Consider the following 115343-nt stretch of genomic DNA (forward strand, 5'->3'; position numbering starts at 1 on the left):
AATGACCGTTACCAAAAGTTTGCCCATGTTACTCCAAAGAATAAAGCTAAGGTGTATTACAAAGTAAAATCGGGTGATGCCATAGGACTTATTGCTTCCTGGTTTCATGTTCGAACGTCGAATCTTAGATATTGGAATAACGTAAGAAGAAACTTAATTAAAGTTGGCCAAAAACTAGTGCTGTATGTCCCTAAAGGAAAAGAATCCTATTATAATAGCTTCAATACAATGAGTTACAGTCAAAAACAAGCTACATTAGGAAAAACAGTTGCATCAACAACACAAACCACAGCGAAATCAACTTCAACTGCTAACAGTAACGGATCATACATTTACTATACAGTGAAAAGAGGTGACAACTTCTGGACTATTGCCAAGAAATTTCCGGGCATTTCCAACTCCGACATTATGAAAATTAATAATATAAAAGATGATGGAAGTCTTAAGGTGGGGCAAAAATTAAAGATTCAACCCAAAAGCTAAAAATTAATCCAATTAAAACAATATAAAAAAAACGAAGTAATTGCTTCGTTTTTTTTTATGCTATCTTATTAACAATACTAAATGTTTTATTAACAACGATTAGATGTCTTTATTTTAATTCCTTTTAAATAACACTAATGAAAAGTGCTGTACATCCATATTTTACAGACCAACAACATTTTTACTATAACAAAAAATCCAAACATTAATCAAAAAATTTTGATCGGAATGGAATATATAATTAAATTGCAATTAATAAATAAAATCAGGCTCAACCTGATTCATTTATCCCGATTTATTGATATGCTAATAAGCTTCTGGTATATTCTTTCCCGGAATTGCCAGAAGCCGGGATAAAACAACTCTTCCTACACCCGTTCTACTTTATAAAACCAGGTTTCATTCTTTTAGTTCTCTTCCTTCGTCTTCTTTCAAAACGGAACAAACCATATGCAATTATTAGCACAAGGGGAAGTAAAAAATTAAGATACTTCAAGAAGAAAACTCTGGCATCGGTAATTTCTTTTATTGGGCGTGAAGAAACGCCTTTTGTTCTTAGCGACATCAACCCGGTATCATCACTTAGCCAATCTACCGCATTCGCTAAAAAATTAATATTATCTCTCTGAATTGCAATTTTACTGGCACCTAAACCATTTACAATAAAATTTCCATCACCTACAACACAAATTCGCGCTTCTTTTTCACCACCCATATTTCCTCTTATTGTTGCTGCAACAGTTAAATCCGGATAAAGAAAATCCTGCGCACGCCATATTCTTCCAATATTAAAACTAATTGGTGCTTTTAATTTCCCCGAAATGTCGGATGTAAAGGCAAGTGGCTGATAATTCATCGTACTATCACCCATGAAACTAATTGGGCTTGCAAACTGCAACACAACTGTTTCTATACCATCTGTAATCGTATGGTTTGAAAATTTTGATATCACAGGTAAAAAAGGAAAATTAATTTGCTGTGGATAGGAAAAATATCCTTGCTGCTGAACCGTTACGGTTCCACATTTTTTATCAACAATAAAAGAATCATCTACATATAAGCCTTTGGTTTGCAACCATGTTTCCAAACCGGTATTCACCGAAACACCAATTCCATCATTCAACATGCCGTTTACCCGCTCGATAGCTATAAATAAATTCCCTCCGCCAGCTAAATATTTATCCAGTCGTGATAATTGTGTTGATGAAATGGTTGCCATGGGCCCAATTAACATCAAAGACTTGTATTCCGAAAGATCAGGCTCAGATAACAAATGAATCTGCTTAACATCGTACAAAACGGATAATTCAGCAATGGCCTGTTCCAATTTTCCAAGTGCAGGCTCACCGTGTCCAACAATATAGCCAATTTTAGGTTTATCCTTAATAGTTAGTCTTTTAATTAAGGTGGACAAAGTATATTCCATAACTATTCCAGGTTTAATTAATGGAATAATTTCTGACTTATCTCCAACCTGAATAGACATTCCCAAAAAGATCCTTTGCACTTTAATCTGATCCTTTTCCCGAACTTCCAACGGCACCGGATTGATCCCAGCCTCGATGGCCTCTTGTTCCAACTCCTCATTCGCATTGGGGTTGATAAATTCAAAATCAATTTTCTTCTTACTGTAATTATTATATTCTGTTAAAAGATTTTTCAGATCCTGTACCGTCCTGTTAACGTCCGGAGGTAGATTATCAGACACATACAAAGTTATTATAATAGGTGTCTCCACCTCTCTTAAAATACGTTTGGTTGAACGATCCAATGTATATCTCTTATCCTCGGTAAAATCAGCTCGAAAGAAAAAAACCGAAGAAATAAAATTCAGGATAATTAAAATCCCTGCTACAACTAAACTGCTATATATTATATTTTTTCTTTTAGTCATAAATCAGGATTTACAGATTACGATTTGATAAAATCATTTTTGACGTAAAAAGACAGAAAAACACAAGAGAGAAAAAATAAATCAGATCTTTTGTATCAACAACACCTCTTGAAATCGATTCGAAATGAGTTGAAAGACTCAAATAACTAAAGAAACTCCCAATGAGACCTACAAAGTTGGAAGCCAACACATCAAAAATAATGTGAAAAAAAATACCTATTGACAAGGCTGCTAAAGATGCAATTATTGGATTGGAAGCAATACAGGAGGCAAGCAACCCAATACTAATATAAACCATACTCATAAGCAATAAGCCCACGTATCCCAACAAAATTGCCGAATGATCTACCGGACCAATTGCCCATAAAGTGAAATAATAAATTACTGTTGGAGCCAGTGCTATTGCAATTAACAGTAAAGTGGATAAAAACTTACCAAAAATTAATTGCCAATCGCTAACGGGTTTAGTAAGAAGGAGCTCAAGTGTTCCTGCCTTTAATTCCCCGGCAATTGAACGCATAGTCAGAGCCGGAATAAAAATAAACAAACTCCAGTATGCAACAGTAAAAAATGTATTGAGATTAGCTTGCCCTACAAAAAAGACATCAGCCCCGTAAATCCATGTAAAAAAACCACTAAATCCTAAAAAAATAACGATCAATACATAAGCTGTTAATGAATCAAAAAAAGTGCTTAGCTCTCGACTGGCAATGTGCAAAATCTGTTTCATAAAGATCTAATGAAGGGTTAATATCCGAAATATATCCTCCAGTTTTTTTTCTGTAGGGGTCAGTTCAGTAATGTAATAATTATTTCGAACACAAGTATCAAATATTGCTTTTACTGATGTTGTATTGGGCAAAGACTGGATCTCAAACAATTGTTTGTCAACATCAATAATATCAATAGAATCGATGGTTTCAATCTCAAATAAGGATTCAAAGATGTGATCGATATCACCTCCTTGCACTCCTAATTTCAGAATTTCATTTCCCTGGGCCTGCTTCCTTAATTCTGCAGCGGTTCCATCCACAACAATTCTACCATTATTAATGATTAAAATACGATCGCAGGTGGCTTCAACCTCAGCTAAAATATGAGAACTTAAGATAACCGTTTTTTCCTTTCCGATACGCTTGATAAGCTCCCGAATCTCAACAATCTGATTTGGATCAAGTCCTGTTGTCGGCTCATCAAGAATTAAGATATCCGGATCATGAATTAAAGCCTGCGCCAACCCAACTCTTTGCTGATAACCTTTTGACAGCTCACCAATTAATTTGTGTTTCTCCCCCTCTAAACCACATGTCCGAATCATATCCAATATCCTTTCAGGAATAAGATATTTAGGTATTCCATGAATTTTCGCAATGAATTCCAGAAAATCGATAATGTTCATTTCCTGATACAATGGATTATTCTCGGCCAGATATCCAATATTTTTCTTTATGATTTCGGGATGATCATGAATAGAGTAACCACCAACCAATATGTCTCCTTCTTCAGGTTTAATAAAACATGCCATTGCTTTCATGGTAGTGGTTTTTCCTGCTCCGTTAGGACCCAAAAAACCTAAAACCTCTCCTGCTTTCACACGAAAAGATACATTATCAACAGCCTTTTGAGGACCATATCTTTTGGTAAGATGTTCAACAACAATATCCATATACGAAAAATCTAATTGTATCTAACAAATTTAGAAAAAAGCCCATCTATCCAACTGAACTGTTAGCGATTTAACAATTATTAACAGTAAATAATCAGATGTGATTGCGCCCTTCTCTATCGTATACTTAAAATAAGTATTTTTGCAAGCTAAATGTAAAATGTAACTATGATTAAAGCAGTAATTTTTGATATGGATGGTCTTTTGATAAATTCCGAACCATTCTGGCAGGAGAGTGAAACAAAAGTATTCTCTTCACTTGGACTTGATGTTAACAATAAAATGTTTGAACAGTTCATGGGAAAAAGAATAGACGAGGTAGTTGAAGTGATGTATAAAATGACGCCCTGGAATCATGTTTTGAAAGAGAAAGTTACAGAAGATATTGTTGAAAATGTTATTCGTTTGGTATTGGAAAAAGGAGCCTGTTTGGATGGCGTGAATAAAACTCTGGAGAATTTACAGCAGGCTTCCTTTAAAATTGGACTTGCCTCATCTTCGAAAATGAAAATTATCTCAGCTGTTTTGGAAAAACTACAACTTCAAGATTATTTCGAAGTGGTTCATTCGGCCGAATTTGAAAAATATGGAAAACCACATCCACAGGTTTTTATAACAACAGCGGAATTACTCGGCATTCATCCTTCAGAATGTTTAGTTTTCGAAGATTCTTTAAATGGTGTAATCTCTGCTCTTGCGGCAGGCATGAAATGTATTGCAGTTCCTGAGAAAGATGCCTATAATCTTGACAAATTTATAATCGCAAATAAAGTTCTTGGTAGTTTGAATGATTTTGAAATTCCTCAACTTACGGATTTATAATTGGATCCAGAAATACGATAAAGTCTTCTAATTCCAGATTACCAGAGACCATTTTATACTGTGCCTTTTCATAAAAAGGCATTCTGGTCTTTAAATGGCTTACTATGTAGTCCAGAAGTTCATCCTGCGAGAAATTTTTCACCAAAGGACGCTCGGTATCTGAGTTCGTAATTCGCTCCCGAAGCAACGAAGGACTGCATTCGATAAACAAAGTAACCCCCAAGCGATTCATCTCCTCCATGTTGTTGTTGAAACATGGAGCTCCGCCTCCGGTAGCTACAATAAGATTTTCTGTATCAGAAATTGACTTCAATGCATCATGTTCCCGTTGCCGAAAACCTGATTCTCCGAATTTTTCGAAAATTTCCGGGATCGTTAAATTCTCTCTCTTTTCAATCAGAGTATCAAGATCAGCAAATCGAAAACCATAATGAGCCGCAATCATTTTACCCCAGCGTGATTTACCACAGCCCATATATCCAATCAAAAAAATCTTCATTGCAAAATTTTAAATAAATCAAGGAATAAGAATTCGCTGAAAAGAAAATTAATCTTGATTATTTTCAGCGTTATCATCAACCTCAACGCCTTCAACATCTTCAATATTTTCATCTTCCTCTTCGCGAGGTAAAGGTTCAATTTCTTTTATTTCAGATACTTCGTAAACCGATAATCTTTTTCCTCTTGCTTTGTATGATTTCACACCAATAAACTCATTTCCATCTACAATTTCATTAGGCCGGTCTTCATTTTTACCTCCATATGAAATTTCGAATCTTGGATACTGCTCATCGGTTAAGCAAACCAGTCTGTTAGCAGGATTTTCACCTAAGAAACTTACCTCTTTGCCATTTCCTTCCATGGTAAAGCGTTTTAGGTAGTAATAATCCTGATCGGCATCAAAAAATACAGCAGACCAAATCTTTTCATCGTCATATTTTTCAATAATACTGATATTATCAGGATAGTGATTGCTTAAATCGAAGCTCGTAAAATGAAATGAGGATGCTCTTGTTACAACAAGGATTTTATCATCACCTGTAAATTCACCAATAAAATCACCTCTTTGGTCTGTATTTATACGTAAAACATCTGGATCAAACCATATTTTTCGTCCTCCCAAAGTAGAAACCCCTTCTTGTTTCAGAGTAATCTTATGAACGTCATTTCTGGATAATATATTCCCCATTGAAGCACGTCCTTTGACAGCCAATTCTGCAAAATCAAATTCAAATACTGTTTTTTTCAAACGAGGTTTTGGTTTTAAAACTACACGAACAACTTCAGCCTCCCCGTTTGGATTCGCACTAAAATACAGAATTCGTGAACCATCTTTTGATTTGGTGATATCGTACTCCTTGTCACGAGTAATACTGGTAACAGAAAAACGTTTTACGTAAGAGTTTCCAGCTTTTCCATCCCGATAAGCTACATTATAAATAGTTCTTTTATCGTTCTTTCTGAACACTGCTATGTGCAACAGGTTCTTTCCAACAAAACACTTATCAGCAACCTTGGTCACAAAATAAGTACCGTCTTTTCTAATCACAATAATATCATCGATATCAGAACAATCACAGATGTACTCATCCTTCTTCAGGCCTGTTCCAATAAAGCCTTCCTCTCTGTTAACGTATAATTTTTCGTTGGCAACCACTACTTTGGTTGCTACAATATTTTCGAAACTTCTAATTTCTGTTTTTCTTTCCCGTCCAATTCCATATTTCTTCTTTATGGATTTATAGTACCTGATTGTGAAAGGAATAATATTGGCCAGATGAACTTCGATTTCCGCAATCTCATCTTCAATAGATTGAATAAAATCCTTGGCTTTATTAATATCGAATTTAGAAATTCTTTTAATTTTAATCTCAGTCAACCGCACAACATCATCACGGGTTACAGCACGCATTAAGTTTGCCGTAAAGGGTTTTAATCCTGTATCGATGGTTTCAATAACCTCTTCCCATGTTTCACACTCCTCAATGTCCCGATAGATTCTGTTTTCAATAAAAATTCGCTCCAAAGAAGCATAATGCCATGACTCTTCGAGTTCATTTTTGCGTATTTCAAGCTCGAGTTTCAGTAAAGCAACCGTATTATCGGCAGCGCGTCTTAAAATTTCAGCAACGCCAATAAATTTCGGTTTATCATTCTCAACAATACATGCATTGGGAGAAATAGAAATTTCACAATCTGTAAAAGCATAAAGAGCATCAATGGTATTATCGGAAGAAATTCCATTGGCCAAATGAATCTGAATCTCAACAAATTCAGCCGTATTGTCATCAATCTTTTTGATCTTAATTTTCCCTTTATCATTTGCTTTGATAATGGATTCAATTACGCTTGATGTTGTTTTTCCAAATGGAATTTCAGTTATTTTAAGAGTCCGGTTATCGAACTTTTCAATTCTAGCTCTCACTTTCACCGCACCACCACGCAAACCATCATTGTAACGGCTTACTTCAACCAATCCAGCTGTTGGGAAATCCGGATAAAGTTCAAACTCCTCACCACTCAGGTAGGACACACAAGCATCAATTAATTCGTTGAAATTATGCGGTAAAATTTTGGATGCCAGTCCAACTGCAATACCTTCTACCCCTTGCGCCAATAATAATGGAAATTTTACCGGAAGCGTAATTGGTTCTTTGTTACGCCCGTCGTAAGATTGTTTCCAATTGGTTGTTTTTGGATTAAAAAGAACCTCCAACGCAAATTTGGATAAACGTGCTTCAATATATCTTGGTGCGGCAGCAGAATCACCGGTAAGGATATTCCCCCAGTTTCCCTGCATGTCAATCAACAAATCTTTTTGTCCCAGCTGAACCAGTGCATCTCCAATTGAAGCATCGCCATGAGGATGATACTGCATGGTGTTACCAATAATATTGGCTACCTTATTGTATCGCCCATCATCCAATTGCTTCATGGCATGCAAAATTCTTCGCTGAACAGGCTTTAACCCATCATTTACATAGGGTACAGCTCGTTCTAAAATCACATAGGATGCATAATCCAGAAACCAATTTTGATACATCCCGGAAAGATATGTCACATTCCTCATTGTTTCGGAGTGCACGCCATTCACATCATTATCCATTTCCTCTGGGATTTCCATACCATTTGTCTCGTCGTTACTCATAGAGGTATTTGGGTTTATTTAGTTCTAAAAAATCGATTGATGAAATTTGCTTAAAGCTCATCTCTTTCAATATGAAGATTACCGATGATAAATTCTTGTCTTAAAGGAGTATTTTTCCCCATGTAGAATTCCAGCATGTCCGGAACAGAATCATCTTTCTTCATCACAACAGGATCAAGCCTGATGTCTTTACCAATAAAGTGTTTAAATTCACTTGGTGAGATTTCACCTAAACCTTTAAATCGGGTTATTTCAGGGTTAGCACCAACACTTTTCATTGCCTTCACTCTTTCCTCTTCGGAGTAACAATAATGAGTTATTTTTTTATTCCGAACCCGAAACAGCGGTGTTTGTAAAATATACAAATGTCCGCTTCTAACAATATCAGGGAAAAACTGCAAAAAGAAAGTAATCAACAACAAGCGAATATGCATTCCATCCACATCGGCATCGGTTGCAATAATCACATTGTTATAGCGTAAACCTTCCAATCCATCCTCGATATTTAATGCTGCCTGCAACAGATTGAATTCTTCATTCTCGTAAACAATCTTTTTCGTTAACCCATATGTATTTAAAGGTTTCCCTTTTAAACTAAAAACAGCCTGAGTATTTACATCTCTGGATTTGGTAATTGATCCACTAGCCGAATCTCCCTCGGTAATAAAAAGAGAAGCTTCTGATTTTTGTTCGTGTTTTGTATCAAAATGAACCCGGCAATCACGTAATTTTTTATTGTGTAAGCTAGCCGTTTTTGCTCGTTCTTTGGCAATTTTTTTAATGCCGGAAATGGCCTTTCGTTCTTTTTCTGACTCAATAATTTTCTGGAGAATAGCCTCGGCTACAGTTGGGTTTTTATGCAGATAATTATCCAAATTAGAAGTCACGAAATCCATTATGAAATTCCGAACGGATGGTCCTTCCGGACCTATATCTTTAGAACCTAATTTTGTTTTGGTTTGTGATTCAAAAACCGGCTCCTGTACTTTAATACTAATTGCTGATATAATAGAAGTCCTGATATCTGATGTATCAAAATCCTTTTTAAAGAAATCCCGAATCCCTTTCACCAAGGCTTCTCTAAATGCAGCAAGGTGAGTTCCCCCTTGCGTTGTATGCTGTCCGTTTACAAAAGAATAGTACTCTTCGCCATACTGTCTGCCATGGGTCATAGCAACTTCGATATCCTCACCTTTCAAATGAATGATATCATATAATCCTTCCGAATTCATATTCTCATTCAAAAGATCAAGCAATCCATTTTTCGAAAAGAATCTTTGACCATTAAAGTAAATAGACAGTCCTGCGTTTAGATAAACGTAGTTTTTAAGCAGTGTTTCAATATATTCAGAAATAAACCGATAATTTAAAAACAACTCCTCGTCAGGATGAAAAACGATTCTCACACCATTTTTTTCCTCGGTAGGCTCAATTTCATTTTCCTCAACAAGAACACCTCTCGAGAAAACAGCTTTCTTAACCTCTCCTTCGCGAAAAGATTCAATAATGAACTGATCGGACAAGGCATTTACGGCCTTTATCCCCACTCCATTAAGACCTACGGATTTTTTAAATACTTCAGAATCGTATTTTGCTCCTGTATTCATTTTAGAAGTTACATCAATTAACTTCCCTAAGGGAATACCCCGGCCAAAATCACGAACAGTTACGTTCCTGTCTGTAATACTAACTTCGATTGATTTGCCCACTCCCATAGCAAACTCATCAATTGAGTTATCAATTACTTCTTTCAATAAAATATAAATACCGTCATCATGAGAAGATCCATCGCCAAGTTTCCCGATATACATACCAGGGCGTTTGCGAATGTGTTCTTTCCAATCTAATGTACGGATTGAGTCTTCAGAATATTTTGCAGTCATGAAAAATCGCGTTTTTACAAATATAGTTAAAAGAACCATTCGTTAGGAAGTAGTTTATCAACAGCCTGTTGAAATGCCCTTACTTAAAGCAATATTCCGGAAATAAAGCCATTCCTATTTCCCTAAAAATCAACGAAAAAAGATATTGCAACACCCAGTAATTCAGAACAAACACAAATAAAATTCAATCTAAAAAACTTAATTGTATTGACTATTGCCTTTTTTTTAGTTTTGCTAAATCAAGAAAAAGACAAAGGAATAAAGAAAATAAACACTGGAAGAATCGAAAACAAGGTAAAATTACTGATGTAAAAAAAGCTTCTTTCTCATCAGTAATTGGAGAAAGAAGCCCTAAGTTATTTTAATGCTATTTAAAGCTTTTACTCATTAATAGCTTTCCAAAGCATATCTTTTAATTCGGTAAGTCCTTTTTGAGCCACTGAAGAAATAAAAACATGCGGTATTTCAGGTAAATCCTGTTTCATCTCATCAATCAACTCCTGATCCAACATATCGGATTTTGTAATTGCCAGCAAGCGCTGTTTGTCCAGAAGTTCCGGGTTAAACTGTTTTAGTTCGTTCAACAGAATTTTGTATTCATTATGAATGTCGTCGCTATCGGCAGCTACCATAAACAGAAGAACAGAATTTCGCTCAATGTGTCGTAAAAACCGCAATCCAAGTCCACGCCCCTCGTGCGCACCTTCAATAATACCAGGAATATCTGCCATCACAAATGAGCGATTGTCACGGTAAGACACGATACCTAAATTAGGAACCAATGTGGTAAAAGGATAATCAGCAATTTTAGGTTTTGCCGCAGATACAACAGAAAGCAAGGTAGATTTACCTACACTTGGAAAACCAACTAAACCAACATCTGCAAGAACCTTTAATTCTAGTATTACCGGTCGTTCCACTCTTTCTTCTCCGCTTTGAGCATAACGAGGTGTTTGATTTGTTGAAGATCTGAAATTCCAGTTTCCAAGACCTCCACGACCACCTTTCACTAAGATTTTCTCTTCACCATCTTCGGTTACATCAAAAATAACTTCACCAGTTTCAGCATCGCGGGCAACAGTACCCAATGGCACCTCAATCACCTTATCCTCTCCTTCTTTACCCGTACTTCGGCTCTGCCCACCATCACCTCCATCACCAGAAAAGACGTGACGACTGTATTTTAAATGCACCAGAGTCCAAAGTTGCTTATTTGCACGTATGATAACATGTCCTCCCCGGCCACCATCACCACCATCCGGTCCACCGGTCATTGTCAACTTATCCCTGAAAAGGTGGGTTGACCCGGCACCTCCTGCACCCGAACGACAAAATATTTTTACGTAATCAACAAAATTAGACCCAGCCATAATATATATTTTTAATCTATTGTACTTCAACAGGAACTAATTGTCCCGTTAAACATTTTTCCAGCAATAAGCTAATTCGTTCAAGTACATCATCTAATGATCCTATTGCATCGAGAGAGTGATACACACCCTTTTCTTTATACCGCTTTGCAATCGGAGCAGTAACATCTTCATAAATCCGAAGTCGTTTTTCAATTACTTCTCTTCCTGAATCATCCGGCCGACCGGAAGATTCGCCTCTTTTTAAAAGTCGTTGAATTAATTCTTCTTCTTCCACTTTTAATTCGATAACTATATCAACAACACTGTCCCTTTTAGCAAGCATTCCGTCAAACACATCAATCTGACCTTCGTGACGCGGCATGCCATCGTATACAAAACCCTTTGCTTCGATATTGCTGTCTAAAAATTTCTCAACAATTCGATATGCTAATTTATCCGGGAAAAAATTTCCTCCATCAATCAATCTTTTTGCTTCCAATCCTTCGGGTGTTGCCAGCTTAATTTCTTCTCTGCACACATCGCCTGTAGAAAGGTGAATCAACCCATATTTTTTCTGAAGCAACTTAGATTGAGTTCCTTTTCCCGAACCTGGAGGTCCAAACAAAACAATGTTCAACATTTACTTTTCAATTACAGTATACACATCCGGAAGGTTTCTACCCATTCCATCATAATCCAATCCTCTTCCAACAATAAAATCATTCGGTATTTCCATACCTACGTAATTTAATTTCACATCACGAATCAAAGCATCTGGTTTAAACAACATGGTTGCAATCAAAACTTCTTTGGCTTCGTAATCTTTAATTTGTTCCAGTGTATTTGTGATCGTAATTCCTGTATCAACAATATCTTCCAACAACACAACCGTTCTGTCTTTTAAATCTTCTGTAAAACCCATTAGTTTTTTCACTTTCCCAGTTGTTCCCATTCCATCGTATGAGGACAATCTCATAAATGTAATCTGAGCATTTTCAACAGTAATCTGCTTCATCAAATCCGATGCAAACATGAAAGAACCATTTAAAATACAAATAAATAACGGATTTGTCCCAGCAAGATCCTTATTCATTTTTTCAGCCATTTCAGCAATTACATTGTCAATATCCTCAGAAGGAATAGACACTCTAAATTCTCGATCCAGAAGTTTTACAGTTTTCATTGATTCAATTTTTGTCTTAGTTGTCCGATTTCCCCCAACAAGATTTCCCTTGAAATATCGGGCGTTTAAGGCAATGCCCTAAAATATCGTAAAATAAATATGTCTCACTCTTAAAAAACAGAAATAAAAAATGTTTCAATTCCACAGTGTTACATACATATTTTTTTTTCAATTTTACGCTTGAAAAAATAGTAAGTGATGCAAGTAACATTGGAATTAAAACAATTCCTTAATTTTAGCTGCAAAAGTACAATTTTTTGTCATTTTATTTACCAAATCCACGAATAAAACCATATGAAAGCAAAAGTAAGTATCATAATGGGAAGTACATCCGACCTTCCGGTTATGGAAAAAGCCGCCAAAGTCTTAAACGACTTCAAAATCCCTTTCGAGATTCATGCATTATCTGCTCACCGAACACCTGAAGAAGTTGAGAAATTTGCCAAAGGAGCATTCGATCGTGGAATAAAAGCCATTATTGCCGGAGCAGGAATGGCAGCACATCTGCCTGGTGTAATTGCTGCAATGACACCAGTACCGGTAATTGGAGTACCAATCAATGCATCCTTAGATGGTATGGATGCACTTTTAAGTATTGCTCAAATGCCTCCGGGAATTCCTGTTGCAACAGTCGGCATTAACGGTGCTATGAATGCAGGTATTCTTGCCGGACAAATGCTTGCCATAGCGGATAGCGAATTGCAAAAAGATGTTATCGCGTTTAAAGAAAGTCTCAAAGAAAAAATCGTTAAAGCGAATGAAGAATTATCTTCTATCAAATACGAATTCAAGACCAACTAGGAAACAAAATAAAACCCACCACTACAAAACCACAAAACATAATTCTGTTTTGTGGTTTTTTTTATTATATTTACCACTAATATAATTCTGATTAACATTTAAACAATGTAATTCTACTTATAACAAACAATCAGTGCTTATAAAATCACACAATTACTATTTTCAACAATAATATTATTTCATAGGTTCAAGGATATCAACACATTAAAGTTTTCTCGAAATAGATAATAATCATAAGAGGAAAGGTGTTCATTTACTCTTTCTATGACTTGGACAATAATCTCAGGATGAAAAAAACATATCTTCTTCTTCTTCTTTTACTCCCAATTCATTTATTCGCATCAAATGAAAATCATTTAGCTGGTGCCCGCTCGCATGCAATGGGAAATTCAAGTGTCGCATTATTAGATATTTGGGCAGGGTTCCACAATCAGGCAATACTGGCAAAATTGGATGAAAAATCTTTTGGAGCCTACTACGAAAATCGGTTTGAAGTAAAAGAACTAAGCACAAAAGCATTTCATTTTAACTATCCGACTCAACTGGGAACTTTCAGTATGACTTATACACAATTTGGTTTTAATCTATATAAAGAAACCAAAATTGGTATCGCTTATTCCCGTGCTTTAGGGAAACACTTTTGGGCAGGATTGCAATTTGATCAAATCCGACAAGAATTGAATCAATCCTACGGATCACAGAACAAATACACATTCGAAGCTGGAATTCTCGCAGAAATATTTCCTGATATTCATTTAGGCTTTCATATTTTCAACCCAAGTCAAACAAATTTCACCACTGCAGATTATGAAGATAAAATTCCCTGTACTGCAAGATTTGGTCTTTCGTGGAAGATGTCCGATCAAATGATTATCACCTCTGAAATTGAAAAGGATTTGGATCATGACATGAGAAGCAAATTTGGCATTGAATACGGAATAACTGAAAAAATATCCCTACGCGCCGGAGTTTACAATCATCCGAATTCAATTAGCATGGGAATGGGATTTTCTTTTAAAATTGTGAAAGCCAACATTTCCTTTTCCCGGCATCCGGTATTGGGTTATACTCCTTCGGCTGATATCAATATAACCTTTTAGTTTGTGCGCATGAATACCTCAAAACATTTAATAATCCTCTTTTGTTTACTTTGTTGCGCACTAATAACCAAATCACAAAATACAGCATCACAAAATGATTTGATTGAAAATTTAATTGAATCAATTGCAGAACAAAGCGAAGAAGATTTGGATTACTCAAATCTGCTCGACGAATTAAACATCCTTTTAACTGATCCAATAAATTTAAATAGTGCGAATGAAAATGATCTTAACAAGCTGTTTATTCTCAATAAAAATCAAATCACCAATTTCATTAAATACAGAGAAAGTACCGGCCAAATCTTTAGTCTTTATGAATTACAGCTAATACCCGGATTTTCATCGGAAATTATTCGAACCATTGCTCCTTTTGTTAGTCTAAAACAAATGGCACAAGACACTCTCAGCAAAAGAAAAAAAGCAAAGCACATTCTGCTTTTAAAATCCGAAAGAACAATTGAGGAAGAAAAAGGCTACACTACTGAAAATGCAAACTCAAGATATCTTGGAAACCCATGGAAATATTATTCGCGCTACCAATATACATCTCCTGAAAAAAATGTCTCTTTTGGCTTCACATCCGAAAAAGACAAAGGAGAACCGTTTTTTGAAGCAGAAAATAAGAATGGTTTCGATTTTTACTCAGCCTACATTCAATACAATTCCAAAGGAATTTTAAAACAAGTAAATCTTGGTAATTATCAGATCAAATTTGGACAAGGACTGAGTATTTGGTCTGGATTGGGAGGTGGAAAATCCTCTTTAACAACCCATAACGCATACAAATCTCAAGGAATTAAAAGCTATAAATCTACTGATGAAAACCAATTCCATCGTGGCATATCGTTACTATTAGCACCTCTTAAAAATGTAAATTTTGCACTGTTCACCTCCTACAAAAAGAAAGACGGCACTCTTCAATCCGATTCCATAAAACCTTTTATATCCAGCATTGTAAACACAGGCTTTCATAGAAATTCCAGCGAATTTGATAAAAAACACAAATTAGAAGAAATGATTTTTGGCTCCTATTTATCAGCCAATCTGAAAAAGATAGAACTGGGAATATCATTTCTGCAATCTAAATATACACCTGAAATAAAAGGAACCGATGCGGCTTACAATTTTCACGGTTTTAAGGGTAGTGAAAACCGTAATATTAGTCTTTACTACGAAACTCAATTTCGATCGATACACTTATACGGAGAAATAGCTCAAAGCAAATCCGGAGGCAAAGCACTTTTGCAAGGGGCAAATATTCAGGCTCACCCACAACTTAACTTCGAGCTGATCTACCGAAAATACGATCCGGATTATCATGCCTTATTCTCGAATGCATTTGCAGAACAAAGTAAAACTCAAAACGAAGAAGGTTTCTACATGGGAGTCGAATTTCATCCTTATCCAAAATGGACACTAAAAGCTTATTACGATCAGTTCCAATTTCCCTGGCTGAGATATTCAGCCAACTCACCCAGTGAAGGACATGAATATTTCTCACAGCTTGAATTTACTCCTAACAATTCGGTTTCGGTTTATTTTAGGTACAAGCAGGAGAGCAAACCAGAAAATGACAGTTCAGGTGTTATCAAAAGTCTGGTCGACCAGAAGAAAAATCAATACCGTCTTCATTTGTCGGCAAAACTGAATGAGAATTGGGAAATTAGAAACCGAATTGAAATCTCACAATACCAAAAAGAAAATATCAATGAAAATGGTTATCTCCTTTATCAGGATTTAATTTATCACTTTACGAACAAACCTATTTCCCTGAATCTTCGTTACGCTTTATTCGACACAGATTCTTTTAATTCGAGAATTTACGCGTACGAAAATGACATTCTTTACGCCTACTCCGTGCCCGCCTACTATCTAAAAGGAAATCGTTTTTATATCAATTTTAACTGGGAATTAAACAGGCATCTTAAATTATACGCAAGATATTCTCAAACAAAATATTCCAACCAAACAAGCATAGGCTCCGGCAACTCAGAAATCAAAGACGACACAAAATCAGAGATTAAATTATTACTCAAATTTCGTTTTTAACGACCGATAATTAAATGAATTTCGCGACAAGTTCATTGTACTCCTTGACTTTGTTCATTTATACATCGCAATAATTTCGCAATTCAAGAATCCTTTCTTACTTTCGAACCCCAAATTCAATAAGCATGAAAAAAATAATCAATCCTTATATCGAAACCGAAAATGGAAACTGCTTTGGCTGCTCCCCAAAAAATGAGCAGGGTTTGCAAATGGAATTCTTCGAAGATGGCGATTTTATTGTCTCTCACTGGAATCCGAAAGCTTATTTGTCAGGTTTTAAAAATGTATTGCACGGAGGAGTTCAGACTACTATTCTTGATGAAATTGCTTGCTGGGTAGTATTTGTAAAATGCCAAACCAGTGGAGTAACCACAGCCTTAAATGCAAAATTCAGAAGCTCTGCTTTTACAGATAAAGGATTACTGACAGTTCGGGCTCAATTAATTTCTCAGGAAAAGAAATTTGCGAACATTCATGCAGAAATATTGGATGAAAATGGAAAAGTCTGCTCTGAAGCAGAAATCCAGTATATGATATTTCCTACTGAAATGGCAAAGAAAAAGTTTGGGTATCCAGGAATCGAAGCATTCTATAAATAAAATTACACGAGATTAAGATCTTCATTGTATCTCTTCCATCGTTTTTCTTCCATTTCCATAAAACGGCCGAACTTATAAGGTGGATCTATCGATATATCCATCTTCTCGTTTGTAACCGGATGATGAAACTGAAGCCCTGTTGCGCACAGGAACAATCCTTTCCTGCGCAAAATCTCACCTTCACTTCCATATAGTTTATCGCCCAAAATTGGAGTTCCCATTCCTGCCATATGAATTCTCAACTGATGAGTTCTTCCCGTTTTTGGAAACAAATGAACCATATTTAAGGTTTGATTTCGAATCGAATTATTTCTTTGAATCACCCGAAATGAACTTACAGCATCCTTACCTTCAACTGGCATATCAACCTTACCTTTATCAGGCAAACTGCCTATAACTACTGCTGTATATTGCTTGCTGACAGTTCTATTTTCGAATTGCGCTCCTAAGCTCTTAATTGCATGGGATGTTTTTGCTATCAATAACAATCCACAAGTAGGATTATCCAAACGATGAACCGGACGAAAAACCGTCAAAGCATCAATACATGTTGACAGCTTTAAATTAAACGGCAAAGTATTCTGTATAGTACGAAATAAATTTCCACTTACCGAAATGCCGGCAGGTTTATTAATCACGGCAATATGCTCATCTTCATAAATTACCTCTAGTTCCAATTCAAATACCTTTGCCGGAGGCAATTCCAAATCACACATGTCAATTCGCTGCCCTGATTCTACCCACAAACCAGTTTTTGCAACAACTCCATTCACCAGTACCATTCCCTTCTTTATTGCCTTCTTCATCCCCTGATGAGATGAAATTGAAACAAAAACAGAAGGAGCATAATCCTGCAAACGAATATCGCTTATGCCGTCTGGAACAATATGCGTTTCGATTACTTTCACAATATTTTAGTTTAAGTTTCTATACCTGAAAGATAAAACAAAATCAGGACAGTATTTGCCTTAGATCGACACCCGATAAAAAAATGTCGTAATTCTGTAACAATACGATTCAAACATCTAATCTGCTTTCTCTTAAATATGTAATTTTAATTCTTAACAAATTAAAACAATAATATTATTTCCTCCTGCAAACCTTTGTTTCTGATAAATATCAGCTTTTTAATGGGCAGACAAAAAAGTTTTTAATTTTGAAATTTAAAAATTTTACTACTTTTGCGCCTTATTATAAAGGCATCATCTGGGAAACTGGTAGTTTCCAGTAAAAAAGCAATTGTTTTTTTAACTGGCCAAAAAACAAAAGGATGAAAAAGACAAATGCGGCCCGCATTTTAGATCGGGCAAAAATTGAATACGAAATTATCGATTACGATGTGGATCCAATAGAATTGGGAGCCGAACGCGTAGCTGAAAAAACGGGTCAGCATATTCAATTTATCTTCAAAACACTTGTCCTTACCGGAGATAAAACAGGCACAATTGTCGCTTGCATTCCCGGAGCCTCCGAACTTGATCTTAAAGCATTCGCAACTCTTAGCGGCAATAAAAAATGTGCAATGGTTCCCATGAAAAATATTCAGGAACTAACAGGCTATATTCGTGGTGGCTGTTCTCCTCTGGGAATGAAAAAAGATTATCCTATCTTTATGGATATGAGTGCTCTTAAGCTTGACTACGTGTTAATCAGTGCCGGCATCAGAGGCAAACAACTAAAACTAAATCCACATGATCTGCTAAAAGTATCAGGTGCAGCAACCGGAGCAATAGCCACCCTAAAATCCCAAACTACATGATAAAAAGTAAAGCGATTATTTGGGATTACAACGGAACACTTTTGGATGATCTGTCGATAGGACTTAAGAGTATCAACCAAATGCTGATAAAAAGAGAGCTTCCTATATTAAGCACGGAAAGCTATAGAGACGTTTTTACTTTTCCGGTAAAAAAATATTACGAATCTGTTGGATTCAATTTTGAAAAGGAAGATTGGGATCTTACAGCAAAAGAATTTATCTCCAATTACAAATCCTTATTACCTGAATCAAGCATATTTCCCGAAGCTATTCAGCTTCTTTCCCATTTTTCGTCCTTAGGTAAAAAACAATTTATCCTGTCGGCAATGGAACAGAACATGCTGAACGCTTCGGTTGCAAGTGAAAATATTGGCAGTTTTTTCTCTGAAATTTCCGGCATTGATAATATTTATGCCAGTTCGAAAATTGCAAATGGAATTAAAATAATTGAAAGTCATCAGCTTACTCCGAAAGATGTTTGCCTGTTTGGTGACACCACTCACGACTACGAAGTTGCTCAGGAATTAGGCTGTAATTGTATATTAATTGCTGCAGGTCATCAATCCATCAAAAAATTAAATGAGACAGGTTGCCCTATTGTGGTCAATCACCTTAACGATATTATAAAGAATTAAAACAACCATTTTTAGTAACTACTATTTTTAAACCTAAACAATCATTTTAAGATGAAAAAATTACTTGTAATCTTTGCTGTTCTGGCTTCCTTCGCAGTGAATGCTCAAAACTTTCAGTTGCACCGCGATTTCGACAGAGATCAATTCACCTCCACTTTCGAAATGTTTAAAATGGACAAATGGGGTAACACATTTACTTTCGTAGATTTTGATTACAATTCTGAAAACGGAATCAACCAAGGTTATTTTGAGATTGCCCGTGTCTTAAAAACAGAAAAAATGCCTGTCGGTATCCATATTGAATTCAATGGTGGTGTTGGAAATGCCACAAACTTCGGATACACCATTACAAATGCCTGGATTTATGGTTTGAACTATTCTAAAGGAAATGCAAAATGTGGATTTTCGGCTTATGCAGGTTACAAATCTTTTAAAAATGCCGGCAAAGGTAATTTTCAGGTAACAGGAACCTGGTATGCAAACCTGTTTAAAAATAAAGTAACACTATCTGGTTTTGCTGATCTTTGGTCAGAAAATGGAGACAATAAAGCCATTGCCTCAGGTATTGTTTCAGACAAACTGGTTTTCTTAGCTGAACCTCAATTTTGGTATAATGCCACAGAAAACATATCTCTTGGTGGAGAAATTGAAATCTCTAACAATTTTGCTGGTGACGACTTTAAAGTTCGTCCTACTTTAGCTGTAAAATGGAATTTCTAATCGGAAAACTAATTATAAACAACCATGTTAGATAAATTTTTTAATATCACCGGGCAAGGTTCAAACATGAAGACAGAGATTGTCGCCGGTTTAACCACCTTTGCTACGATGGCCTATATTTTGGCTGTAAATCCATACTTTCTCTCCGTTGCAGGAATGGATTATGGTGCTGTAATGACTGCAACTGCATTATCTGCAGTGATTGCTACATTAGTTATGGCATTGGTTGCTAAACTTCCTTTTGCTTTAGCTCCGGGGATGGGATTAAATGCCTTTTTCGCATTCACCGTATGTGGTGTAATGGGATGCAGCTGGCAGTTAGCTCTTACCGCAGTATTTGCTGAAGGTATCATCTTTCTTTTACTTACGTTCTTTAACGTTCGCGAAGCCATTATCAACTCAATTCCTACCAATATTAAACATGCTATTTCTGTAGGTATTGGTCTGTTTATTGCTTTTATAGGATTGGCACATAAAGATGTTGCAATTATTGTACAAGGACAAGGAGTTCCTGTTCACTTAGGAAATCTTCATTCTGCAGGGGCATTGCTTTGTATTTTAGGTATCATTATTATTGGCCTGCTTTTGGTTCGCAATGTAAAAGGTGCAATTTTAATTGGTCTTCTGGCTGTAACTGCAGTTGGATTGATTCCAGGAATAGACGTTACAAGTCTTCCTAAGGATGGTGGTATTGTAAGTCTTCCTCCATCATTAGAGCCTATCTTTTTCAAATTTGTAGGATTTGAGGAGGTTCTTTCATGGAAATTTGTTTCTATCCTATTCGTTTTCCTTTTTGTAGATATGTTCGATACTGTTGGAACTCTTGTAGGTGTATCTTCAAAAGCAAATCTTTTGGATGAAAAAGGAAGAGTACCCCGTGTTAAACAAGCTCTTTTTGCTGATGCTATTGGTACTACTGTAGGTGCAGTATTGGGAACATCAACTGTAACAACTTACGTTGAAAGTGCTGCCGGTGTAGCCGAAGGTGGAAAAACAGGTATGACCTCATTGGTTGTGGCATTCATGTTCTTTCTTGCCTTATTTTTCACACCACTTTTCACAATGATTCCTGCGGCTGCCAGTTCATCAGTTCTTGTAATCATCGGTATTTTCATGATGAGTCCAATCACAAAAATCAACTTTGATGATTACTCAGAATTCATTCCGGCTTTCCTTACCATGATTATGATGCCTCTTGCATACAGTATCGCAGAAGGTATTGCATTCGGTATGCTTTCCTATGTAATCTTAAAAGTACTAACAGGCCGTTACAAGGAACTAAACATTGCAATGATTTGTATTGCCTTTTTATTCGTACTGAAATACATTTATAATATTGGTGAGTAATTACTTCCCAAAACATTTACAATCCCTCATACAATGTATGGGGGATTTTTTTATCCTTTCTTTTTCAACTTCACAAAAACAAAACCACACTCAATCATCAGATATCAACCATCAGTCACTATTATAAATTCATTCATCCGAACTTTATTGTTTTTTATCCGTTTAAGAATACGTGTTGAAATAAATAAGGAAAGATATGAGAGCGAGCAAATTAATAGGTTGGGCATTTCTTATTATATCAGGAATAATTTCCTGTTCCACATCGGAAGAGGATATGAATATGGAGATTCAAATTACCAATTCTGTGAATATTGAAGAAAATGCGATGGTGAACTGCATTTTGGAAGACCTTCTTTGCGAGGTGGAAAAAAATGTGATTGCAACCGATTATGGTACAAAGTCAAAAGACAATACCAAAAGAGATTCAATTCCAGTCATTAAAGTAAGCGGTGACAATGAACCTCCAACATCCACAAAAACAATAAGTATCAACTATGGATCAAGTAATCATACCGATCATCTGGGAAGATTAAAGCGTGGACAAATACACAATGAAATTTCAGGGAGATACATGACGAATCAGACTCTTCAATCTATTCATTTTGAAGAATTTTGTATTAATGATCTAAAAATAGAAGGTCATATTGAAATTACATCGAATGGATTCAACGAATTTGATCAGCTAAGCTTTACTATTTCGTACGACAATATTGTTTTCACCTCTTCAAACGGATTACAATACAGTATTTCTGGTACAAAAACCAAAGAATGGATTGACGGATACAACACCCCGGAAAACCCATGGGATGATCAATTTCTGGTTTCCGGTGAATGCCATGGAATCAATTCTGAAAACAGAGAATATCATTCAAAGATATCAACACCATTGTTAATAAGTCGCTCGTGCGAATTCATTTTATCCGGCGAAACTGAATTTCAAGTAGAAAATGAAACTGTATTTTATAGTTTTGGAGATAGGATGTGCGATAATAAGGGATACTACATCCGAAATGGCAAGACAAATAATTTTGAATTTGGCAGATATTCTTTTAGAAAAATAACCCAATAAATTTCTTGATGCATAAATGGTAATTTAGTTAGTATTAGACAAGAAAAGCCCCAAATTGGGGCTTTTTATTTATATCATTGAGATTCTTCTTTATTTTTCCTTGCTTCCTTTTATTGGCCTGGAAGTATCTGGTAAAATTAAATTCAATATAACTCCTACCAAAGAAGCAAGACCAATTCCTGCCAAAGAGAAGGTTCCATATGAAATTTGTGCTCCACCAATTCCTACGGTTAGCACAATAGAAATAATCACCTGATTTCTGGTTTTTGAGAAATCTGTCTTGGCATCAATTAATGTTTTGATTCCAATACTGGCAATCATACCGAACAACAGCAACATAATTCCACCCAAAACGGCTTGTGGAATTGTTTTAAGAAATGCACTTACTTTTCCGATAAGGGAAAATACTACTGCCGTAATTGCAGCAATTCTCAATACTCGCGGATCGGTAACTTTAGTTAATGCTATTGCTCCGGTTACCTCAGAATAAGTTGTATTTGGTGGTCCGCCAAAAAATCCAGCGAAAGCTGTAGCAATACCATCACCAAGCAGAGTTCTGTGCAAACCTGGATCTTTTACAAATTTCTTATTCGCCACTCCTCCAATCGCATACATATCACCCACGTGTTCTATAATCGGGGCAAAAGCAACAGGAAGCATATATAACACAGCACCCCAGTTTAATTCCGGACGAACAAAATCAGGCAACGCAAACCATGCAGCATCATTAATTGACGTAAAATCAACTTTCCCTAATACTATAGAGAAAATGTAACCAACAATAATTCCCACAAAAATAGGAATCAGCTTAATCATTCCTTTGCTGTAAACCACAATTAGAACTGCAGTTAATAAGGAAACAGAAGAAATAATCCAATTCGTTTTTGCCATATTTACAGCAACAGGAGCCAGTGAAAGACCAATAATCATGATTACAGGCCCCACCACAATAGAAGGAAATATTTTCTCGATTACGCCTAAGCCCCAAACTTTTATTATTGCAGAGACAACGCCATACACCAAACCAACGGCAATTAAACCAGAAAGAGCTCCCGGCAAACCATACAATTCCGTAGCGGCTACAATTGGAGCAATAAATGCAAAACTACTGCCCAAAAAAACAGGAACCTTACCTTTTGTGATTAAATGAAAAATCAAGGTTCCGATTCCTGCTGTAAATAATGCGACTGATGGGTCAATACCGACTAATAACGGGACAAGGACTGTTGCGCCAAAGGCAACAAATAAGAACTGAATCCCGATAATAATTCTTTTCGCGGGACTATCAAAGTTCGGTGTGCTGGTTTCTTGAGACAGGATCATAAAATAGGTTTAGATTTTTTACAAATTGGCGCAAATATAGCAAGGATGCCTCGAAGAACAAATCCGAATAGTTGTTTTTAAAGAAGTTCTCTTTATGATGATCATGCTCAACACACAACAAAACCAAGCGTTTCAAACACTCAGGCTATCGAAATAAAACAATCAAAAAAATGGAAAAAAATTAATGAGCGGGAAAAAACCAAATCAATTCCTGATAAATCTAAAATTATTTAGAACTTGATATCACGAACCATTAACTGAGTTTCAACTTTTCCCATGTACTCATTCTCCTGAAGTGAGTAACAGACATCAAATGGAACACCACTCGAAATTTTAGGATACAAATTCCCCATTGAAAAAGCAATTCCTGCTTTTACATCTCCTTCGCGAATATCGTCAACAACTGAAAGTTTAAGATGTTCCTTATTTCTTCCTACCGGACGACTATAACCATAATCGAGAACTTGTTCGCTCACAAAAACCGGGGTCATGTTTTTTGGGCCGAAAGGCTCAAACTGTTTAATAATCCGGAAAAATTTAGGGGTAATATCAGATAATTTTATATTTGCATCAATCTTAACCTGAGGAACCAACATATCTTCTGAAATGTTATTTACCACATAATCTTCGAAACGTTTTTGGAACTCTCCAACATTCTCGATTTTCATAGTTAAACCTGCAGCATACTTGTGACCACCAAAGTTTTCCAGTAAATCACTACATTCCGAAATTGCATTGTACAAATCAAAACCGTCAACCGAACGAGCGCTGCCTGTAGCAAAACCATTCGATTCGGTAAGAATTACTGTTGGTTTATAATAATTCTCAATCATTCGAGAAGCAACAATACCAATCACTCCTTTGTGCCAGTTACGATCAAAAAGAACAGTGCTTTTTTTAGCAAGCAACGCGTTGCTTTTTGCAACTCTTTCCAACGCTTCATCCGTAATACTATGATCCAATTCTTTGCGATCTTCGTTCATCACATCAATTGTATCTCCTATTAATATGGCCGACTCCTCAGTATCGGCAATCAGCAATTGAACTGCCCGGTTGCCCGATTGAATTCTTCCGGCAGCATTAATTCTTGGACCGACTTTAAAAACAATATCGTTTACTGTCAAATCTTTGTCAACTCCGGCTAAATTCAATATTGTTTTCAAACCTAATCTCGGAGAATTATTCAGTTGTATTAATCCAAAATGGGCCAACACTCTATTCTCGCCGGTAATTGGGACAATATCCGAAGCTATACTAACAGCCAATAAATCAAGCAATGGTATCAACTCCTCAAATGGCCATCCCATTTTCTGAGCCAATCCCTGCATTAACTTAAAGCCAACTCCACAACCCGATAACGCATCACAAGGATAATCGCAATCCAATCTTTTAGGATCGAGAACTGCAATCGCCTCTGGCAAAATATCGCCTGGTGTATGATGATCGCAAACTATAAAATCGATGCCTTTTTCATTCGCGTATGCAATTTTACCAACGGCCTTAATACCGCAGTCCAATGCAATTATCAATTTAAAATTGTTATCCGCGGCGTAATCAATCCCTGCTGTCGAAACGCCGTAACCTTCCGAGTACCGATCAGGAATATAATAATCTATAAAATCGAAGTGTTTTTTAAGATAAGTGTAAACAAGAGAAACAGATGTGGTTCCATCAACGTCATAATCACCATAGATCATAACTCTTTCTTGTTTCTGAATTGCTGTCTCTATTCTTTCAACAGCTTTATCCATATCTTTCATTAGAAAAGGATCGTGCAGATCATCGAGGCTGGGACGAAAAAACTTCTTTGCCATATCGAATGTAGTAATCCCACGTTGCACCAGCAAATCAGCGACTAAACGGTCAACACCAAGTGATTTCATAAGTGTTATAACCGTTCCTTCATCTCCCGGCTCATTGATTACCCATCTCTTTTCCATATTCTAGAATTTGGCTAGCTAAATTAGTCAATTTCAAGCGTCATATCAAACAGTTTAGTGATATGGCTCTTCAAATTATGTTTTACTTCTTCAATATCAAGCTCTTTGCCCAATTCTTTTTTTAAGGATGTTACCCCTTTATCAACAAATCCACACGGATTAATGTACTCAAAATATTTTAAATCGGTATTTACATTAAAAGCAAAACCATGCATGCTTACCCATCTGCTGATTCGCACACCAATAGCACAAATCTTGCGAACAGTCGGCTTTCCAACATCCAACCAAACTCCTGTTGCACCTTCCAACCGCGTTCCAACAATTCCATAATCGGCAATACAATTAATAACAGCTTGCTCCAGAGTTTCGATGTATTTTTTAATTCCCATATCGTAGGTTTCCAAATTTAAGATTGGATACCCAACAATCTGTCCCGGCCCATGATAGGTAATATCACCTCCGCGATTAATTTTATGAAAAGTTGCCTCTTTTGCCTGAAGCTGCAATAAATCAAGAAGCATATTTTGTTCTTTTCCGCTTTTCCCCAATGTATAAACATGTGGATGTTCACAGAACAACAAATAATTGTTTGATAATTTTTTCTGATCAGCCGGAAGATCAGCATTAGCCTGCTTGGATGTCAGAACTTCATTAAACAAGTTCTCCTGATAGTCCCATGCTTCTTTATAATCAATCGATCCCAGATCGCGAAATACAGTCTTAATCATCTTTTAAACTCCGTTTTAAGTTTAACGCATTTACATGACGTTCTGCATGATACGAAGAACGCACCAAAGGTGTACTTTCTACAAATGCAAAACCTTTTTCCAAACCAACAGTTTCATATTTTTTGAATACCTCAGGAGTAATGTATTCCTGAACTTCCAAATGATTTTTTGTTGGCTGCAAATACTGACCAATTGTCATGACTCTGACTCCCACCTCAAGCAAATCATCCATTACCTGATAAATCTCTTCTTCTTTCTCGCCCAAACCAAGCATTATTCCCGATTTAGCGACAATCCCCGAATCTGAAATTTGCTTTAACACCTTCAAACTTAAATCGTATTTTGCTTTGCTTCGAACTTCACGGGTTAATCTTCGAACCGTTTCCAGATTATGAGAGATCACCTCCGGATTCATATCAATCACTCTTTGAATGTCCTCCTCTTTCCCATTAAAATCGGGGATTAAAACCTCAAGTGTAGTTTCCGGAGTAGTTTCTTTTATACATTTTATGGTTTCTGCCCAAATTCCAGATCCTCCGTCTTCCAAATCATCCCGGTCAACAGAAGTTATTACAGCATGTTTTAAGCTCATCAGCTTAATGGAACGAGCCAATCTTTTGGGTTCTTTCCAATCTGCCTCAAGTGGCTTTCCTGTTGGAACGTTACAAAATTTGCAGGCACGTGTACAAATATTTCCTAAAATCATAAAAGTAGCAGTTCCATTTCCCCAACATTCTCCAACATTCGGACATTTCCCGCTCGAACAAATAGTATGCAATCCATTCTCCTTTACTATTCCATTCACGTATGCATAATCGTCACCCTTTGGTAACTGTATTTTCAACCATTCTGGTTTTCTTCTTGTCTTCATTTTACTACTGCTTAATTTTTCCTGATGATTCAAAACTCTTTAAACTCTTTTCATCAATAATTTATAACTGATCAAAACACCACAAATAATCAATTGATTTTCAGTAACAAACACTACAGAAAATTTAATTCCTAAATAAAAATAAATCCACGCAAAGGTATTCGAAACATTTTAACTTTGCATGAAATACCTTATATTTTTGCTTCTTTCGTGAATGCTTCGTTATATTTATTCAATCTAAATACCATTAATTTCATGCAATATTACCAATTATATTTGGCTTTACAATGGCATTTGAAACAACACATTTTTCGTTTAAGAAATAGAAAAATTCAACAGTAAAGAAAATAAGCTTTCTTTTTAAATCTTTTATAAACCCCCTAAGCTGGCAGACACAATCAATTCTCATACTTTTAATTAGCGCAGTCAGCATTAAATCCAATAAGTAAAGCTATTGAAATTAATTATTTGGACAGATTATATTATCTTTGCACCCGAATAAACTTTATTGAGATTAAGATGAATGCGTTAGAACTTAGTGAACAAGAAATCATTAGAAGGAATTCCCTTAAAGAAATGCAGTCTATGGGTATCAACCCATTTCCTGCGGCACAATATCATGTAAACAGCTTTTCTTCAGATATTCTGAAAGATTTCGATCCTGAAAAGAAAAACCTTCAAGAGGTTTGTATAGCAGGTAGAATCATGAGCAGAAGAATTATGGGTAAAGCTTCCTTTCTTGAACTTCAGGATTCGAAGGGAAGAATACAGGTTTACATTACAAGAGATGATATCTGCCCGGGCGAGGATAAAACCCTTTACAACACTGTATTCAAAAAACTGACTGATATTGGTGATTTTATTGGAATCAAGGGTTACGTATTTGTTACTCAGGTAGGTGAAACTTCGGTTCATGCAACCGAAATGACAATTCTTTCAAAATCTATTCGTCCGCTTCCAATTGTTAAGGAAAAAGATGGAAAAGTTTACGATGCTTTCAGCGATCCTGAAATGCGTTACCGTCAGCGGTATGTTGATTTGGTGGTAAACCCATCTGTTAAGGATGTTTTCCTGAAAAGAACGAAAATCATCAACTCGATGCGCGAACTTTTCAACAGCAAGGATTATTTGGAAGTGGAAACTCCAATCTTACAGGCTATTCCAGGTGGTGCTTCTGCCCGTCCGTTCGAAACACATCACAATGCATTGGATATTCCTCTTTACATGCGTATTGCCAACGAACTTTATCTGAAAAGATTAATTGTTGGTGGATTTGACGGGGTTTATGAGTTTGCAAAAGATTTTCGTAACGAAGGAATGGATCGTACTCACAATCCGGAATTTACAGTAATGGAAATCTATGTTGCCTATAAGGATTACAACTGGATGATGGACTTTACTGAAGAAATGATCGAGAAAATTGCGATGGATCTTCACGGAAAAACCAAATTGACTGTTGGCGATAAGGAGATTGATTTCAAACGTCCTTTCAAACGAATCTCTATGCTTGATTCTATTCTTGAATTCACCGGAATTGATATCAATGGAATGGATGATGTACAACTTCGCGAGGTTTGTAAAAAACTGAATATAGAAGTGGATGAAACCATGGGAAAAGGAAAATTAATCGATGAAATTTTTGGTGAGAAATGTGAAGGAAATTACATTCAGCCAACTTTCATTACCGATTACCCTGTTGAAATGTCTCCTCTTTGCAAAAAGCACAGAGACAATCCGGAATTAACCGAGCGCTTCGAACTAATGGTGAATGGAAAAGAACTTTGTAATGCATATTCGGAGTTAAATGATCCTATTGATCAGTTGGAGCGTTTTCAGGAACAAAACAAATTAAGTGAAAAGGGTGATGATGAAGCCATGTTTATTGATATGGACTTTGTTCGTGCTCTTGAATATGGTATGCCTCCTACATCAGGAATGGGAATTGGTATTGATCGGTTAACGATGTTGATGACCAACTCACAATCAATTCAGGATGTATTGTTTTTCCCGCAAATGAGACCTGAGAAGAAAGCGGCTGTTGACAGTGATGATAAATTTATTGCTTTGGGGATTGCTCCTGAATGGATGCCTGTAATTCGTAAAGCGGGTTTTTTAACCGTTAGCGCTTTAAAGGAAGAAAAGTCAACAAAACTTCATCAGGATATTTGTGGCTGGAATAAAAAACTAAAAATGGGATTAAAAAACCCAAGTCAAGAAGAAGTAGCAGAGTGGTTGTCTTAATAATTCCCGCTTTAAAATATTTTCATATCGGAGGTCGGGAATTTCTCCCTTCCTCCGATATTTAGTAAATTAGAGATCTGATCGTTACAGAAATAATTCTCTAACAACACCAGACTTATCAATAAATTCATGAATAAATCATCAAAAATTGCCATAATTGGTGGTGGTAGCTGGGCTACAGCTATTGCAAAAATCTTTATGGAAAATGTAGCAGAAATTAACTGGTACATGCGTAATCCGGATACCATTGACCAATTTAAGGAATTAGGTCATAACCCACGCTACATTACCAGTGCGGAATTTGACATCGACAAAATCAATTTCTCACATAATATTGATGAAATCGTAACAAATTCTGACATCATTGTTTTTGCAATACCATCCGCATTCTTGAAAAATGCACTTAAAAATCTTACGGTAAGCCTTGAAGATAAATTTATTGTATCAGCAATTAAAGGTATTGTTCCCGATGAAAATATGATTATTGGTGAATTCTTTAATGAAAAATACAATGTGCCAATTGACAACATCGGAATAATTTCCGGGCCATGCCATGCGGAAGAAGTTGCATTGGAACGATTATCATATTTAACGATTGCCTCTCAGAATACAAAAAAAGCAAGAGTTTTGGCTCTAAAAATGGAATGTGCATATATTAAAACAACCATTTCCGATGATATTTACGGAACTGAATATTCGGCTGTTCTAAAAAATGTTATTGCCATCGCTTCCGGTATTTGTCACGGACTTCGTTATGGTGATAATTTTCAAGCCGTGCTGATATCAAACGCAATTCAGGAAATTAAACGATTTGTAGATACGGTTCATCCCATCACAAGAGATATTAAAAGCTCAGCTTATTTAGGCGATTTATTGGTCACCTGTTATTCTCAATTTAGTAGAAACAGAACTTTTGGAACCATGATTGGGAAAGGATATTCTGTGAAATTTGCTCAGTTAGAAATGCATATGATTGCCGAAGGATATTATGCGGTTAGTTGCATCAAAGAAATTAATGATAAATACAAGGTTCACATGCCAATTACCATGGCTGTTTATAATATTCTGTACGAAAAAATATCTCCTGCAATGGAAATCAAATTATTAACAGAAGATTTACGTTAAAGTTATTTTTCAATTGTAAATTTGTATTTTGAAAAACTTTTCATTTTACAAAAGTAAAAGTAACGCATTGCATGAATGCAAAATAAGAGAGATCGCAAAAGCATTCGTCAATTATTTTAGTTTGAAATACATTTAATTAATTATACACATTAAACCCATTTCTGTCTTTCGCTCTGAGGGGGTATCGGTTCTGACAGATCTGGATTTTACAACTTAATTTGAAAATAATGGAACACATCAAGTTGAGCTTTGAAAAATCTTTAAACTTCGTAAGCAAGGAAGAGATTTTCAAATTTAAAGAAGAAAGTCAAAAACATTTAACTGCTCTTCAAAAAGGAACCGGTAAGGGAAATGACTATGTTGGTTGGGTAGATTTACCTTCTCAGATTACTGAAGAAGAGCTAAATGATATCGAAGCAACCGCTTTATCTTTGAAAGATAAAGTAGAAGTATTGGTAGTAATTGGTATTGGAGGATCGTACCTGGGTGCAAAAGCTGTTAACGATGCTTTGGCTCATAGTTTCGATCAACTGAATATCGGTAACGAAAATCCGCTTGTATTGTATGCCGGACAAAATATCAGCGAGGACTATCTGTTCGAGTTAATGGACATTTTAAAAGATCTTGAGTTTGGTATTTGTGTAATATCTAAATCGGGAACAACTACCGAACCTGCTATTGCCTTTCGTTTGTTAAAAGAACTTTTGGAAGAAAGTGTTGGCAAAGAGGAAGCTCGTGAAAGAATTATCGCTATTACAGATGCATCAAAAGGAGCTCTTAGAACTCTTGCTGTTCAGGAAGGCTACAAAACATTTGTAATTCCTGATGATGTTGGTGGTAGATTTTCGGTTTTAACTCCTGTTGGATTGCTTCCTATTGCGGTTGCAGGTCACGACATCAAGGAATTGGTAAAAGGCGCTAAATCGATGCAGGAATATTCAATAGCAACAGCATTCGAAGAAAATCCTGCATTACTATACGCAGCTACCAGAAATGCTCTTTACGCAAAAGGCAAAGGAATTGAAATTTTAGCCAATTACAATCCAAAACTGCACAATGTAGCCGAATGGTGGAAGCAACTTTACGGTGAAAGCGAAGGAAAAGAAAACAAAGGTATTTTTCCAGCCAGTGTTGATTTCACAAGTGATTTGCACTCAATGGGACAATATATTCAGGAAGGACAACGTAACATTTTCGAAACTGTTATTTCAATTGCTAAACCCAACCATACTGTAATTATTCCTGAAGATAAAGACAATCTTGACGGTTTGAACTTTTTGGCTGGAAGACGCATTGACGCGGTGAATAAAATGGCAGAATTAGGAACCCAATTGGCTCACGTTGACGGTGGTGTTCCAAATCTAAGAATTGAAATGCCTCAGTTGAATGAATTCTACTTAGGTGAATTGCTTTATTTCTTTGAAATTGCCTGTGGTGTAAGTGGTTACATTCTTGATGTAAACCCATTTGACCAACCCGGTGTTGAAGCATACAAAAGCAACATGTTTGCTTTGCTTGAAAAACCTGGCTTCGAAGAGGAAACTAAAAAAATCAAAGAGAAATTGTAATCTCATTTTCAATACAATACTACAGATAAAAGATCAACTCAAAGTTGATCTTTTTTTATTTCCTCACTTTGTAGCTCTTCTGCTAAACTCTTTTTTGCATCCCTTCGAATCCGTGTTTTTTTCCCCGCAAACTGCCCCAAAAAGAAAGCACTCACCATAATTGGATAGGTGTATAACTGAAAGCCCAAACCAAACAAATGCCGAAACAGAATTACAAATGGAATGGGTGCATGAATACAGACAAACCACATTACTGAGAACTTTTTAAATCCTTGCCTGATAAATCCAAATGGTATATTCAAAATAAAAGTTGAGAGAGCTGCTAAAAGTAAATTTAGTTCCATGCAAACGAATATATTAATAATATCTAATAAAACGGTGCGTAATCTCTTTAATAAAAACAAACTAATATTTACATTTGCCCCAATTAAAAATGCTTTAAATGATGCAGTACTCATCTCTAAACTAGAAGGAAGCTTGTTGGTGATATTCGACAGGAATCGAATTAATTCAGAACCCTTTTTACCTCAGTTAAAAAATTATCTTTAGTAATTGGCATTGCAATATAACCATGACATCCGGCTTCAATACAACGCTCTTCTTCCCCTTTCATAGTATAAGCTGCCTGAGCAATCACTTTTGTATCCTGATTCCTGTTTTTTATTAAAGCCAAACAATCTTTCGTTGATTTACTATAAATGTTCATATCAAGAATAAGCAAATCAGGCATTAATTCATTCAACATGTTTATCATGATATTCTCATTTGAAGCATGAGAAATAGTAACATCTTCACCATCAAATAATTTTTGCAGATAAAGAAACGAGTTATAATCTTCCTCTGCAATTAATACCGATTTTCGGCCCATAGACTTCGTCCGCGTTACAACTTGCGAATCATCAGCACCAATTGTTTCATTTTTAGAATAGGGTAGTGTAAAATAAAAAGTACTGCCCTTTCCAACTATCGATTCAAACCTGATTTCACCTCCCAGAAGCTCAACAAGTCCTTTTGAAATGCTTAAACCCAATCCTGTTCCATCAGTAAACTGCTCTTCATCTCCTTGTCTGAAACGTTTAAAAATAATATCATGTCTGTTTTTAGGTATTCCGCAGCCTTCATCTTTCACATATACTTCGATTACTGTCTGCGACAAATATTCCTTAAAATTATATCCAACTTCCACCTTACCAACTTCTGAAAATTTGATCGCATTATTAAGCAAATTATCCAGAATTTGATGAAACCGATTAGAATCAGTAAAAACAGAAAGTCTCTCATACTCTTCCGGCAAATTCAAAACCAACTCGATATTAGGCTTGCTTTCTAATAACACTCCCCTTTTAACCACCTCTATACTGCTTACAAATAATTCGTGCAAATTGGTTTCCACTCTATGTACCGCCACCTGATCCAATTCCAATTTAGAGATATCTACAATATCATCAATAAGCTGTAACAGTCTATTCCCTGAATTTTGAATAATATTTATATACTGAGATTTTTCAGCATCATCCAATTCTGAATCAACAAGCAATTCTGAAAACCCCATAATTGCATTCATTGGAGTACGTATCTCATGACTCATATTAGCGAGAAAAATCGATTTCAATTTATCACTTTCCTCAGCCTTTTCTTTCGCCTTTAACAGCTCTCTTTCAGCCAGCTTTATATCCGTAATATCTCTTGAAACACCTAGAACTCCGATTAGCTTTCCTTCTACATCGTGCATTGGAGTTTTAATTGTCTCAGTTAGAAGTCTGTTTCCACTGGTAGCTGAAACAGCCCAATTGCTAAAGCGAACGCTTTTCGCACTATTTAAAACCTCCAAATCTTTTTCCCAGTAAAAATCAGCAATCTCCCGCGGATAAAAATCATAATCTGATTTGCCAATAAGAGCATTTCCCTTTAAACCATTAAATTTTTCGAAGTTCCTATTACAAGACAGATATATTCCCTTTGGATCTTTTAACCAAATCATTTCAGGAACAGTTTCAATCAGTATTTTTAAATGAGCTCTTTCATTTTCAACCAACGCCATGGCATTCTTACGCAAAGAAATATCACGGACCATAGCCCAAAATCCTTTGGGCTTACCTTTTTCGTCCTTCAACAAATAGATACGCAGTTCAACAGGAATCAAACTTCCATCTTTTCTTATACACTCCTTTTCATATACTCTGGAACTTCCGGATACGAGAACCTCTTCTTCCATTATTTTCTGATCAAATTCAAGCCACTTTAAAGGGGTTAAATCATGACAATTCATATGCGGCAACTCGTCAGAGGAGTAACCAAGCATTTCTTTGAATGCTGTGTTAAATTCGATCACATTAGCATCCATATCCAAAACAACAAATGCATCATTCATGCTTTCATACAAACGCGAATACTTTTCCTTTGTTCTGCTTAATGCGATTTTATTAGCCCTGTTTTGTAATTGTCGGTTCATGAATAATCCCAGCAACATATTGCCCAGTGGATAAATCGTTAGCAGGGGCCAGGAAATTTGCAGCAAAGTTGGCATGGCTTTTTCTGAAGGCAAAAATACAGAGCAACTAATCATCGCAAAATGAACGGCTACTCCTAAAAGTAAATATTTCAACCAATAAGATTTAACACCGATTTTAGTCCATATTTGTTTCCATAAAATACCTATCACACCTGAACTGATTATAACGGCAATTCCCATAAACATTCCTTCTCCGCCTAAAATAAACCGATAAGTACCTGTAATTAGAATTGCAATAATAGTAGGAATTACACCAAAAAATAACCCGGAAATGGAAAGAATAACTGAACGCGTATCAAAAACGACTCCAGTTGCCATTTCCCAGGAAGAAAGCATAAGAACAACACCAATAGCACCTACAATTCCACCTGCTAATAATTGTTCCCATATGGATTTAAGACCAGTTCTTCTTACCCACAAATAATCATACAACATACTAAATGACAGCAATATTGCAGTATTCTGTATTAAGCTTAGAAACATGGAATTATTCATAAATAAAATAGTAGTAATTTCCTATTGTGGTTATAGTCTATAATAAGAGTGTTTTGTCTCTTATTTACAAAAAATGTATACTTCATTTTCTAAATAAAGTTTTGTTTTCATTCATATTTTATAATAAAAAAAAGAGCAGATTAAATCTACTCTTTTACAATAAAAAATAAAATTGCTTCACTATTTAAGCCATTTCCTTATTCAAATGATGCTTTTCAGTAAACTGATTTATTACATGAGATAATTTTGGATACCCAATCTCTTCCAAATCATAATAAACCCGCGTTGTAGGTTTTTTAATATTGATAATACGATTTAAGTCTATTGGAGTACCAATAATAACAGAATCGCAATCGCTGCTGTTAATTGTAGTTTCCAAATCCTTAAGCTGTTGATCGGAATACCCCATGGCAGGTAAAATATTACCAATGTTTGGATAAATTTCGTAGGTTTCTTTCAACTTGCCTGCAAGAAAAGGTCGGGCATCTATCTCTTCGGCAGCGCCAAATTTGCGTGCAGCAATTGTACCTGCACCAATCTTCATTTCACCATGAGTTAAAGTAGGTCCGTCTTCTACTATTAAAACACGTTTGCCACGAATCAACTCTGGATGATCAACGGTGATTGGTGAAGCTCCATCAACTACGATGGCGTTTGGATTTGCCAATGCAATATTTTCGCGGACTGTTTGAATTCCTTCCGGAGTGGCTGAATCCATTTTATTAATAACAACAACATCAGCCAACCGGAGATTAACTTCTCCCGGATAGTAATTCATTTCGGCTCCCGGACGATGAGGGTCCGCAACTGTAATTGTTAAATCCGGTTTGTAAAAAGAGAAATCATTATTACCTCCATCCCACAAAATAACATCACATCCATCCGGATCTTCCTCTGCCGCACGAACAATCGCCTCATAATCAACCCCAGCGTAAATTATATTTCCACGAGTAACATGTGGTTCATATTCTTCCATTTCCTCAACAGTACAATTGTGTTTTTTCAAGTCATCAACTGTTGCAAAACGTTGTACTTTTTGAGCAACCAAATCCCCATAAGGCATTGGGTGACGTATTGCAATCACCTTTAGTCCTTTATTCATTAATTCTTCAATAACCTTTCTAGATGTTTGTGATTTACCACAACCGGTTCTTGTTGCAACCACAGCTATAACAGGCTTATGACTTTTTATCATTGTATCACCAGGTCCTAATAACTTAAAGTTAGATCCTGCCGCGTTAACAATCGCACTAACGTTCATTACTTTTTTATACGGAACATCCGAATAAGAAAAAACACAATCATCTACACAATGTTCTTTAATCAATTTAACCAAATCCTCTTCTGCATAAATTGGAATTCCCTCCGGATACAATTCTCCGGACAATTCGGCAGGATATTTTCTTCCATCAATATCAGGAATTTGAGCTGCAGTAAATGCAACTACATTGTACTCCGAGTTGTCTCTAAAGTAAGTGTTGAAATTGTGAAAATCACGACCTGCAGCACCAATAATAATGACATTCTTTTTAGCCATAACTTTTGTTTCTTAAGTTAAAATTAATATTAGGTATGAACACTTAAAATTAAAACTTTAAAGGATTTTCTCTAATTTTAACGACTTTAAGTTGTAGATTTTGAGCCTGTTGCTTAACACGAGCAAAAAAATTGACTTTGTCACAAAACTGTCATAACTTATTTAGTTTTTCCGTTGTTATAAAACTTTTTAACTTCCATATTGTCAATACCCAAACACTTTCCCTTAAAAAAAGAAAATACAAAAATTAATTGAAATTATTATTTATTGCTTATTTTGGGGAAACAAGACTGATGAAACATGAATTTTTTAGCACACCAATACCTTTCAGGTAATTCGGAAAAAGTGAAGATTGGGAACTTTATTGGTGATTACATTAAGGGTAATAAATACAAGGATTATCATCCCGAAATTCAAAAAGGAATTCTCCTGCATCGAAATATTGATCACTTCACTGATCATCATCCAATTGTTTTACAAAGCTCAAACAGACTTAAAAATGGATATAAAAGATACTCAGGAGTTATTGTCGATATGATATATGACCATTTTTTAGCAAAAAAATGGAATAAATATCATACTCAGCCCATTTCAAGCTTTGTCAACAAATCACATGAAATATTAGTGAAGAACTATTTGATTCTTCCTCAGAAAGTAAAACTATTTCTTCCTTTCTTAATTCAAAGCAGAAGATTAGAAAGCTATTCAACAATTGACGGTTTACAAACTGCATTACAAATCATGTCACGCAGAACCAGTTTGCCCGATCAGACCGATTATGCAATAAAAACACTCCTCGATCAATATGAAGATATTGAAACTGAATTTGACTGCTTCATGAGTGATCTTATTAGCTATGTCAGCAATGAACATCAAATTATCGTAGCAACTCCATACGATTGGCATCTAAACGAAGAAATACGAATAACAAAATTGTAAACGCCCACAAGGAAGATCCTCCATAACTAAAAAATGGCAAAGGAATTCCTATAACCGGAGCAAGGCCAATTGTCATACCAACATTTATTGCCATATGAAAAAACAATATACAAGCTACGCCATATCCATATATCCGACTAAAAGGAGATCGTTGCCTTTCGGCCAAAAACAACAAACGAATTATTAACAGTAATAGAAGGGATAAAACTGCAGTAGAACCAATAAATCCCCATTCTTCGCCTACCGTACAGAAAATAAAATCGGTACTTTGTTCGGGAACAAATTTAAATTTCGTTTGTGTTCCATTCAAAAATCCTTTTCCTGAAAATCCTCCGGATCCAATTGCAATTTTTGATTGAGCCACATTATATCCCGCACCGGAAGGATCCGACTCAATTCCTAACAAATCGTTTATACGTTCTTGCTGATGAGATTCCAAAACATTTTCAAACAAATAACTCACCGAAAATGTAAGAAACAAGCTGCCAACAGCAATCAACAAAACCCAAATGACATTCTTAAGTCGTTCTCTATAAATATAATATAAGAAGGGTACAATATTTAAACTTACTGATATTACTAATATCATATAGGTGGAAACATCCAATTGCAAAGCTTTAACTACACCCCAAACCAAACCAAAACCGATAAATAATGCTGACAGACCAATTATTATTTGTTTGAACCGAAGCCCCATAAATTTCAGACATACAAAAGAAAATCCTAAAATCATCAGAAGCACATATAACTTGGCTAAAAGAAGTGTTACTATAAATAATACTGCTGATAAAAAACCAACAAATAAAACAATACCTGAAAGTCCTTCCCTGTATAACACCAATATGAAAACCACATATACCAAAGCCGATCCGGCGTCTCGCTGCAGAATTATTAAAACAGCCGGAGTGAATAAAATAACTCCTGCTACAACCAAAGACTTAAATTTGTGTATTTTAAAATTAAACTGGCTTATGTATCGTGAAATAGCCAGACAAGTTGCAAATTTAGCAAACTCTGCAGGTTGTAAACGAATTCCGCCAATCTCAAACCATGATCGGGCACCGTTGACCTCCCTTCCAAATATTAGTACGGCAACAAGTAGGAAAATCATGACCAAATAGGTGGGATAAGCGAATGCGGAGAAAAATTTACCTTCTATAATCAGAATAACCATCGCGAGGAAGAAAGCTGCTCCTATCCACATTAATTGTTTTCCATATCTCTGACTAATATCAAAAATACTTTGATGTTCTTCATTGTATACTGCGGCGTAAATATTTATCCATCCAAGAAAAACAAGCAGAACATATATAAAAATTGTCCACCAATCCAGATTCTTTATTAAACTTACCTTTCTTGTCATCCCAACGTTATTATTTATTCAATAACTCCTGCACTGGGAGCTGCTGCCTGATTAATTAAATCAGCATCAAGCATCCTCTTTTCCAGCCATTTTTTGTTTTCAGAAATCTCCCCTTTTAGATATTTCTCGATCATTAAACCTGAAATCGGGGCTGCATATCTACTTCCCCACACTCCATTTTCAACATAAACAACAATAGCAATCTTCGGATTTTCTCTTGGCGCAAATGCAACAAAAACAGAATGATCTGCTTCGTCGGAATTCTGAACTGTTCCTGTTTTACCACACACACGAATATCTTTAATCGCTGCCAATGCTCCAGTACTTCCCTCACCTCCTGTAACTACCATTTCCATACCATCAATTACAGGTGTAAAATTAGAAGAGTCTACACTGGTATAATGTTTTTCCAGATACTTTTTCCCCAAAGCCCCATCCTCTCCAACAGCCTTTACGATATGAGGAATATAATAATAGCCTCTATTGGCAATTGCAGCTATCATATTTGCCATCTGCATTGGTGTTATCTGCAATTCACCCTGTCCTATTGCAAGGGAGATTGCATTTAAGGCCCTCCAATTCTTACGATACTTAGTCTGATAATATTCGTTTGTGGGAATAGAACCTGTTTTTTCATTCGGTAAATCAATGCCAAGTTCACTTCCAAAACCAAAAGAAGTGACATCCTTTCTCCATGCAGTATACCCATCCTGAACAGAACCAAACTTAGGACTTTCCAAAATGTAACGAAATACATTTGCAAAGTAAGCATTACAGGATTGCTGAATTGCATGACGCAAATCCAAAGGAGATGCATGAGAATGACATCCCATCGTAAAATTACCAACATGATAACCACTGTGACATTCAAATCTTGTAGCAGGGCTGATTACATTTTCCTGAAGAGCAACCAAAGCATTTACTAATTTAAATATTGACCCTGGAGGATACAGCGCTTGCATTGTTCGATCAAACAAAGGCTTCAATGAATCATTTTGAACCATCATCTGATAATTCTTATTCATTGCACGCCCAACAAACATTTCAGGATCATATCCCGGACTGGATACTTTTGCTAATATTTCACCAGTGTGGGGTTCAATCGCAACAATTCCGCCTTTTTTATTTTGCATCAACAACTCACCGTATTGCTGTAAATCGATATCTAAACTCGTGTGTAAATTTTTACCTGAGACTGCTTTTTCATCGAATTTCCCATTCCGAAACGATCCTTTTATTCGATTAAAAACATCAACCCAATAAATTTTTACTCCCTTTTCGCCACGAAGTTCTTTTTCATATGTTCTTTCTATACCACTTTTCCCAATATAGTCTCCTTGTCTAAAATACGGATCACTTTTAATCTCCTGATTGGTTACTTCTCTAAGATATCCTAAAGCGTGGGCAGCACTTTTGAATGGATATTTCCGCAATGTTCTCGTCTGAACAAAGAAACCGGGAAATTTATATAACTTCTCCTGCAAAACAGCATATCTTTCAGACGAAAACTGTTTTAAAAAAATAGATGCCTTTCGATAAGAATAATGCTTTGCCTTAGCAATTCCTTCAATTAATTCTAATTTTTCTATTCCCAATAATTGGCAAAAATCTGTGGTGTCAAAAACTCCCAATTGCCTGGGGATCAACATCAGATCGTAAGCTGCCTGATTGTACACCAACAATTTTCCATTCCTATCATAAATTAATCCCCTTGCCGGATATTGTGTTACCTGCCTTTGAGAATTATTCTCAGCAGATAATTTATAGGTGTCATCAATTATTTGAAGGTTAAATAAACGGATAATGAAAATTAGAACAACCAGAATGATTATTCCGCCAATAATATATTTTCGGTTTGAGAAATTATTCATTTTATATTATTAATTGATCTATTTTTTAAAAAGTAAGAATTGAGATGTAATGAGTAAGCTTAAAGTAAAGAATGTACTAAGAATGATTCTGGTTATGGTTTCACTTAGATTGGAAAAAGAAAATACTTCTATAAAAAACAAAAAGCTATGATGAGCAATTACTAATATCAAGCAATACTTAAAGAACCATCCAAATCCATAATGAAGAATACTCGGCGTTGTCCCTTGTTCATAACCATCTCTTACTGACAAATAATTTAATATGTATGGACGCAAGTACGCCATAAAGACACTGGCGGATGCATGCATACCAAGAGTATTGGAGAAAAGATCTACACTTAATCCCAAAAAAAACGACAAAACCAACAAAAGCCAGTTCGGAGTCTCAAATGGAAGTAATAAGATGAATAAGATATACATATAAGGATTTAAAAAACCACTTATTTGAATATTATTTAATATGGCAACCTGGATAAATACAAGAACCACAAATCTTATTATATTTTTTACGATCTGATTCATTCGACCACCTCCTTTTCAAGTTCCAAGCGTTCAGTTTTCATCAAATCACCAATAACTTTCACGTATGACAGACTTTTAAAATCATTGGAAAAGGCGATTCTCAATTCATGAAAATTACCTCCTGAACTTGGCAAAATTTCCTGTACTGTACCCAGCAATATTCCCTCTGGAAAAATTGATGAATAACCACTGGTAACAATTGTATCTCCTGTCTGAATTAACACATGTATCGGAACTTCATACAAACGTGCTGATTTATAATCTCTTCCATCCCAGGAAAGGGAACCAAAATAATTGTTCTTCTTAATTTTAGCCGAAACACTTATTCGGCTATTCAATAAAGAAATTACGGTCGAAAAATTATTTGAAACACTTTTTACAACACCAACAACACCATGATCTGTAACTACAGCCATCTCTGGCTGAATTCCATTTAACTTGCCTTTATTCAAAGTAATATAATTCAGTTGTTTATTAACAGAATTATTAATGATTTTGGCGGTTCGATAAAGGTATTGCTGTTGATATAAAGAATCATTATAAAGAACAGACGAATCGACTGACATCTTGTATGATTCAGCCAGAATATTTTTCAATCGGGTATTTTCTTTATTTAATTCTTCGTTTGTTTCAGCCAAAGCCAAATAATCGGTCATGGAAGAAACTTTCTCATAAAGACTTCCGGTAAGGGCGTTACTCGAATTCAGGTACTCTGTCTTTTGATAGTTATTGTAGCTGACTAACAATAACATGCAAAAAATTTCAATTACAACAAAAATGATCGTAAAATGAAATCTTACGATAAAATGTAATAAATTCTTCATTCAAAAAATCAAATCCCTGTTAAACCAAAATAAGTTTCGTTCCTGATTATCTCATCAGAAACGAAAACTTATCTACATTTTTTAGTGCAATTCCAGTACCACGTGCAACTGCCCTTAATGGATCTTCCGCAATGTGAAATGGAATATTTATTTTATCTGTTAATCGCTTATCTAATCCGCGAAGCAATGCACCACCACCGGCAAGGTAAATTCCTCTATTTACAATATCAGCGTATAATTCCGGAGGTGTTTGCTCCAATGCACTTAAAATTGCGATTTCAATTTTCGAGATTGATTTCTCCAGACAATGAGCAATTTCCTGATAAGATACAGGTACTTCAATAGGAAGTGCTGTCATCTGATTTGGTCCTTGCACCCGGAAATCATTTGGTGGCTCTTCCAACTCAGACAATGCAGATCCAACCTGAATTTTTATTTCCTCAGCAGTTCTTTCACCAATTTTGATATTGTGCTGATGACGCATATACTCCTGAATATCAGAAGTCAAATCATCACCTGCAATACGAATCGATTTATTAGTTACAATTCCACCCAATGAGATCACTGCTATTTCAGTTGTTCCTCCTCCTATATCTACTACCATATTTCCTTCAGGCGCTTCAACATCAATACCGATACCTATAGCTGCCGCCATTGGCTCATAAATCATGTATACATCACGTCCTCCGGCATGTTCTGAAGAATCACGCACCGCTCTCATTTCAACTTCCGTACTTCCCGAAGGAATACAAATCACCATGCGTAATGATGGTGGAAACAGACGAGGTTTTTTGTTGATCATCTTGATCATCCCACGAATCATTTGCTCTGCAGCATTAAAGTCAGCAATTACGCCATCTCTAAGCGGACGAATCGTTCTTAGGTTTCCGTGGGTTTTGCCCTGCATCTGGCGAGCCTTTTCGCCAATCGCAACCATTTTTTCGGTGCGACGATCAATAGCTACAATTGATGGTTCATCAACTACAATCTTATCATTACAGATAATAATCGTATTTGCTGTCCCTAAGTCAATCGCGATCTCCTGAGTTAAAAATGAAAAAAATCCCATATGGTAGTATAAATCTCTGTTATCTTATTTTAATGCTTAAAATGTCTCATTCCTGTAAATATCATAGCAATTCCAAATTTGTTAGCTGCCTCAATAGAATCCTTATCTCTTATCGAACCTCCTGGTTGAATAATAGCAGTTATTCCTGCTGCATGAGCTGCTTCTACACAATCTGAGAATGGGAAAAATGCATCAGAAGCTAAAACACTTCCTGCAATTCGATCCTCCCCCTGACGAATAGCATTTTCCAAGGCCCAAATACGACTTACCTGTCCCGGACCAACACCACATGTCGTTTTATTTTTTGCTATGGCAATTCCATTTGATTTTGCATGTTTCACTGTTTTCCATGCAAACATCAAATCCTCCATTTCACTTTCCGATGGTTCTCTTTCGGTAACTACTTCTAATTTTTCACCAATTAATTCCTTATCCATTTCCTGAATTAAGAAACCTCCTAAAACAGTTTTCCCTTTAAATGAGGAATAATCCGATTTTAAAATTTCCGGCAATTCCAATAATCTTAAATTCTTCTTCGCTGTTAATACTTCCAAAGCTTCTTTGCTAAATGATGGAGCAACTATTACTTCCAGAAAAATTCCACTCATAATTTCGGCCGTTGCCTTATCAATTTCACGATTTGAAGCCACTATTCCACCATAAATTGAAACCGGATCAGCATCATAAGCTTTTTGAAAAGCTTCTGAAATTGTTTTGGCACTACCAATTCCACATGGATTAGCATGCTTAGCGGCAACAATTGTAGGCTCTTCAAACTCTTTTAAGGTTTCCAAAGCTCCATCTGTATCTCCAATATTGTTGTAAGATAGTTCTTTACCATGGATTTTATTAGCCGCTGTTAAAGTTCCTTCCGTTTCTTGAATTTGGCTATAAAAAGTCGCATTCTGATGAGGGTTCTCTCCGTAACGAAGATCTTGCATCTTTTCGTATGTGAGAGTTAATGTTTTTGGAGATGTAATTTTTAGTTTTTTATTGAAATACCCGGAAATCAATGCATCGTAATGAGCAGTATGCTCAAATACTTTAGCTGCTAAATATTCTTTTGTTTCTAAACTCGTGTCTTCGCCTGATTTTAATTCATCAATTACTTTTGAATAATCTTCAGGATCAGTAATTACATTAACAAACTTATAATTCTTGGCAGCCGCTCTCAACATTGTTGGACCACCTATATCAATATTTTCAATAATTTCTTCGTGACCAGCCTCAGGATTTAAAATTGTTTCTTTGAATGGATACAAATTACAAACAACGATATCAATAGGCTCAATTCCCAATTCATTCATTTGAGCAATGTGGGTTTCATTATCCCGAATTGCTAAAATTCCACCTTCAACATTTGGATGCAGCGTTTTTACACGTCCATCAAAACATTCAGGAAATTTAGTAAGATCTGAAATGTCCATTACAGGAATTCCCTCAGCCTTAAATTTAGCAGAAGTTCCACCTGTAGAGATGATTTCCCATCCTAAACCTGTTAATTCTCTAGCAAATTCAACAACATTTGTTTTATCAAACACACTGATCAGCGCTCTCTTCATAATTCTCTTATTTGGATAATTTTATAAAATGGCGTAAACTTTATTTTCTCTCGAAAAATAAAATAGGCTCAGACAAGACTGTAAATACTTTAATAATAGACACTTACCTAACCTCAAAAAACCTCACGCAAAGTTAAGAAAAACCTAAAAAAAACACGGTCTAAAAAAGATTTTTATTGAACTTTTTCATTGAAAAAAAATATCAAGCAACTTTTCATACAAAAAACTATTTTTTTATACTTGAAATTTCCATTCTAATAAAATTACTCCCAAAAAGAAGAACTAAATGACGCTTAAAAAATAGGCTCCAATTGATAGATAAATAAAAAGACCCACGATATCATTCAAGGTAGTTACAAAGGGACCAGTTGCCAAAGCAGGGTCAATTTTCATTTTATGCAGAGTTAATGGAATTAGTGTACCAAATATTGATGCAAAAATAATAACTGAGAACAATGCAACCGACACACTTATTGTTAAGCTAAAAGAATGCCCAACCAGAAATAAGTTAACAATGAAAACCAAGCCCGAACAAATTATACCATTTAGGAATGCACCCATCAGCTCTCTTAACAACCGACTGATTGTACTTTCAAAACCCAATGAATTACTTGCCAACCCCTGAACAATAATCGCCGCCGATTGAACACCAACATTTCCTCCCATTGCAGTAATCAACGGAATAAAAAATGCCATAGCTGTATAGTTTCCCAAATCACCTTCGTGCCTTGATATTACAAAGGCACTTATAAGTCCCCCCATTAAACCAATTAACAACCAAGGAAGACGCGCTCTTGTTTGAATCCAAACCGAGTCACTTGACTCAACATCTTCGGTAAGACCAGATGCCATTTGGTAATCTTTCTCGGCCTCATCACGAATCACATCTACAACATCATCAATGGTAATGCGTCCCATTAATCGTCCGATACTATCTATAACCGGTATTGCCACAAGGTCATACTTCTCCATGATTCGGGCCACTTCCTCATCCGGCTCATCGGTATGAACCGACATAACATCCGGCTGATAAATATTACTGATTTTTGCTGATGTCGGACTCAAAATCATAATCTTTAAGGAAAGAGTGCCCTTTAAAATACCATCATCATCAACAACATACACATAGTAAATCTCATCAATATCTTCAGCTTGGCGGCTTAATTCTCTCAGACAGGTCAGAACGGTCCAATTCTCATTAACCATCACCAACTCTTTCGCCATCAATCCTCCTGCAGTATCTTCATCGTAATGAAGTAAATCTACAATGTCGCCCGCTTGTTCAATATCTCCAATATGGGAGAGAATCTCCTCTTGCTGCTCTTCCGACATACCACCAATCACATCGGCAGCATCATCGGAATCCATCCTGTGAATAAACTGCTTTGCAATAACTTCAATAGGAAGAACTTTTAAAAACCGATCCCGGTCATCTTCTTCCAATTCAGCTAAAACGTCTGCAGCCGTATCAATATCGAGAAGTAAATACAGAAATTTAGCCTCCTCTGTATTTAGCTCATCATATATTTCGGCAATATCAGCAGGATGCAATCCATCCATCATACCAATTGCCCCGGCCTCATCCTTCTCTTCGATAATTCTTTTTAACTGATCGATGTACTCGCGAGTCAATTCAAATTGCATATCAATGTATTTTAGTTGTGATTTTATTCTCTTAATTCCGTGTTTATTAATTCTTCAATTTTATTGGTCAAATAAACAAACTGATCTACTGATAATTGCTCTGGCCTTTGAGCCATAAGTTCATCATCAAGCTTGTAATCGCCCAATACCGATTTTAAAGAATTTCGCAAGGTTTTCCGGCGCTGATTGAATCCGGATTTAACGACTCGGAAGAATAGTTTTTCATCACAAGCCAATCTGCCGGTAGTATTCCTTTCCATACGAATTACTGCAGATTTAACTTTTGGAGGTGGGTCGAATACTGTTTCGCTAACAGTAAACAAATATTCTATATTATAAAAAGCCTGCATAAGCACACTTAAGATACCATATGTTTTATTTCCAGGAACAGCGGCCATTCTTTCCGCAACTTCTTTCTGAATCATTCCTACAACTTCAGGGATTTGATCTCTATAATCCAAAACTTTAAAGAATATTTGAGAGGAAATATTGTAAGGGAAGTTCCCAATTACAGCAAAAGGCTCCGAAAATAGTCTTGATAAATCATATTTTAGAAAATCCTCTCCAATTATTCTTCCTGATAATTCCGGAAAATTTTTATTTAAATAAGCTACGGATTCTCTATCTATCTCAACAACATGAGTTTCAAATCTCTCTTCTGTAAGTAAATATTGTGTTAACACTCCCATTCCCGGACCAATCTCAAGTACCTTCGAAACGCTATCAGCCTTCATACTTGCCACTATTTTTTTGGCAATATTCAAATCTTTTAAGAAATGCTGCCCTAAACTCTTTTTTGCCCTAACGTATCCCATATCCATCCAATTAATCCCTTTTATTTCAGCATCTCAAACTAACAAAAATTAAAAACAGCAGCTTTTCAAAGGAGATTTCAAACATTTACTTATTTTTGTAGCTGATTTATCGCCCGGCAAATTTAGGACTTAATAATAGAAACACAGCTTATACTTGCTTAAAATTTAACTTCAGTTAGTTTTTTCTATAAAATCCTAACTCTAAAATTATCAATTTTGAAGAAAAATCTCATACATATCATAAAATTTCTAATCTTCTTTTCAATTAGTTGTTTCTTATTTTGGTACGTTTACCGAGGTCAAAATACCTCTGAGCTAATTTTCACTTTAAAAAATGAAGTCAATTATTACTGGATTCTTCTTTCGCTGTTTTTTGGTCTGCTGAGTCACATCAGCAGAACCATTCGATGGAATATGCTCATTGAATCCTTAGGAAAAAAACCCAGAACAATCAATACTTTTCTTGCGGTTATGGTCGGTTACTTTGCAAATCTTGCACTCCCAAGAATGGGCGAAATTTCAAGATGTGGTTTAATCAGCAAGTATGAAAATATTTCTTTTTCCAAATTGATCGGCACAGTAGTTCTTGAAAGAGTACTGGATATAATCATGCTAATCATTTTTCTGTTAATAGCATTATCAACACAATTTTCGGTTATCTCTCATTTCTTCTCAAATAATCCTGAAGTCAGCAACAAGCTATCAAATGTATTTGCATCCGCAAATACTCTATATGTAATTGCTGCTGTATCAATCCTAATTTGGATTTTAAGAAAAAAATTTAAAAACACAGTTGTTTTTAAGAAGATTGATCAAACTCTTTCCAATTTTATGGCTGGCTTTCGCGCCATTAAGAAACTCGATAACAAATGGTCGTTTGTCTTCCATACTGTCTTTATTTGGATTATGTATTATTTGATGACGTATATCTGTTTCTTCAGTTTCGGATTTACATCAAATCTTCCCGCGATTGCCGGACTGACCGTTTTTGTAATGGGTAGTTTTGGAATGGTTGCTCCCGTTCAAGGAGGAATTGGTGCCTGGCATTTTATGGTGATCGGAACTCTCCTGATTTACCTTCCTGAAGTTGCCAACATCGAAACCATGTCGAAAAGCTTTGCTCTTGTTGTGCACGGCGCACAAACAGCTATGATTATCATACTAGGTGCGGCCTCAGTAATTGCTCTGCCAATAGCAAACCGAAAGCAAGTGAAATTAATAAAGTCCAAAATTTGAGATGAGAATCGATTTTACCATTATTGAAGTTAACGATCTTAATTCAAAAAGAGAATTCATTGAACTTCCGGTACGACTTTATCAGAAAATGAAAAACTGGATTCGGCCTCTGGATTCGGACATTGAGAAGGTTTTTGATCCGAAACAAAACAAAATGTTTACTCATGGAGAATGTATACGCTGGATTCTTCAGGATCGGAATAAACAAACAATAGGCAGAATCGCAGCTTTTATAGACCATAAAACAAAAGATCTAAACGATCAGCCAACTGGAGGACTGGGCTTTTTCGAATGCATTAACAATAAAGACGCAGCCTTCGCTCTATTTGACACTTGCAAAAATTGGCTGAAAGACAAACAAATTGAAGCCATGGATGGACCAATTAATTTTGGAGAAAGGCATCAATGGTGGGGACTTCATGTTGACGGAGATCACAAACCTGTTTATTGTATGCCTTACCATTTTAAATACTATCAGGATTTTTTCGACTCTTACGGATTCCAAGTCTACTTTAAACAATATACTTACCGAACTAAGTTTGCAGTCGAAAGCTTAAGTGAAATTATAAAATGGAAAGCTAAAAGACTTCTAAACAACAACGAATACCAGATAATCCATTTCAACAAAAAAAACTCAGACAAACTGATAAAGGATTTTGTACACGTCTACAACGAAGCCTGGGTGAAGGAAATACCAGGCATTGAAGGTATTTCCGAACAACAAACTCAAGACCTGTTCAAGACCTTAAAACCAATCATGCATGAAAAATTGATGTGGTTTGCCTATCACAAAAAAGAACCCATTGGCTTTTTCATAATGATTCCGGACTTAAATGAACTTCTGCAGCATATAAATGGTAAAATGAACCTTTATGCAAAACTTCGCTTCATCTACTACAAACACCTGCAAAAAAACAAAAATGCATTGGGCCTAATATTCGGAGTGATTCCTGAGTTTCAAAAGCGTGGTATTGAGGCCGCAATGATTTACGAATTCTCCAAATCGGGTTTTGATTCAAGTTTTCCATTTTTAAATTTGGAAATGAATTGGATAGGTGATTTCAATCCAAGAATGAGCCATTTGATGGATCACATTGGAGCAAAAATCTACAAAACTCATTATACTTACCGAAAGTTGTTCGATGAAACAAAAGAATTTAAACGGTCCGTAATTATAAAATAAAAAAGCTGCTCGACTTTGAGCAGCTTTTGCTGTATTTTACCTAAATAATTTACAATCCATTTTCGGAATGATACAATATCCGCATTAAGCGAATATCATCTTCCGAAAAATCTTCTTCTCCCAACTCTTCAAGAGCTGCTTCAATACTATCAGTCTCGGCTTCGTCAAAATACTCCAAGATTTCCTCCTGACGATCCTCATCAATCGTCTCATCCACATAATAATTCAGACTCAGTTTCGTTCCTGAATAAACAATAGCCTCCATCTCACTAAGCAGATCAGAAAATGCCATTCCTTTGGCTTCAGCAATATCTTCCAAATCCATTTTCCGGTCTACGCTCTGAATAATATAAACCTTAAATTTAGATTTGTCAACTACAGAGCGAACAACCATATCTTGCGGTCTTTCGATATCATTCTCCTCAACATGCTTGCCTATTAAACTAACAAACTCCTTTCCAAACCGTTTTGCCTTACCAGCCCCTACCCCTTGTATATGAGACAGTTCTTCAATGTTTACTGGATAATGAATGGCCATTTCTTCCAGAGAAGGATCCTGAAAAACCACATATGGAGGCACCTCTTTTTTCTTAGCAACCTGCCTTCTTAAATCTTTCAACATTGACAACAAAGCAGTATCGACAGTTGCCGTGCTGGCCGCTTTTGTTGCTTCCAAATCAACACCTTCAAAATCATGATCATCGGTAAGCATAAAAGGTACCGGATTTTTCAGGAATTTACGCCCTTCGGGTTTAAATTTAATCACCCCATACTGCTCAATATCCTTTTCAATTAAAGAATGAACCAACGCTCTTCGAAAAACCATATTCCAAAAATGCTGATCCCTATCCTTACCACAACCAAACATCTCCAACTCATCATGCTTATATGATTTAATCGAAGAATTCATTTCACCGGTGAGTATATTAACCAAATGATCGATTTTAAAGCGCTCCTTAACCAGCTTAACCAGTTTCAATGCTTTAATAACAAATTCTTCTCCCTGAAATTCTTTCTTAGGATGCAAACAATTATCACAATTGCCACAATTTGCATCAATATAATTCTCCCCAAAATAATGAAGTAAAATTGTTCGGCGACAAATAGCCGATTCTGCAAACGAAACTGTTTCCAACAAAAGCTGTCTGCCAATTTCCTGCTCTGCCACAGGTTTTCCCTGCATGAACTTCTCAAGCTTTTGAATATCCTTATAGCTGTAAAAAGTCAGGCATCGCCCTTCTCCGCCATCCCGACCAGCTCTTCCTGTTTCCTGATAATAGCCTTCTAAACTCTTTGGTATATCGTAATGAATTACAAACCGAACATCCGGCTTATCAATACCCATTCCAAAAGCAATTGTTGCAACCACAACATCCACATCCTCCATCAGAAATTTATCCTGATTCCCGGAACGTGTTGACGAATCCATTCCTGCATGATAAGGAACAGCTTTAATTCCATTAACCTGAAGCGTTTCGGCCAATTCCTCAACCTTTTTTCGGCTCAAACAATATATAATTCCTGATTTTCCTGTATTTGCCCTAATAAACTTAATGATCTCTTTGGTCGCATTTACTTTTGGAAGAACTTCATAATATAAATTAGGCCGGTTAAATGATGATTTAAAAACCAATGCATCCAACATCCCCAAATTCTTTTGAATATCATGTTGTACTTTAGGTGTTGCCGTTGCAGTAAGTGCAATTATCGGAGCCAAACCAATTTCATTAACTATTGAACGAATCTTCCTGTATTCAGGCCTGAAATCGTGCCCCCATTCAGAAATACAATGCGCTTCATCAACAGCGTAAAAAGAAATTTTCACCTGCTTAAGAAACTCAATATTACTTTCTTTTGTTAACGATTCCGGAGCTACATATAAAAGCTTGGTTCTGCCTTCCAGAACATCTTCTTTTACTTTTAAGGTAGCTGATTTGGAGAGAGAGGAATTCAAAAAATGAGCTACGCCATCATCTTCACCAAAATTTCTCATTGCATCAACCTGATTTTTCATCAGAGCGATTAATGGGGATATAACAATTGCTGTACCCTCCAACATTAGCGAAGGCAATTGATAACACAATGACTTTCCCCCACCTGTGGGCATCAACACAAATGTGTCGTTACCACTTAAGATATTTTGAATTACCGGTTCTTGATTTCCCTTAAAATTCTCGAATCCAAAATACTTCTTTAAATTAGTTGATAATTCAAAGTTCTTTCCCATGTTTCCTATTGATATGCTTTTTTCCCAAAAATATATGCGGTTGGCTAAATTAACATTTTACTTAGCAACCTAAAATTTTTAAATGGTAATTTTCACATCACCATTCATTCCCGTATTGCAAATTTCGATACTTTTGTATTTTAAATTTAGATAAACACTTGTACAATTCAAAACAAAAACTGCAATTAACAGATTTTAACTAATTATTAAAGTTTCATTTATCTGAGTTTAATTAGCTTTGTACATAAAATAAAAACAAGAAGATTTGAAGCCTACATACGATATTAAGCAAATTGCAATAAAAACAATTGCAGAAGAAGAAAAAACCGTTAGTCAACTAAAAGAGTATATTGACGAAGATTTTGTTAATACTGTTGAATTGATCTTAAAAAGTAAAGGTCGGGTTGTAATTACGGGAATTGGTAAAAGTGCCAACATTGCCAACAAAATTGTGGCAACCCTTAATTCAACAGGTACCCCAGCCTTATTCATGCATGCGGCCGACGCTATTCATGGGGATTTAGGAATGATCCTTCCTGATGACATTATTATTTGTATTTCGAAAAGTGGAAGCACACCGGAAATCAAAGTTTTAGTGCCACTCATCAAAAATATGGGAAATACGTTAATCGCGATGGTTTCCGGATTGGATTCTTTTCTTGCAAAAGAATCGGACTATGTTTTAAAAGCCGTTGTCGAAAAAGAAGCCGATCCGAACAATTTAGCACCAACAAATTCGACTACTGCTCAACTTGTCATTGGAGATGCTTTAGCAGTTTCCTTATTGGAATGCAGACAATTCACCAGTCAGGATTTTGCAAAATATCACCCGGGAGGAGCTCTTGGGAAAAAATTATATTTACGGGTTAGTGATCTTTACAAAATTAATCTGGCCCCCAAAGTATCCGAAAAAGAAAATATTCGTCCGATTATCCTTGAAATTTCCTCAAAAAGAATGGGGGCTACTGCCGTTGTTGATAAAGAGAATAAACTTGTTGGAATAATCACTGACGGTGACCTCCGTAGAATGCTTGAACAAAATGAAGATGTAAGCAAATTAACTGCCCGCGATATCATGTCTCCAAAACCGAAGACTATTGATCCGCATTCACTTGCAATTAATGCTTTCCAACTAATGGAAGACAACAACATCACTCAGCTTGCAGTTGTCGAAAATGAAAAATATGTTGGAATGGTTCATCTGCATGACATCTTAAAAGAAGGAATTGTATAACTTGTCGCAATTAGTAAATCAACACGCATGTCGGATAAAGAAGCAACAAATGAAGAAAACCAGATGAGTTTTCTTGAACATCTGGAAGAACTAAGATGGCACTTAATGAGATCGGTTATTGCCGTTATGGTTTTTGCAATAGCTGCTTTTATCTTTTATGATTTCATATTTAATGTATTGATTCTTGCGCCAAAAAACCCGGAATTCTTTACAAACAGAATGTTTTTCAAACTATCCGAATACACAGGAGTTGAATCTCTGAAAATTAACATCCATCCGTTTCAGGTTATAAATATTAACATGGCCGGGCAATTTGCAACACACATAAGTGTTTCCTTAGTGATTGGCATAATTGCCAGTTTCCCATACATATTTTACGAATTCTGGAGCTTTTTAAAACCAGCTTTATACGACAATGAAAAGAAGCATGCAAGAGGATCTATTTTTTACACTTCATTTTTATTCGCTCTTGGAGTTCTTTTTGGCTACTACCTTATAACCCCGCTATCAGTCCATTTTCTAGGATCTTACAGTATAAGTAATCAGGTTCTGAATCAAATAAACCTAACATCCTACATCTCATCTATTACTTCAATTGTTTTGGCAAGTGGTGTAATATTTGAACTGCCCGTTCTTATTTTCTTTTTAAGTAAAATAGGTTTGGTATCCCCTGAGTTTTTAAAAAAATACAGAAAACACTCTGTGGTTTTAATTCTTATTCTTTCAGCAATCATCACTCCTCCGGATATCTTTAGTCAGATACTGGTTTGTTTACCATTGATGTTGCTTTACGAAATAGGTATTAAAATCTCGAAGCAGGTTCAAAAAAACCAACAAGCAAATTTGGGTTAAACAATTACACAGTTTATTTGTATTTTCACATGACTAAAGTCTGGGTTACTTTTTATCCGGACTATCACTATTGTATATTTATGAATCAGATTCTAAAAAAAGGATTTTTACTCTTTACTATTCTTATTATTTCAGGCTTAACTTGCTCTAGTTTTTCACAAACTACAAAAATAAGAGGCCGAATAATTGATTCGGAAACTAAAGAACCGCTTCCGTTTGTAAATATTGCATTCAAGGGAACTACCATTGGTACAACTTCGGATTTTGATGGACAGTATTTTCTTGAAACAAGAACACCATCAGATTTATTGTACATCTCTTTTGTAGGTTATAAAGAACAGGTATTTGAAATTCAAAAAGCCAGCTTTCAAACTATCAATATCGAATTAAAATCAGAAACGTTCGACTTGGCAGAAATTGTTGTTACTCCCGGAGAGAATCCTGCACATGTACTTCTCCGTAAAATTATCGCAAAAAAAGAAGACAATAATCCTTCCCGGTTCGATTCATATCAATACGAATCCTACACCAAAATGGAAATGGATTTGAACAATATCAAAGATAGTTTTAAGAATAAAAAAATCATGCGGCAATTCCAGTTTGTCTTTGATTACATTGACACCTCTGTAATAACCGGAAAACCTTATTTACCTGTTTTTATTACCGAATCTCTTTCAGACTATCATTTTCAGAAAAAGCCAAGAGTGGAAAGAGAGATTATAAAAGCATCGCAAATGTCTGGCATAAACGACAACGCAAGTCTGGCACAATTTACAGGACAGCTTCATCAAAATGTAAATATTTACGACAACTTTATTGATCTTTTCAATATGGGTTTTGTAAGTCCTATTGCAGATGGCGGTCTTCGCTATTACAAATACTACTTAACTGACAGCGCATTCAGGGAAGGCAGCTGGTGCTATCACATGTCATTTAAGCCTAAAAGAAAGCAGGAACCAACTTTTGTAGGAGATTTTTGGGTAGCCGACACCACCTTTGCCATACAAAACATGCAGATGCGTATCGCAAAAGATGTGAACCTTAACTGGGTTAAAGATTTGGTTAGCAATAATGAATTTCAGAAACTAAACGACAGTACCTGGTTCTTAAAAAAGCAAAATCTTTTTGTTGATTTTATGATAACAGAAAAAGATTCAACCAAACAAATGGGCTTTTTTGGAAGAAAATCAATTTCCTACAAAAACATTAAACTAAATGAACCAATAAAAGAGGAAATAATTAAGCTCGACAATAATGTTATTGTTGAAGAGACCGCCTTAAAACAACCCAAAGAGTATTGGGACAATGCCCGTCCGTATCAATTATCAGAAAGAGAATCGGGCATTTACGCTATGGTTGATTCGATTCAAAACGTACCCTTATACAAAAATATAATTGATATTATCCAAACATTTGTTACAGGCTATTACGTGAAAGGGAACTTTGAATACGGCCCGTATTATAAACTTTACAGCTTCAACGAAATTGAAGGAAACAGATTCATGTTTGGCGGGAGAACTTCGAACCAATTCAGCACCAAGATAATGTTTAACGGTCATTTAGCCTACGGTGATAAAGACAATAAATTCAAATATGGATTGGGATTTCTTTACATGATCAATAAGCTCCCAAGAGAAACTTTCGGAGTACAATACAAACATGATATTCAGCAATTAGGAAAAAGTCCAAATGCATTTACCGAAGGGAATATTCTATCCTCTATTTTGAAACGAAACCCAAACAATAAACTCACGATGGTTAATCAACTTGAAACTCATTACGAGAAAGAATGGTTTCAGGGATTTTCGAACACTTTAAAATTTCGCTATCGTGACATTACCCCAACCCAATATGTTCCATTTAATGCTCCTGATGCAAGCGGAGGAATACCTGTTCCTGGAATAACATCTTCGGAAATTGAGCTAAGAACCAGATTTACCAAAAATGAAAGAGTAATAATGGGTGAATTCGAAAGAGTTCATCTGGGTGGACCGTTCCCCATATTCAATCTTTACCTTACTATGGGCATGAAAGATGTTTTGGGTGCCGATCACAATTATCAAAAAATTGATTTAAGCATTGAACACACCATAGAATTACCTCCCTTGGGAAATCTATACTATTTAGTTACTGCAGGGAAATTATTCGGAAAAGTTCCTTACCCACTCCTTCATCTGCACGAAGGAAACGAGACTTACGCTTTTGATCCGTATGCATTTAACATGATGAACTATTACGAATTCACAAGTGACCAATACGTTAGTTTATTTGTTGAACATCACTTTAACGGACTCATTTTAAACAGAATCCCATTATTCAGGAAATTAAAATGGAGAACTGTTGTATCGGGAAAAGGATTAATTGGCAGCTTAAGTGACAAGAACAATGGCTCATTAAACAATACTGAAGCTGAAATGATTTTCCCAAATGGACTTTCGGATGTAAGCAAACCTTACTTTGAAGCAAGTGTAGGAATTGAAAACATATTTAAGTTTATACGAATTGATGCTATGTGGCGGTTAAATCATTTGGAAGACAATCCATATCAGGATTTTGAAAATTTTGGTATCCGGGCGATGTTCCAATTTACTTTTTAATAATCAGAAGAAATTACTGACCGGCTTTGAACTTACATACAAAGTTTAATTCTCACAGATCTTTTCTATATTTGCACCATTCCGATCCTTAAATATATTGAACAACGATGATTTTAAGAGCTGAAAATTTAATAAAAAGATACAAGACCAGAACTGTAGTTAAAGGTGTTTCTGTTGAAGTTAAACAAGGTGAAATTGTTGGCTTACTTGGACCTAATGGTGCTGGAAAAACCACTTCATTTTACATGATTGTTGGGCTGATTCAGCCAAACGGTGGAAGAATCTTTTTAGACGACCGCGAAATTACAAATGAACCTGTTTATAAAAGAGCGCAATTAGGTGTTGGATATTTAGCTCAGGAAGCCTCTGTGTTTCGAAAGCTAAGTGTGGAGGACAATATCAGAGCTGTACTTGAAATGTCTGATTTCTCAAAAGAATACCAGAAAGAACGATTGGAAGAAATGCTGAACGAGTTTAGCCTGCAGAAAATCAGAAAAAGTCTTGGTATTCAACTATCGGGTGGCGAAAGAAGAAGAACCGAAATTGCAAGAGCTTTATCGATCAAACCCAAATTTATTCTTTTAGATGAGCCGTTTGCAGGTGTCGACCCAATAGCGGTTGAAGATATCCAAGACATTGTCCGACACTTAAAAGATAAAAACATTGGAATTCTAATTACCGATCACAACGTACAGGAAACTCTTTCCATTACTGAAAGAGCCTATCTTCTATTCGAAGGTAATATCCTTAAATCAGGAACTGCTGAAGAACTTGCAGCAGATGAAGATGTAAGAAGAGTTTATTTAGGGAAGAACTTTGAGCTTCGAAGAGCTGCAAAATAGCTCATTTTCAAGAGAATTGAATTGATTCAGTATTCGATCAAAATTCAGACTTACTATATTACTCAAAAAAAACTTCATTTTTTTTCTGGCAGGTATTGCAAATTATAAAAAACAGCTCTATATTTGCACCGCAATTAACCCGCGGATGTGGCGTAATTGGTAGCCGCGCTAGACTTAGGATCTAGTGCCGAGAGGCGTGGGGGTTCGAGTCCCTTCATCCGCACAATAAAAAGAATAACCTTAAACCGCCCGTACTTCCGATACTGATATGTATCGATCGTGAGGCGGTTTTTTTTCAATTAAAGAGGTTTTATCTATAATAGCTAAAAAATGAACATTACAAAAACCAATATTGATGATTTAAATGCTGTAATCAAATTACAGATTGTTCAAGAAGATTACGAAACCCGAGTAAACAATGTGTTGAAAGACTATCGTAAAAAAGCAAATATCAATGGTTTCCGTGCAGGTAAAGTACCTATGGGTGTGATTAAAAAAATGTACGGAACTCCTGTTTTAGCTGATGAAATTAACAAAATTCTTAGCGAGGAGCTAATGAAGTATATTCGTGAAAATGATTTAAATATCATGGGCGAACCTCTTCCAAATGAAACTGAACAAAAGGAAATCAACTGGGAAAAAGACACTGAATTCGAATTCTCTTTTGATATTGCTTTAACTCCTGAATATACGCTTAACCTAAGCAAGAAAGATAAAATCGACTTCTTCAAAATTATTGTTGACGAGAAAATGATTCAGAGCGGTGTTGATATGCACTCCCGTCGTTTCGGATCAAACAATGCTGCTGAAGTTGTTGAAGAAAAAGAACTTTTGAAAGGTAACTACGCTCAGGTTGATGCTGACGGAAAACTAATTGAAGAAGGAATTGTTAGCGAAAATGTTGCCATGTCTTTAGAATACATGAAAGACGAAGACGCTAAAAAGAAATTCATTGGAGCTAAAAAAGATGATGTAATAGTTTTCAATCCTGCTAAAGCTTTTGAAAACAAATCAGACATCGCTTCTATGCTAAACATTTCGAAAGAAGAAGCTGAAACATTAGACTCTGATTTCCAATTTACAATTACCGAAATCACCAAATTTGTTAATGCTGAATTGAATCAGGAATTATTCGATAAAGTATTTGGCGAAGGAACTGTATCTTCAGAGGAAGAATTCAAGAATAAAATTAAAGAAGATATCGAAAAACAATTGGTTAACGACAGTGACTACAAATTCCTGATCGATGCCAAAGCCAAATTGGTGAAAAAAGCAAAAATTGAACTTCCTGAAGTATTCTTGAAACGTTGGATTGTTTCTACAAACAAGGATATGACCGCAGAGCAGGTTGATACTGATTTTGCAAATTATGCTGACGAATTCAAATGGCAATTGATCAAAAACAGATTAATTCAAGAGAATGATCTGAAAGTTAGCCAGGAAGAAGTTATGGAATTTGCTAAAAAACAAGCATTAATGCAATTTCAGCAATACGGAATGATGGATGTACCTGAAGAGTACTTAAACAACTACGCTCAGCAAATGATGCAAAATCAAGACGAGCAAAGAAAAATTTATGAGCGTAAAGCTGATGATAAAGTTGTTGAATACATCAAAGGAACCGTTAAACTGGACGAAAAAGAGATTTCTACTGAGGATTTCAACAAGCTGTTTGAATAAGTCGGTACACCTTAATACGACATTAAAACCACGCTTTCAAAAAGCGTGGTTTTCTTTTTGTCTTATAAAATACAGATTTTGTTAAGCCATTCTTTTCAAATGGGGAAAATTTAACTAATTTAGGTCTACGAAATATAAAATCACTTCGCTATGATACCAAAAGATGAATTCAATAAATTTGCTACAAAGCACATAGGCATAAGCAGCCTAAACTTAGATAGATACACTTCAATCCACAACAGCTACATCTCTCCCACTATTATTGAGGAAAGACAGCTAAATGTTGCGTCAATGGATGTGTTCTCCCGTCTTATGATGGATCGGATTATCTTCCTTGGTATTCCAATTGATGATTATGTAGCCAATATTATCATGGCACAATTGCTGTTTTTAGAATCAACAGAGCCTTCAAAGGATATCCAAATCTATTTCAACACTCCCGGAGGTTCAGTGCATGCGGGTTTAGGAATTTACGATACCATGCAGTACATCAAGTGTGATGTTGCAACTATCTGTACGGGAATGGCTGCTTCGATGGGTGCTGTTTTATTAACTGCAGGAACAAAAGGAAAACGGTCTGCTCTTAAACACTCAAGAGTAATGATTCACCAGCCAATGGGTGGTGCTCAAGGACAAGCTTCGGATATCGAAATTACTGCGCGCGAAATTTTAAAACTGAAAAAAGAACTTTATACTATTATTGCTGATCATTCTGGAAATACTTACGAAAAAGTTGAGAAAAACTCTGATCGTGATTATTGGATGACAGCCACGGAAGCAAAGGAGTACGGGATGATTGACGAAGTGCTTATCCGTGAGCAATAAGCTAACTAAATAGAAATCAGAATAACAAAATGCAGAGTTAAGCATAAAATTCTTAACTTTGCATTTTTAGTATAACAAATAAGAAACATGGATAAATGCTCGTTTTGTGGGAGAGAAAAGAAGGATACAAATCTTCTAATTGCCGGAATCAGCGGTCATATTTGCGATAGCTGTATCGAACAGGCCTATGCTATTGTACAGGAAGAATTAAAGAATCGTACTGATATCAACCTAAAAGAGATTCAATTATTAAAACCAACAGAAATAAAGACATTTCTTGACCAGTATGTAATTGGACAAGATGATGCAAAAAAATATCTTGCGGTTGCGGTATATAATCATTACAAGAGATTACTGCAGGAAAGAGATGACGAAGATATTGAGATTGAAAAATCGAATATTATCCTTGTTGGAGAAACTGGAACAGGTAAAACCTTATTAGCCAGAACAATTGCCAAGATGCTTCATGTGCCGTTTACTATTGTTGATGCCACGGTACTAACCGAAGCTGGTTATGTTGGTGAGGATATTGAATCGATCTTAACAAGGCTTCTTCAGGCATCAGATTATGATGTTGCTGCTGCTGAAAAAGGAATTGTGTTTATTGATGAAATAGATAAAATTGCCAGAAAAAGCGACAATCCTTCCATTACCCGAGATGTGTCAGGTGAAGGTGTTCAGCAAGGATTACTCAAATTACTGGAAGGATCGGTTGTTAATGTTCCGCCTCAAGGAGGAAGAAAACATCCTGATCAAAAAATGATACCTGTAAATACCAAAAACGTTTTATTTATATGTGGTGGTGCATTTGATGGTATTCAAAGAAAAATTGCTCAACGATTAAATACTCAAATTGTTGGATTCAATGCCAACAAAGAAAAAGAACAGATTGATCAGGATAATTTATTGCAATATATTGCCCCACAGGATTTAAAATCTTTTGGTTTAATTCCTGAGATTATTGGTCGTTTACCTGTTCTTACCTACTTAGAACCTTTGGACAGAAGAGCATTGAGAAACATTCTGACAGAGCCTAAAAATGCAATTTTAAAACAATACACCAAGCTATTTAAAATTGACGATATCGAATTGACATTTGAAAACAATGCATTGGAATATATTGTAGATAAAGCATTGGAATTTAAACTTGGAGCCCGTGGATTAAGATCCATTTGCGAAGCAATCATGATTGATGCCATGTTTGAATTACCAACAAGCGGTCAGAAGAAAATTGATATTGACAGAAAGTACGCAAGTGAGAAACTTGAAAAAATAAACCTCAAGCGTTTAAAAGTCGCATAGAAAAAGCCGGATAATATCCGGCTTTTTTCTTTTTATAATGTTATTGATATATTTGCTCCGAATGCACTTACTGTGGCCTTAGCATCACAATCAGACTCAGACTCAGGATCTCCTCCTCCAAAATTTACTATACCATCACCAATATCGCTTAATGAGAAATCGGCCTTCCCGCCTATAATATTCTTACACGAATAAGCATAGATTAAGTCACTACTACTTTCCAAATTAAACAATGCTCCATCAGGAGTTTCACCCGAAAGACTCGTTGTAAATTTAAAAATATCATCAGTATAATCAGTCAAACCTTCCTCACTCTTAAAAAAAGTGTAAACATTGTTTATACTTGCTACAGTAACTGTATAAACCGTTTCCCCGGTTCCACTAATTAAAAATTCAGCATTTTCCATTTTCATGGAAAAATATTTTCCAGCGGTTTCTCCGGTTATCTGAAACTCAATTGCTCCGGTTATGGAATATCCATAAGATTTGAAATCCTTTAAACGAATATCAAAAGATTTCAGATCTTCATCTTTAGGATCTACAATTACTTTTCCTTTAAACGCAGCACCATTCGAAGAACATGTTACTGTTCCATAATCCAATACAATTGAATCAAGCACAAAAGTCTGTGAATTTCGATGAACTGAAGCCTTCAGGCATTTAGCTACATTTGTTGTGATCAAATCACCTGTGAATTCCAATTTATGCATCGCAATACCATTCACATCCATGGCTAAATCGTTAAATACATTTTCTATTTGCAGAGTAAGCTCGGCAGGAACAGAGAACACGTCAAGAATAATATCTTCAGGATCTGATCCTGTTGAACATGAATTCACCAATAAAAAGCAAAAGGATAATGCTAAACCTGAAATAAAACGCCTCATATATACTGTTATTTTCTAATGTAATCGATAAATGAATAAGGAACTTCGTTTTTTTCATCTGGAAAACAATCCTCTCTGTTGACTGATTTCCATTCTTTTAAATCCAAAACCGGAAAAAAAGTATCTCCTTCAAAATCCTTATGAACTTTTGTGTAATATATCTTATTAGCCTTAGCCAAAGCTTCTTTATAAATAGTTCCTCCGCCAATAATAAAAACTTCCTCCTGATCCGAAAATTTTTCCAAAGCCTCCTCTAACGAATTAACAACAACGCATCCTTCTGCCACATAATCCGCTTGACGGGTTATAATTACAGAAGTTCTGTTTGGCAATGGCTTACCTATTGATTCGAAAGTTTTTCTTCCCATAATAATGGTATGACCTGTGGTTAAAGCTTTAAACCTTTTTAAATCGGCAGACAGCTTCCAGATTAACTGATTATCTTTTCCGATTACCTGATTTCGGGAAACGGCAACAATAATTGATACATTCATAATGTTTAGTTTTAAATGGAAATTGCTCCTTTAATATGAGGATGTGGATCGTAGTTTTCCAAACTAAAATCCTCAAATTTAAAATCGAATATACTTTTAACCTCAGGATTTATTTTAAGTACCGGAAGTTCCTTCGGCTCTCTCGACAATTGCAACTTTACCTGATCCATATGATTCATGTAGATATGCGCATCGCCCAAGGTATGTATAAACTCACCTGGTTCCAAATTACACACCTGAGCCATCATCATTGTTAAAATAGCATAGGAAGCGATATTGAACGGAACACCCAAAAATATATCAGCACTGCGCTGGTACAACTGACAGGAAAGTTTGCCATTGGCTACATAAAACTGAAACAGTGCATGACAGGGAGGCAAAGCCATATTTTCAATATCAGCCGGATTCCATGCACTTACAATTAACCTTCTTGAATCAGGATTATTTTTAATATCATGCACCACTTGCGTGATCTGATCTATTGATTCTCCATTGCTTTTTGGCCACGATCTCCACTGGTATCCGTAAACATGTCCCAAATCGCCGTTTTCATCAGCCCACTCGTTCCAGATTCTAACACCATTGTCCTGAAGATATTTCACATTGGTGTCTCCATCTAAAAACCAAAGCAATTCGTGAATTATTGATTTTAAGTGAAGCTTCTTAGTAGTTAATAGAGGAAATCCTTTGGATAAATCGAAGCGCATTTGATGACCAAAAACACTTACGGTTCCCGTTCCGGTTCTGTCTTCTTTCTTATTCCCTTCTTCGAGAACTCTTTCTAATAAGTGAAGATATTGTTGCATAACTAATTGTCAAAATTTAATTTTTAAAGATAAAACTATTTAACGACTTCCTTATAAATAGTTCGAAACGATATAACCACACCACAATAATTCCTAAAAAAACACGAGGAATAATCAACCAGCTCAAAGGCACACCAATAGCTGCAAATAATAGCGGGTCTTCTAATTGTGAATGGGATACAGCGATGTGATGATTTAATAAATCAGCTTCCGATTTTGTCATTTGTCCCTTTTCAACTTGTTCTATCATGATGGCTGAACCATATGCCAAACCCAAAGTATTAGCAACTATCCATGAAAAGGATGTGGAATCGGGCAGTCCCATTATTGACTGAAAAGGAGCCAACATTCGCGACAGCCATTTAATAACACCAAAAACTTCCAGAATTCGCTGCAAGATCATCAACAAGGTAATCAGAATTATTACTTTTAAACTTAATACCAACGAAGACAAAAGCCAAGCTGCAAACATTAAATTAAAAGTTTCCTGCTGTACAGAAACGCCAGCCTGAGCATGAAATGAATCTGCCGGCAAAGCCCAATTTAAAAATAACCCAAGCACAAAACTTCCTGTCAATCTTAGAATTATCATTCGAAACATCGACGATCCTGTTTTTTTTAGAACCGCTGTTTCAATTATAAAACCGTGTGCCACCAAACACATTGCTGCTAAAATTGTAACCACCCGACCCTCCAGCTCCAAACTGGTAATTACAGCAATCGCCGTATAAATATTCGTGAAAATACTGGTTAGTAAAACAAATGCCGATTCTCCCGGCAAGCCCATGTACTCAAATACAGGCTGCAAATAACCCGAAACCAAAGCCAATATTCCCGTGTAGTTGAGCAACAACACGCCAAAGGAAACCGGAATCATGATACTCAAAAGCCACTTAGATGTAGAATAGGCTTTTGGAATAGATTCCCTGACAGCTGCAATGACTTTAGCTTTCGGCGACAGAGTTTTATCACGAACTGAACTTTCCTGAATCATTTATATTCAACTTGAGTGAAGTACAAAAATACTTTTTTCAATCAATTTATAGGTCATCTCCAACACATACATTTACCAAATTAGTTCGCTAAAAATTAAGACCGCTCTATCTAGAATGTTTTCATATCACTTGTAATTGTCATAAAAAGACAATGCCGATGTTTTAAGAATCTATTTTTTTAGTTAGTTTTGACACTTCTGATTTTCAAAAGAGTAAAGATTTCAATCGTTATTAACGAATCCTCGGGCGAATTTCAAATTAAGACTACGAAAACAACCAATAACCAGTAAGACATATCAAATACTAACCTATTTTTTAAAAACATCGTTATGGGTATAAAAAATCGTCTGATAGTAATGAACTTCCTTCAATTTTTTGTTTGGGGAGCATGGTTAATAACTATTGGTGGTTATTGGTTTCAAAACAAAGGCTGGTCGGGAACAGAATTTGGCGCTATTTTCTCAACAATGGGCATAGCATCCTTGTTTATGCCTGCTATTGCGGGAATTATTGCCGACCGTTGGGTTAATGCCGAAAAACTTCTTGGAATCTTCCACATTTGCGGGGCAATAATACTTACTCTTTTACCCCAAGCAAACACTCCTGCGTCTATGTTTTGGCTGATGCTAATTAATATGTTTTTTTACATGCCAACTATTTCCTTGTCAATTACAGTTGCCTATTCGGCATTAAACAAATCGAATATGGATGTGGTTAAGGAATATCCACCCATAAGAGTTTTTGGAACTGTTGGTTTTATTATTGCCATGTGGACTGTTAGTTTGCTTAAAATTGAAACTTCAGCATTACAATTCTACGTAGCAGCCCTAGCCTCTCTGTGTCTTGGTTTCTATGCATTTTCTTTACCAAAGTGTAATATCTGCAAAGAACCGCGGGATAAATCCATTGTCAATTCGTTAGGACTAAATGCTTTTCGGTTATTCAAAAATCCTAAAATGGCAATGTTCTTCATTTTCTCGATGCTGTTGGGAGCTTCTCTTCAACTAACCAATGCCTACGGAGATACATTCTTGCACGATTTTGCAAAAATAGATGCATACAAAGAACTAATTGCTGTAAAATATCCAGCTATCATCATGTCGATTTCTCAGATATCTGAAACCCTTTTCATTCTTGCCATTCCTTTCTTTCTAAAGAGATTTGGAATAAAAAAAGTCATGCTAATAAGTATGATCGCATGGGTTCTTCGATTCGGACTCTTTGCTTTTGGTGATCCATCAGGTGGATTATGGATGATAATTCTTTCTTGTATTGTATATGGAATGGCTTTTGATTTCTTCAATATTTCAGGTTCGCTATTCGTTGAAACCTCGAGTGATTCAAGCATGCGTGCAAGTGCTCAGGGATTATTTATGATGATGACCAATGGATTTGGTGCCATTTTGGGAAGTTGGTCAAGTGGTCTCATTATCGATACATTCTTTAAAGGCGAGGGAGATCTTTTTAATTGGGAAGGGATTTGGAGTACATTTGCAATCTATTCCCTAGTTGTTGCCATTTTCTTTGCAATTCTGTTTAAGCACAAGCACGATCCAAAACAACTGGCCGAATTTAGCCACTAAATATATACAACAAAAATGGCAAGTGAAAACTTGCCATTTTTGTTTTTAATTATATAATACTTTGTATTTTTTTAAACAGATTCTCCCCGACGATCAATTTCATCACGAATCAGTGACGCTCGTTCGTAGTCTTCATCACGAACTGCATCATCCAGCATCCCTCTAAGCTGTGCAATAGAATATTCGGTAAATTGACTCCTCTTCTCAGGCTTAGATACCTCTGGGTCTGTTTGTCCGGCAATCATCGGATCTTCTGCTTCTCTCTCAAGACTTAATACGATTCCTGCTTTCTCAATTATTTCTTCTGTTGTGAATATTGGACACCTAAAACGCAGAGCAATGGCAACAGCATCAGATGTGCGGGAATCTATCCGAATACGACTTAATCCTTTTTCGCATATTAACTCTGAGTAAAAAATTCCCTCTTCCAACCGATAAATATTTACCTCAACAACATTCACCGCAAAGGCTTCAGCAAAACTTTTAAAAAGATCATGAGTTAATGGTCGTGGAGGCTCTAATTCCTCCAACTGAATAGCAATTGACTGAGCCTCTACACCACCTATAATTATAGGAATCCTTCGGTCTCCATTTTCTTCAGACAAAACAAGTGCATAGGCTCCTGTTTGAGTCTGACTGTACGACAATCCTAAAACGTTAAGTTTTATCTTCCCCATAAAAACTCCTCTTTTTTTCACCAATCAATTAACAAATATAAGAATTGTTTTTAATTGACTATTAACAATAAACTGAGGTTACTTCTCATCTTCACCAATACCTGCTGATTTACTTCTATTTACAAAATCAATTAGCAACTTCGAATTCCTTTTCATCAATCACATATATACCATATATTGATTTTCTCAATCGTATCTATGAAGATACGTATTATAGCCAAAGAAATCCAAAAGCAGCCATGGAAACTTATTGATTTTATTTTTGTGAAATCAATTGAAATAAGATCCAAATCGAAAAAAAAGAATCAAAATGATTCATTTACAGGAGTAAAACTTTGTTTATCAATTATTCTTTTTTATTTTTGCAATCCGAAATAAAATTCTTTGGGGGTTCACCAAGAGGTATATTTAATGTTTAAAATAACCCACCCTCAGGAACAAACCGTAAAATTAGAAATAATGTACGTAATTGTAGAAATCGCTGGTCAGCAATTTAAAGTTGAAAAAGACCAAAAGATTTTTGTTCACAGACTATCTGCTGAAGAAGGCGGACAAGTAGAGTTCCCTAAAGTACTTTTAGTGGATAACGATGGTGAGATAGTAGTTGGTGCTCCAACTGTTGAAGGAGCTAAAGTAACTGCTAAAGTTTTATCTCACATGAGAGGTGACAAGGTAAAAGTATTCAAAAAGAAAAGAAGAAAAGGATACAGAAAACTGAACGGACACCGTCAGGACCTTTCACAAATTCAAATTGAAGAAATTGTTGCTTAATCCTTAAAAATATAACAAAATGGCACATAAAAAAGGAGCCGGTAGTTCTAGAAACGGTAGAGAATCGGAAAGTAAGCGATTAGGAGTTAAGATTTTTGGTGGGCAATTGGCTAAAGCTGGAAGCATTCTTATTCGTCAAAGAGGAACAAAACACAACCCAGGTGAAAATGTAGGTATTGGCAGAGATCATACTCTTTTTGCTCTTATTCCTGGAACAGTGGTTTTTAAAAAGAAAAGAGATAATAAATCTTACGTTTCTATTGAACCTTTAGCTGAATAGATTATTTAGCTTTAAAATATTTAAATCTCCTGCTTTATTTCGTATAAAGACAGGAGATTTTTTTATTTTTATAACCTGAAAGTTATAGATATAATCATTAACAAAAGATACTGATGTTAAGCCTCAAATACCTACAGGAAAATAAGGAAGAAGCCATTAAGGCTTTAAAAATCAAGAATTTCGACGCAACAGAAATCATCGGAAGAATTATCATTCTTGACGAAAAAAGAAAAGAAAGCCAAGTAAAATTAGATGCTACACTGGCAGAAATGAACGGTTTATCGAAAGAAATCGGAATGCTTTTTAAAAGTGGAAAAGCTGATGAGGCGAATGCTGCAAAAGAAAAAACCGGAGAATTGAAGGATTCTATTGCCGAATTAACTGCGATTCAGAACAGTACAATTCAGGAATTAAATGATTTGTTGCTTCAAATTCCAAATACACCGCATTCATCTGTTCCTGCCGGTAAAGGTGAAAACGAAAATGTTGTTGAAAAAACGTGTGGAACTATTCCAAAACTGCACGCCGATGCAATTCCTCACTGGGAATTAGCTAAAAAATATAATATTATTGATTTTGAATTGGGAAATAAAATCACCGGTGCTGGTTTCCCTTTATACAGAGGCAAAGGTGCAATTCTTCAGAGAGCCTTAATCAATTTCTTTTTGGACGAAAACCGCAAAGCCGGTTACGAAGAAGTAATTCCTCCACTAGTTGTTAACGAAGCTTCTGGATACGGAACCGGACAATTGCCAGACAAAGAAGGGCAAATGTATCACGTAACTGAGGACAACCTGTATTTAATACCTACAGCTGAAGTTCCGGTAACAAACATTTACCGTGATGTTATTTTGAAAGAAGAAGATTTCCCGGTAAAAAACACCGCTTATTCTGCTTGTTTTAGAAGAGAAGCCGGATCGTACGGAAAAGATGTACGTGGCTTAAATCGTCTTCACCAGTTCGATAAAGTAGAAATTGTACAATTACAGCATCCTGATAAATCATACGAAGCCCTTGAAGGAATGGTAGCCCACGTTGAGGGTCTTATCCTGAAATTGGAACTTCCTTACCGCCTGCTTCGCTTATGTGGTGGTGACACCAGCTTTACTGCGGCTCTCACCTTCGATTTCGAAGTATTTTCTGCAGCTCAGGACAAATGGCTTGAAGTAAGTTCTGTTTCTAACTTTGAAGCCTACCAATCGAATCGTTTAAAATTACGATACAAAGGTAAGGATATGAAAAAACCTGAACTGGCGCATACTTTGAACGGAAGTGCACTGGCATTGCCCAGAATTGTAGCCGCCTTGCTTGAAAACAACCAAACTCCTGAAGGAATCCGAATTCCAAAAGCATTGGTTCCTTACACTGGATTTGAGCTAATCGACTAAAAGATATTTACTTAATTTTATGGCCCGGTTCGAAACAACCGGGCTTTTTTTATATTTTTGAGTAGAGTATCATCTTTAAAAAACTGGTTTTGAAAAAATTCATAGTAAGCTTTTTTGTTCTGATTTCCTTCTTAGGATCTGAATACAGCTATTCACAAAACAACATCCAAACAGAAAGTCAACTGGCTTTTAACTACTTTCGTGATAAAGAATACAGACCGGCATCTTCCCTATTCTTTAACCTGCATAAAATTACGCGGTCAAGAACTTATTTCAACTACTATATTGATTGCTTAATTCAACTTGAGGATTATCAGGAAGCAGAGAAATCAATTAAAAAAGAAATTAAAAAAAATCCGGACGACCGAAGCTTTTTAATAGACCTGGGATTCGTTTACAAAATGGCCGGAGAAAGTGATCAAAGTCTGGCTCAATACAATCAGGTTTTAAAAAAAATGGTTCCTGTCAGAAGTGAAATCACTAGTATTGCTAACGCTTTCGTAAGAAAACGCGAATATGAATTCGCCGTTAAAACTTACAATATCGGCAGAAAAATTATGAATCAGGAGCATCTCTTTCACATGGAACTGGCAACTATTTTTCTGTCTCAGAGAGATTTTGAAAAGATGGTTGCAGAATACCTGCTGGCACTTTCAGTTGATCCAACACAAATAAAAACTGTAGAAAACCATTTGCAATCCGCACTCCTTCAGGATATCAATTCAAGTTTGGATCCCATTCTAAAAAATCAATTGCTGCAAAAAATACAAACTGAAACTGAAAACCTCAGCTTTAAGGAATTGTTACAATGGTATTTTATGCAGAAAAAACAGTTTCAAGCTGCTTTCACACAAGCCAGATCGATAGATTTAATTGGAAAAGAGGATGGTTCCCGCCTGCTATCCTTAGCAAGCGCTGCAAGAACAAATGATGATTTTAAAACTGCTCTTGAATGTTATCAACATGTTGTTGATAAAGGATCTTCATCGCCCAATTATTTAAATGCCCGCGTTGGTGATTTGGAAACCCGCTATCTTCTGCTTCAAAAACAAAATTCAACATCAAAATCTGATTGGATTGAGCTTTCCGGACGATATAAAAAATTCTTTTCGGAAGAAAATACTGCATTGCAGAACAGTTCTGTTCTAATACAATACGCACACATCAATTCATTCTTTTTGAATCAATCGGCAGAATCAATCGAACTATTAGAAAAAGCATTGGCAAGTTCAGGACTTAGCCAACAAAACAGATCGGAATTAAAACTTGAACTGGCAGACATCAAGCTATTTACCAACGAAAAATGGGATGCAATTCTACTGTATTCACAAATCGAAAAATCAAATAAAAACAACACGATAGGCTTCGAAGCAAAATTCAAAAAAGCCAAAGTGTCTTACTTTATGGGTGAATTAAAATGGGCCAAAGCTCAGTTGGATGCACTAAAAGGTAGTACTTCGAAACTAATAGCCAACGATGCAATTTTCCTATCGCAATTGATTAGTGACAATACTACTTTAGATACAAGCTACACAGCTATGAAAATTTATGCTGAAGCAGAATTCCTGATGTATCAGCGAAAAGATTCTTTAGCCCTTCTTAAGCTGGATGAATTGCTTAAAAATCATCCGGGACATTCACTAACTGATGAAGTTTATTTTCTGAAATATGAAACTTTCATCAAAGCAAATAAAACAGAAAAAGCACTTTTGGCCTTGTCCAAAATTATAGAAGAACATCCATACGAAACTCTTGCGCCGAAGGCATTGTTCACACAAGGAGAACTGCTTCAGAAGTTAAACGAAACAGAAAAAGCCATGGAGAACTACAAAAATATTGTGACTGAATATTCTGACAGCATATACTCTGTTGAAGCCCGAAAAAAATTAAATGATTTAAGAAAGTGAAATTTAAATACCTTTGCAAAAACTAAAGACTGCAATCAATGATTATATACAATACCAGCTATTTGATTGAAAATTCTATGGAGAAAGAGTTTTGTGAATGGATGAAAACAAAATTTATCCCTTTACTTAAAGAAACCGGAACTTTTTCCGCCAATTATTTTTGCAAAGTAATGGTTGCTACAGAAAATGAAGGTTTGACCTATTCACTTCAACTTCTGTTCAAAAACAAAGAATTATTCACAAAGTATCACTGTAGTTTCGAGCCAAGAGCCAAAGCTGTTTTCGAAGCAAAATACAGAAGCCAGGTGATGAGTTTTTCATCCTTGCTGGAAGAAGCATAATTTCCAAGACTTTGGATACGCAAAAGAAAGCATACATTTACGCCCTGTCAGCAATCTTTTGCTGGTCAACAGTAGCGACAGCATTTAAAATTGCATTGCACGGAATGGATTTTCTTCATCTTTTGCTAATCTCTTCGGGAATAGCCGTGCTTTTTTTGGGCTGTTTACTTTTATTCACATCTCAATTACAAAAAACTTTTTCAGGAAGCACAAAGGATTATATTCGATCGGCAGGATTGGGCTTTTTAAATCCATTTCTATACTATTTGGTGCTTTTAAAAGCTTACTCAATACTGCCTGCTCAATTTGCTTTGAGTCTGAACTACATTTGGCCAATTACCTTGGTACTGCTTTCGATCCCTTTATTAAAACATAAAATTGGATGGAAGAGTATCTCATGCATATTGGTAAGTTTTTCGGGCGTTGTGATTATTGCTAACAAAGGTTCATTCACATCCATTCAAACCCCAAATACCTTTGGAGTACTGTTAGCCCTCTCCAGCTCTGTATTTTGGGCTCTGTTCTGGTTGTTTAATGTTCGCGATTTAAGAGAAGAAAAAGGCAAACTATTTTTGAACATGGCTTTTGGATTTCTTTATATACTGATATCTATCTTCCTGTTTTCTGAATTTCGCATGCCTGACAACAAAAGTATTTTAGCGGCTGTATATATAGGTGTCGTAGAATGTGGAATTGCAGCTGTATTCTGGTTAAAAGCATTAAAAATGACAAGTTCAACAGATAAAATAAGCAATCTGGTTTTTTTAAGTCCGTTTGTTTCCTTGCTGTTTGTTCATCTTATTATCGGAGAATCTATCTATCTTAGTACTCTTGCAGGACTGGTACTTATCATTTTGGGTATTGTACTGCAAAAATTTATTCGAAAAACCAATTCAATTGAGTAACGACAGAATAATTATGGGAATTGATCCTGGCACCAATCTAATGGGCTACGGACTAATAAGAGTTGTAGACAAAAAACCACAAATCTTGGTTTCCGGTGTCTTGGATCTCAAAAAGATTTCTGATCCCTACATTAAACTTCAGAAAATTTTCCAACGTACACTGCAGGTAATTGATGAGTACAAACCCGATGAATTAGCTATTGAATCACAGTTTTTTGGAAAAAACATTCAATCAATGCTTAAATTAGGACGGGCTCAGGGTGTTGCAATTTCAGCAGCATTGCATCGCAATATTCCCATTTTTGAGTACGCACCAAAAAAAATTAAACTTGCGATTACCGGAACCGGACTGGCCTCAAAAGAACAATTGGCAACCGTTCTTCAACGTTTTTTTAATCTGAAGGAATTCCCACAAAATTCGGATGAAACGGATGCCATTGCAATCGCAATGTGTCATTTTTTTCAGTCCAATAGCATTGCATCTGCAGGGAAACCAAAATCCTGGGCAGATTTTGTAAAAAAGAATCCGGGCAGGGTCAAATAATTTTAAATTGGATCAAAAAAAAAGCCACTTAAAAAGTGGCTGATATTTCTATTGGAAGAATTGATTCTATTTAAAATTCTCTCTAATTTTTGCCGCAATTTCGGCCAACTTATCCGATGCTATTTCCAATTTTGGATTCGCAAAGTTTAAATCTCCAACATTATTTATCGGAACCAGATGAATATGAGTATGCGGAACCTCTATACCAATAACAGCAATTCCAATTCTTTTGCATTCAATGGTCTTCTTAACGGCCTTAGCTACGCGTTTGGCAAAAAGATTTAATCCAGTTAAAACATCATCATCCAAATCAAAAATATAGTCAACCTCCTGCTTTGGTATTACCAAAGTGTGACCTAATGCCAAAGGACTGATATCCAAAAAAGCAAAAAAATTCTCATCTTCAGCTATTTTATGGCAAGGAATTTCGCCATTTACTATTTTTGTGAAAATTGAAGCCATATCCGTGTGTTTCTGATTTTGTACCCGCTTTAATTATAACGAAATATCAATAATTTCAAATGGAATTAAACCATTTGGAACCTGAATTTCAACAACATCACCAATAACCTTACCTATTAAACCTTTGGCAATTGGTGTATTGATTGATAGTTTCCCTTTCTTAAAATCAGCCTCGGTTTCCGACACTAAAGTATAAGCCATTACAGTACCATTTTTTTGATTCTTAATGGTAACCTTAGTCATCATCTGAACCTTCGAGGTATCAATTTTAGTCTCATCAATTACCCGACTGTTTGCCAGAATACCTCTTAATTGTGAAATTTTGGCTTCCAATAAACCTTGAGCTTCTTTTGCAGCATCGTACTCAGCATTTTCCGACAAGTCTCCTTTATCGATTGCTTCTCCAATTTGTTTGGAAATATTAGGACGTTCGATCGTCTCTAGATGTTCCACTTCTGCTCTTAGTTTTTTTAGTCCTTCGGCTGTTACATATGAATAACCAGACATAATTCCCTCCTATTTAAATTCTTATAATTCTTATCTATTTGATCGATAACGATCTAAAAAACAAAAAGAATTTCGATTTTTCGAAACTCTTCCGGATGCAAATATACAAATTTAGTATAAACGAACCCTTACCTGCATTAAATAACAGGAATCAATAAAAGTATACTTTATTTTTTGCTTTAGGTGTACCTTCTATCTAAAATCTCTTTGTAAATAATGGCTTGGCGCCAATCGATTTCTTCTTCCTGATCTTCTTCCAACTCATTCTCATGCTTACTATCACTATAGATTGATTTTAAATCATCAAAAACAGGTTCTTTTTTCTCTTCGCGAACCTCTTCCTTCAGTTCTTGCAATCTTGTATATTCCTCCATCATTGTTTCCTTTTGCTCGGAAATTGTATTTTCTACAGGCTGAACGTAAGGTTTGGGTATTTCGTTGCCCAACAAGCTCTCAAAAAGTGATTCGAATCCACCCTGAATTTCAGGCTCCGACCGTTGAAGAATTTCCTCATCATCGGGAGGCTGAACAGCTACCGGCTTCTTTTTTTTGAGAGCACCAACAATAACAAAGAGTGCCACTATAACATAGTATAATATATTCCCCCAACTATCGTCCATACTGATACTGTTAAAATTAATTTAAAAGCTTAATTTTGCGAATGCCTGCACTAATAACGGCAACCATTACGTTATATAAAGAGTAAAACAAACTACAATGAGCCACAATAAATCAAATTTACCACTTTTTTTTCTTTTCTGTCTGATAAACATCACTTTTTGTTCCTGCAGTAAAGATACTAACGTGGATGAGATCATCCCATATACCTACGTGAAGGGAACCATCTATCTTGATTTTTACAGCGAACTAAATTCTGTAGGTAATGCCCTTTACTTTGATGAAATAGACGCATCCGTCGGATATAACGGGCATGGATTTATTGTAGTGAGAACAAGCACCTCTGAATTTACTGTATTTGATGCAACCTGCACCAATGATAAAGATTCAGAAGAACATCTGAAAATTGAGGGTTCCTACGCAGAATGTCCTGTTTGTGGAAGTAAATTTAGTTTGTTAACCGGTGGATGGCCTTTTAATGATTCAGAGGCTAAGTACAAATTAAAAGAGTATAGAAATACTTACTACTCCGGTAACAACACTCTAAAAATCCGCAATTAAATTTATTCCAAAACAATAGTTCCCTAACCTAAGGAACTAATTTTCACACGTTAAAAATAAGAAATTCAGGATACAATCAAAATATAATAAAGTTTACTTTTTAAAAAAGTAATTACATAAAGTCTTGTTTCACTTTACAATAATGCATAATTTGATAGGAAATTCACCTAATTAATTTAATCTCTATCCTATGAAAAAAGCATTATTACTACTAGTGTTCGGGGTACTGCTAACTCCTTTCGCAAGTTTTGCCAGCGAAGCAGACCTGGTTGTTCCCGATTTAAGACAGAGTGTTTTTGACGGACTTGGTGGCATAAATGGCTGGAACTTGTTATTTTATGGCATTGTAGTTATCGTTTTGGGTTTATTCTTCGGAATGATTCAATTTAATAGAATTAAAAATCTTCCTGTACATCATTCAATGGCAAAGGTTTCCAATATTATTTACGAAACCTGCAAAACTTACCTATTGCAGCAAGGTAAATTTCTAATTATTCTTTTTCTGATTATTGGTTTTGCAATTTCCTATTATTTTATTGGTTTAGCTCACGTATCCATCCCAAAAACTATGCTTATTCTTCTTTGGACAGTACTGGGAATATTAGGATCGTATGGAGTTGCCTGGTTTGGAATCAGGATAAATACTTACGCAAACAGCCGCACATCATTTGCAGCGCTTAAGAAAAAGCCCTTCGATGTAATGTCCATTCCATTGCAGGCAGGTATGAGTGTTGGTCTTCTTTTAATTTGTATCGAGCTGATTATGATGATCGCTATTTTGCTGTTTATACCTGGTGATAGTGCCGGTGCTTGTTTCGTGGGTTTTGCTATTGGCGAATCATTAGCCGCTTCGGCTCTGCGAATTGCCGGTGGTATTTTCACCAAAATTGCCGACATTGGTGCCGATTTAATGAAAATTGTATTCAAAATTGGTGAAGATGACCCACGTAATCCTGGAGTTATTGCCGATTGTACCGGTGATAATGCAGGTGATAGTGTTGGACCAACTGCTGATGGGTTTGAGACTTATGGTGTTACCGGTGTTGCATTAATTACTTTCATTATTTTGATGTTTGGTGAAACCGGATTAATGCCAAACGTTGGTTTTGCATCAACTCTTATTGTCTGGATTTTCGCTATGCGTGTCCTGATGATCTTCACATCAGTATTTGCTTATTTGGTAAATCAAGCCATTGCAAAAGCAAGATACAGTCAAGCTGATCATTTTAATTTTGAAGCTCCGTTGACTTCTTTGGTTTGGATTACTTCGATTATTTCAATTGTTGTAACTTATGTAGTCAGCGACATCCTAATATCAGATCTGCCTGAAGGATTGTGGTGGAAACTTTCAACAATAATATCCTGCGGAACACTTGCCGCTGCGGTTATCCCGGAATTAACCAAAGCATTTACCAGTTCGAGTTCCCGTCATGTTCAGGAAGTGGTTACTGCTTCCCGGGAAGGTGGTGCATCCTTAACGATTCTTTCGGGAATGGTAGCCGGTAATTTCTCTGCTTTTTGGAAAGGTATGGTAATGATGGCTCTTATGGCAACTGCATTTTACACCGTTCAAGACATTGCCATATTTGGCGATTATCCTGGAATTTTCGCCTTTGGATTAGTGGCTTTTGGTTTCTTGGGAATGGGACCCGTTACCATTGCTGTTGACAGTTATGGTCCGGTAACAGATAATGCTCAATCGGTTTTTGAACTATCTCAGATAGAAAAGATTCCAAACATTAAAGAGGAAATTCTTAACGATTTTGGTTTTGAACCTAATTTTGTAAGTGGCAAACACAATTTGGAAGAGAATGACTCTGCCGGAAATACCTTTAAAGCTACAGCCAAACCCGTATTAATTGGTACTGCAGTTATTGGTGCAACAACAATGATTTTTGCAATTATCCTTTTGCTTAAGGGGACTATTCTCTCGAATGGGGAATCATTGCTGCAAATTCAATTGACCGATCCATCTGTGATTCTTGGTTTAATTACTGGCGGGGCTGTAATTTTCTGGTTCTCGGGTGCATCCATGCAGGCTGTTACTACCGGAGCTTATCGTGCTGTTGAATACATCAAAAGGAATATCGATTTGGAGAAGACAGAAGCCGACATTGAAGATTCAAAGAATGTTGTGAGAATTTGCACTCAGTATGCACAAACAGGAATGTGGAACATTTTTGCCGTAATTTTATGCCTGACACTGGCATTTGCCTTCTTTAGTCCGAACTTCTTTGTAGCCTATCTTATTTCCATTGCCATTTTTGGTTTGTTTCAAGCCATGTATATGGCCAACGCAGGCGGTGCGTGGGATAATGCTAAAAAAGTGGTTGAAGTTGATTTAAAAGAGAAAAACACACCGTTACACGATGCTACAATTATTGGTGATACTGTTGGTGATCCATACAAAGACACATCATCAGTAGCCTTGAACCCTATCATCAAGTTTTCTACTTTATTTGGACTATTGGCAGCCGAAATTGCCATTGAACTGATTGTTCAATCAGATAAAACAGGAAATATAAATTACGCCCCTTACATTGGAGCTGTTTTCTTAGTAATTGGTTTGTTCTTTGTGTACCGTTCATTTTATGGAATGAGAATTCCCGCAAAGGAAGTAAACACTTCCACTCCTCAGACAAAACATGAGGAAACACAAATGGGAAGTAATCATCAGAATCAGATAAAAATGGACGTAGCCGGCAAAACAAGTAACTAGCTATTGCATTGAAATACAAAACCCCGGAGAATTTCTTCGGGGTTGTTTTTTAGCTGTGTTACTTATTTATCCCAACAGACTTATCACTTCCAATTTGTCCTTCGCCAACTGAGCTTTCAACTCATCAAGGGATGCAAAAAACTGTTCGTTACGAATGCGCTGATAAAAATGAATTGTAATATTTTTGAAGTAGATATCCTGATTAAAATCCAATATATGAACCTCGATAGACCGGTTATCTAACTGATTATTTACGGTTGGACGAACACCAATATTCAGCATTCCCAAATACCGTTTATCGTCCACATCAACTTTTACGGCATAAACGCCGTCTTTTGGAACCAGCTTATAGCTTTCCTGAGGATCAATGTTTGCGGTTGGAAATCCAATGGTATGTCCTAATTTTTTCCCGTTAACAACATCTCCTTTAATAAAAAACCGATAACCTAAATATTTATTTGCCATTTGAATATCACCATCGGCAATGGCATTCCTTATTTTTGTAGAGCTAACATTTATAGCATCCATATTCAAGACATCCTGACGCTCTATTTTAAAGTTTAACTGATCGGCAAAAACCTTTAAATCTTCATATTTCCCTTCCCGGTTATGCCCAAAACGATGATCGTAACCAACCACCAGATATTTCATCCCCAGTTGTTTCACCAAAATTTTTTCGACAAACTCAACGTAAGTTAATTTGGAAAATTCTTTTGTAAATGGATAAACAACTAAATGATCGATACCCGCAGCTTCGAGCAACACCTTTTTTTCTTCCAAAGTATTGATTAAGCGCAAGCCATTGTCCTCTGTATTTAAAACAAGTCGCGGGTGAGGATAAAAAGTGAATATTACAGTTTCCCCATTCACTTTTTGAGCCAATTCCTGCAAGCGACGAATCACTTTACGATGCCCAAGGTGCACCCCATCGAAGGTGCCTATAGTTACAACTGGATTAATTGCGGAAAAATCTTTTAAATCCGTATATATTTTCATGTGCCGGCAAAATTATTCTATCAAAAAATTCTCTTTCATCTCCTCCACTTCCCCAGATTTTTCGAGCTATAGAATTGAGAATACGTCTTAATTTCTTGATGCAAAAATATGAAAATTTAAGGAACAAACTCAGCCTTAAGGTAAGCGAATTAAATTTCATGCGAATGTTTGAAATAATAGGATTCGTCTGCAAGGCATATATGAGACCTGTTTTTTACGAGGAACAAATTAAATCCGGGAAGGGAATAATAATGATTAAACAGGAAATTATTAGTAAATTTCCCGCTTAGTTTCCGAATAGAATTATGAAATAATTAAATTCATTTCGTTTTTCTGTGATAATATTATGAGGATCACTTACTAAATAAGTGGTTGCATATATTCATCCGGATAAAAATTGAAAAATCTGTTGAATGTAACCAAAGAAAACCAATCATATGAAAAAATTATTATTAGCCCTACCGATCCTTTTATTCTGGGCTTGTAGTCAAAAAGACCTAGTTAAAGTAGAAGGTAAAATTGATAATGCCGAAGGTAAGGTATTGTACTTTGACAGACTGAACACTACTGGTGTTGAAGTTTTGGACTCAACTACCCTGGATGAAGAAGGTCGGTTTAGATTTAAAGTAGAAAATACCCAACCCGAATTTTATCTGCTGCGCCTTTCGAATGGAAAATTAATTACCCTTTTAGCTGAAGCCAACGAGAGCATTCTTGTTTACAGCAAAAGTGAAAATATGGGAAAAAATTACATTGTTGAAGGCTCCAAAGGATCTAAATTAGTTAAGGAGTTAAATGATAAACTGAATGAGACAAAGGATCAGCTTGCATCTATTCGTAAAGAATTGGAAGAGAAAAAGACTGATCCGAACTATTCCAGCATTTCCCAAAACCTATTGGCAGATTACGTGAAAGCTCTTCAAAGCCAAAGAGAATTTTCAATTAATTTTATCATGAAAAATGCCACCTCTTTATCGAGCTATATGGCTTTGTATCAAAAATTAGATGACAAGACTTTTACCTTAAACGAGAACGACGACATCAAATTTGTTAAAATCGTTGCGTCATCGATGAAAGCCTTGTATCCTGAACATGATTACACCAAAGCAATTTTAAGTAATCTTGCCGATCTTGAAAAACGTATGGTCAACCTTAAAATGTCTAAGCTGATTGAAGAAAAAGGAAGTAGTTTTCCTGATATTACTCTTCCAAATGCAAAAGGAAAAGAAATTACCCTTAGCTCTTTACAAGGTAAATTTATTGTTTTAAGTTTTTGGGCGTCTCAAGATGCCAATTCTCGCAAACAGAACGCAACCTTGAAGAAGGTATACAATAAATTCAACAAAAAAGGACTGGAAATTTATCAGATTTCTGTTGATCAGAATAAAAATTTATGGACCAAAGCCATTCAGGAAGATCAGTTAAACTGGACTAATGTCTGCGATTTAAAAAACGGAAGTGCCATGGCAACCAGACTATACAATATTCAGTCAATACCATCGAACTACCTGTTGGATCAGAAAGGTGAAATTGTTGGTAAAAATCTTTTTGGTTTGGCTCTTGAAGAAAAAATTGCCGAATACGTAAAGTAGATTTACACAAAACCTAATTCCCCAACCCCTTCCCTATAATGGCGAAGGGGAGAAGAAATTGACAATTACAAACCATTTGTCTTAGACAGAAATGATCGAAAACAAAAAAATATACTTTGCATCGGATGTACATTTAGGAGCTCCTGCTTTACGAAACAACCGTGAACGCGAAAAATTGTTTGTGCGATGGCTCGATCAGGTGAAGGATGATGCAGAAACCATCTATCTGATGGGAGATATTTTTGATTTTTGGTTTGAGTACAAACGTGCTGTGCCAAGAGGTTTTACTCGTGTACTGGGTAAGATTGCTGAAATTACTGATTCTGGAATTCCTGTACATTTCTTTACCGGCAACCACGACATTTGGGTGTTCGACTACTTACCAACCGAAATTGGTGTGATTGTACATCGGGATATTGTAAAAACCGAAATTAAAGGGAAAAAATTTTTCCTTGGACATGGTGATGGATTGGGCCCCTTCGACAAGAATTACAAACTACTGAAGAAGATATTTACCAGTCGTTTTTTGCAATGGTCATTTGCCCGTATTCATCCCAATTTATCAATTTGGCTGGCCCACAAATGGTCGGGACACAGCAGACTTAGAGATGGAAAAGTAGAGGCTGACAGCTTTAGAGGCATAGATAAAGAATGGCTTATTCTGTTTGCCAAAGATGAACTGAAAAAGGAACATTTCGACTACTTTGTTTTTGGACACCGGCACTGGCCATCTAATGTCGATTTAAACGGTAAAAGCCGATACATCAACACCGGCGATTGGGTAACTCATTTTACCTATGCTGTATTCGATGGAGAAAAAATGGAGCTTAAGGAATACGAAAAACCTAAAATTAACCACTAAGAACACAACATACTTTGTGGTTAAAAAAATAACATTCTCCACTTCACCTCAAAAACCAATGTAAAAACGCAGCATGCGTTACTACAAACAAAAAACTACAAAATGGAAATAGTATACATCGCAATCGGAATAATCTGTGGATTGGTTATTGCCTGGTTTATATACCGCAGAAAAGCAGGACAACAGTCGGCTTTGCATCGGGAAGAATTGCTGAAACAGGAAAACGCTTTTATTAACGAAAAGAGTGAACTTTCGCACAAACTGTCGGTTTTGGAAGAACGGGCCAATAATCTGCAAAAGGAGAAAACAGAAGTAAACGAAACGATGAATCTGGAGCGTCAGAAGAATGAGAACCTCACCCGCTCTGTTTCCATATCTGCCACCGAGCGAAAAAATTTAGAAGAACGCTTAACAACTCAAAAACAAGAGTTGGAAGAACTTCAGAAGAAATTCACTACCGAATTTGAAAATATTGCCACAAAAATACTAAAGGAAAACACCAAAGAATTTACGACCTCAAATCAAAAGAACATGAGTGACATCATGAGTCCGATTAAGGAAAAACTGATGTCGTTTGAGAAAAAAGTAGAGGAAACTTACGATAGGGAACTGCGTGATAAGATCAGCCTAAAGGAAGAGGTGAAAAAGCTTTACGATCTGAACTCCAAAATTAGTGATGAAGCCAACAACCTGACCAAAGCTTTAAAAGGTGATGTAAAAAAACAGGGAAATTGGGGTGAAGTGGTTCTGGAAAGAATCTTAGAGCGGTCGGGCTTAACCAAGGGTCAGGAATACGACCGCGAAGTGGTGATGCAAAACAGTGAAGGACAAACCATTCGTCCGGATGTGATCATTCATTTGCCGGAAGAGAAACACGTAATTGTTGATTCTAAAGTATCGCTGATTGCTTACGAACGATATGTAAATTCAATTGGTGATGTGGATGCCGAAAAGTTCCAAAAGGAACACATTGTTTCGATGAAAGCTCATGTAAAAGAATTGGCCGAGAAACATTACCAAAGCTCTGCAGCAATAAACTCGCCTGACTTTGTTCTCATGTTTATGCCGATTGAATCATCCTTTGCCATGGCGGTGCAATACGATCAGGAGCTTTTTAATTATGCGTGGGACAACAAAATTGTGATTGTGAGTCCATCGACATTGCTCGCAACCTTGCGTACCATTGCTTCGATCTGGAAACAGGAACAACAAAACCGAAATGTATTGGAAATTGCCAAGCAGGGAGGTTTGCTTTACGATAAATTTGTTGGTTTTGTTGAGGATATGATCAATTTAGGCAGACAAATGGACACTTCAAAAAAGACTTATGCTACCTCAATGAATAAGTTAACCGAAGGAAGTGGTAACCTTATTCGAAGAGCAGAAAACATTCGTGAGTTAGGCGCCAAAGTAAAAAAGAAACTGCCTCAATCGTTGATCGATAGAATTAACGATACGGAAGCAATTGCAGAATAATTACAAAACATACCTATTACTAAAAAAGGTCACGACATATCGTGACCTTTTTGTTTGCAGCAAAATATTATTGTTCCAGAAAGGATGTATAGTGTCGCTAAACTTAAAACCGGTTATCCGAACTGTCAGGGATTATTTCATTTGCTAATTATAATCAATACAAATAGACAATTGATCCATATTAAAAAAAACTTCTATTAACATTAATCCAATTTTATTTTGATAAATTCGCAAGGATTTACGTAAGATTGAATTTTTGCATAATAAATAACAAGATTAAACTCTAAATAAACCAAGTATGAATCATTTAAAATACCTCTTGCCAATTCTTTTGTTTTCTTCTTTTCAGCTTAGTGCTCAGGATAGAATTGTAAAAACCAATCAGGATACCATTGTATGCAAGGTTAAGGAAGTTTTAACCGATGAAGTAAAATACATCATCCCCGAAACCTCAAATGACATTCTGTTTGGAATCGATAAAAACGACATTCTGAAAATCATATTGGAAAACGGGAAAGAGCTGAGCTTTTCTCATTCTCTTTACGGAAAGGAAACCTATGAAAATCAGAAAAAACATGCCATTAAAGTAGATTTTCTGGCTCCCTTAACTGGAAACACAACATTATCATATGAAAAACTAATCCGACCTTCAAGAAGCTGGGAAGTTAGTTTGGGGATAATTGGTTTAGGTGTTGATAATGACGATGAGAATCCCCGAGGTGCTTTTGCGAAGTTTGGGATGAAATTTATAAAGAGTCCAGACTTTTATTTGAAAGGCATGCGTTATGCTCATGTTTTAAAAGGAACATATGTGAAACCTGAGATTGCCTTCTCTATCTATTCTCGTGAGTATGGCTATGATTATTATTACAATGGTTATTGGGGCAATAGTGAGGACAGAGAATCGAATTGGGCTGCGGCTTTCAATATTATTGTAGGAAAGCAATATGTTTTTAATGACATTTTTCTTTTGGATATGTATTTCGGTTTGGGCTATGGATTTAGTAAGGATAATGACTACGAATCCTATCATTATGGTTTTTCGGGTGCCAATTCGGATACACCACTGACTATAACGGCTGGTCTTAAAATTGGTATTTTGCTGAAATAAAAAAACTTCAATAATATTTAGCTAGGGTCACGATAGGTCGTGACCCTTTTTTATTCATGAACATGCTGAAAGCCCTACGATAGTTGACTTGTTTTGCAACAGGAGCAACATTTGAACAACAGGAGACTCAAATCGAGCTACAGGAGCATAGAAACATCCATCAGGCGTTCAAATTTGACATCAGGAATACCAAAACTTCTATCAGGAATATCAATTTGCCCGACAGGCATATGAAATTCTTGTTTTTGCATACCCATACTACCAAAGTCGGTTGTAATACTCCGAATATCACTCTCCTTTTTTGCGCTAAAAATAATGCCTTGTAAAATAATCAAGATGATTTTTTTGTTTAGGGATTATTGTTTTGTAGATTCATGGGCGGAAAACATATTAATGTACTTTATAAATAAGTTGCCATACTTTTTTATTTTAAATACTAAAATGATGATTGCTAAAATAAAGGAACAAAAAAATGGTAGAGGTAAGGCTGTAGTATTCTATAGAGAGGAAATTCTCAGAATCTTAATGAATGACTATGGCTATCGGTATGCTAAAGTTGGAAAGAAAAAATATTTCTTAAAACTGAAAGATAATGCGTATAAGGTAGTTCGAATCGATCATATAAGAAGAAAATTTGCTGATCACATAAAAGATAAATTTGAAAGCCTTGAAATTGATGGTAAAATAGAATGTAATGATTTTATTAATGAGTATTATAAACAAGAACCAATCAAACTTGACCTTTCACATGAAATATTTAGCGAGGATTTCCTATTGACAGAAAAAGAGGAACATGATTTGAAGCTTAAACTTGACGATGATTACTCTTTCAAGTATAGAAAAAAAGAAATTCTATCATTTTTAAAAAACGAAGATTTCACAGAAGTTGTTGAAATCAAAACTTTGAGTAAATACTATGCATTATTCTATAAGAAAACAGAAAAGAATAAGTTTTTAACTTTTAAAATAACAGAACATAAACATGCTAAACAGATAACAGTTGAATTTGGTAAAATTAAAGCTGTGACAATGAAGGAATTTCTCAAAAGGAAATCAGATGTGGTTAATATTAATTTAGATTTTAACTTAGATACGGATATTGAAAGCTACAAGCAAGAACTAAGGCCTAAAGAGAGCTAAAAAAACGAAATTATCATGGACGTTAATACGCAGTTTGAAAGTTTAGTGCAATTAATCCCGACGAATCGGGACCAGCAAGGCCGTTAAAACATCTCCATAAAGAAAGGACATGCCATGGCGTGTCCCTACGAATTATATTTTCCCCAAGGCCTCACCTATCTGCCCTTTTAATTTTTCGATATTCTCAATTCCTACCGATAATCGAATAACTCCCGGCAGTGGATATTTTGCGCCCCAAACAGGCTCTACCGGTAATAAAATGGTATCTGCTTCGCCCAATATGGTGTTTGATTGTAATAAACACCCCATAAATAAAACAATTAAAAGACATGAAAGGACTATTACATTTTTCTTTAATTTTAATAGCTCTAACATTTCTTGTTTCTTGTGAACGGGAACAAATGCAACAAAATACATAGAAAAATAAAACGTGCCACACACAAGCAAAAAACCATCCAAAATGGAAGAAAAACCTAGACTGTCAAGATTAACTGCTATATTAACTCAACTACAATCAAAACAGATTTTAACGGCCCGGGAAATTGCTAAAAAGCATAACGTAAGCATCCGGACTATATATCGGGATATTAGAACACTTGAAAATTCTGGAATCCCAATAATTACAGAAGAAGGAAAAGGCTATTCCCTAATGCAGGGATTCAATCTTCCCCCTGTAATGTTTACAGAAAAAGAAGCAAATGCCTTAATAACAGCTGAACAACTAATAGTAAGAAACAAAGACAAATCTTTTACCGAGGAATATCAAAATGCTGTTTCTAAAATAAAATCGATTTTACGATACTCTCAAAAAGAAAAGATTGAGTTTTTATCTGAAAGAATATTTTTCAGGAATAATCCGGAAAGTCAGAAAACAAGTGATTATTTAATGACCATTCAATCAGCAATTACAAATTCTAATCTTATAAAAATTGAATATAAATCTTTGCAAGGAGAATTTACAAAACGAACAATTGAACCATTTGCAATATACAGCACCCAAGAAAACTGGCTGTTAATTGCTATCTGTCAGTTAAGAAATGATTTTAGAGTTTTTCGACTTGACCGTATTCAGAAATTAATTGTTCAAAACGAGCATTTCGAACCTCAAAAAATGACACTTCAAGAATATTTTGAAATTTGCAGAGAAAAATACATGACACCCCCTGACACACCTTTGTCATAGCCTGCATTTACTTTTGTAACATTACAAATCATAAAAAATAAGAATATGAAACGTCCATGCCTAAGCAATCTTGACACACAGGGAGATGATTATCTAAGCACGGTAAGTTCCATATGACAATTAAAAAACAAATTATAATCATATGAAAAAGGTAAGTGTTAACGCATTTAAAGTAATCGGTATTTCAGTAAGAACTACAAACGAAAACGAACAAGCGGCAACAGACATTGGAGCGTTGTGGAACAAGTTTATGACGGAAGGAATTCTTGAGAAAATACCGAACAAAATTGACAATACAATTTATTCAATCTATACAGAATACGAAAGCGACCATACAAGACCGTACACAACAGTTTTAGGTTGCAAAGTTGAAAATCTAAATAAAATACCCAACGGAATGGTTGGTAAATCATTTGAAGGCGGAAAATATATTAAAATATCAGCCAAAGGAGATTTAACAAAAGGATTAATTGTAAATGAATGGACAAAAATATGGGGAATGGATTTAGATCGGGTTTATACTGCAGATTTTGAAGTGTTTGGAGAAAAATCACAAAACCCAAATGATGCAACAATAGACTTTTTAATTGCTGTAAAATAACATCTGAAAAAATATGATTCGAGAAACTAATAATTATTATTTAAACAAGAAAGAACCGAACAAAAGTTGCTTACTTGCTTTGAGAAAGATTATTCTTACACAAGATGATAACATTACAGAGACAACGAAATGGGGAATGCCTTGCTTTTGCTACAAGAAAAGAATGTTCTGTTACCTTTGGACTGACAAGAAAACAGATGAGCCTTATATTCTTATGGTTGAAGGAAAACACTTGACCCATCCTGAATTAGAAGAAGGAAGTCGTTCCCGAATGAAAATTTTTAGAGTAAACCCGAATGAAGACCTGCCTGTTAATTTTATTGAATTATTATTAAATGACGCTTTAGATTTATATAGAAATGGAACTATAAAAACTAAATAATACCAATTAGGAGCTAAATAGTAAAAACTGTAAGTCCTTACTATTTAATACCAAACTAACATCAAAACTGATTTTATAAAATGTTTCATTTCAACTATATCTTCGTTAAAAAAAGATGCAACGTAACCCGGCTATGTTATTCTCTTTTGCCTTGATCTAAGTAAAAATAATTTTATTTAAAGATACTTTTGAAATTAAATTGGCATATCACAAACCATTAAATAGATATCTAAAATAAAGGGACACGCCATGGCGTGTCCCTACGGATTACATTTTCCCCAAGGCCTCTCCTATCCAGCCTTTTAATTTTTCGATATTCTCAATTCCTACCGATAATCGAATAACTCCCGGCAAGAGATATTTTGCGCCCCAAACAGGCTCTGCCAGTAATAAAATGGTATCTACTTCGCCCAATGTTGGTCCCAATGGAATTGTTTCCTCCAGAGACGTTATTAAAAGAGGAATGTCCCCTAAAAGAACATTCCTCGCATTCAATTAAATTTTCTTTCCTATATAAAATACATAGCCGTAAAATTCTTTGTGTTTGTAATACAGTTGCATTTCATGCCGTTGATTTGCGATGAAACCTTCGGCGGCCTTATTGCCCGCATGCTTTTTCAAGAACTCTTCCTGAACTACGTCCTGTAATTCGTAAAAGTGTTTGATCCAACATTCATCAGGTAGAATAAATGAAGCTACTGGAACATATCCCGCCTCCTGCATTTGTTTCACTTTATTTGGAATGGTGTCTATTCCAGGATAAGCATCCTCCCAAAATTCTTCGATCTCAGCTGGTCGTTCATCTGTAAACCATGATGCTTCTGAAACGGCAACGTACCCTCCTTTTTTTAAAAATTTACGCCATTCCCTAAGTCCACGTTCAAAACCGATATTATAAATGGCTCCTTCTGACCAAATCAAGTCCATTTCTTCTTGCTGAAAAGGGAGATCATCCATAGAAGCTACAATCCCTTTTACACGATCCTGAAGATTGAGTTTACTGGCATTCGAATTGAACAGATCAATAAAAGTGGGAAAAAGATCTATTCCTCTTACATTTCCTGATGCATTCTGAGCCAAAACCATTGTTTGACCACCAGTTCCGCAACCAATATCAACAATATTGGATTCTTCAGTAAGATTGTCAATAAAACTTAGTGCTTTAGTTGTAATTTCAGGACTACCTGGCCCTTGTCTTTCTAAACCTGAATAATACTCGCAAATTATATTAAGGTCGAACTCGTGAATTGATTTAATTTCGTCACCCATGATGTTTAAATTTATTGTGCTGAAAGTAATGACATAAGAAGATAATACATCTCTTGCCAAACTTCAAGCTCTTGTTACTATATAGATATGAAAATACCCCAGACATGATTATGTCTGAGTTAAAATAAAAGGATAACCCCAGGCTGAGAACCTCAGGTTATTTACCCCACCAAATCCTTCTTACATTTAAACATCAAATAATTTTAGTACGATAAAGATAGTGATTCTTATAAATTATCTAAAGCTTCACCAATCCAGCCTTTTAATTTTTCGATATTTTCAATTCCTACCGATAATCGAATAACGCCAGGCAAGGGATATTTTGCCCCCCAAACAGGTTCTACAGGTAATAAAATAGTATCTACTTCACCCAATGTTGGTACCAATGGAATTGTATCTTCCAAAGCTGCGATAAAGCGATTGCATTTCTCTCTTTTATCCTCATCGGAAGTTCCTTTGATATCAAAAGTTAACATGCCGCCAAAACCTTTATCGCCAAACAAAGCCACAGCTTCTTTTCGGGTTGGATGAGATTCCAGTCCTGGATACAAAACCTCTCCTATTTTTGGATGATTTTCTAAATATTCAGCCAATTCCATTGCATTTTCGCAATGCTTCCGGAAACGCAATTCGAAACTTTTTACCTGCGTTCCCAATCGGTAAGCATCATCCGGACTTAAGAAATGACCTGCCCATTTTCGGTATTCAATGGCTTCCTTCATCAGCTCCTCATCGTTACCGCAAATAACCCCGGCGGTAATATTTCCATGTCCGCTCAGGTATTTTGTTGCTGAATGAATCACCAGATCAGCTCCATCTAAAAGTGGTTTCCACAAGTAAGGGGTTCCAAATGTATTGTCTACAATTATCTTGGCACTGTATTGCTTCGCCAATTCCATAATACGTTTTACATCGGCAACAATCAGCATGGGATTCGAAACGGCTTCGAAATACAAAAACTCTGGTTGAATTTCGGCCAGCATGCGCTCCAATTCCACAAAATCGTACAGCCCCTCTTTCGCATAAAAGCGGTGTACATCCAAATTTCGGCGCTTGATCAACACCGTATCGATAAATGAATTGGTTCCGCCGTAAATCTCATGAAAAAATAACCAGGGACGGGTTGCTGCTCCTTTCTGAAAAACAGAAACTGCAACATCAATGGCCGCCATTCCTGTTTCCACCAACAAAGCCCAATTGCATTCTTCCAATTCCATAATCTGCTTCTCGACGGCTACCACAGTCGGGTTACGATATCGGGAATAGATATAATCATCAGGTTCGTGCGCATGATTCAATTCAGCAGCAAAAGCTTCTTGGGTTCGCTTCGAATTTTGCAGATTAAAGCCAGCTTCGCGGTAAAGCGGCGTATGCGATGCGTTGATTTCTTTTTTCTTCATTGTATTGTGGTTTGACGTATGTTATTTAAATTTTCACTCAAGCCGTTGGGCTTTTTCTTTTTGCTTAGATCAAAAAGTAAACAAAAAATCAAGTCTGCCTGATCCTGATCTGCTCTCTGAGCTTAGAATATTTTCACGCCTGACGGCAGGCTGACAAGTCACGCATTAATACGTAATATCCTTACTAAATTACCCATATCCTGAAAAGGATTTTCCAAATTGGGTAACATTTTTTTTAAGCCACTTTAGGGGTTTGGGGTAATAAAACTTTAAAATACCCCTCTGTCCTTCGGACATCTCCCCTTAAAGGGAGAACGCTCAACAATTGCAATTATGCAGTTCCTTTCTCCTTAAGTAAGTCATTTAACTCACCCATTGGTGTTACAATATCCGATTCGTGATAAAATTCCGATCTGTCGATTATTTCTCCTGCAAAAATAATGATCAGAGAAATTGGTAAAACCATTACCATTTCAAGATCCAATAATATATAGGGCAGCAATAAACAAAGAATTCTCACCAATGAGAGTATCGGAAAATACTTGATTCCTTTTTTCTTTAATACAGTTTTTCTCCAAAAGTATAAACTTCCTTTTGTAAGGATAATTAATTCAACTAGAATTGAAACTTCTTGTAACCAGGCAAATAACAGAACAGCTGTTAAACTCACCATTCCCGAATGTAAAACCAATTCATCTCTTCGCTTCAGGAATTTGTAGACCATATCTACCGAGATCAGACTGAAAATTCCAAAAGCAAAAGCAACAAAGCCGACATAACTATTATCTGTTACCAATTGCAATCCTGTTAATCCCAAAAAGGCAGAGAAAGAAAATATCTCACGACTCAGCCACGATCCTTTCAGATTCAAAATGAACCGCCACATGCGTAATTTCTTACCAATGTGCAGAGATGTTAGTGCAATTGCCAGTACAGAGACAATCGCAAAAGGAATCAATGACATTTCAACTTTTCCAAACAAATGAGCCGCCTGCCAACTTACCAATCCGGCAACAGCCAAAGTAAAAAGCACCAAGGTCCATTCTTTATCGAGAGAAACTTTCGATTCCGCTTTTGGCAGATAGCTTTCCAACTTCTCACTGCTAATTTCCACCGCATCTAAATTTTCAATGGCTGGTGTTGTATGCTCTTCGCGCAAGGGAATCATCTGAATGGATGGTTTGATACCAATGTTGACAAAACCCGGGGTGATATAATCTTCTTCAGTTATTTCTTTCTGTCCGAATTCCAAGGCGCCAACCGGACAAGCCTCAACACAGGCCGGACGTTTCCCTTCTGAAATTCGATCGACACAAAAATTGCATTTCTCTACAATCTTAGTGCTTTCATTAAATTTTGGGGCATCGTACGGACAAGCCCAGGTGCAGTATTTACAGCCAATACAGGCTTCGGCATGATGAATAATGGCTCCTGTTTTTTCATCGCGGGTATATGCCAGCGCCGGACAATTTTTCATACAAGGTGCATCTTCACAATGATTGCAGGCCAAGGAAAAATGAAAGACCGGCAGACTTGGATGCTTCAAATTGTTGTGGCAGTTTACCTTGCGCCAATTTACTTGTAAACCGGTGCCGTTTTCTATACTGCAACCGGCAACACAAGCCATACAGCCAACACATTTATTCGTATTAAATATGAATGCATTCTTTTCCATATTATTTTACTTCCATTTTATAGTAAAAGATCCTTATATTTCGTCGCATACAGCAACACATCCATTATTAAGCTTTACCATTGCGACGATTGATTTACACCTACTATATACCACGGGTTTCACCCATGGTTATTCATGTTGAATCCCTCTGGGATATTTTAAACAATTATCAACTTTAGGAACTTTTTATTAATTCATAATCAATATTGTCCTAATTGATTTTAACAATTGGGCTTTCCGCCCAAACCCGACATCATTTCTTGTCTTGAAACAAGAAACGAAGCAAAGAAATTCAAGGCTGCTTTTTAAAAAACTTCCTCATTTAATTCAAACCTAAGTGCGTACGGGCGATCTTCGAACAAGTTCTCAGCTTCCCGGTCTTACTAAAGGTTTGAACTAAAACGAAAGCTCTTTAAAAAAGATGCCAATCAAATACCTAACTTAAATTGTACCCCTTAAGATTATCACGAGCTGTAAGTTTTTATAAAAGAAGTAATTAATACTTATTCTCAAAAAACGTTTAGGACGCAATTGATTCATAATTACTAATTCTTAATTCTCTTAATATCTACCCACGTATTGTGAAAGGCAGTTCCGTGCCCAATATCTGTTTCTTTTCCTGTGGTGAATAGGTTTGGTGCGGCACCATTTATGGCCCAATGTCCGTTGGTGAGAACCACATTTCCCTGTCGCAAGCCCAAATCGAATTGTACTCTTACTTCCGATCTTCCCTGATGATTGTAAATCTCAACCTTCTCCCTGTTTGCAATCCCTTTTGCTTCAGCATCCAGCGGATGAACGTACAAATAAGCTTCCGGTTCGAATTGTTTGATGACCTCCAAATTTCCAAACTGAGAGTGAATTCTGTTCTTGGAATTGGGTGAAATCAACTGCAAAGGAAACTCATTTTGAACCGGCAAGGGCACATATTCCGGCAGTGGATCGATTCCCCACAGCTCCTTGGCTTGTTCGCTGTACAATTCTATTTTACCCGATGGAGTCGGGAACTGATGATCTGCAAAGGGAATCTCCTCGAAAGAATTGGCCAATTGCGGCCCCTTTTTCAATGCCTCTAAACTCAATTCCGGAAAATTTGTTAAGAATCCATTCAAATATTCTTCAATGGCTTCATCGGTTGGTTCCGGAATGTTTTTGCTGATTACCGCCTCATCCATTCCCAAACGCTTGGCCAACAGGTAATAGATTTCTGTTTCGGGCTTCACTTCTCCGGCAGGCTCCAGTACTTTTTGTTTCAGCTGTACATACGGATTCCAATACGAACCTATGATATCCGATTGCTCGAACATGTTCTTGGCCGGTAAAATAAGGTCTGCCTCGTAAGCCGTATCGGTCATGAATTGCTCTACCACCACACGAAATTCTGCTTTGCGAAATGCCTTGCGAATGGAATTGGTATCCGGATTTTGCGAAAGAGGATTCCCTCTCTCCACCCAAATGAATTTCACTTCCGGATCTTTGATATTCAGTAAATCTTCTCCCAATTTGGCTACGGATATTTTTCTGCGGAAACTAGGATGTTCACAACCCGGAAAGTAGGATTCCGGCTCTTTTAGATCATCGAAAACATAGCTTTGCAAATTGGCATAATGCCAACAGCCGCCTTTCCTGCCAATGTTTCCTGTTATCACCGAAAGGGCCAATAAACAGCGGGTTGTCTGACCGCCGTTTTCGTATCGCTGCAAGCCATAACCCGGAATCAGAGTCATGGGTTTAATCGTTCCAATCTGCCTGGCCAGGTTGCGAATGGCATCTTCCGAGATTCGGCAAATCTGCGATACCTTTTCTATGGTGTAAGCTTCTACCCGCTTTTTGAACGGCTCGAAACCCAATACATTATTCTCTATAAATTCGTGATCGATCCAATCATTTTTGATGATTTCCCGCGCCAATCCCAAGGCCAAGGCCGCATCTGTTCCCGATTTTACCTGAAACAAAGAGTTGGCCCGTTCGGTAGATGGCGTTCTTCTGGGATCGATAACTACAAATTTCGCCCCTTTTTCCTGAGCTTTTTCGATAGGGATCATCTCCTGAATGTTCGTCTCAGCAGGATTCTTTCCCCACAAAACAATCAGCTTGGCATGTTCTAAATCCCAGGGAGCATTGTGTTTGTTGGCTCCCATAGTCAATCGGGTTGCCTCCAGTCCCGCAGGCCAACACAAATTACCATAGGTGGTTGTAGCTCCTCCGAATAATTTCCAGAAGTTGGTACTAACCCCATTCAACAATCCTGACATACCGCTTGATGCAAAATACAGGATGGAATGAGAACCGAAATTATCTTTGCAATGAGTCAGTTTTTCAGCAATGGTATCCAAAGCTTCCTCCCAGGAAATTCGTTCGTATTTACCTTCTGCCACCCGCTTTTGCGGGTACAATATTCTCGATTTGGAATTCGCCCGCTCGACATAAGCCAGGCCTTTAATGCAAGGGCCTTCGGGTGTTGCCCGATTTTCAGTATGGGGTTCAATGCCTGTGACTGTATTGTTTTCTACCCGAACTTTTATGCTGCAGGTGCTGTAACAATTTCGCGGACAGGCAGAGGATATTAACTTCATGAGAGTGGATCGTTAAATTTGCCGAAAAATTACTCAAAAAATTGATGAAATCCTTATATCAAGAATCCTCTGACTGAAGCCAAAGGCAAAGAATGAATTTACAGATGATCTAGATTCATCAGTTGTCCCCTGCTTTAGCTGGGGCAATGCATTCAATACATCTTTTAAATCGTTTAATTGCTGCAAATTGAACCTGATACTTTTCGTCGCGGAACAATATTCTTCCTCCTATCAACCAATCAGTCGCGACGGATTTCCATTATCGAAACCATCCCGGGGCGTTGCCCCGTGCTATTTTATATATGCCCTTCAGGCAATTCAATTATTATTTTGTCGAAAAACGTAGGGTCATGACGATGTTAATTCAAATTCAATCGTATAAACCAATCATATCGACAAACAAAACGGACACGACATGTCGTGTCCCTACACAATACATTCAAATTATATTAGGCCTCAACCAACATTTCTGCTTTCACAATCTCCGCCAAACGTTTTACACCTTCAATGGCTTTTTCGTTGTTCACGTATGAGAAATTTAGGCGCATGGTATTGTGTCCGCCACCATCGCAATAGAATACATTTCCGGCAACAAAGGCTACCTTTTTCTCTATGGCTTTGTGGAAAAGATCCAAAGCTTCCATATGTTCCGGCAAAGTAATGAACAGGAACATGCCTCCTTCCGGACGCGTCCACTTCACACCTTCGGGCATGTATTTTTCCAACTGCTCCAGCATCACATCCCTGCGCTGATGATACAGATCGATCGTTTTCTGCAGGTTGGTTTCGAACAAACCCGATTTCATGTAGCCAATGGCAATTTTCTGTACGAAAGTTGGTGTACACAAATCTGCTGATTGCTTGGCAATCACAATTTTCTCATTCACATCTTTTGGTCCTAAAACCCATCCAATACGAAATCCCGGTGCAAATATTTTTGAGAATGTTCCCAAAGTCAACACATGATCATCATTGTCCAAGTCATACATTAAACGTTGATGTTTCCCCTCGAACCGTACTTCGCGGTACGGACAATCTTCTACAATCAGCACATCGTATTGATGAGCCAATGCAATAATCTCCAAACGGCGCGATTCGGGCATGGTAATTCCTGTTGGATTTTGGAAATCAGGAATTACATAAATAAACTTTGGCTTGATACCCTGCTGCTTTAGTTCTTCCAGTTTGGCTTCGAGAAGTTCGGCACTCATGCCATGCTCATCCATTGGCACACCTGCCATTTTTGCGCCGTAAGCCTGAAATGCACCAATCCCGCCCAAGTAAGAAGGCAGACCACAGATCACAACATCACCTTGGTTCACAAAAACTTTTCCTACCAGATCCAGTCCTTGCTGCGATCCGGTGGTAATAATCATATTATCCAAAGAACATTCTACACCTTCATCCTGATACTTTTTTAAAAGCAATTCTCTTAGCTCAGTAACGCCTTCGGTAGCATCGTACTGCAACACGGCAGCTCCTTCTTCGCGTAACATAGTCGAAACAATGCTGTCCAATGCATCAACAGGAAAAGATTCTGCTGCCGGCAATCCGCCTGCAAAAGAGATAATTTCCGGATTTTGTGTCAATTTCAAAATCTCACGAATGGCTGATCGTTTGTTGTTATTGCTGATTTGAGAAAAGGTTCCTTTTAAATCGCTGATCATGATTGTTTATTTTAGTTCTGTTTGTTGTTTTTGCTTTGCATATTACTGAGAGTCTCACTTAAAGTGAAGCCCTCAGTTTTGCCTTAGTTGTTTTTTCTGTACCGGGATAAAAACACCCCTCTGTCCTTCGTCCCGAATTTCGGGAGCCCCTCAAGAAGGGAGAATTTCAATTTCTTAAACCCTATTCCAATTCTGGAATCTTATTACTGAGAGTCTCACTTAAAGTGAGGCCCTCAGTTTTGCCTTAGTTGTTTTTTCTTGTACCGGGATAAAAACACCCCTCTGTCCTTCCTCCCGAATTTCGGGAGCCCCTCAAGAAGGGAGAATTTCAATTTCTTAAACCCTATTCCAATTCTGGAATCTTATTACTGAGAGTCTCACTTTAAGTGAGGCCCTCAATTTTACCTTAGTGTTTTTTCTTGTACCGGGATAAAAACACCACTCTGTCCTTCGTCCCAAATTTCGGGATCCCCTGAAAGGGAGAAACTTAAATTCATCATCCTATTCCAATTCTGGAATCTTATTACTGAGAGTCTCACTTAAAGTGAGGCCCTCAGTTTTACCTTAGTTGTTTTTTCTTGTATCGGGATAAAAACACCCCTCTGTCCTTCGTCCCGAATTTCGGGATCCCCTGAAAGGGAGAGAAAATCACCTCATCTTGAATTGTAATCTTATTCCTTCTCCTTGAGAGAAGGCTAGGATGAGCTATATTTTTTACAACCAATTCTTGCGCATGCGTGCCCATTTCTTGTCGCGGTTTTCTGTTACGCATTTAATATCCGCATCATTCATGTGCTTGAAACGACCCTGCTTTTTCAAATAATCTTTCACTGAAGCAAATTCTTTCGGGTTGCGGTTCAATTTGTATTCACCATCCTCATATTCTGCTAAGAAAATCAGACCACAGTCTACAGCTTCTTTTGCAATTTCGATAGATGTTTCGGTGGGTGTTCCCCAACCTGTAGGACAGGATGCATACACGTGAATAAAAGTTGCCCCTTTGGTATGCTTGGCTTTGTTCACCTTATTCAGAAAATCCTGAGGATAACCAATACTGGCAGTTGCAGCGTAGGCAATATCATGCGCAGCAATAATCTCAAATAGATTCTTTTTGTGAGTAATAGTTCCCGGCAGATTCTCCCCGGCAGGCGTTGTAGTAGTTTTTGTTCCGTAAGGAGTCAGGCCGCTTTTCTGAATACCGGTGTTCATATAAGCTTCGTTGTCGTAGCAGATGTACAAAACATCATCGTTCCGATCAATCATTCCCGAAAGAGCCTGAAATCCGATATCAGCAGTTCCACCATCGCCGGCAAACACAACTGTTTTCACATCTTTTTGCCCCAAAGCCTTGGCTCCGGCAGCAATTCCTGATGCCATACTTGCAGCACCCGGAAATGTGGTAATCAAGGCATTGGTATTGAATGCCATTTGCGGATAAATAAATCCTACCGCCGACATGCATCCGGCTGGTAATGCTGTATAGGTGCGTTCACCCAAAACTTTTAGTGCCAAACGAACGGCAACACTTCCGCCACATCCGGCGCAAGCCTTATGACCATAGAAAAATTCCTTCTCGGTCATGTTTTTCGCATTCACTTTTGGGATATCTACTGGATTAGTCATTGGTTTCTACATTTAGGCTAAAAAATTCTACTTTTTCTTCACTCTTATTGGCCACTCCAAAGAACAGCTTATCGAACATTTCTTCAATCTCAGATTTGGTGATATCTCTTCCACCCAAACCACCTACAAAATTGCTCTTGTACACGTACTTGTCGATTTTTGAAATCGCCGAGTTCACATTGGTATAAACTGTTCCCTCGTATCCGAATGAAATATCTTTATCGATGACGCCGATTGCATTTACGCGACGGGCCAAATCTTTCACCTCTGTTTCGGGGAAGGGACGCATGTAACGAATCTTCAGCAAACCAACCTTTTTGCCTTCGGCACGCATCTTATCCACCACCACACGAATGGTTCCGCAAACACTTCCCAGGGCTACCAATACCACTTCGGCATCTTCGCACTGATATTCTTCCACCATATCGTAGTACTTACGACCAAATTTTTCTGCAAATTCCTGATCTACATCGCGAATTACATCAATGGCCTTAAACATGGCTTCGTTTTGCTGATACTTGAATTCGGTATTGTCATCGGGCTTAGAGCTGAATCCTAAATTTTTAGGCTCTTCGAAAGACATTTTGTTGGGTGTCTCGAAAACAGGAAGAAATTCATCCACCATTTTTTGCTCCGGGACATCAACCAACTCGTAAGTGTGAGTCAGAATAAAACCATCCAAATTCACCATCATCGGAGTCAGTACATCTTTGTGCTCAGCAATTTTGTAAGCCTGAATCATCATGTCCAAAGCCTCCTGTGCATCTTCCACATAAACCTGAATCCATCCGCAATCCAACAATGACAGTGAATCGCGCTGATCGCCGTAGATACTCCAGGGCAAAGCCACCGAACGGTTGGCGTTCATCATTACTACCGGCCAACGTCCACCGCTGCAGTAATGCAATCCTTCGGCCATGTACAACAAACCCTGCGATGATGATGCAGTAAATGTTCTGGCTCCAACAGCGCTGGCTCCCATGGTTGCTGATATTGCCGAATGCTCCGACTCAACGTGCATGTAAATTCCTTCCATTTCGCCGGCTTCTACCATTTCTGACAGCCGCTCAACGGTGATGGTTTGCGGGGTGATTGGATAGGCAGCAATTACATGCGGACGGCATAACTTTACGCCCTGAGCCACTGCCTCATCACCTGATATGAATATTTTATTTGTTTTCATTGTTCTTAAATTTCTTATCCAGTTTATTCTACTGTTGATATTTAATTGGAAAGCTAATACCCCCTGTCCTTCGCTCCCGAAAGCTTTCGGGATCCCCTGAAAGGGAGAATACGTAATTTCAAATTCTTTCCCTTTTAAGGGAATCGGAGCGAAGCAGAGATCGTGAACACATTTGAAAAAATAATTGAATGTGAACCAAGTGCCGACAGGCGAAAGCGTGCATTTTAACAAATCTTAATTTTTGTTTAGGACACGCCATGGCATGTCCCTACTCTTTCACCATTTTAATGGCATCTTTTGGGCATTCGTAGGCACAAACACCACAGCCTTTGCAATAATCCATGTCGAATTCGATTTTGCCGTTTTCTTTTAGGATGGTGCCATCCGGACAAAGCAGGTAGCAGCGCAAACAGAAAACACATGCTTCGTGATCGACAAGCGGACGGACTGATCTCCAGCCTGCATTCGTCTCCGGCAGAAAACCAGCCTTGTACTGCGGGCCGGTAGGATATTCATCTATATGTGTAGGAAATGTAAATTCCTGTTTTTTTGGACGGTTCATTGTTTCAATTATGAATTAAAAATTATGAATTAGCATCTTCAATAATACCCCTCTGTCCTTCGCTCCCGAAAGGGAGAATACGTAATTTCAAATTCTTTCCTTTTTAAGGGGAAGTGCCGACAGGCGAAAGGGTGAAAATTCAGCTTATTACTGAGAGTCTCACTTGAAGTGAGGCCCTCAGTTGTATTGTTAGTTGTTTTTGTTGTCGAAATAAAAACACCCCTCTGTCCTTCGTCCCGAATTTCGGGATGGGGTAACCTTGTTTCAATTAGTAATTATTAATTAGTTTGAAGGCCCGTTCTACAATCTTCACATTCAATTCGGCCAATTTTGGCTTCATCTCGGTTCGGATACTGGCAAGGGCCGCTTCCAGACTTACCAATCCCGATGTGGCAGCCAATGCGCCGTACATGGCGGTGTTAGTAATGGGCCGGCCCAATATCTCCATGACTAAACTTGATGCGTCAATGCCAATTAGTTGGAAAGCCGGCAATGCCTTTTGGTACACTTCTATCTTTTCGGTATTCACCAAAATGGTGGCACCTGGTCTGATTCCCTTTTCGAAACCGGGAGTGATCAACGTCTCATCCATGACCACCACGTAATCGCTGTTTTGCACTTCGCTGCGATCGTGAATTTTGGTATCGTCGATTTTGGTGAAAGCCAAAACCGGAGCACCTCTTCTTTCAGGACCGAAAGATGGAAATGCCAAAGCATGCTTGCCTCCGTGAACACTGGCAGCAATGCCCAGCAAACGGGAAGCGGTAAAACCACCTTGTCCTCCTCTTCCATGCCATCTGATTTCTTTCATGTTTTTTATAGTAATTAGTAGTTAGTAGTTAGTCCCCTGCAGTAAGCAATCTGAACATTAACCGCTTCGGCAAACTCTTTTGTTGTTTGTAAGTCTTTGGCTCCGACGCAAATCGGAGCCATATTGTGTTTGTTGTTGTGTGTTGTGATTTTTGTGAAAATCCGTATCTGTTTTCTGTTAAAATACTTTGTAAATGTATGGTTTGCAGGAAATATTTACTAGCACAGAGAATAAATACAGTAAACTGATCTACACAAACAGAATATGAAAGAATTTATATCTTTGCATCAGGCATTATACTGATATTAGTAGAAAAATTTTCTTCTCATGGATAAACTGGACAGAACCGATCGTAAAATTTTACAACTGCTGCAGCAGGATTGCCGCATCACCACCAAGGAACTTGCAGAAAAACTGCATCTAAGCAATACGCCTGTGTACGAAAGGGTAAAAAAGCTGGAACGAAGCGGTATTATTAAAGGTTATGTAGCCCGTCTCGACCCCGATAAAATAGACCGGAGCATGATGGTTTTCATCTCTATTTTACTTACCAAGCACACCCGCGATGTGGTGGATAAATTTGAGGCGGAAGTGTTGGCACTGCCCGAAGTGATGGAGTTTTACTACACCTCGGGAAACTATGATGCCTTGCTTAAACTAATGGTGAAAGACATGAAGGCCTTCCAGTTTTTTATTCAGGAGAAACTATCGAAATTTGAACACATCAGCCGTTTCAACAGTACTTTCGTGATTTCTTCGGCCGATAAACTGGGCTACGATTTGTAGGCTTTGTTCCCTCTTTCTCTTTACATTCTTTGGGTTGAAACCAAAGGCAATGAATAAATGAACATGGCTTGTAATGGAAGCATTTATCCCCTGTTTTAGCTTAGACCCACAAAAACAAAGGATACAAACAAAGACAATAAAAAAAACCACATCATCATGTGGTTTTTCATCGCATCTTCCTTTTTAAATGGTCTGCCATTCAATTGCTCCCTGTAGTATTAATAAAAGCAAATAACAACAAAATTTAATGGTGAAAGGAATAGGGAGTTTATTAATCACATTTGTTCTTAACAGGCGCAATAATTCAGGAGCTACTTCCTTTATAGCTTCTTTGCTTGGTTCATCGCAAAAGGCTTCAATTTTTGGATGATCCTTAAAATGAGGTTTCAGCTCTCTGAGTAACCAAAAAGAAATGTTTCTGATTTTCTCACGTACATTTTCAAATTGAACAGGCAGAACGATGTGAGGAATCTTCCTGAGCTGCTGAAATTCCTGCTCTTTACTCAATCGTCCCAAATCAAAACTATCCATATGATCCGGCATCACCCCCAAAGTAAAAGCAGATGATCCAAGCTTTGGCTGTAATAGGTTTTCAGGAAAAATAGCATTAAAAGATGGGGTAATAAGAGATTCTTCTTCCACCGAAAACAAACTGCCTTCGGAAGAAATTTGTTCGAATTCATTGGCCAATTCGGTCTCTAGTTCGTCTAATGACAAATTCTGATAATCAATGTCTTTTTCTTTCATTGTTTGTATGTTTTTTTTTGATAAACAAGAAGTTACAACAAATCTGCCAACAACGCAATAATCAAATTTAAAACCTCCTGCAAATGGAATTGCCATTGCCTGCAACAATCCCCGGATTAAAACCCGGGGCAATGAATGGGTTATTTCAACCAACATTGGTTCACGAAAACCGTAGGGGCACGACATGTCGTGGCCGTCTATTTTCAGGTTCCATATATTTCCAATTCAATAAAATATTTGTTTGATGATGGCAACAATTTGCGGATTGTTTGGAAATAATTGATTGGGATTCGGTGAATGGTCATTAAAACGGACACGCCATGTCCCTGCCATGCACAATAAAACGTAAAACCACACAAATAATTGGTTCACGGAAACCGCAGGGGCACGACATGGCGCGGCCTTTTATTTCAGGTGTCCCTGATTTTCAAATTCAATAAAATAATTGTTTGATGATGGTAACAATTTGCGGATTGTTTGGAAATAATTGATTGGAATTCGGTGAATGGTCATTTAAACGGACACGCCATGGCGATGTCCCTGCCATACACAATACAACAAACCCACACAAATAATTGGTTCACGGAAACCGTAGGGGCACGACATGTCGTGGCCGTTTGTTTTCAGGTGTCCCTGATTTTCAAATTCAATAAAATAATTGTTTGATGATGACAACAATTTGCGGACTATTTGGAAATAATTGATGGTGTGCAAAAGGCACATGAAACAAATGGGATTGCCATTGCTTACAAAAAACCCCGGGTTGAAACCCGGGGCAATGGATGGGAAAGGAAAACCTCACTGTGAGTGGCGCATTCATAGATAATTCTATCGTGATTTAAATATGATTCTACTTTTCACTTATTATCCAAAAAAATCATTGAATGATATAATTGTTCCTTTGTTCTACAAAATAAATTTTCGCAGATTTAAGATTGCTAAGTCCTTATTAATTCCAACAAGCAATTTAAATTACAAAACCTCCAAAACAAAAGCTTAGGAGGTTTAATATATTATTTCTACATTATTATTTTCTTGGTCTCACCATTAAGAAACCTTATATCTAATTTTGTTTTTAGTTTTAAAAATAAGATTTGCTAATTGACGATACTCTATTGTATCCTTGTTATTTATAATAATATCCGAAGATCTTTTATTTAAGATTAATTTTAAATCAAAATAAAGCCTACTTAAGTTTATATAATTAGACATACCGTATTTAAATGCGGTTAATATGCAGTTTATATATTCTTTTAATAGTTTTTCTAATATATTGTCCTCAATATCGTTTGTTATATGTTCTTTGAGCTCTTCTTTTGAAGTTGGTAAATCACCAAATCCTAAATAACTAACCAATCCTCGTGATTCTCCAATTTTTTTGAGAAAACTTTCTGATTTGCAAGCGAAAGCAATAATAGTAAGATGTTTTAATGTATTAATATTTGTAGAATTTATAAAAAAATCAAAATTGTTGTCTTCTGTGCCATCAGTAGAACCATGAAAACCAAGATTACAACCATGGCCCATAAAAATAACTACACTTTTATTAGGTAACTTGGCTAAATCATATACTACCTTTAGGTGTGCTTCTTCATTAATTGCAGGACGTATTATTTTTATTTTGTCTTTAAGACTTTCTACAAGGAAATTTTCGACTCCGTCTAAAAAGGATGTTGTGCTATCAAAAGGATATATACAGGTAATCATATTTAATTCATTTTAATTAGATATGAAATAACTTGTTCTAATAGTTCCTCAGAGAATTCAATACCATCAATAGTTTTTTTCTGTACCTGATTCGATATTTGTTTTAAAGTTTGACCTTCAAATTTTGGAAATAAAGATTTGAAAATTAAGTTTTCTTGTTCTTTCAATTTCTTTAATAAAGTTAAATTGAGATCGCCTTTAGAACTTCTAATTTGTCGAATTATTTCATTAGGGTAGTTTGGTCTATCAACAAAATCATCAAAGTTATTTTGTAATAAAACCTTGATGTCTTCGAATACCTCTAATGGTTTTTTATTCTTTTCGTATTTTTGAAATATCGGCTTTAAAACGTCATCTTGTTTACCTGAGTAAAGCATGATTGGAACTTTCTTATTTAAAGTTCGAATTGAATGAATGATATCTAGGCCATTAATTTTTTCCCCTTCAAATTCATAATCACAGGCGATTAAGTCAATGTGTTTTTGATCTGTTAGTTGAACAAATCTCTCAAGAACCTTATCGATATCAATCAAATGTTCTTTAGTTTGAAATTCACGAAGACCTAGATTTATAAAGCCATATTCAATTGAAGGGATATCTCTTCTTATTTTTTCAATGATACCTTCATTAATCACTTTATTCTGGTCTTTGTCATCAATTACAATAAAATATTTTGATTCCATCTTTAATTGAAAATTAATCTAAAGTTTGCTCCTTTATTATCTAAACCTTGCCCTATATATTTAATATCACCATACATTTCTCGCATTAGATCTTTTGCATATGCTAAACCAATGCCTGAACCATTTGTACTTGTAACTCCTAAATCAAAAAGAATTTCAGGTTCATTTTTATAAATGTCAAGCAAACCATCACCATTATCCATAATATCAATCTGTAAGCATTCTTTTATTTTAGAGAATTTGAATTCAATTTTATCAGCCCCAGATTTATCTGAATTCGAAATCAAGTTGTCAATTACAATTTCAAGATTTAATACGCTAATTTTCGCCTTGAATTCAACAAGATTAGAGAAGATGAAATTTATTCTATCTCGATGTATCCTTTTACCAAGATTAACATATTCATTCATGTAAATTGGAATATCAATTAACTGAACAGCGTCATTGTTTTTAAACCCAGATTTAGTAATAAACTCACTGTATTTTAAAACATTTTCACTACTTCTCTTTATATCGATCAACTCTGCGAGAAGTTCTTTATTTGTTAATTGATCTTCTCGTATTTTTCTGATTAATGCCTGTATTGAAGCATTTATATCATTTGAGGATAACTTAATTGTATGACCAATTTGAGCAACATCTGAATCTGTTAGTTTCCTCTCGGATAACAGATATTTATTTTTAGATTCCTCTATTTCCAGCTTATCTTGAGCTTTCTTTTTTGCCTCCTCCTCTTTAGTTCTTCTCTCAATCTCCTCTTTTGCTCTTTTCTCTGCTTTCAATTTAGCAACCTCTTCTAGAGCTCTTTCCTTTTCTTTTCGAAGAGTCGCTAATTCTGCTAACCTTTTCTTTTCGACCGCTTCCTTTGCTTTAATCTCCGCTTCTTCCTTTGCTTTTTCAGCTAACTTAATTTCTTCCTCTGCGTTCTTTCTCTTTATTTCTTCTTCGATTAATTTCTTATCAGCTTCTTCTTTTTGCTTTTGAAGTTGTTCATATCGTTGCTCGGCTTTAGCTACATGGAGTTTTAAGTTTTCATCTTCTGTTTTATCAGCAATCTTCTCTAGGTCAGTTATGAACTTTGGTTGAAGATCATCCAGTTTGGCATTAACCAAATCAACTAATTCTTTATTATAATTTATGATCTTAACCTTATCATTATTTGTAAGACTTTTGATTAATTGAATAAAATCAATTTTACTACCTAAGTTGGTTCTAATAATATTATTATTATCAGAATCTTTATCACCTGATAACGAGTCTCTGAAATTCTGTGCTTTTATTTTGCCATCTTCGCTATCTCCGAAATATTTTTTACGCTTAAATGCTTCTCCCCAGAGTACTCCTGCCACATATCGCTCAAGTCTTCTTTGAGCTATTCCAAAAAACTCTATTAACTCATGATAACCTTCTGTTTGAATCAAACCACCATCTCTACTGGATACTTCCTTAAATTGCTCAGATTTATCCGTAAGAATTTCAACCCTCCCAAAAAGATCTCTCGTACTTAAAAAACGATTATATCCTTGCTGTGATCTATAATCTATACCCCAACTATCATCGCCTTGCTCACCAAATGGCTGAACTCTAAAACCATTCTTAAATAGAAATACAGAACCAAAATTCACCGGCTCCATCCCCATTTCTTTTTTAAAGTTCATTTTTGCAGAACGGTTAAGAAAGAATAATTCAATCTGAGCATCATCTATATGTTTAAAGCTATCATCTTTTTCCTTTATATGATAAATTAAATCACCACGATCAACTAACTGAGTTGTAATTTCACCATCTAAAATGGAAACCCCAATTTGAGTCGTTTTTAAATCTAAAATATCTAGAATAGCATTTTTAACTGGTCCATTAACCTTATCTCTGTCTATATATTTTTGTCCTTTTCTATTTTCTTTTTTTGTCTTATAAGAACCATATAAGTCTTCACGTTTTTCACGTTCACAGTAGATATTTATATTAAATCCATCTGATTCCCCGAATGGATTAATTAATTTCTCTAATGAATGCTTCAACTCTATGATCTTTTTCCTGTCCCAGTATTTTACTTCTGAAATTTCTAAAATAGTGCCATGTTTTGATCTATTAGGAAATTTAACATGGTAATCCTTGTTTGAATGATGTATAACTTTTACAGTTTTAAATTCATTATTTTGATCATCAAAAGCTGACCAGTCTATAATTAACTGATCATTGATGTCAGAATTGATTACTTGAGTAGTTAGTTTTAGTTTACTTCCCAATTTATCACATGAGAATCGACCTACTCCTTTAGATCCAGCATAATGTCGTCTGTTTCCATTGTTGAGTACCTGCTTAAAGCCTATATCCTCCGAATCATCTTTCTTTGCTGAGTATGCTACAAATAACCATTTATTTTTTAAAGCGTCTAATGACATTCCCTTGCCATCATCGGCAATGATAATTTTATCTTCGTCAAAAGTGATAGTTACATTTTTTGCATGTGCATCGTAGGAATTCTTTACCAATTCGAAGACTGCAATAAAATCATCCGTAATAAGATCTTTACCAATAATATCTTTTAGTCCTGAACTAATTTTAAATTCTAAAGTATTAGACATGACCTAGTATTTTTGTTAAAATTAAACCTGCTTGCTCGCTAAATAATGGAGGAATTGCATTTCCTATCTGTGAATATCGAGGAACTTCTTGAGTACGTCTTATTCCTCCAGTCGTATATTTTCCTTTAAATTCGTACCAATCCGGGAATGATTGTATTCTTGCATACTCTCTAACAGTCATTATTCTTGGTTCACAATAATGAATATAATCATCTGGTAGTGTTGTAATAGTCGGTGTTGGTTTGTCAGCTACTAATATTTTTGTGCTACTTTTTTTCAATTTGAATAGTTCACGATATTCAGCACTAGTAAGTCCCTTTTCTAAGGCAATTTTAAATCTATCTACAATTGGTTTGGTATGTTTAACATACCTATGGCTATCTATTTTACTGTCAATTTTCTTATTGCGTCTTGCATATTTTTGATAATCTGATGAAACACCACCGTAAATACCCGCTTTAAAGTTTGGCGTTTCTGAATCCACTGTCCCATTAGACTGTAATAGGTCAGATATTGCATCTTCTAATGTTGGATTAGCCTTTAACTTTGACTCTTTAAGGAACGCTTGTCTATTTTCTTTGATGTTTTCAAAGAACGTTTCTTTATTTATTTCTGGTTTACTAAGTATTAATTCATTTTGGATACCCACTAAAATAAACCGAGTCCTTTTTTGTGGAATACCATATTCAGAGAAGTTAATTAATTGACCTTTTACTGTATAACCTAAAGATTCAAGTTCTTCTACAACATGTTGGGAGTAGGCTTTACCTCTTTTTTTGTTATTTTTAAATCCCATAGTAAAACCTTTTACATTTTCAAAGAAAATAATTTTAGGTCTTACCAGATCTATAAATTTCACGTACGAATTAACTAAATCATTTCGGGAGTCCGTTTCAACTCTTCTGCCTGCCATTGAGAAACCTTGGCAAGGAGGTCCACCTGCTACCATATCCACCGTACCTCTTAGGTTAATTAGTTCTTGTGAATGCCGAGCAATTACCTCATTTATTTCATGATTTTTTTGATCTAGCCAATTTGGCCAATCAAAGTGTTTTTTCTTCTTTATTAAATTGTATTCGAGTGTTTTGAAAGCATCTATGCTCTTTTCAATTGCGAATATGCCTTTCCATCCAGCATTGTGTAATCCTAGTGAGAGTCCTCCACAACCTGAAAATAAATCTATATATGAATGATTTTTAGTCATCGATTGTTAGTTTTCTTTTGTTGGGGTAAGTAAGATTCTTACATCTACATCAAGTACCTGAGCTATTTTCCTTAGAACTTCAATACTTGGTTGTGCGTTGTTATTACAATAATTGGTAACAATTACGTAGCTTTTTTCGATCTTCTCTGCAAGCCAAGTTTGCGTTCTACCTTGCTCCTTTAACACTTCTTTTATTCTATTCATGTCATCCATGGATTAAACTTTCATGGTTTTTTTATAAGGTCAAATAGTATATATTACTACTGTATTTTAATGGTATTTATTTCCTATTCGAAAGTACTTCATTTTTATGTTTCGTAAAATATCATAACACCATATGTAAATGTATTGTATTACAATATACCACACTCATTAATCATTGAAAATATCAGATTGTTATTTATTAGTAAAAGATTAATCGATTTCTACCAAAGGATTGCTAAAAGGCAAACGCTTCTCTTTTTATTCGGAACATATTGTTAGGATCGTATTTCTTTGGAATGCATGTCGGTCATCGTTTTCCGCCATCTATTTGTATTTACAAATTAGAAAAAACACATTTTCTGCAAATTTATTCTTTGATTGATAAAATAAGATTCTTAAGCCTCTCCTCCACCTTTTTCGGTTTTAGTTCGCACTCCCAAATGGTGATTACGCGCCAGCCCAAGCTTTGGAGTTCGGTTTGAGCCTGCCGGTCGCGGTTTTGGGTGTTGGTGATTTTTTGCAGCCACCACTCGGTTCGTGTTTTGGGCGGCACAAAGTATTTACAGTTTTGGTGTCCGTGCCAAAAGCATCCGTTTACAAAGATTACCGTTTTGTATTTGGGCAGCACAATGTCCGGCTTGCCCGGCAGGTTCTTTGCGTGCAGGCGGTAGCGAAATCCGTTGGCAAACAAAAACTTTCGTACCACCAACTCGGGTTTGGTGTTCTTCCCTTTTATTCGGGACATGTTGTAAGATCGTGTTTCTTTGGAATGTGTGTCGGTCATAAAATTCTTATTGGCCCCTTCGCAATTTACAAAAATCCTGTCATCTGGTGGTAAATGTGTGTTGCTTGTGAGCACACCTTTTTGTTTCCTCCTCCCCACTTTCTTACTTGCCGTTTTAGGTTTATCTGTTTGAGGAATCAGTTTCGGATTGTCGGGCATCGCACAAGTATAAACTTAGGGCGGAACGCTTCAAACTTGTGGCGGAACACTTCAAACTTACGGCGGAACGCTTCAGACTTATGCCGGAATGCTTCAGACTTATGCCGGAACACTTCAGACTTAGGGCGGAATACTTCAGACTTATGCCGGAACACTTCAGACTTGTTCGATAACAATTCAAACTAAATAACAATGAAACATAAATGATTTAATACAACCAAAACGACTATGTAAAACAACATAATTTATTGAAACAGAAGTGAAAACAGCTTTTAAAAGCAAACTACCTCACTGCCAAACCTGCTTTTGAATTCTTCAGGAATAATTTCGAGAAATATTTAAACATCCTTGCAAAATACCCTTTAAAAATGTACATGCAGAAGCTTTACATTTTTAAACCGATGATTACTTATGAAAATAAAATATTCATAAATAAAAACAATATGATTACTTTCTCTTTGTTTTAGGGCGTTTCACCTGTCTGCATGCATGTAAACTTAATTATTTAATTCTTTCCTCTTGCTTTTCGCATCAATATCTAGTAATTTTCATACTGTTTATTTTAAAATTTAAAAAACAATTGATATGACGCAATCAAGATCCTATTATGGCACAGATGCCAATTTTATCAGTTTCTCGGGTCCGAGAATTAAACTAATCGAAGAAAAACACAATGATTTTATCAATTTTTCGCCCATTTTTACTCCTGAGGGGCTGACCGACCTAAAGGCTGTTTACGATGAAGCCTGCAACATCACTTCCGATAATGCTTATGTAGACATACAGGCAAAGGCAACCGAAAATGTAAAGCTCGATCTGGATGCTTGCTGTAAATTTTTTCAGCGATGCAAATTCGATATCCAAATGGCATTTCCCAACGATAAAAAAATGTGGGATCAGTTTGGCTTTAACGACTACGAAGAGGCCCGAAAAAGCGGAAAGAACATGTATATGTTTTTAACCGATCTTCATATGGTTTCGGTCCGTAATGCGGAACCCTTACTAAAATTAGGATGGACAGATGAAAGCTTTAGTAAAATATTGGCTCACCGCGACAGCCTTAAGGCGAATATGATTTTGCAATCGGACTGTATTATGGATCGTAGCCGTGCAACCGACAACCGGATGCTTAAACTGAATAGTTTGTATGAGAAAATGGCTGTTTACTTTAAAGCGGCGCGCATTTTATACGAAGACAACGAGGAAACTTTAAAATGGTTCAAGTTTCCTGCTGCCAGCAACAGCAAACCAAACGAAGAAACTAAAGATGAACAGGAAATAATAGTGGCAGAAAACTAAAAATCATTTTTTTCAATCAATAAACATCTCATTTCTCATCCCCCAGACCTTTGTGTTTGGGGGATTTTTTTGATCATGAATATGATTTCAATATCATTTGAATGAAATCAAATGATGGACTTCTTCAAAATCCTCTGGCTAAAGTCAAAGGCAAAGGATGAATTTACAAGATGATCTGAATTCATCAACTATCCCCTGCTTTAGCTGGGGTAAGCAAACATGATTCAAAATCCTCTGGCTAAAGACAAAGACAAAAGGATGAATTTACAAGATGATCTGAATTCATCAACTATCCCCTGCTTTAGCTGGGGCAAGCAAGCATGATTCAAAATCCTCTGGCTAAAGACAAAGGCAAAGGATGAATTTGCAGATGATCAGGATTTATCATTTGTCCCCTGCTTTAGCTGGGGCAAGCAAACATGATTCAAAATCCTCTGGCTAAAGCCAAAGGCAAAGGATGAATTTACAAATGATCAGGATTTATCATTTGTCCCCTGCTTTAGCTGGGGCAATCAAGCATGATTCAAAATCCTCTGGATGAAGCCAAAGGCAAAGAATGAATTTGCAGATGATCAGGATTTATCATTTGTCCCCTGCTTTAGCTGGGGCAAGCAAGCATGATTCAAAATCCTCTGGATGAAGCCAAAGGCAGAGAATGAATTTCAAATGATCTTGATTCATCATTTGTCCCCTGCTTTAGCCGGGACAATCAAGCATGATTCAAAATCCTCTGGCTAAAGCCAAAGGCAAAGAATGAATTTACAAGATGATCTGAATTCATCAACTATCCCCTGCTTTAGCTGGGGCAATCAAGCATGATTCAAAATCCACTGGATGAAGCCAAAAGCAAAGAATGAATTTACAGATGATCAGGATTTATCAATTGTCCCCTGCTTTAGCTGGGGCAATCAAGCATGATTCAAAATCCTCTGGATGAAGCCAAAGGCAAAGGATGAATTTGCAGATGATCAGGATTTATCATTTGTCCCCTACTTTAGCTGGGGCAAGCAAACATGATTCAAAATCCTCTGGCTAAAGACAAAGACAAAAGGATGAATTTGCAGATGATCAGGATTCATCATTTGTCCCCTGCTTTAGCTAGGGTAAGCAAACATGATTCAAAATCCTCTGGCTAAAGCCAAAGGCAAAGGATGAATTTACAGATGATCAGGATTCATCAATTGTCCCCTGCTTTAGCTGGCGAGACTATTTTTATAAATCCATATTTCTCAATCATCTCCTCTTCTTCCTGTTCAAATGATTTATATTGATGATGAGATTCTTGATTTTTGATGTAATTGCGGACTTGCTGCAGAGCCGATTTACTCACCGATACAGCATAATAATCGTTCTGCCACTCGAAATTATCTTGGCACAATTTATTTTTATTGATCCAAAAGGACGATTCGCCCTTAATCAGTTGCATCAGCTGACTTATGGTCTGGTTTGCCTGAAGAGCCACCAAACAATGGCAATGATCATGATATCCATTTATAAAATCGATATGAATACCTTTCTCTTCCGCATTTTCCTTGATGTGTTTCCAAACTTTTTTTCTTATCAAACTTGATTTTAGAAATGGTTCGCGATATTTTGTACTCCATACAAAATGAATATACACTCTGACGTGTGGCATAAATTTTATGTTTTTTTTGAACAAAAAAATTACACCTTTTTATTGAACAAAACAATTTTTCAAAATCTTTTGGATGAAATCAAATGATGGGCTTCTTCAAAATCCTCCTTTAGATGAAAACAAAGAATCCGATTCTTACAAATCCTCTGGCTGAAGCCAAAGGCAAAGAATGAATTTACAAATGATCTGGATTCATCAATTATTCCCTGCTTTAGATGGGGTAAGCAAACATGATTCAAAATCCTCTAGCTAAAGCCAAAGGCAAAGAATGAATTTACAAATGATCAGGATTCATCAATTATCCCCTGCTTTAGATGGGGTAAGCAAGCATGATTCAAAATCCTCTGGCTAAAACCAAAGGCAGAGGATGAATTTGCAGAAGATCTGGATTCATCATTTGTCCCCTGCTTTAGCTGGGGCAATATCAATTACAATTTCACAATGGGCTGGCGAATGATTGTTTTTAGGTTTTCGGGGGCGGTTCTTCGGGGATCGTTCAGGTAAATTTCGCGGTGTTTTCCATGTCGTTCGAAGCCATTACCGGCAATGTATTTGTGCAGTTTATCAATGCTTGGGGCCTCATTGGCATAAGAACCTATGTGCATGATCTGCGCAGACAGGCCGTCGCAGAAATCGACCAATTCGATCTTGTCCAAATAGGGAAGTTCCTTCTTTTTGCTGACCTCTTGGCAGGCAGCCTCCACAATCTCTTTGGTGATAAAATTGGGCTGCATAATCATGGCCGACCATTTCCATTCATCAATCCTGTCTCTCGAAAATTCGTTCATATCATCCATCCACCACAAACATTCCAAGGGCATTACCCCATAATCCACATCTTTACTTTCCCGTATGGCAAATTTAATTTTGTACGATAAGGCATACAAAGCCTCAATTGCATTCTGATAATCAGCCGAAGTATTTGGATTTCCCTGTCCGCTGCATTGCAAGTACTTAAATTCCGGAACTTCAACTATCGACATACTGCCTTTCCTCTCGGAATAAAATGGCTTGTATTTTTTCTTTAAATCAACCTTTTTCATGTATCTAAATTTGTTTTTTATTGCCACATAGCCTGTCCCGAACTTGTTTCGGGAGAACTCGCCAACTTAGTCATCCTTGTGTGTGAGAAAAATCTTCTCATGGCTCGTTTCATATGAATCATTTTAGCTTAGAGATGCTCTTCGTTTTCGAAATGCACTTGCTCTGATGCAACAAGGTAGAAAATGTGAGGGAATGTATAATTATCTATTGCTTAAAATATGCTTATTCATAATCCTCAGCTTGAAATATTTTTATTCCCTCTCCTTTAGCTGAAGCAATCAAAAAAAATCTTCTGGCTAAAGCCAAAGGTAAAGAATAAATAACTGCATAAAATAAGATCACTTATCCCCTGCTTTAGCTGGGGTAAGCAAGACGCATCAATTGTCACCTGCTTTAGCTGGGGCGGTATATTTTTTTTTGTTTTTATCGTATTTCTCCTTAGGTTTATTAGTCAAGCAGTCAATCAATTATCATGTTTTCAATCTAATTTTAAATACAAATCAACAGGCATGTATAAAACAGCAATATCAATCCTTCTTGCTTTGTTATCCTTTTCGGGATTTACCCAGGAATTGGATGTGAAAAAATGGGTGCAGGAGGCCGATGAAAAAATGAGAGGTACATCGAGCAAAAGCATCTTTAGCATGACCATTGAAAGAAAATCGTGGTCGCGAACCATTACCATGAAAGCCTGGAGCATTGGCAATGACTATTCTCTAATGTACATCGTATCTCCTGCCAAGGAAAAAGGACAGGTGTTTCTGAAACGCGGCAATGAAATGTGGAACTGGATTCCCAGCATTGAACGAATGGTAAAAATTCCACCTTCGATGATGATGCAATCGTGGATGGGATCGGACTTTACCAACGACGATTTGGTAAAAGAATCGTCGCTGGCAAAAGATTATACTCACAAACTGGTGGCCGAAGAGCCGCTGCAGGGATACGACTGTTATAAAATTGAATTGATTCCTACTGAAGATGCTCCGGTTGTTTGGGGTAAAATTTACATGTGGATCAGTAAAAAAGAGAAACACTGGCTGCGTGCCGAGTATTACGACGAAGATGGTTATCTGATGAAATATGAGGTGTTGTCGGATATCAAAATGGTTGATGACCGGGAAATGCCTACCCGTTTGGAGATGATTCCTGCCGATGAGGAGGATCAGAAAACCATTCTGATTTATGGCGAAACCGAATTTGATATTCCACTGAAGGAATCGTTTTTCTCCATTCAAAATATGAAACGAATCAGGTAGTTCCGAACTGCATATACATTTAAATATGAATACGAATATTAAACTAGCCTGGCGAAATCTTTGGCGAAACAGAAGGAGAACCTTAATTACTGTAGCCTCTATCTTTTTCGGGGTTATGCTATCGGCCTATATGACCTCCATGCAAGAGGGTTCGTACACGAAAATGGTTGATATTGTGGTGAAATTTTACTCGGGATACATGCAGGTGCATCATGAGGATTATTGGGAAAACAAAAGCATTAACAACTCCTTCGAATACAATCAGGAATTGGCAGACGAATTACTCGCCAACAAAGATGTTGAATTTGTTTTTCCACGTCTGGAATCATTTGGTCTGGCCTCATCAAAAGAGTTAACCAAGGGGGCCATGATTTTTGGTATTGATCCCTTGGGCGAAAATCAGCTGACCAAAATTGCCGACAAAGTAAGGTCAGGAAAATATCTGGAAGCAGAAGATGAGGGAGTATTGATGGGTGCTGGTTTGGCGAAGTATTTACAGCTAGGTGTAAACGATACTTTGGTGATAATCAGTCAGGGATATCACGGAGTGAGTGCCGCAGAAAAATTCCCGATTCGAGGCATTATTAAACATGTATCGCCCGAGCTGAATAAAACCATTGTGTACATGAGTCTGGCGAAATGTCAGGAATTTTTTAGTGCTGAAAACCGCTTGACTTCGCTGGTAATTAATGTGGCCGACAATGATGTAATGAAACGTGCTTTTCATGATCTGAAAAAGAAAATGAAAGCGCCCTACTCCATTATGAGTTGGGAAGAAATGCAACCTGAAGTAGTACAACAAATTGAAAGTGATCGTGCCGGCGGTATCATCATGAAAGCCATTCTTTACATCGTAATCGCATTTGGAATATTGGGTACTATCATGATGATGATTATGGAAAGAAGACGCGAATTTGGTGTTATGGTTGCCATTGGCATGCGCAAAGGTAAATTGGCAAGTGTCATTTTTTTCGAGACTCTTTTTATTGGTTTGCTAGGCATCCTCTCGGGTTTGCTGGTCAGCTATCCTTTGCTGCTCCTGCAAAGTGCCAACCCGATACCTCTTACCGGACAGGCAGCTCAACTAATGGAAGAGTTCGGTTTTGAGCCCTACATGTTTTTCTCCACCGCGTGGCAGGTATTTAGTCAGCAGGCCATTAGTGTATCTGTTATTACTCTCATAATTGCCATTTACCCGGTAATTTCGATATTCCGGTTTAAAGTAATTAAAGCCTTAAAAGCTTAAAAGAAA

At 36.5% G+C, this 115343-nt stretch carries 102 protein-coding genes and 1 tRNA gene (1 of these 103 cut by a window edge); 47 read left to right on the top strand and 56 right to left on the bottom strand.

Translation table 11 applies throughout. The annotated features are described in order from the left end of the window. Positions 1–483, top strand: the 3' end of a protein-coding gene (locus tag ACY0M5_RS00545; protein WP_461630467.1) for a lytic transglycosylase domain-containing protein. It extends 1221 nt beyond the left edge of the window; 483 of the gene's 1704 nt are visible here — the last part of the coding sequence; its start codon lies beyond the left edge, outside the window; the stop codon is at positions 481–483. A 379-nt stretch (positions 484–862) separates the two neighbouring features. Here the strand turns inward: ACY0M5_RS00545 and ACY0M5_RS00550 are convergent, their stop codons facing one another. Genes ACY0M5_RS00550 through ACY0M5_RS00560 form a run of 3 tightly spaced genes read right to left on the bottom strand, consistent with a single transcriptional unit; the run spans position 863 to position 4043 of the window. After that, the gene (locus ACY0M5_RS00550) at positions 863–2377 is read right to left on the bottom strand and encodes a GldG family protein (protein WP_124992546.1); all 1515 of its coding nucleotides are present in this window, start codon (positions 2375–2377) and stop codon (positions 863–865) included. 10 nt (positions 2378–2387) lie between these two features. Continuing rightward, positions 2388–3107, bottom strand: coding sequence for an ABC transporter permease subunit (locus ACY0M5_RS00555; protein WP_124992547.1), 720 nt, complete (start codon positions 3105–3107; stop codon positions 2388–2390). A 6-nt stretch (positions 3108–3113) separates the two neighbouring features. Next, positions 3114–4043: an ABC transporter ATP-binding protein gene (locus tag ACY0M5_RS00560; RefSeq protein WP_101308048.1), complete on the bottom strand. Its 930-nt coding sequence runs from the start codon at positions 4041–4043 to the stop codon at positions 3114–3116. 168 nt (positions 4044–4211) lie between these two features. Here ACY0M5_RS00560 and hxpB point away from each other — a divergent pair, with 168 nt between their 5' ends. Further along, positions 4212–4865 (top strand): hexitol phosphatase HxpB, encoded by a 654-nt coding sequence (gene hxpB / locus ACY0M5_RS00565; protein WP_461630468.1) that lies wholly within the window; start codon positions 4212–4214, stop codon positions 4863–4865. On the opposite strand, the gene ACY0M5_RS00570 is transcribed toward hxpB, so the two are convergent. The 6 genes from ACY0M5_RS00570 to hpt form a co-directional block, all read right to left on the bottom strand. Then, positions 4852–5364, bottom strand: a complete 513-nt coding sequence (locus ACY0M5_RS00570) for a shikimate kinase (RefSeq protein ID WP_461630469.1) — start codon at positions 5362–5364, stop codon at positions 4852–4854. The two genes, hxpB and ACY0M5_RS00570, sit on opposite strands and share 14 nt — an antisense overlap. Before the next feature lie 48 nt (positions 5365–5412). Further along, positions 5413–8013 carry a DNA gyrase/topoisomerase IV subunit A gene (locus tag ACY0M5_RS00575; RefSeq protein WP_461630470.1) on the bottom strand — a complete coding sequence of 867 codons (2601 nt, stop codon included), beginning with the start codon at positions 8011–8013 and terminating at the stop codon, positions 5413–5415. 50 nt (positions 8014–8063) lie between these two features. After that, positions 8064–9896: a DNA topoisomerase IV subunit B gene (locus tag ACY0M5_RS00580; RefSeq protein ID WP_461630471.1), complete on the bottom strand. Its 1833-nt coding sequence runs from the start codon at positions 9894–9896 to the stop codon at positions 8064–8066. Positions 9897–10276: 380 nt separating this feature from the next. Continuing rightward, entirely contained in the window at positions 10277–11266 is a 990-nt protein-coding gene (gene obgE, locus ACY0M5_RS00585; protein WP_101308043.1) for a GTPase ObgE, read from the bottom strand. 16 nt (positions 11267–11282) lie between these two features. Continuing rightward, the gene (locus ACY0M5_RS00590) at positions 11283–11888 is read right to left on the bottom strand and encodes an adenylate kinase (RefSeq protein ID WP_124992552.1); all 606 of its coding nucleotides are present in this window, start codon (positions 11886–11888) and stop codon (positions 11283–11285) included. Then, positions 11889–12431: a hypoxanthine phosphoribosyltransferase gene (hpt, locus tag ACY0M5_RS00595; protein WP_101308041.1), complete on the bottom strand. Its 543-nt coding sequence runs from the start codon at positions 12429–12431 to the stop codon at positions 11889–11891. A gap of 294 nt (positions 12432–12725) precedes the next feature. On the opposite strand from hpt, the gene purE reads away from it, so the two are divergent. The 4 genes from purE to ACY0M5_RS00615 all read left to right on the top strand — a co-directional run bounded on the left by purE (position 12726) and on the right by ACY0M5_RS00615 (position 16980). Continuing rightward, complete coding sequence (purE, locus tag ACY0M5_RS00600) at positions 12726–13232, top strand: 5-(carboxyamino)imidazole ribonucleotide mutase (protein WP_461630472.1); 507 nt, start codon at positions 12726–12728, stop codon at positions 13230–13232. A gap of 287 nt (positions 13233–13519) precedes the next feature. Beyond that, positions 13520–14332 (top strand): PorV/PorQ family protein, encoded by an 813-nt coding sequence (locus ACY0M5_RS00605; RefSeq protein WP_461630473.1) that lies wholly within the window; start codon positions 13520–13522, stop codon positions 14330–14332. Between the two features lie 99 nt (positions 14333–14431). Beyond that, entirely contained in the window at positions 14432–16381 is a 1950-nt protein-coding gene (locus ACY0M5_RS00610) for a helix-hairpin-helix domain-containing protein (protein ID WP_461630474.1), read from the top strand. Positions 16382–16506: 125 nt separating this feature from the next. Further along, positions 16507–16980 (top strand): PaaI family thioesterase, encoded by a 474-nt coding sequence (locus ACY0M5_RS00615; RefSeq protein ID WP_461630475.1) that lies wholly within the window; start codon positions 16507–16509, stop codon positions 16978–16980. 2 nt (positions 16981–16982) lie between these two features. Here ACY0M5_RS00615 and ACY0M5_RS00620 read toward each other — a convergent pair whose 3' ends face one another. Then, a complete protein-coding gene (locus ACY0M5_RS00620) occupies positions 16983–17888 on the bottom strand; it encodes an RluA family pseudouridine synthase (RefSeq protein WP_461630476.1) in 906 nt (301 codons plus the stop codon). Positions 17889–18250: 362 nt separating this feature from the next. On the opposite strand from ACY0M5_RS00620, the gene ybaK reads away from it, so the two are divergent. The 5 genes from ybaK (at position 18251) to ACY0M5_RS00645 (ending at position 22510) form a co-directional block, all read left to right on the top strand. Beyond that, positions 18251–18739 (top strand): Cys-tRNA(Pro) deacylase, encoded by a 489-nt coding sequence (ybaK, locus tag ACY0M5_RS00625; RefSeq protein WP_124992558.1) that lies wholly within the window; start codon positions 18251–18253, stop codon positions 18737–18739. After that, positions 18736–19374 (top strand): HAD family hydrolase, encoded by a 639-nt coding sequence (locus ACY0M5_RS00630; RefSeq protein WP_461630477.1) that lies wholly within the window; start codon positions 18736–18738, stop codon positions 19372–19374. Before ybaK ends, ACY0M5_RS00630 begins: the two co-directional genes overlap by 4 nt. Before the next feature lie 51 nt (positions 19375–19425). Then, complete coding sequence (locus ACY0M5_RS00635; protein WP_461630478.1) at positions 19426–20094, top strand: DUF5020 family protein; 669 nt, start codon at positions 19426–19428, stop codon at positions 20092–20094. 24 nt (positions 20095–20118) lie between these two features. Continuing rightward, positions 20119–21441, top strand: coding sequence for an NCS2 family permease (locus ACY0M5_RS00640; protein WP_124992561.1), 1323 nt, complete (start codon positions 20119–20121; stop codon positions 21439–21441). A gap of 196 nt (positions 21442–21637) precedes the next feature. Beyond that, complete coding sequence (locus tag ACY0M5_RS00645) at positions 21638–22510, top strand: hypothetical protein (protein ID WP_461630479.1); 873 nt, start codon at positions 21638–21640, stop codon at positions 22508–22510. 90 nt (positions 22511–22600) lie between these two features. Here ACY0M5_RS00645 and ACY0M5_RS00650 read toward each other — a convergent pair whose 3' ends face one another. The 4 genes from ACY0M5_RS00650 to lipA all read right to left on the bottom strand — a co-directional run bounded on the left by ACY0M5_RS00650 (position 22601) and on the right by lipA (position 27405). Next, a complete protein-coding gene (locus tag ACY0M5_RS00650; RefSeq protein ID WP_461630480.1) occupies positions 22601–23833 on the bottom strand; it encodes a uracil-xanthine permease family protein in 1233 nt (410 codons plus the stop codon). Between the two features lie 230 nt (positions 23834–24063). Further along, the gene (recJ, locus tag ACY0M5_RS00655) at positions 24064–25773 is read right to left on the bottom strand and encodes a single-stranded-DNA-specific exonuclease RecJ (protein ID WP_461630481.1); all 1710 of its coding nucleotides are present in this window, start codon (positions 25771–25773) and stop codon (positions 24064–24066) included. 23 nt (positions 25774–25796) lie between these two features. Next, positions 25797–26501 carry a lipoyl(octanoyl) transferase LipB gene (gene lipB / locus ACY0M5_RS00660; protein WP_156195645.1) on the bottom strand — a complete coding sequence of 235 codons (705 nt, stop codon included), beginning with the start codon at positions 26499–26501 and terminating at the stop codon, positions 25797–25799. Next, positions 26494–27405 carry a lipoyl synthase gene (gene lipA, locus ACY0M5_RS00665; RefSeq protein WP_461630482.1) on the bottom strand — a complete coding sequence of 304 codons (912 nt, stop codon included), beginning with the start codon at positions 27403–27405 and terminating at the stop codon, positions 26494–26496. Before lipA ends, lipB begins: the two co-directional genes overlap by 8 nt. Before the next feature lie 486 nt (positions 27406–27891). On the opposite strand from lipA, the gene lysS reads away from it, so the two are divergent. The 3 genes from lysS to ACY0M5_RS00680 all read left to right on the top strand — a co-directional run bounded on the left by lysS (position 27892) and on the right by ACY0M5_RS00680 (position 32306). Then, positions 27892–29613, top strand: a complete 1722-nt coding sequence (gene lysS, locus ACY0M5_RS00670; RefSeq protein WP_124992567.1) for a lysine--tRNA ligase — start codon at positions 27892–27894, stop codon at positions 29611–29613. A 129-nt stretch (positions 29614–29742) separates the two neighbouring features. Continuing rightward, the gene (locus ACY0M5_RS00675) at positions 29743–30738 is read left to right on the top strand and encodes an NAD(P)H-dependent glycerol-3-phosphate dehydrogenase (RefSeq protein ID WP_124992568.1); all 996 of its coding nucleotides are present in this window, start codon (positions 29743–29745) and stop codon (positions 30736–30738) included. A gap of 227 nt (positions 30739–30965) precedes the next feature. Then, positions 30966–32306 (top strand): glucose-6-phosphate isomerase, encoded by a 1341-nt coding sequence (locus ACY0M5_RS00680; RefSeq protein ID WP_156195648.1) that lies wholly within the window; start codon positions 30966–30968, stop codon positions 32304–32306. A 38-nt stretch (positions 32307–32344) separates the two neighbouring features. Here ACY0M5_RS00680 and ACY0M5_RS00685 read toward each other — a convergent pair whose 3' ends face one another. From ACY0M5_RS00685 to ACY0M5_RS00695, 3 genes are all read right to left on the bottom strand, one after another. Next, positions 32345–32650, bottom strand: a complete 306-nt coding sequence (locus tag ACY0M5_RS00685; RefSeq protein WP_191991604.1) for a hypothetical protein — start codon at positions 32648–32650, stop codon at positions 32345–32347. Positions 32651–32811: 161 nt separating this feature from the next. Next, a complete protein-coding gene (locus ACY0M5_RS00690; RefSeq protein WP_461630483.1) occupies positions 32812–35313 on the bottom strand; it encodes a PAS domain S-box protein in 2502 nt (833 codons plus the stop codon). 184 nt (positions 35314–35497) lie between these two features. Then, positions 35498–36850, bottom strand: a complete 1353-nt coding sequence (locus tag ACY0M5_RS00695; protein WP_461630484.1) for a cyclic 2,3-diphosphoglycerate synthase — start codon at positions 36848–36850, stop codon at positions 35498–35500. A gap of 300 nt (positions 36851–37150) precedes the next feature. Here ACY0M5_RS00695 and ACY0M5_RS00700 point away from each other — a divergent pair, with 300 nt between their 5' ends. Further along, the gene (locus ACY0M5_RS00700) at positions 37151–37789 is read left to right on the top strand and encodes an acyl carrier protein phosphodiesterase (protein WP_124992572.1); all 639 of its coding nucleotides are present in this window, start codon (positions 37151–37153) and stop codon (positions 37787–37789) included. Here the strand turns inward: ACY0M5_RS00700 and rodA are convergent. From rodA to rsmA, 8 genes are all read right to left on the bottom strand, one after another. Then, entirely contained in the window at positions 37728–39152 is a 1425-nt protein-coding gene (gene rodA, locus ACY0M5_RS00705; protein WP_124992573.1) for a rod shape-determining protein RodA, read from the bottom strand. The genes ACY0M5_RS00700 and rodA overlap by 62 nt on opposite strands. A gap of 14 nt (positions 39153–39166) precedes the next feature. Further along, entirely contained in the window at positions 39167–41023 is a 1857-nt protein-coding gene (mrdA, locus tag ACY0M5_RS00710; RefSeq protein ID WP_461630485.1) for a penicillin-binding protein 2, read from the bottom strand. An 18-nt stretch (positions 41024–41041) separates the two neighbouring features. Next, a complete protein-coding gene (gene mreD / locus ACY0M5_RS00715) occupies positions 41042–41545 on the bottom strand; it encodes a rod shape-determining protein MreD (protein WP_124992575.1) in 504 nt (167 codons plus the stop codon). Continuing rightward, entirely contained in the window at positions 41542–42369 is an 828-nt protein-coding gene (gene mreC, locus ACY0M5_RS00720) for a rod shape-determining protein MreC (protein ID WP_124992576.1), read from the bottom strand. Before mreC ends, mreD begins: the two co-directional genes overlap by 4 nt. A gap of 46 nt (positions 42370–42415) precedes the next feature. Then, positions 42416–43438: a rod shape-determining protein gene (locus tag ACY0M5_RS00725; RefSeq protein WP_124992577.1), complete on the bottom strand. Its 1023-nt coding sequence runs from the start codon at positions 43436–43438 to the stop codon at positions 42416–42418. Between the two features lie 29 nt (positions 43439–43467). Continuing rightward, the gene (gene purH, locus ACY0M5_RS00730; protein ID WP_461630486.1) at positions 43468–45000 is read right to left on the bottom strand and encodes a bifunctional phosphoribosylaminoimidazolecarboxamide formyltransferase/IMP cyclohydrolase; all 1533 of its coding nucleotides are present in this window, start codon (positions 44998–45000) and stop codon (positions 43468–43470) included. Positions 45001–45282: 282 nt separating this feature from the next. Next, the gene (gene mgtE, locus ACY0M5_RS00735) at positions 45283–46644 is read right to left on the bottom strand and encodes a magnesium transporter (protein WP_124992579.1); all 1362 of its coding nucleotides are present in this window, start codon (positions 46642–46644) and stop codon (positions 45283–45285) included. A 23-nt stretch (positions 46645–46667) separates the two neighbouring features. After that, the gene (gene rsmA / locus ACY0M5_RS00740) at positions 46668–47459 is read right to left on the bottom strand and encodes a 16S rRNA (adenine(1518)-N(6)/adenine(1519)-N(6))-dimethyltransferase RsmA (protein ID WP_461630487.1); all 792 of its coding nucleotides are present in this window, start codon (positions 47457–47459) and stop codon (positions 46668–46670) included. A 216-nt stretch (positions 47460–47675) separates the two neighbouring features. On the opposite strand from rsmA, the gene ACY0M5_RS00745 reads away from it, so the two are divergent. Together ACY0M5_RS00745 and ACY0M5_RS00750 are read left to right on the top strand one after the other, a co-directional pair. Continuing rightward, complete coding sequence (locus tag ACY0M5_RS00745) at positions 47676–48695, top strand: lysylphosphatidylglycerol synthase transmembrane domain-containing protein (RefSeq protein ID WP_461630488.1); 1020 nt, start codon at positions 47676–47678, stop codon at positions 48693–48695. A 1-nt stretch (position 48696) separates the two neighbouring features. Beyond that, the gene (locus tag ACY0M5_RS00750; protein ID WP_461630489.1) at positions 48697–49878 is read left to right on the top strand and encodes a hypothetical protein; all 1182 of its coding nucleotides are present in this window, start codon (positions 48697–48699) and stop codon (positions 49876–49878) included. Positions 49879–49927: 49 nt separating this feature from the next. On the opposite strand, the gene recQ is transcribed toward ACY0M5_RS00750, so the two are convergent. Next, on the bottom strand, positions 49928–52105 hold the full coding sequence (gene recQ, locus ACY0M5_RS00755) for a DNA helicase RecQ (protein WP_461630490.1): 2178 nt from the start codon (positions 52103–52105) through the stop codon (positions 49928–49930). A 265-nt stretch (positions 52106–52370) separates the two neighbouring features. Here recQ and ACY0M5_RS00760 point away from each other — a divergent pair, with 265 nt between their 5' ends. The 8 genes from ACY0M5_RS00760 (at position 52371) to clpX (ending at position 61437) form a co-directional block, all read left to right on the top strand. Further along, positions 52371–53339, top strand: coding sequence for a KpsF/GutQ family sugar-phosphate isomerase (locus tag ACY0M5_RS00760; RefSeq protein WP_124992584.1), 969 nt, complete (start codon positions 52371–52373; stop codon positions 53337–53339). Between the two features lie 27 nt (positions 53340–53366). After that, positions 53367–54191 carry a twin-arginine translocase subunit TatC gene (gene tatC, locus ACY0M5_RS00765; RefSeq protein ID WP_124992585.1) on the top strand — a complete coding sequence of 275 codons (825 nt, stop codon included), beginning with the start codon at positions 53367–53369 and terminating at the stop codon, positions 54189–54191. A gap of 80 nt (positions 54192–54271) precedes the next feature. Then, complete coding sequence (locus ACY0M5_RS00770) at positions 54272–56788, top strand: DUF5686 and carboxypeptidase-like regulatory domain-containing protein (protein ID WP_461630491.1); 2517 nt, start codon at positions 54272–54274, stop codon at positions 56786–56788. 107 nt (positions 56789–56895) lie between these two features. After that, on the top strand, positions 56896–57630 hold the full coding sequence (gene lptB / locus ACY0M5_RS00775; protein ID WP_124992587.1) for an LPS export ABC transporter ATP-binding protein: 735 nt from the start codon (positions 56896–56898) through the stop codon (positions 57628–57630). A 141-nt stretch (positions 57631–57771) separates the two neighbouring features. After that, positions 57772–57853, top strand: a tRNA-Leu gene (locus tag ACY0M5_RS00780). A 107-nt stretch (positions 57854–57960) separates the two neighbouring features. Further along, positions 57961–59310: a trigger factor gene (gene tig, locus ACY0M5_RS00785; protein ID WP_461630492.1), complete on the top strand. Its 1350-nt coding sequence runs from the start codon at positions 57961–57963 to the stop codon at positions 59308–59310. Positions 59311–59460: 150 nt separating this feature from the next. Then, positions 59461–60135, top strand: a complete 675-nt coding sequence (gene clpP / locus ACY0M5_RS00790; protein WP_461630493.1) for an ATP-dependent Clp endopeptidase proteolytic subunit ClpP — start codon at positions 59461–59463, stop codon at positions 60133–60135. A gap of 87 nt (positions 60136–60222) precedes the next feature. Continuing rightward, positions 60223–61437, top strand: a complete 1215-nt coding sequence (gene clpX / locus ACY0M5_RS00795) for an ATP-dependent Clp protease ATP-binding subunit ClpX (RefSeq protein ID WP_124992590.1) — start codon at positions 60223–60225, stop codon at positions 61435–61437. A 32-nt stretch (positions 61438–61469) separates the two neighbouring features. On the opposite strand, the gene ACY0M5_RS00800 is transcribed toward clpX, so the two are convergent. From ACY0M5_RS00800 to ACY0M5_RS00815, 4 genes are read right to left on the bottom strand one after another with little or no spacing between them, the layout of a single operon-like run. Next, on the bottom strand, positions 61470–62324 hold the full coding sequence (locus ACY0M5_RS00800; protein WP_461630494.1) for a hypothetical protein: 855 nt from the start codon (positions 62322–62324) through the stop codon (positions 61470–61472). Positions 62325–62332: 8 nt separating this feature from the next. After that, positions 62333–62818 carry a dihydrofolate reductase gene (locus tag ACY0M5_RS00805; protein ID WP_461630495.1) on the bottom strand — a complete coding sequence of 162 codons (486 nt, stop codon included), beginning with the start codon at positions 62816–62818 and terminating at the stop codon, positions 62333–62335. An 11-nt stretch (positions 62819–62829) separates the two neighbouring features. Next, positions 62830–63624 (bottom strand): thymidylate synthase, encoded by a 795-nt coding sequence (locus tag ACY0M5_RS00810; RefSeq protein WP_124992593.1) that lies wholly within the window; start codon positions 63622–63624, stop codon positions 62830–62832. A 16-nt stretch (positions 63625–63640) separates the two neighbouring features. Then, a complete protein-coding gene (locus tag ACY0M5_RS00815) occupies positions 63641–64618 on the bottom strand; it encodes a nucleoside recognition domain-containing protein (RefSeq protein WP_461630496.1) in 978 nt (325 codons plus the stop codon). Positions 64619–64948: 330 nt separating this feature from the next. On the opposite strand from ACY0M5_RS00815, the gene ACY0M5_RS00820 reads away from it, so the two are divergent. Further along, a complete protein-coding gene (locus ACY0M5_RS00820; protein WP_156195661.1) occupies positions 64949–66202 on the top strand; it encodes a nucleoside permease in 1254 nt (417 codons plus the stop codon). Positions 66203–66273: 71 nt separating this feature from the next. Here the strand turns inward: ACY0M5_RS00820 and ACY0M5_RS00825 are convergent, their stop codons facing one another. Beyond that, complete coding sequence (locus tag ACY0M5_RS00825) at positions 66274–66879, bottom strand: bifunctional nuclease family protein (protein ID WP_461630497.1); 606 nt, start codon at positions 66877–66879, stop codon at positions 66274–66276. Between the two features lie 411 nt (positions 66880–67290). Between ACY0M5_RS00825 and rplU the strand changes: the two genes are divergently transcribed. From rplU to ruvC, 7 genes are all read left to right on the top strand, one after another. Continuing rightward, positions 67291–67650 carry a 50S ribosomal protein L21 gene (gene rplU / locus ACY0M5_RS00830; RefSeq protein ID WP_461630498.1) on the top strand — a complete coding sequence of 120 codons (360 nt, stop codon included), beginning with the start codon at positions 67291–67293 and terminating at the stop codon, positions 67648–67650. 19 nt (positions 67651–67669) lie between these two features. After that, a complete protein-coding gene (rpmA, locus tag ACY0M5_RS00835) occupies positions 67670–67930 on the top strand; it encodes a 50S ribosomal protein L27 (RefSeq protein ID WP_101310759.1) in 261 nt (86 codons plus the stop codon). Between the two features lie 113 nt (positions 67931–68043). Further along, positions 68044–69318: a serine--tRNA ligase gene (gene serS, locus ACY0M5_RS00840; RefSeq protein WP_461630499.1), complete on the top strand. Its 1275-nt coding sequence runs from the start codon at positions 68044–68046 to the stop codon at positions 69316–69318. A gap of 89 nt (positions 69319–69407) precedes the next feature. Further along, positions 69408–71225 (top strand): tetratricopeptide repeat protein, encoded by a 1818-nt coding sequence (locus ACY0M5_RS00845; RefSeq protein WP_461630500.1) that lies wholly within the window; start codon positions 69408–69410, stop codon positions 71223–71225. 38 nt (positions 71226–71263) lie between these two features. After that, the gene (locus ACY0M5_RS00850) at positions 71264–71566 is read left to right on the top strand and encodes a DUF4286 family protein (protein WP_124992599.1); all 303 of its coding nucleotides are present in this window, start codon (positions 71264–71266) and stop codon (positions 71564–71566) included. A gap of 11 nt (positions 71567–71577) precedes the next feature. Continuing rightward, entirely contained in the window at positions 71578–72471 is an 894-nt protein-coding gene (locus ACY0M5_RS00855; protein WP_461630501.1) for a DMT family transporter, read from the top strand. Continuing rightward, on the top strand, positions 72464–73015 hold the full coding sequence (gene ruvC, locus ACY0M5_RS00860) for a crossover junction endodeoxyribonuclease RuvC (protein WP_124992601.1): 552 nt from the start codon (positions 72464–72466) through the stop codon (positions 73013–73015). The genes ACY0M5_RS00855 and ruvC overlap by 8 nt, the downstream gene beginning before the upstream one ends. 66 nt (positions 73016–73081) lie before the next feature. Here ruvC and ACY0M5_RS00865 read toward each other — a convergent pair whose 3' ends face one another. From ACY0M5_RS00865 to ACY0M5_RS00875, 3 genes are all read right to left on the bottom strand, one after another. Beyond that, entirely contained in the window at positions 73082–73477 is a 396-nt protein-coding gene (locus ACY0M5_RS00865) for an HIT family protein (protein WP_461630502.1), read from the bottom strand. A gap of 33 nt (positions 73478–73510) precedes the next feature. Then, positions 73511–73984 carry a transcription elongation factor GreA gene (gene greA, locus ACY0M5_RS00870; protein WP_124992603.1) on the bottom strand — a complete coding sequence of 158 codons (474 nt, stop codon included), beginning with the start codon at positions 73982–73984 and terminating at the stop codon, positions 73511–73513. A 179-nt stretch (positions 73985–74163) separates the two neighbouring features. Then, complete coding sequence (locus ACY0M5_RS00875; RefSeq protein WP_156195664.1) at positions 74164–74604, bottom strand: hypothetical protein; 441 nt, start codon at positions 74602–74604, stop codon at positions 74164–74166. A 97-nt stretch (positions 74605–74701) separates the two neighbouring features. Here ACY0M5_RS00875 and ACY0M5_RS00880 point away from each other — a divergent pair, with 97 nt between their 5' ends. After that, complete coding sequence (locus tag ACY0M5_RS00880) at positions 74702–75163, top strand: Rieske (2Fe-2S) protein (protein WP_461630503.1); 462 nt, start codon at positions 74702–74704, stop codon at positions 75161–75163. Positions 75164–75353: 190 nt separating this feature from the next. Next, positions 75354–77882: a sodium-translocating pyrophosphatase gene (locus ACY0M5_RS00885; RefSeq protein ID WP_461630504.1), complete on the top strand. Its 2529-nt coding sequence runs from the start codon at positions 75354–75356 to the stop codon at positions 77880–77882. Positions 77883–77948: 66 nt separating this feature from the next. Here ACY0M5_RS00885 and ACY0M5_RS00890 read toward each other — a convergent pair whose 3' ends face one another. After that, the gene (locus ACY0M5_RS00890) at positions 77949–78878 is read right to left on the bottom strand and encodes a bifunctional riboflavin kinase/FAD synthetase (RefSeq protein ID WP_124992607.1); all 930 of its coding nucleotides are present in this window, start codon (positions 78876–78878) and stop codon (positions 77949–77951) included. Between the two features lie 437 nt (positions 78879–79315). Between ACY0M5_RS00890 and ACY0M5_RS00895 the strand changes: the two genes are divergently transcribed. The 4 genes from ACY0M5_RS00895 (at position 79316) to ACY0M5_RS00910 (ending at position 83919) form a co-directional block, all read left to right on the top strand. Beyond that, the gene (locus tag ACY0M5_RS00895; RefSeq protein WP_124992608.1) at positions 79316–80470 is read left to right on the top strand and encodes a TlpA disulfide reductase family protein; all 1155 of its coding nucleotides are present in this window, start codon (positions 79316–79318) and stop codon (positions 80468–80470) included. A gap of 91 nt (positions 80471–80561) precedes the next feature. Beyond that, positions 80562–81332: a UDP-2,3-diacylglucosamine diphosphatase gene (locus ACY0M5_RS00900; RefSeq protein ID WP_124992609.1), complete on the top strand. Its 771-nt coding sequence runs from the start codon at positions 80562–80564 to the stop codon at positions 81330–81332. Positions 81333–81434: 102 nt separating this feature from the next. Continuing rightward, positions 81435–82808, top strand: coding sequence for a DNA recombination protein RmuC (locus tag ACY0M5_RS00905; protein ID WP_461630505.1), 1374 nt, complete (start codon positions 81435–81437; stop codon positions 82806–82808). Between the two features lie 298 nt (positions 82809–83106). Beyond that, positions 83107–83919, top strand: coding sequence for a hypothetical protein (locus ACY0M5_RS00910; RefSeq protein ID WP_461630506.1), 813 nt, complete (start codon positions 83107–83109; stop codon positions 83917–83919). A gap of 137 nt (positions 83920–84056) precedes the next feature. On the opposite strand, the gene ACY0M5_RS00915 is transcribed toward ACY0M5_RS00910, so the two are convergent. Beyond that, entirely contained in the window at positions 84057–84254 is a 198-nt protein-coding gene (locus ACY0M5_RS00915) for a hypothetical protein (protein ID WP_461630507.1), read from the bottom strand. Positions 84255–84363: 109 nt separating this feature from the next. Here ACY0M5_RS00915 and ACY0M5_RS00920 point away from each other — a divergent pair, with 109 nt between their 5' ends. Continuing rightward, positions 84364–85059, top strand: a complete 696-nt coding sequence (locus ACY0M5_RS00920; RefSeq protein WP_156197277.1) for a hypothetical protein — start codon at positions 84364–84366, stop codon at positions 85057–85059. A 132-nt stretch (positions 85060–85191) separates the two neighbouring features. Here ACY0M5_RS00920 and ACY0M5_RS00925 read toward each other — a convergent pair whose 3' ends face one another. Next, positions 85192–85368: a hypothetical protein gene (locus ACY0M5_RS00925; RefSeq protein WP_461630508.1), complete on the bottom strand. Its 177-nt coding sequence runs from the start codon at positions 85366–85368 to the stop codon at positions 85192–85194. A gap of 151 nt (positions 85369–85519) precedes the next feature. Here ACY0M5_RS00925 and ACY0M5_RS00930 point away from each other — a divergent pair, with 151 nt between their 5' ends. The 3 genes from ACY0M5_RS00930 to ACY0M5_RS00940 all read left to right on the top strand — a co-directional run bounded on the left by ACY0M5_RS00930 (position 85520) and on the right by ACY0M5_RS00940 (position 87225). Further along, positions 85520–86242, top strand: coding sequence for a helix-turn-helix transcriptional regulator (locus ACY0M5_RS00930; RefSeq protein WP_124992612.1), 723 nt, complete (start codon positions 85520–85522; stop codon positions 86240–86242). A gap of 142 nt (positions 86243–86384) precedes the next feature. Beyond that, positions 86385–86843 (top strand): GyrI-like domain-containing protein, encoded by a 459-nt coding sequence (locus ACY0M5_RS00935; RefSeq protein ID WP_461630509.1) that lies wholly within the window; start codon positions 86385–86387, stop codon positions 86841–86843. 13 nt (positions 86844–86856) lie between these two features. Next, positions 86857–87225, top strand: coding sequence for a DUF1801 domain-containing protein (locus ACY0M5_RS00940; RefSeq protein WP_156197273.1), 369 nt, complete (start codon positions 86857–86859; stop codon positions 87223–87225). Positions 87226–87492: 267 nt separating this feature from the next. Here the strand turns inward: ACY0M5_RS00940 and ACY0M5_RS00945 are convergent, their stop codons facing one another. The 10 genes from ACY0M5_RS00945 to ACY0M5_RS00990 all read right to left on the bottom strand — a co-directional run bounded on the left by ACY0M5_RS00945 (position 87493) and on the right by ACY0M5_RS00990 (position 99991). Then, a complete protein-coding gene (locus ACY0M5_RS00945) occupies positions 87493–87720 on the bottom strand; it encodes a hypothetical protein (protein ID WP_461630510.1) in 228 nt (75 codons plus the stop codon). Beyond that, entirely contained in the window at positions 87721–88494 is a 774-nt protein-coding gene (locus ACY0M5_RS00950) for a class I SAM-dependent methyltransferase (RefSeq protein WP_461630511.1), read from the bottom strand. Positions 88495–88721: 227 nt separating this feature from the next. Further along, positions 88722–89894 (bottom strand): trans-sulfuration enzyme family protein, encoded by a 1173-nt coding sequence (locus tag ACY0M5_RS00955; RefSeq protein ID WP_461630512.1) that lies wholly within the window; start codon positions 89892–89894, stop codon positions 88722–88724. Between the two features lie 331 nt (positions 89895–90225). Next, positions 90226–91569, bottom strand: a complete 1344-nt coding sequence (locus ACY0M5_RS00960) for a 4Fe-4S dicluster domain-containing protein (protein ID WP_461630513.1) — start codon at positions 91567–91569, stop codon at positions 90226–90228. Positions 91570–92114: 545 nt separating this feature from the next. After that, entirely contained in the window at positions 92115–94145 is a 2031-nt protein-coding gene (locus tag ACY0M5_RS00965) for a molybdopterin-containing oxidoreductase family protein (RefSeq protein WP_461630514.1), read from the bottom strand. Positions 94146–94594: 449 nt separating this feature from the next. Next, the gene (locus ACY0M5_RS00970) at positions 94595–95812 is read right to left on the bottom strand and encodes an aminotransferase-like domain-containing protein (protein WP_461630515.1); all 1218 of its coding nucleotides are present in this window, start codon (positions 95810–95812) and stop codon (positions 94595–94597) included. 714 nt (positions 95813–96526) lie between these two features. Next, the gene (locus tag ACY0M5_RS00975) at positions 96527–97435 is read right to left on the bottom strand and encodes a thiamine pyrophosphate-dependent enzyme (RefSeq protein ID WP_461630516.1); all 909 of its coding nucleotides are present in this window, start codon (positions 97433–97435) and stop codon (positions 96527–96529) included. Continuing rightward, positions 97428–98618: a hypothetical protein gene (locus ACY0M5_RS00980; RefSeq protein WP_461630517.1), complete on the bottom strand. Its 1191-nt coding sequence runs from the start codon at positions 98616–98618 to the stop codon at positions 97428–97430. The genes ACY0M5_RS00975 and ACY0M5_RS00980 overlap by 8 nt, the downstream gene beginning before the upstream one ends. Positions 98619–98886: 268 nt before the next feature. Continuing rightward, entirely contained in the window at positions 98887–99180 is a 294-nt protein-coding gene (locus ACY0M5_RS00985) for a 4Fe-4S binding protein (protein ID WP_124993457.1), read from the bottom strand. Positions 99181–99448: 268 nt separating this feature from the next. Beyond that, the gene (locus tag ACY0M5_RS00990; protein WP_461630518.1) at positions 99449–99991 is read right to left on the bottom strand and encodes a 2-oxoacid:acceptor oxidoreductase family protein; all 543 of its coding nucleotides are present in this window, start codon (positions 99989–99991) and stop codon (positions 99449–99451) included. A 327-nt stretch (positions 99992–100318) separates the two neighbouring features. Between ACY0M5_RS00990 and ACY0M5_RS00995 the strand changes: the two genes are divergently transcribed. Further along, complete coding sequence (locus ACY0M5_RS00995; protein ID WP_124993459.1) at positions 100319–100777, top strand: Lrp/AsnC family transcriptional regulator; 459 nt, start codon at positions 100319–100321, stop codon at positions 100775–100777. Positions 100778–100960: 183 nt separating this feature from the next. On the opposite strand, the gene ACY0M5_RS01000 is transcribed toward ACY0M5_RS00995, so the two are convergent. The 7 genes from ACY0M5_RS01000 to ACY0M5_RS01030 all read right to left on the bottom strand — a co-directional run bounded on the left by ACY0M5_RS01000 (position 100961) and on the right by ACY0M5_RS01030 (position 108853). Beyond that, complete coding sequence (locus tag ACY0M5_RS01000) at positions 100961–101710, bottom strand: hypothetical protein (RefSeq protein WP_461630519.1); 750 nt, start codon at positions 101708–101710, stop codon at positions 100961–100963. Positions 101711–102571: 861 nt separating this feature from the next. Further along, a complete protein-coding gene (locus ACY0M5_RS01005) occupies positions 102572–103231 on the bottom strand; it encodes a hypothetical protein (RefSeq protein ID WP_461630520.1) in 660 nt (219 codons plus the stop codon). 2 nt (positions 103232–103233) lie between these two features. After that, positions 103234–103914 (bottom strand): response regulator, encoded by a 681-nt coding sequence (locus tag ACY0M5_RS01010; protein ID WP_461630521.1) that lies wholly within the window; start codon positions 103912–103914, stop codon positions 103234–103236. Between the two features lie 2 nt (positions 103915–103916). Beyond that, positions 103917–106502 carry an ATP-binding protein gene (locus tag ACY0M5_RS01015; RefSeq protein ID WP_461630522.1) on the bottom strand — a complete coding sequence of 862 codons (2586 nt, stop codon included), beginning with the start codon at positions 106500–106502 and terminating at the stop codon, positions 103917–103919. After that, the gene (locus tag ACY0M5_RS01020) at positions 106495–107706 is read right to left on the bottom strand and encodes a DNA cytosine methyltransferase (RefSeq protein WP_461630523.1); all 1212 of its coding nucleotides are present in this window, start codon (positions 107704–107706) and stop codon (positions 106495–106497) included. The genes ACY0M5_RS01015 and ACY0M5_RS01020 overlap by 8 nt, the downstream gene beginning before the upstream one ends. Before the next feature lie 6 nt (positions 107707–107712). Continuing rightward, entirely contained in the window at positions 107713–107919 is a 207-nt protein-coding gene (locus ACY0M5_RS01025; RefSeq protein WP_461630524.1) for a helix-turn-helix domain-containing protein, read from the bottom strand. Between the two features lie 358 nt (positions 107920–108277). Further along, positions 108278–108853, bottom strand: coding sequence for a very short patch repair endonuclease (locus ACY0M5_RS01030; protein WP_461630525.1), 576 nt, complete (start codon positions 108851–108853; stop codon positions 108278–108280). A gap of 585 nt (positions 108854–109438) precedes the next feature. On the opposite strand from ACY0M5_RS01030, the gene ACY0M5_RS01035 reads away from it, so the two are divergent. Then, positions 109439–110152 (top strand): hypothetical protein, encoded by a 714-nt coding sequence (locus ACY0M5_RS01035; RefSeq protein WP_124993465.1) that lies wholly within the window; start codon positions 109439–109441, stop codon positions 110150–110152. 1177 nt (positions 110153–111329) lie between these two features. On the opposite strand, the gene tnpA is transcribed toward ACY0M5_RS01035, so the two are convergent. Next, positions 111330–111788, bottom strand: coding sequence for an IS200/IS605 family transposase (gene tnpA / locus ACY0M5_RS01040; protein ID WP_461630526.1), 459 nt, complete (start codon positions 111786–111788; stop codon positions 111330–111332). A gap of 428 nt (positions 111789–112216) precedes the next feature. Beyond that, positions 112217–112831 (bottom strand): GyrI-like domain-containing protein, encoded by a 615-nt coding sequence (locus tag ACY0M5_RS01045; protein WP_461630527.1) that lies wholly within the window; start codon positions 112829–112831, stop codon positions 112217–112219. Between the two features lie 510 nt (positions 112832–113341). On the opposite strand from ACY0M5_RS01045, the gene ACY0M5_RS01050 reads away from it, so the two are divergent. Both ACY0M5_RS01050 and ACY0M5_RS01055 read left to right on the top strand, forming a co-directional pair. Further along, entirely contained in the window at positions 113342–114091 is a 750-nt protein-coding gene (locus tag ACY0M5_RS01050; protein WP_461630528.1) for an outer membrane lipoprotein-sorting protein, read from the top strand. Between the two features lie 25 nt (positions 114092–114116). Continuing rightward, positions 114117–115337: an ABC transporter permease gene (locus ACY0M5_RS01055; RefSeq protein WP_461630529.1), complete on the top strand. Its 1221-nt coding sequence runs from the start codon at positions 114117–114119 to the stop codon at positions 115335–115337. Positions 115338–115343 lie beyond the last annotated feature (6 nt).

The sequence above is a fragment of the Labilibaculum euxinicum genome, from assembly GCF_963678175.1.
GTDB lineage: Bacteria > Bacteroidota > Bacteroidia > Bacteroidales > Marinifilaceae > Labilibaculum > Labilibaculum euxinus.

Coding starts and splice junctions, on each gene's coding strand:
- ACY0M5_RS00990 (WP_461630518.1), bottom strand. CDS start 99,991: ATGAAAGAAATCAGATGGCATGGAAGAGGAGGACAAGGTGGTTTTACC.
- ACY0M5_RS00925 (WP_461630508.1), bottom strand. CDS start 85,368: ATGGGGTGTTTATTACAATCAAACACCATATTGGGCGAAGCAGATACC.
- mgtE (WP_124992579.1), bottom strand. CDS start 46,644: ATGCAATTTGAATTGACTCGCGAGTACATCGATCAGTTAAAAAGAATT.
- ACY0M5_RS00580 (WP_461630471.1), bottom strand. CDS start 9,896: ATGACTGCAAAATATTCTGAAGACTCAATCCGTACATTAGATTGGAAA.
- ACY0M5_RS00975 (WP_461630516.1), bottom strand. CDS start 97,435: ATGACTAATCCAGTAGATATCCCAAAAGTGAATGCGAAAAACATGACC.
- recQ (WP_461630490.1), bottom strand. CDS start 52,105: ATGGGAAAGAACTTTGAATTATCAACTAATTTAAAGAAGTATTTTGGA.
- ACY0M5_RS00885 (WP_461630504.1), top strand. CDS start 75,354: ATGAAAAAAGCATTATTACTACTAGTGTTCGGGGTACTGCTAACTCCT.
- ACY0M5_RS00590 (WP_124992552.1), bottom strand. CDS start 11,888: ATGTTGAACATTGTTTTGTTTGGACCTCCAGGTTCGGGAAAAGGAACT.
- ACY0M5_RS00815 (WP_461630496.1), bottom strand. CDS start 64,618: ATGATTCAGGAAAGTTCAGTTCGTGATAAAACTCTGTCGCCGAAAGCT.
- recJ (WP_461630481.1), bottom strand. CDS start 25,773: ATGGAAAAGAGATGGGTAATCAATGAGCCGGGAGATGAAGGAACGGTT.
- rpmA (WP_101310759.1), top strand. CDS start 67,670: ATGGCACATAAAAAAGGAGCCGGTAGTTCTAGAAACGGTAGAGAATCG.
- ACY0M5_RS00960 (WP_461630513.1), bottom strand. CDS start 91,569: ATGGAAAAGAATGCATTCATATTTAATACGAATAAATGTGTTGGCTGT.
- ACY0M5_RS00980 (WP_461630517.1), bottom strand. CDS start 98,618: ATGAAAACAAATAAAATATTCATATCAGGTGATGAGGCAGTGGCTCAG.
- ACY0M5_RS00615 (WP_461630475.1), top strand. CDS start 16,507: ATGAAAAAAATAATCAATCCTTATATCGAAACCGAAAATGGAAACTGC.
- ACY0M5_RS00725 (WP_124992577.1), bottom strand. CDS start 43,438: ATGGGATTTTTTTCATTTTTAACTCAGGAGATCGCGATTGACTTAGGG.
- ACY0M5_RS00570 (WP_461630469.1), bottom strand. CDS start 5,364: ATGAAGATTTTTTTGATTGGATATATGGGCTGTGGTAAATCACGCTGG.
- rodA (WP_124992573.1), bottom strand. CDS start 39,152: ATGACAAGAAAGGTAAGTTTAATAAAGAATCTGGATTGGTGGACAATT.
- hxpB (WP_461630468.1), top strand. CDS start 4,212: ATGATTAAAGCAGTAATTTTTGATATGGATGGTCTTTTGATAAATTCC.
- ACY0M5_RS00560 (WP_101308048.1), bottom strand. CDS start 4,043: ATGGATATTGTTGTTGAACATCTTACCAAAAGATATGGTCCTCAAAAG.
- ACY0M5_RS01045 (WP_461630527.1), bottom strand. CDS start 112,831: ATGAAAAAGGTTGATTTAAAGAAAAAATACAAGCCATTTTATTCCGAG.
- ACY0M5_RS00950 (WP_461630511.1), bottom strand. CDS start 88,494: ATGGGTGACGAAATTAAATCAATTCACGAGTTCGACCTTAATATAATT.
- hpt (WP_101308041.1), bottom strand. CDS start 12,431: ATGAAAACTGTAAAACTTCTGGATCGAGAATTTAGAGTGTCTATTCCT.
- ACY0M5_RS00890 (WP_124992607.1), bottom strand. CDS start 78,878: ATGAAAATATATACGGATTTAAAAGATTTTTCCGCAATTAATCCAGTT.
- ACY0M5_RS00810 (WP_124992593.1), bottom strand. CDS start 63,624: ATGCAACAATATCTTCACTTATTAGAAAGAGTTCTCGAAGAAGGGAAT.
- ACY0M5_RS00605 (WP_461630473.1), top strand. CDS start 13,520: ATGAAAAAAACATATCTTCTTCTTCTTCTTTTACTCCCAATTCATTTA.
- mreD (WP_124992575.1), bottom strand. CDS start 41,545: ATGAATCAGATCGTAAAAAATATAATAAGATTTGTGGTTCTTGTATTT.
- obgE (WP_101308043.1), bottom strand. CDS start 11,266: ATGGCTGGGTCTAATTTTGTTGATTACGTAAAAATATTTTGTCGTTCG.
- ACY0M5_RS00675 (WP_124992568.1), top strand. CDS start 29,743: ATGAATAAATCATCAAAAATTGCCATAATTGGTGGTGGTAGCTGGGCT.
- ACY0M5_RS00935 (WP_461630509.1), top strand. CDS start 86,385: ATGAAAAAGGTAAGTGTTAACGCATTTAAAGTAATCGGTATTTCAGTA.
- clpP (WP_461630493.1), top strand. CDS start 59,461: ATGATACCAAAAGATGAATTCAATAAATTTGCTACAAAGCACATAGGC.
- ACY0M5_RS00805 (WP_461630495.1), bottom strand. CDS start 62,818: ATGAATGTATCAATTATTGTTGCCGTTTCCCGAAATCAGGTAATCGGA.
- ACY0M5_RS00920 (WP_156197277.1), top strand. CDS start 84,364: ATGATTGCTAAAATAAAGGAACAAAAAAATGGTAGAGGTAAGGCTGTA.
- ACY0M5_RS00700 (WP_124992572.1), top strand. CDS start 37,151: ATGAATTTTTTAGCACACCAATACCTTTCAGGTAATTCGGAAAAAGTG.
- ACY0M5_RS00575 (WP_461630470.1), bottom strand. CDS start 8,013: ATGAGTAACGACGAGACAAATGGTATGGAAATCCCAGAGGAAATGGAT.
- ACY0M5_RS01050 (WP_461630528.1), top strand. CDS start 113,342: ATGTATAAAACAGCAATATCAATCCTTCTTGCTTTGTTATCCTTTTCG.
- ACY0M5_RS00820 (WP_156195661.1), top strand. CDS start 64,949: ATGGGTATAAAAAATCGTCTGATAGTAATGAACTTCCTTCAATTTTTT.
- ACY0M5_RS00695 (WP_461630484.1), bottom strand. CDS start 36,850: ATGGCTAAAAAGAATGTCATTATTATTGGTGCTGCAGGTCGTGATTTT.
- ACY0M5_RS01015 (WP_461630522.1), bottom strand. CDS start 106,502: ATGTCTAATACTTTAGAATTTAAAATTAGTTCAGGACTAAAAGATATT.
- ACY0M5_RS00750 (WP_461630489.1), top strand. CDS start 48,697: ATGAGAATCGATTTTACCATTATTGAAGTTAACGATCTTAATTCAAAA.
- clpX (WP_124992590.1), top strand. CDS start 60,223: ATGGATAAATGCTCGTTTTGTGGGAGAGAAAAGAAGGATACAAATCTT.
- ACY0M5_RS00900 (WP_124992609.1), top strand. CDS start 80,562: ATGATCGAAAACAAAAAAATATACTTTGCATCGGATGTACATTTAGGA.
- ACY0M5_RS00770 (WP_461630491.1), top strand. CDS start 54,272: ATGAATCAGATTCTAAAAAAAGGATTTTTACTCTTTACTATTCTTATT.
- ACY0M5_RS00995 (WP_124993459.1), top strand. CDS start 100,319: ATGGATAAACTGGACAGAACCGATCGTAAAATTTTACAACTGCTGCAG.
- greA (WP_124992603.1), bottom strand. CDS start 73,984: ATGTCTGGTTATTCATATGTAACAGCCGAAGGACTAAAAAAACTAAGA.
- ACY0M5_RS00895 (WP_124992608.1), top strand. CDS start 79,316: ATGAAAAAATTATTATTAGCCCTACCGATCCTTTTATTCTGGGCTTGT.
- ACY0M5_RS00630 (WP_461630477.1), top strand. CDS start 18,736: ATGATAAAAAGTAAAGCGATTATTTGGGATTACAACGGAACACTTTTG.
- ACY0M5_RS01035 (WP_124993465.1), top strand. CDS start 109,439: ATGACGCAATCAAGATCCTATTATGGCACAGATGCCAATTTTATCAGT.
- ACY0M5_RS01000 (WP_461630519.1), bottom strand. CDS start 101,710: ATGTCGTGCCCCTACGGTTTTCGTGAACCAATGTTGGTTGAAATAACC.
- ACY0M5_RS00685 (WP_191991604.1), bottom strand. CDS start 32,650: ATGGAACTAAATTTACTTTTAGCAGCTCTCTCAACTTTTATTTTGAAT.
- ACY0M5_RS00865 (WP_461630502.1), bottom strand. CDS start 73,477: ATGGCTTCAATTTTCACAAAAATAGTAAATGGCGAAATTCCTTGCCAT.
- tnpA (WP_461630526.1), bottom strand. CDS start 111,788: ATGCCACACGTCAGAGTGTATATTCATTTTGTATGGAGTACAAAATAT.
- rsmA (WP_461630487.1), bottom strand. CDS start 47,459: ATGGGATACGTTAGGGCAAAAAAGAGTTTAGGGCAGCATTTCTTAAAA.
- ACY0M5_RS01025 (WP_461630524.1), bottom strand. CDS start 107,919: ATGGATGACATGAATAGAATAAAAGAAGTGTTAAAGGAGCAAGGTAGA.
- ACY0M5_RS01030 (WP_461630525.1), bottom strand. CDS start 108,853: ATGCCCGACAATCCGAAACTGATTCCTCAAACAGATAAACCTAAAACG.
- mreC (WP_124992576.1), bottom strand. CDS start 42,369: ATGAAGAATTTATTACATTTTATCGTAAGATTTCATTTTACGATCATT.
- ACY0M5_RS01055 (WP_461630529.1), top strand. CDS start 114,117: ATGAATACGAATATTAAACTAGCCTGGCGAAATCTTTGGCGAAACAGA.
- ACY0M5_RS00640 (WP_124992561.1), top strand. CDS start 20,119: ATGTTAGATAAATTTTTTAATATCACCGGGCAAGGTTCAAACATGAAG.
- serS (WP_461630499.1), top strand. CDS start 68,044: ATGTTAAGCCTCAAATACCTACAGGAAAATAAGGAAGAAGCCATTAAG.
- ACY0M5_RS00645 (WP_461630479.1), top strand. CDS start 21,638: ATGAGAGCGAGCAAATTAATAGGTTGGGCATTTCTTATTATATCAGGA.
- ACY0M5_RS01010 (WP_461630521.1), bottom strand. CDS start 103,914: ATGGAATCAAAATATTTTATTGTAATTGATGACAAAGACCAGAATAAA.
- ACY0M5_RS00970 (WP_461630515.1), bottom strand. CDS start 95,812: ATGATCAGCGATTTAAAAGGAACCTTTTCTCAAATCAGCAATAACAAC.
- ACY0M5_RS00940 (WP_156197273.1), top strand. CDS start 86,857: ATGATTCGAGAAACTAATAATTATTATTTAAACAAGAAAGAACCGAAC.
- ACY0M5_RS00955 (WP_461630512.1), bottom strand. CDS start 89,894: ATGAAGAAAAAAGAAATCAACGCATCGCATACGCCGCTTTACCGCGAA.
- purH (WP_461630486.1), bottom strand. CDS start 45,000: ATGAAGAGAGCGCTGATCAGTGTGTTTGATAAAACAAATGTTGTTGAA.
- ACY0M5_RS00985 (WP_124993457.1), bottom strand. CDS start 99,180: ATGAACCGTCCAAAAAAACAGGAATTTACATTTCCTACACATATAGAT.
- ACY0M5_RS00800 (WP_461630494.1), bottom strand. CDS start 62,324: ATGAGGCGTTTTATTTCAGGTTTAGCATTATCCTTTTGCTTTTTATTG.
- tig (WP_461630492.1), top strand. CDS start 57,961: ATGAACATTACAAAAACCAATATTGATGATTTAAATGCTGTAATCAAA.
- ACY0M5_RS00910 (WP_461630506.1), top strand. CDS start 83,107: ATGAATCATTTAAAATACCTCTTGCCAATTCTTTTGTTTTCTTCTTTT.
- ACY0M5_RS01005 (WP_461630520.1), bottom strand. CDS start 103,231: ATGATTACCTGTATATATCCTTTTGATAGCACAACATCCTTTTTAGAC.
- lysS (WP_124992567.1), top strand. CDS start 27,892: ATGAATGCGTTAGAACTTAGTGAACAAGAAATCATTAGAAGGAATTCC.
- ybaK (WP_124992558.1), top strand. CDS start 18,251: ATGAAAAAGACAAATGCGGCCCGCATTTTAGATCGGGCAAAAATTGAA.
- ACY0M5_RS00690 (WP_461630483.1), bottom strand. CDS start 35,313: ATGAATAATTCCATGTTTCTAAGCTTAATACAGAATACTGCAATATTG.
- ACY0M5_RS01020 (WP_461630523.1), bottom strand. CDS start 107,706: ATGACTAAAAATCATTCATATATAGATTTATTTTCAGGTTGTGGAGGA.
- ACY0M5_RS00650 (WP_461630480.1), bottom strand. CDS start 23,833: ATGATCCTGTCTCAAGAAACCAGCACACCGAACTTTGATAGTCCCGCG.
- tatC (WP_124992585.1), top strand. CDS start 53,367: ATGTCGGATAAAGAAGCAACAAATGAAGAAAACCAGATGAGTTTTCTT.
- ACY0M5_RS00875 (WP_156195664.1), bottom strand. CDS start 74,604: ATGGACGATAGTTGGGGGAATATATTATACTATGTTATAGTGGCACTC.
- ACY0M5_RS00635 (WP_461630478.1), top strand. CDS start 19,426: ATGAAAAAATTACTTGTAATCTTTGCTGTTCTGGCTTCCTTCGCAGTG.
- ACY0M5_RS00905 (WP_461630505.1), top strand. CDS start 81,435: ATGGAAATAGTATACATCGCAATCGGAATAATCTGTGGATTGGTTATT.
- ACY0M5_RS00555 (WP_124992547.1), bottom strand. CDS start 3,107: ATGAAACAGATTTTGCACATTGCCAGTCGAGAGCTAAGCACTTTTTTT.
- ACY0M5_RS00880 (WP_461630503.1), top strand. CDS start 74,702: ATGAGCCACAATAAATCAAATTTACCACTTTTTTTTCTTTTCTGTCTG.
- ACY0M5_RS00850 (WP_124992599.1), top strand. CDS start 71,264: ATGATTATATACAATACCAGCTATTTGATTGAAAATTCTATGGAGAAA.
- ACY0M5_RS00550 (WP_124992546.1), bottom strand. CDS start 2,377: ATGACTAAAAGAAAAAATATAATATATAGCAGTTTAGTTGTAGCAGGG.
- mrdA (WP_461630485.1), bottom strand. CDS start 41,023: ATGAATAATTTCTCAAACCGAAAATATATTATTGGCGGAATAATCATT.
- lptB (WP_124992587.1), top strand. CDS start 56,896: ATGATTTTAAGAGCTGAAAATTTAATAAAAAGATACAAGACCAGAACT.
- ACY0M5_RS00965 (WP_461630514.1), bottom strand. CDS start 94,145: ATGAAGTTAATATCCTCTGCCTGTCCGCGAAATTGTTACAGCACCTGC.
- ACY0M5_RS00680 (WP_156195648.1), top strand. CDS start 30,966: ATGGAACACATCAAGTTGAGCTTTGAAAAATCTTTAAACTTCGTAAGC.
- lipB (WP_156195645.1), bottom strand. CDS start 26,501: ATGATTAAGACTGTATTTCGCGATCTGGGATCGATTGATTATAAAGAA.
- purE (WP_461630472.1), top strand. CDS start 12,726: ATGAAAGCAAAAGTAAGTATCATAATGGGAAGTACATCCGACCTTCCG.
- ACY0M5_RS00930 (WP_124992612.1), top strand. CDS start 85,520: ATGGAAGAAAAACCTAGACTGTCAAGATTAACTGCTATATTAACTCAA.
- ACY0M5_RS00825 (WP_461630497.1), bottom strand. CDS start 66,879: ATGGGGAAGATAAAACTTAACGTTTTAGGATTGTCGTACAGTCAGACT.
- rplU (WP_461630498.1), top strand. CDS start 67,291: ATGTTTAAAATAACCCACCCTCAGGAACAAACCGTAAAATTAGAAATA.